Here is a 97,352-nt window from a genome sequence, read left to right as displayed (position 1 = left end):
TTGTCTCTGCCTTCGCCTTTCACTACCTTTGTAGAAGATAGGAGGCGGTTCAGCACAGCCAAACTTGAAAACTTCATTTTCGTTTGTCTCTGCCTTCGCCTTTCACTACCTTTGTAGAAGATAGGAGGCGGTTCAGCATAGCCAAACTTGAAAATTTCATTTTCGTTTGTCTCTGCTTTCACCTTTCACTACCTTTGTAGAAGATAGGAGGCGGTTCAGCATAGCCAAACTTGAAAATTTCATTTTCGTTTGTCTCTGCTTTCACCTTTCACTACCTTTGTAACAATTTGTTTCAATCATATATCAGCTATTCCCAATATGCCCAAGAACCAAGAAGAAAACCCAATAAAACCGACACAACCCGAAGAGAGTGCACCTCAAGAGACTCCTCAGGAAGCACCACAAGAAGAGAAGAAACCTCACAAGGGATTGTTCAAGAACGAGCGTGTCAACTTCATCATCGGGGTGATTCTCATCATCTTCTCGATTTACCTGACCATATCGTTTATTTCGTTTCTGTTCACCGGTAGTGTAGACCAGAGCAAAATCGAAAATCTCTCGATTGGAGAACTCTCGTCGGTAAGCAACGACATACAAAACTGGACCGGAGCATTCGGAGCCTACCTCTCCAACCTCATGATTAACCGCTGGATGGGCATCTCGGCCTTCATCGTAGCGCTGTGGCTCTATGTGGTAGGGCGCCGCTTCATTCGGGTATCGCACACCCGCATGATACGGTTCACCATCACGTGCGCCCTCTCCATCATCGTCCTGTCGCTCTTCTTCGGCTTTATCTTTCTGCACAGCTACCAGGGCACCTTCCTCTACCTGGGCGGATACCACGGCTACTACGCCACCCAATGGCTCAACGCCTGGATAGGTCCCTGGGGTACCGCGCTCTTTATTGCGGCGCTCGCCATCATCTTGCTGGTACACCTCAGCTACAAGACCATCGACTACATACGTCGCGCCTCATCGGTCAACCTTACCGGCCGGGCCATCCAGTCGATTCGGAAGAAAGCCGACCAGTGGGCCAACAGCGGAGACCACGACAAACCCGAAAAAGAGGATGACGAAAAAGAGATAACCGTAACCCCGGAGGATACCGTACCCGAAACTGCTCAAACGGAACCAACGCCCGATGAAATGTCCCAAACGGACATCAAACCAGACGATACTCTCGCGGCCTCCGAAATGGACGACATCACGGCCGGATACCCCGACGATCTGGTAGAGCCACTCCCCTCGCCCGACGAACTGGAAGAGCCTGCACCCCACGACCACGAGGAGACCAAGCGCCTCACCATCGACACCGGCGACCCCTCGTTTGTCATCGAAACGGCCGAGACCGACGAGATGACCACCCAGGCTCCGCCCCTCGAGGACTACGACCCCACCAAAGACCTCTCGCATTACAAGCGCCCCACCTTCGACCTGCTCGACAAGCGCGAGAGCAGCGAGGTTGAGATAAACATGGAGGAGCAGGCGGCCAACAAGAAGCTCATCACCGAGACGCTGAAAAACTACAACATCGGCATCAGTTCCATCACCGCCACCGTGGGCCCCACCGTCACCCTCTACGAAATCAAGCCCGAGGCCGGCGTGCGCATTGCCCGCATCAAGAATCTCGAAAACGATATTGCCCTCAGCCTCTCGGCTCTGGGTATCCGCATCATCGCCCCCATTCCCGGCAAGGGTACCGTGGGTATCGAGGTGCCCAACAAGGAGCCCAAGATGGTATCGATGTACTCGGTACTTGCCTCGCGCAAGTTCCAGGAGTGCAAATACGACCTGCCGCTGGCTCTGGGAAAAAGCATCACCAACGAGGTTTTCATTGCCGACCTCTGCAAGATGCCCCACATCCTGGTAGCCGGTGCGACAGGACAAGGTAAATCGGTAGGACTCAACGCCATCATCACCTCGCTGCTCTACAAGAAACACCCGGCCCAACTCAAATTCGTACTGGTCGACCCCAAGATGGTCGAGTTCAGCATCTATTCGGTCATCGAGAAACACTTCATGGCCAAACTGCCCGATGCCGAGAAGGCGGTCATCACCGACAGCGACAAGGTCATCGCCACCCTCAACTCGCTCTGCATCGAAATGGACAACCGGTATGCCCTGTTGGCCAAGGCCAACGTGCGAACCATCAAGGAGTATAACGACGAGTTTATCCACCGCCGGCTCAACCCCAACAACGGACACAAGTTCATGCCCTATATCGTGGTGGTCATCGACGAGTTTGCCGACCTCATCATGATGGCCGGACGCGACGTCGAGATGCCTATCGCCCGTATTGCCCAGAAGGCCCGGGCCGTGGGTATACACATGGTCATCGCCACCCAGCGGCCCTCGACAACCGTCATCACGGGTAATATCAAGGCCAACTTCCCGGCCCGTATCGCCTTCCGCGTGATGCAGATGGTCGACTCGCGCACCATCCTCGACGCTCCGGGAGCCAACCAGCTCATCGGACGGGGCGACATGCTCTTCACCGAAGGAGGCGAACTGAAGCGTATCCAATGCGCCTTCATCGACACCCCCGAGGTGAAACGTATCTGCGAATACATCAGCCATCAACAGGGATACCCCGAAGCCTACGAACTGCCCGAATACAAAAACGAAAACAGCGACTCGGGCAGCGGGGCCGACATGAGCAACCGCGACCCCCTCTTCGAAGAGGCCGCCAAGATGATTGTCGTATCGGGACAAGCCTCTACCTCGTCGCTGCAACGGCGATACTCCATCGGCTACAACCGGGCCGGCCGACTGATGGACCAACTCGAAGCCGCCGGTATCGTGGGCCCGAGCGAAGGCGGCAAACCCCGTCAGGTGTTAATCTCGGACATCATGGCTCTTGAAAACAAATTAGACCTAATGAAATGAAACTAAGTCGCATCCTTCTTTTCTGCGCTACTCTGCTCCTGGCCAATGCCCAGGTGGCACAGGCTCAAAACGGCACCGCCGCACTCGACCGGGTGGTCGAAAAAATACGCCGCTCGGGCGACCTGTCGGCTGCGTTTACCCTCACCGTATACAACGCCCTGAACGAACCGGTCGACAAACAGTCGGGCACCATAAAACTGTCGGGCGACAAGTTCTACTGGACAACCCCCGCCATGACCGTCTGGTACAACGGCCAACTGCAATGGGCCTATGTAAAAGCCTCCGAAGAGGTGAACCTTACCGAACCCACCCCGGCCGAAATTGCCTCGATCAACCCCTACACGCTCATCACCACCTACAAGCAGAATTTCAACGTCAAGGCCTTGAAGGCCAAGAACAGCCAGCAACGGGTGGCCGAGCTTACCCCCAAGAAGAAGGGAACCCAGATAGACCGGGTGGTACTCACCGTAAACGCATCGAACTGGATGCCCCAGTCGTTCCAGATCTATTACAGCGACCGCACGCACAGCACCATCGCCCTGTCGCGACTGGTCACCGGGCAGAACTTTTCCGATGCCACCTTTGTTTTCGACAAGAAACAATACCCCAAGGCCGAAGTCATCGATTTACGCTAATCACTTAAAAACGAAATAAAACTATGGAACAGAACGAACGAATCCGTTGCCTCATCATCGGGTCGGGACCGGCCGGTTATACCGCCGCCATATATGCCTCGCGGGCCAATCTGGCACCCGTCCTCTACGAGGGCATGCAACCCGGTGGACAACTCACGACCACCAGCGAAATAGAGAACTTTCCCGGTTACCCCGAAGGTATATCGGGATTCGACATGATGGAAGACCTGAAAAAACAGGCTGCCCGATTCGGTACCGACATTCGCCGCGGTATCGCTACCGCCGCCGACTTTTCGACCCGCCCCTACCGCATCACCATCGAGGGCGAGAAGGTGGTCGAGGCCGATGCCGTAATCATCTCGACCGGCGCCTCGGCCAAGTACCTGGGCCTCCCCGACGAGGCCAAATATGCCGGCATGGGCGTATCGGCCTGTGCTACCTGCGACGGATTTTTCTACCGTAAGAAAATCGTGGCCGTCGTAGGCGGCGGCGATACCGCCTGCGAAGAGGCCGAATACCTGTCGCACCTCGCCTCGAAGGTCTATCTGATTGTGCGCAAGAACTACCTGCGTGCCTCCAATATCATGCAACAGCGGGTAATCGAAAACCCCAACATCGAAATCCTGTTCGAGACCCAGGCCGAAGGATTGTTCGGCGAGAACGGTGTAGAGGGCGTGCATCTGGTCAAAGGGAAAGATACCGACCACGAAGAGCGATACGACCTGGCTATCGACGGGTTCTTCCTGGCCATCGGGCACAAACCCAACACCGATATATTCAAAGGTGCCATCGAACTCGACGAAAACGGCTATATCGTTACCAAGCCCTTCACGACCGAGACCAATCTGCCCGGTGTATTTGCCGCTGGCGACGTAGCCGACCCCCGTTATCGTCAGGCTATCACTGCCGCCGCCTCGGGTTGCAAAGCCGCCATCGATGCCGAGCGATACCTCATCAATAACAAATTGTAACAAGATTTGCCTGAGCGGCTCAAAAGGAGGGAGAATTTATTCTCCTTCCTTATTTTTTTTATTCTAAAGCTCTATTTCTTATAAAATTAGATATTTTTCCTCTTTTAAGAAACGATATATCAATTTTTTAGTTACTTTTGTGCTGTAAAACATAGTTATAAGGCAAATGGTCAAGAAAAGCACACTGGAGTCTATACTACAAGAAGAGATGTCCGACTTTTGGGCGTTGCTCGAAAGTGAGGAAAAACGCATTATTGCCGAAAATTTCAAGATTCAGAATTTCAAAAAAAACGAAATCATATACAGCGAAGGCGAAACTCCCTCGCAACTCATGTGCTTATTGAAGGGAAAAGTAAAAATCTACAAGGACGGCGTGGGAGGCCGCAGCCAGATTATCCGGTTGATTCGTCCGGTTCAGTACTTCGGCTACCGGGCCTACTTCTCCCGCGAAGCCTACGTGACCGCCGCAGCCGCCATCGAAAGTTCTACCATCGGTTCTCTGCCCATGCCCCTGGTCGAGAAATATATCCGCCAGAACAACGGGTTGGCCTGGTTCTTCATCAAGGAACTCTCCAACGATCTGGGCATATCGGACGCCCGCACGGTGAATCTCACCCAGAAGCATATTCGGGGCCGGCTGGCCGAGTCGCTGCTGGTGCTCAAAGAGAACTACGGTGTCGAGGAAGACGGACTCACCCTCAACATCTACATGGCGCGTGAAGACCTGGCCAACCTCTCGAACATGACCACCTCGAATGCCATCCGCACCTTGTCGAGTTTTACCAACGAAAAAATCATCACGGTCGACGGCCGCCGCATTCAGATTATCGACGAAGAGCGATTGCGCAAAATCAGCAAATTCGGATAATCTCCACGACAATATCTTACCCTTATATACAGAAGAAGCTGCCTACCCTGGACGGGACGGCAGCTTCTTTCGTTATATCCACTCCGTATTGCAATACGGTACGGAAGACTATTTCAATTCAAATCCGGCACGCGACCGAATGTCCTCGGCCGAGGCGCCGATGAGCACCTCGAAGCGTCCCGGCTCGGCTACCCACGCATGTTTCGCATCGTCGAAATACGAGAGGCTCGTGCGGTCGAGCACAAACTCTACCTCGCGGCTTTCGCCCGGTTGAAGCATCACCTTGCGGAATCCCTTCAACTCCTTGATCGGACGGGGCAACGACGACTTCAGGTCCGACACGTAGAGTTGCACCACCTCGGCACCGGCACGGCTGCCCGTGTTCTTCACCGTGACGCGCACCCGCAGGCTGTCGGCCGCCGTCATCTGCTTGCGGTCGAGCACCGCCTTGCCATACTCGAATGTGGTATAGCTCAACCCGTGGCCGAAACAGAAGAGCGGACGATGGTTTTTCTTCTGCTTGTCGCTCCAGCGATAGCCTACGAAAATATCGTCCTTGTACACCTCGCGGTGATTGACACCCGGATAGACCAGCGAGTCGTTCAGGGCATGGGCGTGATAATCTTCGAGGCGGGCACACATCGTGAAGGGCAGTTTGCCCGACGGGTTCACATCGCCCACCAGCACGGCGGCCAGGGCATGGCCGGCCTCGCTGCCGCAATACCAGCCCTCGACAATAGCTCCTACCCGGTCGGCCCAGGGCATGGCCACACTGTTGCCCGAGACGAGCACCACGACGGTGCGGGGGTTGACCTCGGCCAAGGCCTCGATCAGTCGGTCCTGATTGTAGGGCAAACCATAGTCATAACGGTCGCCTCCCTCGCAATCCTGGTGACTGTTCTTATTGAGGCCACCCACATAAATCACATAATCCGATTCACGGGCCAAAGCCACTGCCTCGGCCAGCAGTTCGTCGGCCGAGCGCGATTCCGACAGGTCTACCTTCGAAACCACACCATTATAGGAACCGTCGGTATTGCCTACATAACCACGGGCATATACCACCTCGGCGGCATTGCCCACTCTTGCCCGCAGGCCGTCCAGAGGCGAAACCTCGTACTGTGCCTTCAGCGACGAGCTGCCGCCGCCCACGGTCATCATCTTGATGGCGTTCTCGCCTACGACCAATATCTTGCGGGTCTTTTCCAACCGAATAGGCAACGTGTTGTCGCGGTTCTGCAACAGCACGATTCCCTCCTCGGCTATCTGCCGGGCAGCCTCGCCATGAGCCGGATCCTCGAACGAACCATAGGGACGGTTGGGATTCATCGTCGTGCGGAACATCATTCGCAGAATATTACGCACCTTACCGTCGACCACCGACTCGGGTATCACCCCGGCCTTTATCTGCTCGAGGAAAGGCCGGGCTAGGAAGTAGTGGTTATAAGCATCGCTCGCACTCACCGACAAGCCGTCGGTACCGGTACCGAACTCCATGTCGAGACCGTTATAGGCAGCCTCCCGGGTATTGTGAACGCCACCCCAATCGGAGATAACCACCCCGTCGAAGCCCCATTCGCCCCGCAAAATGTCGTTGAGCAGGCGTTGGTTGTGGCAGCAATGCTGCCCGCGATACAGGTTGTACGACCCCATAATGGCCCAAGCCTCGCCCCGCTGTACAGCCGCCTTGAAGGCCGGCAGATAAATCTCGTAGAGAGCCCGGTCGCTCACCTCGACATCGACGCCAAAGCGGTCATACTCCTGGTTATTGAGCGCGAAGTGTTTCACACAGGCAGCCACCCCGCACGACTGAACTCCCTGGATATAGGGAACTACCATCTCGGAGGCCAGATAAGGGTCTTCGCCCATGTACTCGAAGTTACGCCCGTTCAACGGCGTGCGGTAGATATTCACGCCGGGACCCAACAGTACATTCTTGTTCCGGTACCGGGCCTCCTCGCCTATGGCCCGACCATAACGCAGAGACATGTCGGGGTTCCACGTAGCGGCCAGACAGGTCAAGGCCGGGAAGGCCATGCACGAGTCGTTGGTCCAGCCGGCCTGGTACCATTCATCCCAAGCCACTTCGGGGCGTATGCCGTGCGGACCGTCGGTCATCCAGTTCTCGGGCAGACCCAAACGGGGGACTCCCGCCGAACTGAACTTCGATTGAGCGTGACACAAGGCCACTTTCTCTTCGAGGGTCATTCGCGAAAGGGCATCTTCTACTCGATCTTCGATGGGTTGCGAATCATCGAGATAAACAGGTGTTTGGGCCATGGCCGCCTGCAAAGGGAATAACAGCGCGGCAGCCCACAGGGGTTTTAGAAAAGATCTCATGATAATTATTTTGAAGGTTAATAACAAAAAAATTTGTTCTTGTCACAGGATTATGGTCTCAATTCAAATCCGGCACGCGACCGAATGTCCTCGGCCGAGGCGCCGATGAGCACCTCGAAGCGTCCCGGCTCGGCTACCCACGCATGTTTCGCATCGTCGAAATACGAGAGGCTCGTGCGGTCGAGCACAAACTCTACCTCGCGGCTTTCGCCCGGTTGAAGCATCACCTTGCGGAATCCCTTCAACTCCTTGATCGGACGGGGCAACGACGACTTCAGGTCCGACACGTAGAGTTGCACCACCTCGGCACCGGCACGGCTGCCCGTGTTCTTCACCGTGACGCGCACCCGCAGGCTGTCGGCCGCCGTCATCTGCTTGCGGTCGAGCACCGCCTTGCCATACTCGAATGTGGTATAGCTCAACCCGTGGCCGAAACAGAAGAGCGGACGATGGTTTTTCTTCTGCTTGTCGCTCCAGCGATAGCCTACGAAAATATCGTCCTTGTACACCTCGCGATGATTGACACCCGGATAGACCAGCGAGTCGTTCAAGGCATGGGCGTGATAATCTTCGAGACGGGTGCACATCGTGAAGGGCAGTTTACCCGACGGGTTCACATCGCCCGTCAGCACAGCGGCCAGGGCATGGCCGGCCTCGCTGCCGCAATACCAACCCTCGACAATGGCACCTACCCGGTCGGCCCAGGGCATGGCCACGCTGTTGCCCGAGACGAGTACCACCACGGTGCGGGGGTTGACCTCGGCCAAGGCCTCGATCAGGCGGTCCTGGTCGTAGGGCAGACTGTAGCTCTTTCGGTCGCCTCCCTCGCAATCCTGATGCCCGTTCTTATTGAGACCACCCACAAAAATCACGTAGTCGGCCTCCCGGGCCAAAGCTACCGCCTCGGCCAGCAGGTCGTCGGCCGAGCGGTCGGTCTGCAACGAAGGGATGGTATACATGACACTCTTCGGCGGGTCGGGACTGGCATAGCCCCGGGCATACACCACCTCGGCCACATCGCCTATCCGGGCCCGAAGCCCCTCCAACGGCGACACTTCGTACCAGGCTTTCAGCGACGAGCTGCCGCCGCCCACGGTCATCATCTTGATGGCATTCTCGCCCACCACCAATATCTTGCGGGTCTTCTCCAGCTGGACAGGCAACGTGTTGTCGCGATTCTGCAGCAACACGATACCCTCCTCGGCTATCTGCCGGGCAACCTCGCCATGAGCCGGATTCTTGAACGAGCCGTAGGGACGATTACGATTCATCGTCGTGCGGAACATCAACCGCAGGATATTACGAACCTTCCCGTCAACCACCGACTCGGGGATGCTCCCCGACTTCAACAACTCAAGGAACCGACGAGACAGGTAGTAGTCGTCGTAGGCATTGTCGACACTGAACTCCATACCGTCGGTGAGAGAACCAAATTCCAAATCGAGTCCGTTATAGGCCGCCTCGAGGGTATTGTGCACGGCACCCCAATCGGAGATGACCACCCCGTCGAAGCCCCATTCGCCCCGCAAAATATCGTTGAGCAGACGTTGGTTGTGGCAGCAGTGCTGTCCCTGGTAGCGATTGAACGACCCCATAATCGACCACACCTTTCCCCGCTGCACGGCGGCCTGAAAGGCCGGCAGATAGATTTCGTAGAGGGCCCGGTCGCTCAGCTCCACATCGACATAGTGCCGGTCTTTCTCCTGATTGTTGAGCGCAAAGTGTTTCACGCAGGCGGCCACACCGCACGACTGCACCCCTTGGATATAAGGTACTGCCAGCTCGGAGGCCAGGTAAGGGTCTTCGCCCATATACTCGAAGTTGCGCCCGTTCAACGGCGTGCGGTAGATATTTACGCCGGGGCCCAACAGCACGTTCTTGTTCCGGTAACGCGCCTCCTCGCCCAAAGCCCGGCCATAGCGCAGAGCCATATCGGGGTTCCACGTAGCGGCCAGACAGGTCAGGGCCGGGAAGGCCATGCACGAGTCGTTGGTCCAATCGGCCGGACTCCATTCGTCCCACAAAAGTTCGGAACGAATACCGTGCGGACCGTCGGTCATCCAGTTTTCGGGCAGGCCCAAACGGGGAACTCCCGGTGAACTAAATTTCGATTGAGCATGACACAAGGCCACCTTCTCTTCGAGGGTCATACGCGAAAGGGCATCTTCTACGCGATCTTCAACAGGCTTTGTATCATCAAGGTAAACAGGGGGTTGGGCTACGGTTACAGCCGCGACCCATAGGAGCGTAACTCCTAATACATGTCGCATGTTCTTCATGTTTAAAATAGCAAATGTGACTGAATAACAAATATAATCGGGAATAAAGGTAGATATAAAATCTATTCCCGGCAACAGAACATGCTCAAATAACACTTTAAAACATTCCCTCCATCTCCATATATAGAAGGATAACAATCCGCCTCACGACGGAAACGGCTTTGCCAACCGACAGGAAATCACGGCAAACGTCGGATTACCTTACCCGACGAGGTCTCGGCAAAAGCGGGCAGATAGACCACCCGGCGCGGCATCTCGTACCGATCGACCGCCTCGCGGATACGGGCCAGCAAGGCGGCTTCGTCGGCAGGCGACAACGGGTCGCCCTCGATGGCCAGGGCCACGCACTGCCCCCACTTCTCGTCGGGAGCGGCGGCTATGAAGAAGCGGCGGGTCAAGAGCCCGGCTATCTTCTGCTCGACCCGCTCGGGAAATATCTTTACCCCCCCGCTGTTAATCACATGGTCGTAACGACCTGTCCAGCGGAAGGTGCGCTCATCGACGAGCTCCACCACATCGTTGGTCACAAACTGCTTGTGTGTAAAATGGGGAGTATGGATAACCAGGCAGTCGCGGGAATCGACCGCAAAGGTGATGCTACCCAAAGCCCGGTAGAGCATGGTGGCATCACCAATGCGACGCAGGGCCACGTGCGACACCGTTTCGGTCATGCCATAGGTGGCGTAGGCCTGCACCGGCAGTTGGGTCAACCGGGCCTCGGTAGCAGGCGAGAGCGGTGCTCCGCCGATAATCAAGGCTCCTACCCGAGCCAGGCGGGCACGCTGGGCATCGTCACTTAACGACTCAACCACCTGCGCCGGAACCATCGCCGCAAAGTCGACCGGCTCGTCGACCGTCGCCAAGGGTCGGCTCGACGGCGGTACCACCAGCAGGTCGGCCCCCGAGAGCAGGGTGCGCACAATCATCATCTTCCCGGCAATGTAGTCGGGCGAGAGACAAAGCAGCATGGTCGTGTCCGCGGTGATGCCGAAGAAGTCGACCGTCAGCCGGGCCGACTCCTCCATATCCCGTTTCGAGAGCTTCAGCGGTTTGGGCGTCCCCGTCGAACCCGAGGTGTGGCCCCACACGAAATCGGCCGGCGAAAACCATTCGTCGAGAAAGTCGGCCACCTGCGGGGTGGCTGCGGCCAGCACCTCGTCGCGGGTGCGGCACAGGCGATGATTGAAGGTTATCTCCATGACAGTTCCGAAAAATTCCACCCCCCGGCCGGGTTGTATCGCAACACCTCGCCCACCTGCTCGAGCGGCGAGGGTATATTGTTGGTATAGAGTGCACCGGTACCCAGCCCCTGCGGCATATTCACAGGCAGGGTAGCCGTAAACTGAGCGATGGCATTCAGCCCCACGTTCGACTCCAGAGCCGAGGTAATCCACCACCCGATACCCCGGGCCCGGGCGGCATCGATCCACTCTTGCGCCCCCGAGAAGCCGCCGATAAGCGAGGGCTTCAGCACCACATACTGCGGAGCTATGGCCTCCAGCAAGTCGGCCTTTGCGGCCGCACTGCCCACCCCGATGAGCTCCTCGTCGAGGGCCACCGGCAGAGGCGAGGCTTCGCACAGACGGGCCATCGCCTCCCACTGTCCGGCCCGTATGGGCTGCTCGATGGAGTGCAGGTCGTAGTCCGAGAGACGTTTCAGGCACTCCAGCGCCCGGTCGGGGACAAAGGCTCCGTTGGCATCGACCCGCAACTCGATGGTGTCGCGGCCGTATCGGCTACGGATAAAGGCGAGCAGGTCGCACTCGTCGTCGAAGTCGATGGCGCCGATTTTCAGTTTGATGCACGAGAAGCCCGCCGCCAGCTTCTCCTCGATACGGGCCGCCATGGTACGCTTGTCGCCCATCCATATCAGCCCGTTGATGGTGATGCCTCTCCCACCCGTCACGAAGTCGGAGGGGTATACGACCCGCCGGCCGCCGTTCTGCCAGTCGAGCAGAGCAGTCTCCACCCCGAACCGTATCGAACTCCAGGCCGAGAGGTCGAGGCTTTCGTAGCAATCCATCTCGCGGCACACCCGCTGCAACACGCTCTCGTATTCGGGGCGGTCGTCGGCACCGAGCCCCCGGAAGAGGGCACACTCACCCAACCCGTAGCGGTCGGGGGCGGCATCGTCCCACACCTTCACGAAGTAGGTCTCCTTTTCGGTGAGGATGCCGCGCGAGGTCCCACTCGGCACCTTGAAATGGAGCGTATACGGAGTATAACTGGCCTTCAGCATCTTATCCGGGGAATTTGGGAAACTTCTGGAAATCGGGGTCACGCTTCTCGAGGAAAGCATTCTTGCCCTCCTGCGCCTCCTCCATCAGATAATAGAGCAGCGTGGCGTCGCCGGCAAACTCCATGAGGCCGCGCTGGCCGTCGAGCTCGGCATTCAGGGCCCGCTTGATCATACGGATGGCCATGGGACTGCGTTTCAAAATGGTCTGGCACCACTCGACGGTCTCCTCCTCGAGCCGGTCGAAAGGCACCACCTTGTTCACCAGCCCCATCGCCTCGGCCTCTTGAGCCGTATACTGGCGACAGAGGAACCAGATTTCGCGCGCCTTCTTCTGCCCCACGATGCGGGCCAGATAGGAGGAGCCGAAGCCGCCGTCGAAGCTGCCCACCTTGGGACCCGTCTGCCCGAAACGGGCATTCTCCGAAGCAATCGTCAGGTCACACACCACATGCAGCACATGGCCGCCGCCGATGGCGTAGCCGTTGACCATGGCGATAACCGGCTTGGGTATGGAGCGAATGGCCTTGTGCAGGTCGAGCACGTTGAGGCGGGGTACACCGTTCTGGTCGATATAGCCGCCGATGCCCTTCACCTTCTGGTCGCCACCCGAGCAGAAGGCTTTGTCGCCGGCTCCGGTGAGCACCACCACGCCGATGTCGGGACGCTCGCGGCAGATGGCCATGGCGTCGAGCATCTCGTTATTGGTCTGGGGGCGGAACGCGTTGTAGACCTGCGGGCGGTTAATCGTTATCTTGGCGATACCGTCGTAGTAATCGAAGAGTATGTCCTCATACTCCTTAATGGGTTTCCAGTCAAACTTTTTCATATCGTGTCGTTTTTAAGATTCTGAATTTCAACATTACTGCCGGGCCCGGCGGAAGTATCCCCGTAACACCTCGGCATTGTAGAGGTGGGGCGTATGCACCGCCAGGATGGCCGGCCGCTCGTTCTCGGCAAAGAAGCGGGGCAATACCTCGGCAGCCGATGCCTCGCTGTCGATTTCGAAGTAGCGCAGCCCGAAGAGGTCGGCATACTTCTCGACGGGAATATCGCGGTGCACCTCGAAGCAGCGCTCCAGCTCGGGCAACCCGGCCGTAGGCTTGATAAAGCGGAAGATGCCGCCCCCGCCGTTGCACATGACAATCACCTTGAACCGGGGCGAGAGATAGGCCGACGAGAGGCCGTTGGCATCGTACGAAAAGCTCATGTCACCGGTAATGAAGAGCGTGGTCGCATCGCCCACACACGAGGCGCCGGCCGCCGTCGAGGTAGAACCGTCGATACCGCACACCCCGCGGTTGCAGTCGCTCCGGCTCACCTGCGGAGTATTGAAGAGCTGGGCATAGCGCACCGTGGTGCCGTTGGAGAGTTGCAGGGCGGTGCCGGCCGGGATAACCGGCAGAATCAGCGAGAAGGCCTTGAGGTCGCACCAACCGATGCGGGCTATATAGTCGTCGTGCAGGCGGGTAGCCAGCTGCTCCTTGTCATGCCACAGGGCGGCATAGGAGCTCTCGACGGGGGCTACCCGACGGGCCAAAGCCTCGAGCAGACGGGCCGGCGAGGCGTCGATGTGGCGGGTGAGCGCCTGCATGGTGTCGACCACGCGGTCGCCCTGCGAGATGCGCCAGTGGGCCTGCGGTTTATGCTGCCGCAGGAAGGCCTTGATCATGCGCGACACCAGCGAACCGCCCAGGGTGATGAGCAGGTCGGGGGCATAGTCGGGCCACTCGCTCTTGTCGATAACCGAATAGACCCGGTCGATGGTAGAGATGAACCGCTCGCCCTGCACATTGGCGATGGACTCGGTAAGCACCACCACCTGCGGCAACTCGGCCAGTCGGGCCAGAGCCCGGCCCAACGCCTCGTCGGGCTGCATGAAGGCGGCCACGACAAGCACCTTGCGGGCCGACATGAACTCGCGGCTCAGGAGCGCGAGTGACTCTTCGTCGGGCAGACTTGCCGGAGCCATCCGCATAACCACCCGTTCGGGACGCGGCGCGACCTCGGTCTCGCCGGTGAGCGGCTCGGTAATGGAGAGGTTGATGTGCACCGGCCCCTTTTCACCCGAGAGGGCCGTGAGCAGGGCATCGTTCACACTGCGGTTGAAATACCAGCCGTCGGTCGGCAGGGTCCACTCGGCCCGCAGGTCGTACGACCGTTTCACAAAAGGAGCCAAAGCCCCGTATTGACGCAGGGTCTGCCCGTCGTCCTGGTCGATCCACTCGATGGGCCGGTCGCCCGAAATGACCACGAGCGGGATGTGCTGGTAGTAGGCCTCGGCCACGGCCGGAGCGTAGTTGAGCAGAGCCGTTCCCGAGGTACACACCAGGGCCACCGGCTCGCCGCTGCGCTGCGACATGCCCAGAGCCATGAAGGCGGCGGTACGTTCGTCGACCACCACATACGACTCGATAGCCTCGCACCGCGAGAATGCCATCAATACAGGCGCATTTCTCGACCCGGGCGAGAGAACCGCCCGTTTCACACCCTGCTTTACCAAAATCTCGACGAGGGCATTACACCCCTGTTTCTCTGTTGTCTTCATACGTTTCTTGTTTGATTAACCGTTTATGACCAAGAGCAGCGTCTGCGCCTTGGCCTCGGTCTCGCACCATTCGCTGGCGGGCTGCGACTGGGCCGTCAGGCCGCCACCGACATACAATCTCACATACCCATCGTCCACCTCCATGCAGCGCAGATTGACAAACAAGCGCATCCCGTCTGCCTGCACCGGGCCCAGATAGCCGCCATAGTAGCGACGCCGGTGTGGTTCCACGCGATCAATCCAAACTTTCGCAGCCTCTTTGGGATACCCCCCGACGGCTGGTGTCGGGTGCAAAGCACATAAAATATCGTTCAGCTGGCTATCGGTCAAACGACCTTCGACCGTAACCGGCGTACACAAATGTTCGACCTGGGCCGCCACCTTGGTAAAACGGGCCCCCACCACCGGGTCGAGGCCACAACGCTCGAGAGCAGCCACAATCGTATCGGCCACAATCTGCTGCTCCTCCTGCTCCTTCGTGCCCCACTCGCCCGGAGTCCCGGCCTTGCGGGTCCCGGCCAATGCCATGGTCGACAGCCTACGGCCGTCGTAGTCGAGCAGCGTTTCGGGGGTGGCTCCTATCCAACGCCCCCGGCCGGGCAGATGTACCCAACTGACAAAGGCGGCCGGATATTTCGCGGCCAACCGCAGGAAAAGTTCGACATCGGAGAGCATCGGCCGCCGCAACGTCACGGTGCGCGAAAGCACCGCTTTCCGCAACTCGCCGCGGCGCATGGCCCCGATGAGGGTAAGGGCCTGCTGCTCATAGGCCGGGTAATCGCAATCGGTCACCGGCATGGGCCCCTCGTCGGCTCTAACAGAAGAGTCGGCACAACGGTTCAACGCCTCCAGGTCGATAGCCTCGGCCCGCACGGGTTTTACCGGGAAAAAGAGTGAAGGGAATGCCCCGCTGTCGAAAGGGGCAAAGAGAAACCCCTCCCGCCCCTCGCCGGGGAGGGTACAACCCGCCAAGGTCTCCAGCTCATGGGCCGGACAGGCGCCCCAATAAAAGGCACTGTCGCCCGGCAACCTGAAGGCATAGGCGGGGAAACGGCTCTCGAGACTCCGCTCGAAAGCCTGCCTGAGACAAGATATGGCTGTCGTATTCTCACCCATGGCACGCGACGATTATCGATCCGACGGCAGTGGCTCGGCCATGAGTTCATAGGGCATGGCATCGACAATCTTCACGCGACAAAATTCGCCGACGGGCAAAGTGCGGGTTTTGGCAATGAGCACCTCGGGATCGACCTCGGGCGAGTCGTATTCGGTACGTCCCACGTAGTAATCGTCTTCCTCGCGGTCGACCATCACGTCGAACTCCTGCCCCACCTTCGAGCGGTTGCTCTCGAGGGCAATCTCCTCTTGCAGAGCCATCAGTTCGTCGAGCCGGGCCTGCTTCACCTCCTCGGGAATCGAGTCGGGGAAGTGTTTGGCGGCATAGGTGCCCTCCTCCTCGGAGTAGGCAAAGGCCCCCATGCGCTCGAAACGGGCATCGCGCACAAACTGCTTCAGCTCCTCGAAATCCTCGTCGGTCTCGCCGGGATAGCCCACCATGAGGGTGGTGCGTATATGGACACCGGGCACCTCGGCCCGTATGCGTTTCAACAAATCGTAGGTCTCCTGCTTGGTCACGTGACGGCGCATATCGGTGAGAATGTGGTCGCTGATGTGCTGCAAGGCGATGTCGAGGTAGTTGCACACGTTGGCATGGCGACGCATCACCGGCAGGATGTCGTAGGGGAATTGCGAGGGATAGGCGTAGTGCAGGCGTATCCACTTCACACCCGGAATCTGAGCCATGCGGTCGATGAGCTCGGCCAACTTCTGCTCGCCATAGAGGTCGAGCCCGTAGGACGAGAGGTCCTGTGCAATAATCTGGAACTCCTTCACGCCGCGGGCTACCAGCGAGCGCACCTCGTCGAGCAGCTCGTCCATGGGATACGAGACGAAGCGCCCCGTGATGAGCGGTATCGCGCAGTAGGAACAGAAGCGGTTGCACCCCTCGGCAATCTTCACATAGGCATAGTGCGGGGGTGTGGTAAGGATGCGTCCGAAATCCTTATCATCGTCGTCGTTGCGGGCCCCCAGGTCGGTAAGCAGGTTGCCCCAGTCGAACTTCCCGTAGAACTTGTCTACCTCGGGAATCTCGGTCTCGAGCTCCTCGCGATAGCGTTGCGAGAGGCAACCCATCACGTAGAGGTGACGTATCTTGCGGGCCTTCTTGGCCTCGACCATCTGCAGAATCATCTCGATCGACTCCTCTTTGGCGTCACCGATAAACCCGCAGGTATTGACCACCACATATTCGCTCGACACCTTTTCGGGGTCGTGACGCACTTTGTAACCGGCTTCGGAGAAACGATGCAACAGCCGTTCCGAATCGACCAGATTCTTGGAACAGCCCAACGTAATAATATCGACGCTATTCTTTATCATCTTGACACTACATGAAAAAAAAGACGGCTACGAGAGTCGGTACCCGACTCCCCAGCCGTAAATACATTCCTGAAAAATCAATCGCCAAACAGAGAGTCGACAAACTCTTTGCGGCGGAATACCTGCAAGTCTTCCATACCCTCGCCCAGACCGATGTACTTGACGGGGATTTTGAAGTGGTCGGAGATACCGATGACCACGCCGCCCTTGGCCGTACCGTCGAGTTTGGTAATGGCCAGCTCGTTCACCTCGGTAGCCGCCGTAAACTGCTTGGCCTGCTCAAAGGCATTCTGTCCCGTAGAACCGTCGAGCACCAGCAGCACCTCGTGCGGAGCCCCGGGCACGATCTTCTCCATCACCTTCTTGATTTTGGTGAGCTCGTTCATCAGATTCAGCTTGTTGTGCAGACGGCCGGCGGTGTCGATTATCACCACGTCGGCGTTGTTGGCCTTGGCCGAGCTGAGGGTATCGAAAGCCACCGATGCCGGGTCGGCCCCCATCTTCTGCTTCACGACAGGCACACCTACCCGCTCGCCCCAAATCATCAGCTGCTCTACGGCAGCGGCCCGGAAGGTATCGGCGGCACCCAGATAGACACTGTTGCCGCGCTTCTTGTACTGGTAGGCCAGTTTCCCGATGGTGGTCGTCTTGCCCACACCGTTCACGCCTACGACCATAATCACATAGGGTTTCTTGTCGGCCGGCACGGTAAACTCGCCCGACTCTTCCACGCTGTTTTCGGTCAGCAGGGCCGTGATCTCTTCGCGAAGAATACGGTTCAACTCGTTGGTATTGATATATTTGTCGCGAGCCACCCGCTTCTCTATCCGCTCGATGATACGCAGCGTAGTCTCTACGCCCACGTCCGAGGTAATGAGCACCTCTTCCAAGTCGTCCAGAATGGCATCGTCGACCTGAGACTTGCCGGCAACGATACGGGCCAATTTGGAGAATACGCCCTCTTTGGTTTTGGAGAGACCTTTGTCGAGCGTCTCTTTTTTCTCTCTCGAAAAGAAATCAAAAAATCCCATATGTGAATATTTAATGTATCCGTGCGGGTCCCGCCGCACGTTATGCAAAGCTATAAAATTATCATGGTAAAAAAAAACTTCCTTACACATTTTGTATAAGAAAGTTTTCTTTATATTGCGCTAATTATGACTTACTTACTCAGTACGTCCTTCACCGAGTCGTTGGGAACCATTTCCTCTTGGAAAGTGTAAGCTCCCGTCTTCGGCGATTTCACCATTTTAATCACTTTCGAATAAGTACGGCCTTCGCCTTTTTGCAACGATGCAACTGTTTTCTTTGCCATGGTTCAATCCTTCCTTATTTTATTTCTTTGTGTACAGTAACTCTCTTCAGGATGGGGTTGTATTTTTTCAACTCCAAACGCTCTGTGGTATTTTTTCTGTTTTTGGTGGTAATATAACGCGATGTTCCAGGCATACCACTAGCCTTGTGCTCCGTGCACTCAAGGATTACTTGAACGCGATTACCTTTTGCTTTCTTTGCCATATCTTAATACAACATTTTTACTTCAGTTAAATACCCATTTCCGGCAGCTTGTTTGAGAGCTGCGTCTAATCCCATTTTATTGATTGTACGAAGACCGGCAGCCGACAGTGTAAGCGTAATCCAGCAATCCTGTTCTACCCAATAAAATTTCTTCGTAAAGAGGTTGACACTGAATCTTCTTTTCGTTCTTCTTTTCGAGTGCGAAACGTTGTTGCCAACCATTGCTTTTTTCCCTGTAATTTGACAAATCTTTGACATCGCTATCTATAATTTTATTTGTTTTTTCTTACTGCTTTCGCAAACAGAGTGCAAAGTAAAGCATTTTAAGAATAGCTTCCAAATTTTTAGCCGATTAAAATGGAAACTTTTTCTCTCCGACCTACTCGGTCATCAGCTGCACCAGCATAAGCAGAGCCGCCTGAGTGGCCCGTGCAATCACCTGTTCGCGGTCTCCCTCGAAGCGGAAACAGTCTACTTTGTCGCGGTTGCCATAGCGTGCGGCTATCCACACGGTGCCCACCGGTTTCTCGGGGGTACCTCCACCGGGGCCGGCTATGCCCGAGGTGGCTACCGCACAGTCGGTCGCGAACAAGCGTTGCACACCGGCGGTCATCTGCAACACGGTTTCGCGGCTCACCGCCCCGCACTGTTCGAGTGTCTGGGGCGAGACGTGCAGCACATGCTCCTTCACCTCGTTGGCGTAGGCCACCACACTGCCCTTGAAATAGACCGAGCTGCCGGCCACCCGCGTAATCTCGTGGGCTATGTTGCCGCCCGTGCAACTCTCGGCTGTGGCCAAGGTTTCGCCCCGGCGGGCCAACAGCAGCCCCAGCGCTCCGGCCAGCGTGGCATCGCTGTCGCAAAAGAGGTGCGGCCCCAGCAGGTCCTTCAACTTGTCGAACTGCCCGTCGATCAGGGGTTGCAACTGCGCCTCGTCGTCGCCGCGAGCCGTCAGCCGCAGGCGTATGACACCCGGTGTAGGCAAATAGGCCAGCTTGATGCAGGCGGGCAGTTGTGCCTCAAACCCGGTGAGCGACTCGGAGAGGCGCGACTCGGTGAAATCCTTCACCAGACAGGTGCGGTGCAGGATGGCCGAATGGTCGCCGAAGTGGCGGCGCAGCCGGTCGATGACCGAGGCCTGCATCACCGTCTTCATCTCGATGGGGACACCCGGCATCGAAACCAGCACCTTGCCCTCCCGCTCGAACCACATGACGGGCGCCGTGCCCACGGGGTTCTCGATGACGGTGCAGACGTCGGGTACATAGGCCTGGTCGTGCGTCGAGGTGTTCATCTGCAGGTGACGGCGGCGGAAAATCTCCTCGACGTGGGCACAAACGGTCTCGTCGAAAATCATCTTGCCTCCGAAGTAGCGGCAGAGGGTCTGCTTGGTAATATCGTCTTTCGTGGGGCCCAGACCACCGGTCATCAGCACCACGTCGACCCGGCCGAACGAGCTGTCGAGCGCGTCGGTAATCTCGCGCTCCCGGTCCCTCACGGTCGTGATTTCGGTGACCTCCCAGCCTATATGGTTCAACTCACGGGCTATCCACCCCGAGTTGGTATCGGTGACCTGCCCGATGAGCAGCTCGTCGCCGATGACAATAATCTCGACATTCATCTGTTTTGCATTTATAACTCGACCCGGGCAAAGGGTGCCTTTTCGACGCTGCAAAACTCTTTGTCCAGATACTTGTAATATCCTGTAATAGCCACCATGGCGGCATTGTCGGTCGTGAAGGAGAAGGGAGGCAGATAGACCGTCCACCCATAGCGGCGGGCATACTCCTCAAAGGCACCGCGCACCGCCGAGTTGGCCGACACGCCGCCGGCCACGGCCACATGCTTGATGCCCGTCTGTTTCACGGCCTTGTAGAGCTTGTCCATGAGTATGTCGACAATGGTCGCCTGCAACGAGGCGCACAAGTCGCACTGGTTCTTGGCAATGAAATCGGGGTCCTCCTTCACGCGGTCTCTCAGCAGATAGAGGAACGAGGTCTTCAACCCGCTGAAACTGTAGTCGAGCCCGGGGATATGCGGCTTGTTCAAGGCAAATGCCTTGGGATTTCCCTCCTTGGCCAAGCGGTCGACAACCGGTCCGCCGGGATAGGGCAACCCCATCACCTTGGCGCATTTGTCGAAGGCTTCGCCGGCCGCATCGTCGATAGTCTGCCCGATAACCGACATCTTGTTATAGGCCTCTACCTTTATAATCTGCGAATTTCCACCCGAGACGAGCAGACACAGGAAGGGGAACGGAGGCCGCGTATCGTCGTCGGGCGAGCGTTTGATGAAGTGAGCCATCACATGGGCCTGCAGGTGATTGACATCGACCAGCGGAATGTTGAGCGCCGTGGTGAATCCCTTGGCAAACGAGGTACCCACCAGCAACGAACCCATCAGACCGGGCCCGCGCGTAAAGGCTACCGCATTCAACTCTTCGGGTTTAACCCCGGCCCGCTTCAGGGCCTCGGAAACCACGGGGATGATATTTTGCTGATGAGCTCGCGAAGCCAGCTCGGGCACCACCCCGCCGTAGGCTTCGTGTACCGCCTGGCTGGCGATTACATTCGACAGCATCACTTCGTCGCGGATGACCGCAGCCGAGGTATCGTCGCACGACGACTCTATGCCTAAGATTGTTACACTCATATCGTATCGTTTAACTGTGTTATCGTTCCTCTTTCGAGGTTTGCAAAAGTACATATTTATAACCAAAAAGCGTTCGCCTTTACATTTTTTTTCATAACCACCGCCGAAAGAAAAGAGCCGATTCTATCGAAACTTTCAAAAGGATACACTATTTTTGTATCGTTTTAAATATGAGGAAATTCTATTCGGCATTTCGGCTATTTGTCCATATCGTTATCATTTCTGTCATAGCGATATACACGCTCTCCTATATCCTGCTGTCGGTCCCCGGCATCCAGGACCGGGCACGTCGTATAGGTATCGAAGAGTTGTCGGCCCTGCTGGGCACCCGGGTAGACATCGACCGCATACAGTTCTCGCCCTTCAACAAGCTCGAACTCTTCGGAGTATACCTGCCCGACCAGCAGGGCGATACGCTCGTTTATGCCAACAAGCTCTCGGCAGGCATCGCCCTCGGCGACCTCGTATTCAACAAAGAACTTATTTTCACCAACATCCAGCTGTTCGGACTCGATGCCCGCATCTCGCAGGCCCGCCCCGATACGGTCACCAACCTGCAGTTTGTCATCGACGCCTTCAAAAGCAAATCGGACAAGCCCAAGGAGAAAATCAAGTTCAAAATAAACAACGCCATCATCCGCCGGGGCAAGATACGCTACGACCTGCTGTCGGCCCCACCGGCCGAGCCGGGACGGTTCGACCCGAACCACATCGGGGTGAAAAACCTCTTGTCGAAACTCTCGATCAAGTCGCTCACCAACGACTCGGTGAATGTCTCGATCAAGCGGCTCTCGTTCGACGAGCGGTCGGGCTTTTCGCTCAACCGCCTGCAATTCAAGCTCGAGGGTAACCGCCGGCAAGCTACGCTGAGCGATTTCAAGGTGCAGCTTCCCAGCAGCCACATCGAGATAAAACCCATAGTGGCCACCCTGCCCGACACGCTGTCGACCCGGAAGATTCTCGACGAGACCCGACTCTCGCTGCAGATACCCCAGGCCCGCATCGCCCTCGGCGACCTGGCCCCGTTCGCACCCCTGCTCGACGAGATAGAGACCTCGGTCGACCTGTCGCTCCACCTGTCGGGTACCCCCAACGACTTCTACGTGCACGCCTTCGATTTCGACTTTGGCCACGGCAGCATCACCGCCCACAGCCAGATTGCCGTCAAGCAGATAACCGACGCCCGGCAGCGCAGCATCGTGTGCGACCCCATCACGCTACATGCCTCGGCCGAGGGTCTGGCCGATATTCTTCAGAGAATCCCCTCGCTCACCGACCGGCAACGCCACACCATAGCCCGCCTGGGCAATGTCCACTTCAGTGGCGACATCGCCAACCGGGGCCGCAACCTCACGGCCTGCGGCACCCTCACGACCGACCTGGGGACCATCCACTCCGACCTCTCGGCCAAACAGAACGGCCAGACGGGAACGATGCACTATGCCGGCCTCATCGAGTCGCAGAAGTTCAACCTCAACGGATTGTTTGCCGAGGGGAACCCCTACGGCGAAATCGTCTTCAAGGTCGAGCTCGACAGCCGCAAGGCGCGCTACCAGGCCCCCACCGGCAAGGTTGTGGGTACCATCAACTACTTCGAATACAAGGGGTATCCCTACGAAAACATAGCTCTCAACGGCGAGTTCGGCGACAACCGCTACAACGGTGTCGTCCGCATCGACGACACCAACGGCCACGTCGAAGTCAAAGGTCTGGCCGTGCTGAAACATCAGGAGTCGGAGTTCGACCTCACCCTCCAGGCCCGCGACATCCATGTAGCCGAACTGCGGTTGATGCCCAGCTTCGAAGGGTCCAAACTGGGATTCAACGTCACCGCCCAATTTACCGGCAACAGCCTCGACAACGCCGAGGGAGCAGTCACAATCGACAGCCTCACCTTCACTACACCCAACGACCGCTTCACCCTCAACCGCTTCAGCCTCGAGGCACACAACCGCTACACACCACAGAGCATCGCCATTACCTCGGACTACCTGAACGGCTGGATCGAGGGGCAATACCGCTTCTCTACCCTGAAGGAGTCGTTGCAGAGACTCGTCGCCCAGACACTCCCCTCGCTGATGCCCCAACCCGAAGAGCCGAAACCGCACTCCCGTCGCAAAAACACGAAAAAGAAGAAAGCCGAAGAGCCGGCTCCGCTCAACAACTTCAAGTTCCGATTCACCATCGAGCCCACCCTGCACATGTCGCAGATATTCGCACTGCCCGTCACCTTCACCGACCGGGCCACCCTCGAGGGCGAGCTGAACAGCTCTCGGAATACGGCTACTGTCACAGGACAGATTCCACACCTGTGGTACAAGAAGCAGCACATCGAAGATGCCTACATCTCGGCCCGTAAAGATACCGCCGACATGTATCTCTCCGTCGAGACCAGCACCTACAACAAGAAGCAGGTGCGCACCATCTGGAGCCTGCGCAGCAAGGCTCACCACGACAACCTCGACGTGGTGCTCAACTGGAACAACGACACCCAGTCGACCTTCTACGGCGAACTGAACACCTCGACCGCCTTCTCGCGCACCGCCGACGAGGGGGCGCTGCTGATGCACACCCACATCAACCCCTCGACGCTCATCTTCAACGATACCATCTGGCAGATGAAACCGGCCGACCTCACCGTAGCCGACAAGCGGGTCGAGGTGCACAATTTCGAAATTTCGCATGCCCCCCAATACATTCTCATCGACGGGGTAGCCTCGGACCAGGAGAACGACCTGTTGAACATACAGCTCAACGACGTAGACCTCGACTACATATTCGGCACGCTCAACATCAAGCACGTGTCGTTCGGAGGCAACGCCACCGGCAATCTGGTAGCCTCGCACCTCTTCACACCGGCGCCCCGGCTCAGCACCGAGCAGTTCGACGTCAGGAATTTTGCCTACAACGGAGCCGTGTTCGGCGACCTGCACCTCTTCAGCATGTGGGACAACGACAACCAGGGCATCCTGATGAAAGGGTTTGTCGAAAACCCGGAGGAAAAACAGACCTATATCGACGGCTACATCTTCCCCACGCGCGACTCGCTCGCCCTCTCGTTCGACCCCGACCGGCTCAACATCGCCTTTCTGCAACCTTTCGTCGAAACGGTGATGACCGACGTTTCGGGTGTAGCCAGCGGGCACATCGACTTCTACGGCAACTTCAAGGCGCTGAACGTGACGGGCGACGCCTATGTCGAAAACTTCAACTTCGGCATCGGCTACCTCAACACCCGCTACACACTCACCGACAGCATTCACTTCTCGCCCACCCGCATCTGGTTCGACAATGTCACCGTCTATGACAAGCTGCGACACACGGCCAAGGGGTCGGGCTGGCTCTCGCACCACAATTTCAAGGACCTCGCCTACGACATCGCCATCACCGATGCCCGCGACTTCCTGTCCTACGACATGACCGAACGACAAAGCCCCACCTACTACGGTACCATCTACGGCACGGGATCGGCCCTCATCAAGGGCGAACCGGGCTACAACCGCATCGACGTGAACATGGCTACCGGCGACCAGTCGAACTTCACCTTCGTCTTGTCGGGCTCCGAAGCGGCCGGCGAATACGACTTCATCACCTTCACCAACTCGGCTCGCTCGATGGCCGAGGCCGATGAGAGCCAGGTCGACAGCACGGCTATCCTCAACAATGCCCGCATGATGGAGAGCAACCAGGCTCAAGAGAACAGCATCCTGGCCCTCAACCTGCAAATCGAAGCGACCAACCAGGCCAAAATGAATCTGGTGATGGACAAATCGACCGGCGACATGATCAAGGCTACCGGCCGGGGCAGTATCCTGCTCGAGTACAACTCGATGGACGACGACATCAAACTCTATGGCTCTTACGTGCTCGAGAAGGGTAGCTACAACTTCAGCCTGCAGGACATCATCACCCGCGACTTCTCTATCAAGGAGGGGAGCCGCGTATCCTTCCACGGCGACCCCATGGCCACCAACCTCGACATATCGGCCATCTATTCACTCACGGCCAACCTGCTCGACCTCGACGAGAACTTTGCCAACGACAAGGAGCTGACCCGAACCACCGTGCCGGTGCAGACTATCCTGAATGTGGCCGGCGATGTGCGTCGTCCCGACCTCAGTTTCGACATTGCCTTCCCCACCCTCACGCAGGATATGGACCGCCGGGTGCGCAGCATCATCAGCACCAACGACATGATGAATCGCCAGATTATCTACCTGCTGGCCTTGAACCGCTTCTACACCCCCGATTTCATGAACATGGGGCAAAGCCGGAACAACGAGCTGGTGTCGGTGGCCTCGTCGACCCTCTCGTCGCAACTGGGCAACATTCTGGGACAGTTGAGCGACAACTGGAATATCTCGCCAAACTTCCGCAGCGAGAAGGGCGACTTCTCCGACATGGAGGTAGACCTGGCCCTATCGAGCCAGTTACTCAACAACCGGCTGATTTTCAACGGGAACTTTGGTTACCGCGACAATACAATCAACAACAATACCTTCATCGGCGACTTCGACCTGGAATATCTGCTCAACAAGAGCGGCACCATACGGCTCAAGGCCTACAACCACTACAACGACCAGAACTACTACATCAAGTCGGCCCTCACTACCCAGGGCGTGGGCATCATGTTGCGCCACGACTTCAGCCTCTGGAGCGACCTCTTCAAGCGGAGCCCCCGGCCCGAGGCGGCTGTCGACTCTGTCCGCACCACCCCGCCGAGCACTCAGCCCGAAACTCCGGCCGATTCGACCCGTACCGTCCGACCCGAGACCCCGACCCTGCCGGCCGACTCTACCCGGGTTGTCTCACGACAACCGGCCCTCAAACCCGACGAGCCGAAAGAGAAATAGCTCTACTCCTCTCCCGGCTCGCCCGTTATCTTATTATATATTGTACAGGAATTACAGCTCGTCGCACTCGCGCAGCCACATCGCGCTCGACGCGTCGCTGGGCATGCGCCAGTCGCCCCGCGGCGACAGGCTCACCGACCCCACCTTGGGCCCGTCGGGCAGGCAGGAGCGTTTGAACTGCTGGTTGAAGAAGCGACGGCAAAAGACCTTCAGCCACTTCTTGATTGTCGCGTCGTCGAACTCGCCATCGAAGGCATACCGGGCCAGACAGTAGAGCTTGGCCGGCGAGAATCCATAGCGCAGCATGTTGAAGAGGAAGAAGTCGTGCAGGTCGTAGGGACCCACCAAGTCCTCGGTCTTCTGCTTGATTTCGCCGTTTTCGTCGGCCGGAATCAACTCGGGACTGATAGGCGTGTTCACAATATCGAGCAGCGTATCGCGGGCCTCGCCCGTCAATTCGTTCTCGGCCACCCAGTGCACCAGATACTTGACCAGTGTCTTGGGAATGCTGGTCGACACGCCATACATCGACATGTGGTCGCCGTTGTAGGTGGCCCAACCGAGAGCCAGCTCCGACAGGTCGCCGGTACCTATCACGAGACCTCCCGTCTGGTTGGCAATATCCATCAATATCTGGGTGCGCTCGCGCGCCTGGGAGTTTTCGTAAGTGACATCCTGCACCGTCGCATCGTGCCCGATGTCGCGGAAGTGCAGCTCGCACGCCTCGCGAATCGAGATTTCGCGAATCGTAATCCCCAGGGCCTGCATCAGCGCTACGGCATTGCGATAGGTGCGGCCCGTCGTGCCGAAGCCCGGCATGGTCACCCCGATGATTTTTTGCCGGGGCTCGCCCAGCCGGTCGAGCGCTTTCACGGCCACCAGCAAGGCCAACGTCGAATCGAGTCCGCCCGAGATACCTATCACCGCACTCTGTGCCCGCGTGTGAATGAGCCGCTTGGCCAGACCTGCAGCTTGAATGGAAAGAATCTCCTCGCAACGGTCGTGCAGCGTGGCCGAGTCGGAGGGGACAAAGGGACGCGGCGACACCCGTCGGGTCAACCGCAACGGCACATCGGCCAATGCGAAGGGGATGCGACGCACGGGACGCTCCATCGACTCCGTGCCCTGGGCAAACGAGGTCTTGACCCTACGCTCGGTGCGCAGCCGCTCCACGTCGATTTCGCTCACCGCCAGACGGGGCGACTGTACAAAACGCTCGGTCTGCGCCAATATCGAGCCGTTCTCCAGCACGATGCCGTTGCCGGCAAAGACCAGATCGGTAGACGACTCGCCAAACCCGGCCGAGGCATAAACATATCCCGCCAGACAGCGGGCCGACTGCTGCTGCAACAGCGAGAGCAGATAGTGGTGCTTCCCGATGAGTTCGTTGGTAGCCGACAGATTGAGAATAATATCGGCCCCCTGCCGGGCCAGATGCGAGCTGGGCGGAATAGGCACCCACAGGTCTTCGCACAACTCGATACCCACCACGGCACCCGCACTCTCGAAGAGCAGGTCGACCCCGAAGGGTACCCGGCTGCCACACAGCTCCACAGTCTCGCCCGTGACCGTCAGGCCCGAAGCGAACCAACGCTCCTCGTAAAACTCCTTATAGTTGGGCAGATAGCTTTTGGGAACCACTCCCAGGATGCGCCCCTGCTGAAAGGCCACGGCGCAGTTGTACAGGCTGTTGCCCCACGCCACCGGCATGCCCACCACACACAGCAACGAGGTACGGGCGGTCGCCTCGAGCAACCCGGCCAGGGCTCGCTGTGTCTGCTCGAGCAGCAGGGTGTGGCCGAAGAGGTCGGCACAGGTATAGGCCGTCACCGACAGCTCGGGAAAAACGACAATCTGCACCCCCAGCCCCTCGGCCTCGGCTATCTGTTTTTCTATCTCCTTGACATTATGCGGGCAATCGGCCACCTCCACTCCGGGCACAGCCGCCGCCACTTTTACGAATCCGAAATTTTGTCCCATATCTTCACGGTTAATATCGACAAATGTAAACAAATTAACCGGGATTCAAAACTCCCGGCCCGCATATTCCGCCATCCTTTTTTTACAACTCGCCCCGGTCGACGAAAAAAAGGGAAACATCCCATGCAACTGAGACATTCCCCCTTTTCGATGATATGAGAAAGTTTTTCGAAAAAGCGCCGGCGGTGCGGATGCAGCCCGCGAAACAGGCTGCCATCCCGATGGCAAAGCACCGCCGTCACGCTTGGTTACTTCATGGTATTATCCGGTATCACGGGGACATAGAGGTAGCTATCGTACTCGCCACCGGTGTAAATGCGATGACGCCCGGCATTGTGCGTGGCCGGCGAAACAACCACCTCGGCCGGGTCGGCACACTGGGTGGCGTTGCCCCCGACGGTCATCATCTCGACCGGCTGCCCCGGCATATAGGTGAACCCGTCGCGCGGAACCGAAATCGAAGCCGAGCCGAAGGGAATGGCCGCATTGGCCGGCTGATAGGCCCCCACGGTGAGTTGCAGTATTTCGCCCTCGTCGAAGTAGAGCCCCATGGGCCATATCTCAATCTCGACGGGAACAATCTCGCCCGGTTTCAGTTTCTGTTCGGTGGTAAAGGTGTAATAAGGTTCGGCCTCGGTCGAGCGAGCCTCGTCCAACTGGCGCATCGACACCCGCATCAAGCCCGTGGCGGCAATGAGGTTGCCCGTGCGGTCGGGGAGCGGCTGGCCGTCGCGCGAGAGTTTCTCTACCCGCACGGCCAGGTCCATGTCGTCGTGGTCGGGGGCCGATACCCACAGGTGCAGCTTCATGTAGCCGGTAATCTCGGTAGGCCGCTCCATGCGATAGCGGTAGGTCACCTCGTGGCGGGCACTGTCCGACTGATATTCGCTCACGGCCTGGTCGGCAGGCAACGAGGTGAGCAGGGCACTGTCGGCAGCCGACAGATAGAGTTTGTGGTACTGGGTACGGGCCAGCGGGAAATCCTCCTCGGCACGGCCCACGATGTCGGTACCCCCGGGATTCAACACCGACAGGCGTACCCGCGGTGTCTGCTCCCAACCGTTGTCGATACCCTTCAGGTAGTGGTCGAAGAAGCGGCGCAGATCCTCCACATTCTCGGGCGTGTAATAGTCGAACCACTCGCTGGTGTTGTGCACCCGCAGCCACTTCTCTTTCGAAGCCATGCGGCGGAACCCGGCAAAGGAGCCGTGTGTGTGCACCGAGTTGGTATAGCTGGCCACGACGTAGGCCGGAATCTCGATATTCTCGACCCGGGCCGCCTTGTCTTCCCAATAGTCGCACATGAAGGGACGCTCGACAATCATGCGGGGCTGGTCCTCGAGCATGCCGTGGGCCGAGGCAAAGGTTTCGGCAATCATCTCGGGAAACTCGGGAGCCGGTATGCCGCCCCGCGTACCCGACTCGCGGTAGTGGTCGCAGAATCCCTCCCAGGGAGCGATGGCAGCCAGATGCTCGGGACGCTCGGCTGCAATGAACCATTGCGATACGGTGAGCCACGAGTTACCCGTCATGCCCACCTTGCCGTTGCTCCACTTTTGCGAAGCTATCCAGTCAATCACATCGCACCCGTCAAGAGCATCCTCGTGCCCCCAGTAGAGCAGATTGCCCTCCGACATGTAGGCACCCCGTTTGTCGGGGTTGACAATGGCATAGCCATGAGCCACCCAATAGGCCGGGTCGGGACCTTCGAACTTCTCCAACCCCGAGGTGGCCGACAAGGGCACCCCCGAACGCATGGGCACATCGTCGAGCATCTGCCCACCTATCTCCTTGCCATAGGGACTCCACGCCAACAGGGCGGGGCAAGCCTCGTCGCCCACGGGGCGGAACACATCGGCATAGATAGTCACGCCGTCGCGCAGCCGGATGGGCACATCGCGCTCGAGCAAAATATCGCACGGCAGCGGCATGGCACCTTCGCGGCGCACACTGCCGGCCTTCAAAATCAGAGTATCGGGATTGAACCCCGGATAGCGCACCCGCGGTGCATCTACCGGTAAAGCCTTGCGAAGAGGAACTTTCATCTCTCGCCCCTGGGCATCGTGCAGCGTAACCTCCTGACGGGCCGGCACACCGCACTGCGTGCAAAGGGCCATCAGCGCCAAAGCGCCTGTATACATCCATTGCCTGGTCATATCGTAATCCTTTTTTATCGGTTAAACATTTCGCTCTTTTGTGAGGCAAATTTCGTCAATCTTTCTCGGTTGCCATTGTTAAATCAAGAGCCGAAATTGGTTAAATACTGAACATTTCCTATCTTTAGCCGCATCAATCTTACCACCCTGAGCCATGACCGAAAAAATCATACGACTGAGCGAACTTACAGAATACCACCAGGTAAAAGAGGTATACGAAAACAGCCTGGCCTGCTTCGAGATGAACAGCCATTTGGTAAACATCGACACCATACCGCCGGTATTTGCCGACATCTTTTCGGTAGTGTTGATTCGGCAGGGGTCGGCCACCTTCTCGCTGAACTATCGCGACTACACCGTGGGCAAGGACGACATGCTGCTCTTCTGGCCCAGCCTGCTGGTATCGCTCACCCGGCAGAGCCCCGACTTCGTGGCCCTGCATCTGCTGTGCGAGCGCACCCTCTTCGAACGGCAACTGACTACCGACCCGGCCTACCAGCAATACTCGCTCTTCTTTTTCCAAGCTCAGTCGCCCATCCTTCACCTGCCCGACCATCTGGCTCAAAATCTGGCCGACGACCTGCGGCAGCTCGCCCGCCACATCGTTACACCGGGGCCCTACCAGGGTAACAGGCTGCAACACCTGCTGCACGTCGTGATGCTGCAAGTGCTCGAGCGGATTGCCCATCGGACCGATGCGGCTACTCCACTCTCCCACCCCGAGCGGCTGTTCCAGCAATTCATCACGCTGCTCACCCGCCACTACAAGCGCGAGCACACCATCGACTTTTACGCCCGCAGCCTCTCCATATCGCCCTCTTACCTCTCGCGCATCATTCGCCAGACCACCCACAAGACGGCCGGCTACTTTATCAACGGGCTGCTCTATGCCGAGGCGTGCCGCCTGCTGCGACACACCGACCGCACCATACAAGCCATTGCCGATGAACTGAATTTTTCGGACCAATCGGCCTTCGGCAAGTTCTTTAAGACCAATGCCGGACTGTCGCCTCTGCGATACCGAAACCGAAGCGTAAAATCATAGGCACAAACAACAATCTATTTTACAGAAACTTAACAAAGCATATCACAGTGGAAGCCCCTTCTGAAAATCTTTTTCACATTGCTAAAAATAGGTTAAACCAACCTGTTAAAAAACAATAAAAAGAATATATGCTTTTATGTTTTTCGTAAAAGTGTATTCTATATTTATCCCCCCAAGAGAAAATATATAGAATAGTTAATCGTATAACTCACTTTTTATGCAAAAAATCTACTCGACCCAAGGGGATATGTATTCCGTAAAAAACAGCGGTTTCACCCCGACACATACCATCCGATAAAAATCATCCATATTCTAATTTCTAACCGTATGGAGGGGCCTTGACGTCGGGCTCTTCCCTACCTTTAACTCACTTTTTTATATGAAAAAATTACTATTACTCCTCCCCCTGTGGCTGCTGGCTACCAGCACTTTTGCAGCCGACGAGATGTTATCCAACCCGGGATTCGAAGACTCCTCTTCCAACTTCCTCTTTGGAACCACCTTCGACGAATGGAGTACCACAGGAATCACCGTGGATGTAGAATCTACCGACAAGGTCGAGGGTGAACAGGCCCTGAAAGTTACCAAAGCTACGCGAGACGAAAGCTATTTGAGCCAAGAGATTGCCGGCAACTTCGAGCCGGGAGCCACCTACCGCCTGCGTATCAAGTACAAGGTGCTGACTTCGCAAAACGGCAGCGACGTCAAACTGAACTGCTATTGGGAATCGCCGCGCGACGGTGAGCTCGAACACGACAGCGACAAGCTGAAAACCGACTTCTTCACCGCCGACTCCTGGACCGAAAAGACGGTCGAGACTACCTTCCCCGAAGGGGCTACCCGTTTCTACTTCAACGTGATGGTGGCCAAGAATGCCTCTGTGCTGTTCGACGACTTCAGCTTCCAGAAGACCGAAGGCAGTGCACCCGTCCCCACCGAACCTACCCTGACGGTATCGCCCACCACCTTTACCGAGCTGTCGACCCAACTCAACAAGTCGGTCGACTACCCCACCGTCACCATCACCCAGGCCAACCTCGACAAGCCGGTGACCATCACCCTCACGGGTAAGGACGCCAAGCACTTCAGCGCTTCGGTACAATCGACCACCGAGCCCTCGCAAGCCGTAGTCTTCACCTACAACCCCACGGTTATCGGCCGCCACACGGCCACGGTCACCATCGAGAGCGCCGGCCACTACGAGCTCACGCAGACCTTCCAGCTGAAGGGCTACTGCATCGACCCCAACAACCCGCCCTCGATCTCGATCGAACCGGCCACCATCCCGGCCTTCACCGCCAAGGTCGACGAGAAGAGCACCGTAACGGCTACCCTCAACAGCCAGAACTGCATCGACTATGTGCGCGCCTCGATCGAACATATCGAAGGGGCGGCCTTCAGCATATCGAGCACCCTCTTTGTCAAGAACATCCCCAACACCGTAGTCTTTACCTTCGCCCCCAAACAGGCCGGTAAGTTCCACTCGAAGATTCACTTTACCACTCTCGAGGGCAAAGAGCTCGTTGTCGACCTCAACGGTACGGCTACCGCTGGCGATACCCCCGTCGAAGAGCCGCTGGTACGGAACTTCAACTGGGACATGAGCAACCCGCGCGAACGACTGTTCGAAACCTTCGACAGTGCCGTCAAGAACGAAAACCTGCAACTCGAAGGCTGGCAGAATGTGACCCGCGAAGGGAACCGCCCCTGGTGGGGATACGAAATCGACGGCGAAAAGATGGCCAAGGCCTCGGGCTACGTATATCAGGAACAAAGCGACGACCAGGTAGAGATGTGGATTGTAACCCCGCCGCTGAGCTACAAGACGGCCGGGAAGACCTTTACCTTCCGCGTCATGGGCGAAAACATCTTTGAGAACTGCCCCACCAAACTCGAGCTCTACTACATCGACACGATACCCAACACGCCCGTATTCTTCCAACCGCTGGAGGTAGGCATACCCGCATCGCCCGACCAAAACGGCGAATGGAACGAGCTCCATGTCAATCTGGAGGGACAGAACATCAGCGACGTCTTCTTCATGGCCTTCAAATATACCGGCCGCTGGGGCAATGAAAACGCCGTGACCTACTACATCGACGATATTGGCTGGGGCCGTACCGACCTGCCCGAGATGACCAGCGACTCGACCCACGTGTCGATGATAGCGGCTCAGGGCAAAGACCAGGTGAGCGGGAAAATCACCGTCTCCACCAAGAATCTGACCGAGCCCATCAAGCTGTCGCTCGGCGGAGCCAACCCGAGCAAATTCAAACTCTCGACCCAATCGCTCCCCACTACGGGCGGCTCGTTCACCGTATCGTTCAACAGCAACAATCTGGGCGTGCACGAAGCCTATGTGAAGCTCGCCTCGCGTGGTGCAGCCGACAAGTATATCCCCCTGTCGGTTCTCGTCAAGTCGGCCTCGGGTATCGACGATACTCACAGCCAGCCCGTCACCATCGCCCAGACGGAACAACGCCTCCACATCCAGGCCGAAGGGCTGCAACACGCGGCTCTCTATTCGATTGCGGGTGTACTGACAGGCCAATTTGCGGCCGAAGGCGAAACGATACAGACCCCCGAATTGCCCCGGGGTGTCTATATCCTCCAGGTAACGACAACAGCCGGTAAAACGACCCACAAGATTGTACTCCGCTAAAGTGTAAAAGGAGATACTGCGGCTCCCCCCGAGGAGCCCGGTATCGCTCCCGATAACCCTATCCGGCCCCGGCGCGCGACCAGTTCCACGCCGGGGCCGCTCTTTTCAAAGGGCTCGACGAGCATCACAACCATCCCTACCCTCCCCCGCAGGTACCCCCGCAAAAAGTTTTTCAAAAAAAACAGCCAGGCCAACAAACAGGTAACTATTTGTTTCCTTGAAAGATAAAACGGCACTCGATTTTTTTTGAAAAAATTCTTGCCCGATATGTTGTGTAGAAAGAAAAAATGCCCTATCTTTGCCGTCGCAAAACCAAAATGGTGCGGTAGTTCAGCTGGTTAGAATACATGCCTGTCACGCATGGGGTCGCGGGTTCGAGTCCCGTCCGCACCGCCAGTAAAGCGAGGATGACTCCTTTACGAAAACAGAACATGGTGCCTGTAGCTCAGTTGGTTAGAGCATCGGATTGTGGTTCCGAGGGTCGTGGGTTCGAGTCCCATCTAGCACCCCACAAAAGGAGCGAGAACTTTTTGTTCTCGCTCCTTTTGTTTTACCCACTCCTTTGTAAAACCGGAGCAGTAGAGGGATAAGGGGATCAACGTAAAAACGGATCAACGTAAAAACCTGAGGGATTTATAAGATTAAGCATAAATTTTAGCTAGTCTGAACAAAAAGAACGCCTTATCCTTTACTCGGATCAACGTAAAAAACTGAGGAATCCGTGAGATTAAGCATAAATTTTAGGAGCAGTAGAAAATCGGTGGGGATAACCACACAGTTTAACGATTTTAAAAAAAAGGACTTTTGGAGAATAGGCGTAAAAAAACGTGGGATTCGCAAAGTCAGAACGCAGCAAGGATTAACACCAAAACAGGCCGCCCTCAAAAATTCTGAGAACGGCCTGTTTACAGACTCTACAATTAGATAAACCTTATCTCTTTATCTCGGACAGATGGCTCAATAGAACTTCGACATCGGATAGATGTTCACCGGATAACTGCCCTTGTTTTCGAGATTCATCACCAGCTTCGGCTCATCGCCGCTGCAATCGTAGACGAGGATATTCCCGTCGGAAATCCGGGCCTCGTTCAGGTCGTTCGATACCGATACATAGAGCAGATTCTTGTTCGGGTCGGCTACAACGTTGCAGGTCAGATACTCGGCTTGCGGAGCATCGTTTTTCACCTGGATATACTCCTCGATTTTCCACGTCTTGAGCGAGATGCGGCTCACCGTCAAGGTGCCGGCGGCAAAGTAGAGGTAGTCGCCGGCCAGCGTCACGCCCGACGAGTTCATAAACTCGGCCGAGATGTCGGCACTGATGGGTTTCTCGAGTATGACGCTCATGGTCTCGGTGTCGACAAAGGTGAGATAACTTTTCAGGCTGCCCGAGCGGCCGCAGGTAGCCACCACGATTTCGTGGTCGCCCGTGCGACAGATGCCGCTGATAAATTCGCCCGAAAGGTCGAGCGAACGGGTCAACTTGTTGCTGTCTTTCGTGAACTCGAAGAGCTGGGTATTGGTCCAGAATCCCCCGCCGGAACAATAGAGGTGATCGCCGATGACGGTCATGCCGCGTGTGCCCACAACGGTCTCGATTGTATTCCCCTGGTTGCCGAAGTGGTATCCACCCTCCACGAGAGTCAACTCGCCGGTCTCGGTATCGAGGCGGAACATGCCCTGTCCGTCGGCCAGAAAGAGGTTATGCTCGTCGATAACGGCCAGATTCTCGAGCGGCGTGACCAGCGGCAACGAGTCGACCACCTCGAGCGAGCCCTCGGGTTTATGAAACTTCAGGTCCTTGAAATGGAATACCTTCTCGCGGCGGAAGGTCTCGGCATCGACAATGACGATAGTCCCGTCGCCCGGCTCGCTGTTTCCCAAATCGGGCACCTCGGTATTGTTGCTCATGATGTAAATCTTGTTTCCATAGAGGTAGAGATCTTGCGACGTATTGCCGCAGGCCGAACCGTTGACAGTACGGTAGACATTCTGCTCGACCTGCCCCTCGGGCGAAATCCAGGTGACCGAGCCGTTCTCCAGACGCGGGGCTCCCTGGTTGAGAATCAACACTCCGTCGGGCGAAGCATATCCGCCGAGAGCCGTGGGCGGATTAGTGCCGCCACCGCCCGTATTACCACCGTTACCTACAAGTTCGGGGTCGGACGAGCAACCGCCCGCCGCAACCATGGCCCCCGTCAGCACGAGGGCTGCAATCCATCTGTTATTCATTGCGCAAAACATATTTCTTACAGATTACTGACGACCGGCCGGGAAATAGAAGCCGGCGGGGAAGTGGGTATAGTTTTCGTATTTGACGGCCGGAGCCTCGGTGCTGGTGGCAAAGTCGAATCCCCAGATCTGGTTCTGCCCGAAGAGGGCATACGATTTGAGGGTATTGATGTAGACACGTCCCGACTTGGGGTGCACGCCCAGTCCGTTGTAACGGATGCCGGCGTTCTTGTCCAGAGCAGAGAGGTCGACCATCCATTGCTCGGCCTCGAGACCCGAGTCGGCCTTGAGATCTTCGCTCTCGTCGAAAGGCAGACAGTAGACCGTCACCCCATCGGCATAGTAGAGGTTGTTGCCATAGGCGGCGAAGGCCTCGCCCGACGAACCCACGGCCGGTTCAACGCCTATGCGGCGCTGAATCATCGAGCGGTCCGACAGGTTGAACTTGCCGATGGCAATCTGTCCCGAGCCTACGGTCGTCGAGGTAGAGGTCATCACCCACATCCGGCCGTCGTCGGCGCCCTGAATGCCCAGCACACGGTTGATCATGCAGGGGATGCTGTACGGGAACGAAATCGACGTCACGGCATCGCTCTCGGTCGAGAGCTCGAGAATCTTGCTCAAATAGCCCGACTTGAAGGTGTAGGCCTTGCCTCCCATCGTCACGAAGCGGCTCTTCGGCGCACCGTCCGAACCGGTCACGAAGGTCAGCGACTTGGCCGTGGGGTCGAAACGGTAGATACCGGCGTTGTCGCGGATATAGAGATGCTGCTCGTCGAGCACGGCGATATGCGTGGGCCAGTCGAGCCCCTGCAGGTCGTCGTTCGTGTAGGCGGCCGTCCGCTTCAAGGTGTGGGCATCGGCCACCACCAGCATGCCGTCGTTTTCGAACACCATGCCGTTGGGGTTCTTGTTGCCATTCTGCGAGATGATATAGACCTTGCCGTTACAGAACGCCATGTCCTGTGCCACGTTGCCCAGCTCGGTACCGTTGACCGTCTTGTAGGCATCGGCCACCACATACCCCTCGGGCGAAATCCAGGTGAGCGAGCCGTTCTCGGTAGTCATGTTCCCCTCGTTGAGCACAAAGACCCCGGCCGGGTCGTCAAAGGCATTCAGGCAATACAGCTCCACCTTTTGCGAAAGGTTCTTCCCGCCTGCGCCCGCTACCGTGACGGTGAGCGTAGCTTTTGTTTCGGCATCGGCCGTGGCCGAGATTTCGATTTTCCGGGCATCCTGGTCGACCGTTGCACTCCACCCGGCGGGCAGCGATTCGGTCTTGACCGACTGCACATGCTCTGCCGCATAGGCAATCTCTACTTGGGTATCGGGAACCACAAATACCGGCACATCGGTTGCAACAGCCGTTGTCCACTCAAACTTCGGGTCGGGCATCGGTTCTTCACTCTCTTTCGAGCAACTGCCCATAATCAGAGCTACCGCTACCAGCAGCACGCCCCACATCTTTCTTACTTTCATCATTCTACTTTTGGATAAAAATCTATTATTTAACAGGTTATTGAAAATTTGCAAAACAAGGTCCCGGGCTGGAGAAGAGACGGCAAGCCCGGCCGTTGCCATATTGTCAAGACGGCAACGCGTCGTGCCTGCCTGTTCCCGGGCAGATGCCCCAACAGGTTTACACAGTACCCCGACACGGGTTATGAATGGCTCGAAAAGCCTGAAAAAAGTATATAGCATTTACGTCGTACATTTAACCGTCCTGTCCACGGGCTCGATTAAAAACAAAAACTGACGGCAGGTCTTCTGACTGACTCCCCACTCGAGGCCTTCCCGATATTGCAATCAGTGGCGTATAGAATTCGAGCGGTTGGCGGAGCTTCACAGCAGCGGGACTGTCCGGGATTTTCACCCGATTCCCTTTTAATCCTCGAGGCCCGGCGGGCCTTTTGGAACCAATCGGCTGTAAAATTAGTATTTTTTTCTGGAGAAAGATAACTTTTTGCTTCCTACTTCAAACAGATTGTATATGGTGCAGCTTATAGTCTTTATCCTCAGCGGTCTTGACAACACACTCCCCCCACAAAAAAAGCATGAGCGCATATAGCCGAGATGCGGCTGTATGCGCTCATGAGTTTCTCTGAAGAAGTTTTGCCGGTTCTCTCCTACACCGGCTCCATTTTTTTCTATACTGCCAAACTTATCTTACCAGAACCTTCTGGCCGCCGATAATGTAGAAACCGTTCGGCAGATTCTCGGCAGCAACCTCCCGAGGTACGTTGGCCCGCACCTTCATGCCTTGCAAATTGAAGACATCGACACGGACACTTCCCGAATCCACACGGTCGGAGACCACAGACTCGATGCCCGAACTCGCCGATTGCCCCTCGAGTATCCAGGCATTCAGCTCCTTTACCCGGGTCGTGGCCGAGGCAAAGGCTTCGATGCCGTTGGCATCGGCTTCGGTGGGGAAGACACGGATGGAGGTAGCCCACTTGTCGTTCACGAAGATGTCGAGGATGGAGTGGTCGATAAAGATATTTATCTTCAGCTCACTCCCCACGGCCGGACGCTCGGGCAAGATGCAACGATAGACACCGTCGTATACGCCGGCGTCGTTGGTCAACCGAGGCAGGGCGCTGAAGTCGGCCACGAGTTCACCCGTTGCCGGAGTGTACGAAACAACGGCCTCGGCACTGCCGCTCTTGAAGATGTGGAAACCGAAGTCGGAGGCACCCACCTCGAATGTGCCGCATATCTCGACCGAGCGTCCGCTCACAGGCGAGAGGTCGAGAGTACCGTTCAGGTCGAACCCCGTGCGGGTAAAGGTGGTCGTGGTGCGTAACCCGGTCAACCCCTCATAAGGTTTCTGCGACAGCGAGCCGTCCTCAGCAATAGACCACTCGCGGGGCAACGAATAGCAGTGAGCCCAACCCAGGTTCCAGTTGGAGACCGACGACAACTTGTCGGGGACAATGCCCAGGGCAATCACCTTGTCGTTGTGCCGATAGATGGTGGGCGACAAGAGACCGAAGCCGTCGCGGGAGTTCAGCTCGACCAGACGCGGTTGCGAAGAATCGGCATCGGGCACAAACTTTCCATCGGCGGCAATCGAGCCCGTCCAGTACAGGGTGTGAACACCTTGCGATGTGTTGAGCGGCGTGACGGTGAACAGCCATCGGCCGTCGGGCATCGGGGTGATGTTGGGCATCTCCCAGAAGGTACCGGCTTCGGCAGCCGACGAGCCCGTGAAGAAGAGGTCGCCGTCGTTGCTCCACATGCCGGTGAGCGGGTTGTAGCGATGCAGAGTGGTTGTGCCTACCCCATTCTTCGAAGAGCCCACAATGATGTAGGCGTTGTCGCCGTTGCGGAAGAAATAGGGGTCGCGGAAATCGTCGGAGAGTCCGCTAGGGCGACCACCGATAATGGGGTTGCCGGGCAGTTTGCTCCACTCGTTCAGGTTGTCGGTGACAGGTGTGGCCTGCGCAATCGTGGCCTTGGCATAATCTACGGCCGTATAGAGGATGTTGGGCTCTCCACCCGTCACCTCATCGTCGGCAAAGACACAGCCGCTCCAGCAGCCCTTGATGTCGTAGGCGTCGCCGGGAGCCAGGGCAATCTTCTCCTCCCGCCAGTCATAGAGGTTTTCGCTCGAGATATGTCCCCAATGCAAGCGGGCCATGTAGGGGCCGTCGGCATTCTTCTGGAAGAAGAGGTGGTAGCGGCCGTCGGCATAATACATGCCGTGGCATTCGTTGGTCCACCCGGCGGCAGGCATACCGTGGAAACGCGGACGCAGCAAATCGTCGGCAAAGCGCGAGGCCGGTATATCGAGGTCGGGCTCATGCTCGGGTTGCCAGGTCTGTATCTCGTCCAGCGACTTGGCCTCGTTCCAAATCGAAATATCGTCAATCAGTCCGTTGAACGACATCAGCTCGAAGGGGCCCGACAGGCGGGACTCGGAGCCCTGCCCCATGTAAAACGAACCGGCGGCAAACGAGACAGAACCGTTGGCCCGGCTCGAGCCTACCTCCACCCCGTTGTTGTAGAGCTTGATCGACCGGTTGTCGCAGTCGATTACGGCCACCAGGTTGTTCCAGCTATACGTGGGGAGCGGCGTGCTCGCCTCGATACTTACCGGCCAACCGCCGATGTAGGTCTCGAAACTGTACTTGCCGTTAAAGCCGAGGTAGAAACCGAAGCCCGTCTTGCTGTCCCGGTCGAGACAGGTGACGATGGGGGTCTTCTCCGACGTATCGGTATCGATTTGGATAATGGGATAGCACGGGAGGGCCACCCATACCGAGACGGTCATTTGCGTGGCATCGGCAGCCAGGATATTGTCCAGACGGGCATCTACCCGCGAGGTATAGCCGTCGAACCTTAAGGCGGCACCTACGGCTCCGTCGACATTCTCGGGGGCGAAATTTCCCTCGACCGTAAAGCGGTCGCCACTGATACGCTCCTCGATCTGCCCGGAATCGACATTCATAGGAAAATGGGCAACCAGTTCGGCATTTAACGACAACGCCGACGCCATGGCGGCAATAACTGAAAATGATTTAATCCGATTCATTGATACAAATTCTTTTGAGGTTTGGCTGGATACGACACAGATGACGCACCTCGACAGAGAGGGTTACGCCATCTGTGTTTCAATAAGTTTTATTTCAGATAATCGAGAATGTTCATAGTCAACTGCTCGATGTTGTGCTGATAGGGATTGGTACCCGAGTTCTGGTTCCACTCATAGGCGGCAAAGCCGTTGGCGATGCAACGTCCGTGCTCGGCATTGGCATAGAACTCGACCAGACCGGCCACGCAGTGGTCGCGCACATGGCCCCAGGTGGCCAGCACGAGGGCGTTGGTAGTCACCTCGAAGTTGCGAATCACGTCGGGGTAGTTGCCTTTCCCGTAGATGTTGCAATCCCACAAGCAGTTGTGGTCTTCGCGTTGACCGGGACCGATGAGCGGCAGGCTGTTGTAGCCGTAGTTGTTGGGGTCTTCCATCGTGAGGCCCTCGTATACGGGGTGCGAGGTGCGGTCGTAGAATCCCTGGTCGCTGCCGTTGCGGAAGTCCCAGCCCAGGTAGGGATTGATGGTCCATACGTCGGTACCTGTCCCGCCTTCGCCGTTACCGTAGGTTGTGGGAGGCATGGTCGACGGCACGAAGCCGAGGGGTACGGTGAGCTGCGTAGCCATGTTCGAGAGGTAGAGGCTGCCGCCGTTGGCCGAGTATTGGCGCAGAGCGGCGATGGTCTCGTCAGAGGTTATCTCGGCCGGCAGGTTCTCCCACCCGAGAGGCAACCCCACGCGGTCTATCTCGATCCAGAGCACGGGATAGATGTCGGCATCCAGGTCGGCAAGCTGCGAGGGTTGGATGAGCTCGGCATTCTCCTGCTCCATGAACCAGGCGGCCGCAGCCCGCTCGTCGTCATCGGGGAGCTGCTGGATGGTGGCGGCAGTCATCAGGTAACCCATCTTGGGGGTGATGTAGGGAACCGTCACCTGTACCGAAGTACCCTTCGACGTATAATACTCGTCATATACCAGGGCCACGGTGTAGGTCAACTCCTGGTCCATCGGCTGGCCCTTCATCTCGCACGAGGTAGCCGACGCCTCCAGCACGACGGCGGCATCGGCCTCGTCGGCTCTGAAGACCTTGACGGCCGTAATGCCCTCTTCGTCGGGCAGGGTCCAGTTGAGTGTAACGGTACGGCCGCTCACCGAAGCCTCGAGGTCGGTCACATTGGCCAGCTCGATATAGGGAATCGTAGCCGTCACCGAGACACCCTCGGATACATAGCCTCCGTTGTAGAGGACTTTCACCGTGTAGAGATACTCCTCTTCCATAGGCTGCCCCTCCACCGAATAGAAGGTTACGCTCCCCTCGAGGCGTGTGGGGTTCGACGAGTTGCCGTTGGTAATCAGCAATACCCCCTCTACCCCATCGGCTGCGGGCAGACTCCACGAAAGATTGACCACATAGCCGTCGATGTCGGCTCTCAGGTTACTCACCTTTTGCAAATCCGGAATTTCGGTATAACCGGTCGGCTCAAATTCCGAGCATGCACCAAACATACCGCACAGCGTGGCAAGCAGTATGAAAATGCCATAAGATATTTTTTTCATCGTACTTTCTGATTTAATGTGTTATTTATACAAGTCTCCTGCATTGTCTACCTGGTTGACAGGAATCGGGAAATAGATTTCGTCGCTCGAGAGGTTGGCTCCCTGATAGTAGGTCCGAATTTTCCCTTCGGTTTCGTAGTAGTTGTTTACCGTTTCGACTACCGTACCCCAGCGCACGAGGTCGAACCAGCGCAGACCCTCCATGGCCAACTCGAGGCGGCGCTCCATGCGCACAGCCTTGCGGGCATAGTCCTGATTCCAGCCCGTAGCCGGATATTCGCTCACCTTGTAACTGGCCACCATGGGGTTGCAGTCGATGGGTTCGTACGAAGCGTCGACCGAGCGGGCGGCCTTGCGGCGCACGTCGTTGATGAGGGTGCGAGCCTCCTCGAGATCCTTGTTCTGCTCGATCAGGGCCTCGGCCTTCATCAGCAGCACGTCGGCGTAGCGGATGAGCAGACCGTTGAGCGACGAGGCCCCCCAGGGCACGATACCGGGTTTGACATAGGGCGACTCGGGTGCCGGATAGGGCTTTTTGCCCGAATACTGTCCGTAGAGCTCGAGGTTGCGGCACCACTTCTCGTTATACTGGTGCGAACGCCACGGCATCCCGATACGGCCTACCGTAAAGTCGAGACGGGGGTCGATGTTGCCTTCGAAATCGGCACGGTCTACATTCTGGTCGTCGGGAGCACCATCGAGATAAGGCAGACCATTTTCGTCGGTACGGAAGGCGTTGACCAGATCTTGCGAAGCCAGATAGAAGTCGTCGCCGTTGCCATAGAGGTTGCCTTCGGACCAGGTACAGTTCAGACAGTTGTTGTAGTTATACTGGTCGGGCGAGTTGGCCGACGAGAACTGGATGGCCAGTATCGACTCGTACTGGTTGTTGTACTCGGGTTTCGACATGTCGAGGAAGTTGGGATAGAGCTCGTACTGATGGCTGTCGATTACGTAGCCGGCATAGGTCTCGGCTTCGGCCCAATCGGAGGTGAAGAGGTCGACACGAGCCAGCAGGGCAGCCGCCACATAGCGGTTGAAGCGGCCCACCTCGGCCTGCGTTGGGGGCAGTATCTCGTAGCTGTCGCGCAAATCCTGTTTGATAAACTCGGCAATCTGCTCGCGCGAATACTGGTCGGCCCGGCATTCGCTGGGGTTCACGACGGTTTCGTCGAAGTAAGGGAACTTTTCAAAGATGCGCAGCATATCGAAGTAGAAGTATGCCCGCAACGTCTTCATCTCGGCCACATACGAGTTTTTCTCCTGGTCGGAAATCGAGGTAGAAGCCTGGATGCCGCGGATGGCGGTGTTGCACCGGCTGATCGAATAGTAGTTGTTGCGCCATTTGAAGGTAACCACATCGTTGTCGCTCTGCACATTGCCAATCTCGAGCTGGTGGATGTAACCCTCCATGGTCACACCGTCGCCCCCCTTGAGGGCGTCGTCGGACCGCACGTCGAATACCCAGTTGTTGATAGGGCCGGCAAACGACTCGTTATTGCCGAAATAGTGGTTGAGCAGCGACGCATAGGCCGAGGTCATCAGGTCGAGAGCCTCCTCGTCGCCAATCTGTTCGTCGGTAAACGTACCTTGCGGTTTGGTGTCGAGCATATCCTCGCATGAATTCATGGTCATGCCCATTGAAAGGATAGCTGCAACCCATATTGCTTTTTTTGCTATGTTTTGTATCATGTTCATGGTTCGTCGTTTTGAATGTTAGAACTGGAAATTCACGCCCACCGTAAAGGTGCGGGGACGGGGATATGCACCATTGTCGATGCGTGCACCATACTCACCGGGAAGGATTTCGGGGTCGAGACCCGTATAGGAGGTGAGGGTAAAGACATTCTCTACCTGCCCGTATACCTCGAGGTTCGAAGCACCTATCTTCTTGATGAGATTCTTGGGCAGTGCGTAAGAGAGTTTCAGGTATTTCATCTTCATGTAGGAACCGTTCTCCACGTAGTACGACGAGAAGCGGCTCTCGTTGTTGTCGTCGGTCAGCGACAGGGCCGGAATATCGGTATCGGTATTGGTCGGGGTCCAGGCATTCAAGATCTCTACCCCGCGGTTGGTCGAGAGGTTGCCGTAGTTCATCGAGAGCAACTGACGCTTCATGTGGTTCTGGATGTCGAATCCGAAATCGCCGGCAAAGAACATGTCGAGCGAGAAGTTCTTGTAGCGGAAGGTCAGGTTCAAGCCCATCGACAAGTCGGGGTTCGGGTCGCCGATGATGCAACGGTCGTTGTCGTCGATTACCCCGTTGCCGTCGAGGTCACGATAGATGAGTCGGCCGGGAGCCGCACCGGTCTGGGTAGCGTGGTTGGCCACCTCGACCTCGTTCTGGAAGATACCGTCGCACACATAGCCGTAGTAGACACCCATGGGCTGACCCGGGATGAGCCGTTGGTCTCCGCCGATGAAGTTTTGCCGCGAGTTGAGCTCGAGCAGTTTGTTCTTGTATTGGGCTACGTTGATTGAACCGTTCCACGAGAAGTCGCCATACGAGGGACTGTTGTAGCTGAGGGCGATTTCCCAACCTTTGTTCTCCATCGAACCGGTGTTCAGCCACATGGCCGCATTCTCGCCGGCCACGTCGAGGGCGGGCGGTATCGTCAGCATGTCTTTGGTCTTCTTGATGTAGTAGTCGGCACTCAGACCCAGAGCTCCGCTGAAGAACTGGAAGTCGGCACCGATGTTGTGCTGATAGGTAGTCTCCCACTTCAGCTCGGGATTACCGGTGCTCGAGAGGGTGATGCCCGACGTGGTAGACGAGTTGGTTCCGCTGATGTCGTAGGCACCGTTGCCCGTATTGAAGATGTAGGTCGAGTAAGCCGGGTAGAGCGAGGGGATATTGGCGTTACCGTTCTGTCCCCAGGAGTAGCGGACCTTCAGGTCGCTGAGCACGTTGTTCTGGGGGAAGAACTCCTCCTGCGTGGGTCGCCAGGCCAGTGAGAAGGCCGGGAAGATGCCGGCGCGATAGCCTTTGGCAAAGCGTGAGTTTTCGTCGCGACGGATGGTGAACGATGCCAGATAGCGGTCGGCATAGTTGTAGTCGACTTTACCGAAGAGCGAAAATACCGACCATTGCGTCTTGCCGCCGCCGTTGCTGCGGGTACCCGTACCGGCGCCTATCTGCATGTAGTCGGGGTCTTCAAAGGCATACCCTTCGCGCGAAGCCGACAGGTCGCGGAACGTATAGCTGATGGCCTCGGTTCCGAGCAGCACGGTCAGGTGGTGCTTGTCGGCAAAAGTCTTGTTGTAGTTGGCGGTATTGGTCCAGGTCCAGGTATCGCCCTGACCGTATACGCTCGACACGCTGTTTACATCGCCGGGATTCACCGTACGGCCGAGCGTGTGGTTGAAGTATTGGCTGTGCTCGATACCGATATTGGTCTTGAGCGAGAGTCCCTCGATGGGTTTCAACTCGAGGTAGGCATTACCCAGGATACGCCACGACGAGTAGTCGTTGTCCTTGGCATTCTCGATGAGCTGCACGGGGTTGGTCAGGTCCGAAGCAATCAGCTCCAGAGGACGGGCCCACGAACCGTCAAGACCGCGCACGGGCAGTGCCGGGTGCTGGCTCATGGCCGTGAACGGCACACCCCGGTCGCCGGCAACATCGACACCCCGGTTTTTCCAGTGGGCCAGCATGAGGTTCTCGCCCACCGAGATATACTTGTTGAAGTCGTATCGCGAGTTGATACGGGCCGAGTAGCGCTCGTAGAAGGTCTCCCGGATGTTACCGTCCTGGTTGATGTAGTTGAGCGAAAGCATCACCGAACTCTTGTCGGTATTGTTCGAGATAGAGGCGGTGAGGTTGTTGGTCCAGGCCGTGCGGTATACCTGGTCCTGCCAGTCGGTATTGGTGGTAGGATAGTTGGTATTGCCGGCCACGTAGGGTTGCAGCACCGGAGTCTCGCCGTTGCCATAGAGCACATGCGAGGGGGCGATGTTCGAGTTTTTCGAAGCAGCCCAGTAGGCTATGCCCCATTGGTTGGCATCGAGCATTTCGTAGCGGTTGGCAATCGTCTGGATGTTGGTCGAGTAGTTTACGTTGACCGTCATGCGGTCGCCCTTGCCCTGCTTGGTGGTGATGACTACCACGCCGTTGGCGGCACGCGAACCGTAGATCGAGGCCGATGCAGCATCCTTCAGCACCTGCATGGACTCGATGTCGCTCGGGTTGATGCAGTTGATGTTGTCGGTAGGCACACCGTCGATGATGTAGAGGGGGTCGTTGCTCGAGTTGGCCGTAGACATACCCCGGACACGAATCGTACCGGTACCGCCGGGAGCGGCATCGGGCACTACGTTCACACCCGGCAACCGGCCGGCCATGGAGCTCATGATGTTACCGGAGTTCTCGCTCAACGGCTCCTTCATGTCCATGACCGAGACCGCCCCGGTAAGGTCGGCTTTACGAACGATTTGATAGCCCACGACCACCACGTCGTCGAGCACTTCGGAATTTTCGCCCAGATGGATGGTCATCTCCGGCGTGGCTTTGGCCTCGGTCGGATTGAATCCAATGTACGAAAACTTCAAGGTTGCACCTTCAGGGACGGAGATGGTAAAGTTCCCGTCAATGTCGGTAGAGGCTCCGGTTTGGGTCGACTCACAAAGCACGGAGGCTCCAATGAGAGGCTCTCCGCCGGACTTTGAAAGGACCTTCCCATGCACAGTGATATTCTGTGCCTGCGCCATGATTGCCATAATAAACAGCAATGTTGCACTGAGAATTGTTCTTTTCATATTTATTTATTTTTATAAGAATTTCTATCGCAAAAATAGGTTACAAAAGCCCCCTGCCGTTATAAAAAATGTTGTACAAGTTATCAAAATTTAAGCGATGCACGTTTTTTGATAGAAAATGCCCCAATTTTAATAGTCGACCAAACGGCAAAAAAACGCACCTCTACGGTTGTATAGAGGTGCGCCACAACAGGATTAGTCGCAATGCCTATTGTTGTGCTCGATTATTTCGTCAGCTTGTTTCGAACCTCGGTAGGGGTCTCGCCATAGGTATCGCGATAGCATTTTGTAAAATAGGCCGGGGTAGAAAAACCTATTTCGTAGGCAATCTCGCTTACCGTTTTGTCGGTCGTGGTCAAGAGCTCGCGGCCCCGTTGCAAACGCAACCGACGTATCAGCTCAACCGGAGCGTAGTTGGTGAGCGACTTGATTTTGCGATAGAACTGAGAGCGTTCAAGCCCCATCCTGGAAGCTATCGTATCGACATTCAAGCTGGCATTGCCCATCTCTTCCTGGAATATATCCAGGAAACGGTTGTAAAATTCATTGTCGATATCGCCCGCAGGTGTGCTTTTGGCCGGCAAGGGTTTCCCCTCCTCCTTTCGATTGCCTTTCAGGACAGACGACGAGAGCCACAGCTCCTTTATCCGCTTACGATTGGCTATGAGACTGGCACATCGGGCTTTCAATACGGTACTGTTGAACGGCTTTGAAAGATAGCCGTCGGCTCCGCTGTCATATCCCTGAGCCCGCTGCTCGTCCATGGAGCAGGCAGTCAGCATCAAGACCGGTATATGCGATGTCGAAATCTCGTTTTTGATGCGCCGGCAACATTCCAATCCGTCCATTACGGGCATCATCACATCACAGATAACGAGATCGGGCACATACTTGACAGCCAACCGCACTCCCTCTTTACCGTTCGAGGCTGTAATTATGTTGTAGTCGGCCCCCATCAACTCACCGATAAGGAGCTGAATATCCCGGTTATCGTCGACAATGAGGATAATGGGCTTGTCCTCATCGAAGGTAATGTGCGTATCGATTACTTCAAATTCGGCCTCGACATCTTGCTCCTCGATTTCCTTACCGACATCGATTGTAGTTTCGGCCACATGCCTTACCGGCAAGGTCACCGTGAAAACCGAGCCTTTGTTCAACGTACTGTCTACGGTGATGCTCCCCCCATGCAACTCTACAAATGCCTTGGCGAGCGACAATCCTATACCGGAACCCTTGGGATGGACACGATCGACCTGATAGAACCGATCGAATATGTTGCCGAGGTCTCGCTCGCTTATCCCTTCGCCGGTATCGGAGACCTTGAACGTGAGGTCCGTACCATCGCATTCGTACGAGACAGTAATCGAACCATTGTCGGGCGTGTATTTGAACGCATTGGAGAGGAGATTGAAAAACACCCGCTCTATCTTTTCCAAGTCGATAGCCAGTGCCAGCCGCTCGTCGGCCGACGGGCCGACCAACGACAACTTTATATCGCGCTTGCGGGCTATGGCATAGAACGACTCCAGCCAGTCCCGGATACATTGATTGAAATCGACCTCGGACAAGTGAATATCCAGTTTCCCGTTCTCATATTTACGGAAGTCGAGTATCTGGTTGATCAGCCGCTGGAGTATCCTGACGTTCTTATCGGCTATTTTCATGAGCGTATGTTGCTGCGGCGTGAGGTTCTCGGCAGCGGCCAGTTGGGCAACCGGTTCCGAAATAAGCGTCAGCGGCGTACGCAAATCGTGCGACACACTGGTGAAGAACACCAGTTTGGCCTGAGTGGCTTTTTCGAGCTGCTCATTCAGCAACTTTTGCTTATCACGCTCCTCCTCAAGAAGTTTATTCTGCGACAAGAGCTCTTTCTGGTGCCGACTGCGCTGCCAGTAGGCCCGCAGCAGAAGGAACCCGACACCACACAACAGAACGATAATGGCTACACTGGCATAGAAGAGCGAGGTCTGCGAGGAGTGCTGAGCCCAATAATCATCGATTTGGACTTTCAACAACTCTATCTTATGAGTCTCCTCCTTCAACGTCTCGTTCTGCAACAGCAGAATATCGGCATTGCTCAAATCTACGGCCGACGAAACAGGCAAAATAGTCTCCTTTTTGTAAGGTTCGTCCTTCAAGATGGCAAGAGCCGTTTGAATGAGTCGGTGCCCCTCGGTAGGATACAAAAAGGTTGCGTCGATAATACTATCGGCAACGGCCTGTATGCCTATATTGGGAGCGGCATCGATGCCGATTATCTTGATATGGTCGCGTAGACCGAGACGACTCGCCACCTCCGACGCTCCGATGGCCATACGGTCGTTATGGGCATAGATGAGGTCTACATCGGGATAAATCCTCAATAAAGAGTCGGCAACGGGTATCGCATCTTCCTTGTTCCAGTTGCCGGAGACGCTGGCCAACAAGGTTCCACCCGACGCCACAAACTCCTTGACAAAGCCTTCGTGCCGGTCTTCGGCCGGAGTAGACCCCCTCAAGCCGAATATCTCGATGGCTTTTGCCCGGTTCCCGAGCAAGTGCTGCGCATAGTGGGCCGCCGACTGCCCAAGCCCCTTGTCGTCTACACCGATGCGGGCCGTATAAGAGTCGCTGTTTATATTCCGGTCAAAAATAACCACAGGAATCCCCCGCTTGTATACATCTTCTATAATAGGCGTAAGAGTCTCGGCTTCGTTGGGCGAGACGATGATGATGTCGAACCCGTTCTTGACAAAATAGTTTATATCGCTTATCTGTTTTTCACTACTGTCATCGGCCGACCGAATCTCCACGACAGCTTCCTTGTGAAACATAATCTCGCGGTTTATCTCGTCGTTCATCTTCATGCGCCAGTCGTCCTGGCTGCACTGCGAAACACCTATCCTGTATACTTTGCTCTGGTTACAACCGAACAAGGCCATCAATACTGCCAGCCAAAAACCGTATGATAAGATTCTGTACATCGTTATGTGTGCTTTGTATCCGCAAATTAAACTATATTCTCATAAAAAAAAGCGTGTATAAGGTATTAAAAATCGGGCATAACAACAAATTTGATAAACTATGCACGATTTTTTATAGCCTCCTCAAAGGTTAGTCTTTAACTTTGCATTACAAAACAACAGCAAGTATAACTCGATTTATCATAAATCTCGATAGAAAATAAAAAAATTGAAAATAGGCCCCACAAAAGGAGTTAATCATAAAAAATAAAACTATAATAATTATGGCTATGACTCAATCGCTTGTCACCAATCGCAAATCGTTCCTGCTGCAGATCCTCCCGGTGATGCTCTGCTTCTTTGCCATGGGATTTGTCGACCTCGTAGGCACGGCATCGAACTATGTACAAAAAGATCTCGGCTTAACCGACTCGCAGGCCAACCTCTTCCCCTCGCTCGTATTCTTCTGGTTCCTCATCTTCTCGGTTCCTACCGGCATGTTGATGAACAAAATCGGTCGGAAAAATACAGTTCTCATCAGCCTCGTCGTGACAGCTGCCTCATTGCTCATCCCGCCGTTCGGCGACAGCTACATAGTCATGCTGGTCTCCTTCTCACTGCTCGGTATCGGGAACGCCATCATGCAAACCTCGCTGAACCCGTTGGTAACCAACCTGATAAGCAGTGACAAGCTGGCTTCGACCCTCACCTTCGGCCAGTTTGTAAAAGCCATCGCCTCGTTCCTGGCCCCCATACTGGCCGCCTGGGGAGCCACCACGATATTCCCCACCTTCGGCCTGGGCTGGAGAGCTCTGTTCGTAATCTATGCCGTCATCTGTTTCCTGGCCATCTCGCTGCTGGCAGCAACCCCTATCGACGAAGACAAGCCCGACAAGGCATCCAGCATAGGGAATTGCCTGAAACTGCTCGGCCGCCCCTTCATTCTGCTCTGCTTCATCGGCATCATGTGCCACGTGGGAATAGACGTAGGAACCAACACAACAGCCCCCAAAATCATTATCGAACGACTGGGACTCCCCCTCGAAGAGGCCGGATTCGCCACCAGCATCTACTTCATATTCCGTACGATAGGCTGTTTCCTCGGCGCATTCATCCTGCGCACCATCTCGCCGAAACTCTTTTTTGCCATAAGCGTACTGATGATGCTGGCCGGCATGTGCATCCTGTTTATCTGCAACACCCTCACACCGCTATACATCGGCATCGGCCTCATCGGGTTCGGCAACTCCAACATATTCTCCATTGTATTCTCACAAGCACTCGTCTATGCACCACAAGAGAAAAACGAAGTGTCGGGCCTCATGATCATGGGCCTCTTCGGCGGTACGGTTTTCCCCCTGGCCATGGGTTATGCAGCCGATGCCATCGGCCAAATCGGAGCCGTGGCCGTGATGACGGTCGGAGTCGTCTATCTGCTCTACTATACGCTGAAAATTAAAAACATATAATCACCGTTAACCCCAATCGCATCTAACCCCATGAAAGACATAGTTGTAGGAATGGGCGAAGCCCTGTGGGACATGCTGCCCGAAGGCAAGAAAATAGGCGGAGCCCCGGCCAATTTTGCCTACCACGTATCCCAGTTCGGACTGTCGAGCTGCGTAGTAAGTGCCATAGGCGACGACTCGTTAGGCAAAGAAATCATAGAAAACTTCGCCTCCAAAGGGCTCAACCACCACATTGCCCAAGTACCCTATCCCACCGGCACCGTGCAGGTCGATATCGACCAAGCCGGCATCCCGCAATACGAAATCAAGGAAAACGTAGCGTGGGACAACATACCCTACACCGCCCACCTCGAAGCCTTGGCCGAAAACACAAAAGCCGTATGCTTCGGCTCCCTGGCCCAACGCAGTGTGGTATCGCGCAGCACCATCAACCGCTTTCTCGACGCCATGCCGCAAACCGACGATACCCTCATCGTCTTCGACATCAATCTGCGCCAGGGCTTCTACAACAAGGAGATTCTGTGCAACTCCATGAAGCGGTGCAACATACTGAAGATAAACGACGAAGAGCTCATTCTGGTCAGCCGCATGTTCGGCTACCCCGGCATAGACCTGCAAGACAAATGTTGGATACTCCTCGGGAAGTACAACCTGAAGATGCTCATACTCACTTGCGGCATCAACGGCAGTTACGTATTCACCCCCGGCCACGTGTCGTTCCAACCCACCCCCCAGGTCGAGGTTGCCGATACCGTAGGGGCCGGCGACAGCTTCACTGCCGCCTTCATCGCCTCCCTCCTGAAAGGCAAGAGTGTAACCGAGGCACACCACCTCGCCGTACAAACCTCGGCCTACGTCTGCACCCAAAATGGCGCCATGCCTCTCCTACCCGCCCAACTGACGGCGTAACTACTTCATCCCTTCCCGCGGCTAATGACTACACATTTTCTCACAAAGCATGACCTTCGATACGATTAAAATCGTAACTTTGTTATTACTTATCGGCAAAGCGTTTATGGTGCTTGCGGCTGTGCACCCGGTGGCACAATCCCGAACACGGCGCGGGAAACGATAAGGGAGTTGGAGGTTTTGCGTATGAAGGACGAGCGGTTACACAGTTGTGCCGAACTGATTGACTACATCAATCGAGTGGGCTTCTTGCCCTTGCTGCCCATGGGTATCGCGGGTTGGTCGGCCGAGGAGGTGACCGACGAAGAGTGCCAATATGCCCCCCTGCCCGATGGCGGATGGGAGTGGCCCCTCTGGCAGTGGAAAGGGACTATCTTGCAGGAGAGCGGTTGCGCCTACGGCAAATTCTTCGACCGTAAGGCGGCATTCGTCAGCCGGACGTGGTGGCCCGACTTCTGCAACTACCGGCGCAGCCGATTCCCCTACCCGGCAGAGGGAACCATCGAAGAGGGGATACTCGATACCTTGCGGCGCGAAGGCAGCCTCATCACCCGCGAACTACGCGCGGCATGCGGATTCAACGGGCCCAAAATGCGCAGCCGGTTCGATGCCTACATCACCCGCCTCGAGATGGGGGGCTACATCGTCACCGAAGATTTTGTCTACCCCCGCGACCGTCACGGGCGCGAATATGGGTGGGGCTGGTCGCTGCTCACCACTCCCGAGACGCTTTGGGGCAAAGAGTCGTGTCACCCCGAGCGCACGCCGCAAGAGTCGCGCGAGCGGATACTCGCCCAGCTGCGCCAGATACTACCATCCGTCCCCGAAAAAGTGTATGACGCTCTACTCAAATAAGGGGTAGAGACAGAGAAAACGACCTATATAAATACCAGTGAAATGAGTGCAATCCATAGAATTATCCTCGTAGGTAATGGCTTTGATCTGGCACACGGCCTTGCGACCCGATACGAAAATTTCATCGACTGGTATTGGGAGCAATGGAACATACGATTATCAAGTAGTGGTGATAAAAAAGAAACCGATGGCTTATGTTCTTTCACTCTCAAAGAGAGTGTTAAACTTGCTAGTTGGCGTTGGATTCCATGGTGTTATAAATTACCCGAAAAAGATATGGAACATCTAAAATATGGGATGGTAGATATTGCTCGCTCAGACACGTCCCTCTGCGATTTCCAACAACATAGCGTCTTCTTCCAAAAAATCTGCCAATCTATCGAATCGAAAGGCTGGGTCGATATTGAAAACGAATATTACCAGGCTTTGAATCACGAATACTTCGAATGCCCGGAAAAGCTCAACAAAGAGTTTGAAATCGTGAAGTCGAAATTGGTCGAATACCTCACCCTCGTTCAATCGTCGAATATCGACGAGTCGATTGTAAAGCCAGCGTTGAAAGAAAAAATATTGGCCCCTATCCGCATCGACGAGATTGCCATCGGTGCCCGCTCGCAACTGGTCGACTTCATTCGTTCGCGGTATTTCGGAGAGGCCGACGGGTCATATATTTCCATTGGCGAACAGCTCGGTTGGGACAAAAGAGCAGAAAACATCGAGGCCATGAATCGATTCTCTCGGAAGTGGGGCGACAAAATCGAGGAGTTCGGTATCGAATCTGCAATCGACAGCCACGACATTCCCGAAGTCCTGTTATCTCCCACCCGGCTGATGTTGCTGAACTTCAACTACACCCGCACGGCCGACCTCTATCTGCCCCAAGACAAGAAGCTCGCATATTGGTTTCCCATCGACCACATTCACGGTCAGCTAAACGACCCGCAAAGCATCATCTTCGGCTATGGCGACGAGCTCGACGACAACTACCGAAATATCGTCAAACTCAACAACAACGAGCATTTGCGGAATATCAAATCGATACGATACCTCGAGACCCAGAACTATCGCAACATGCTGGCCTTTATCGAGTCGGCACCCTACCAGGTCTACATCATGGGGCATTCGTGCGGAAACTCCGACAGGACTCTCTTGAACACCCTGTTCGAGCACAAGAACCGTATCTCGATAAAGCCTTTTTATCACCGGCAGGAAGATGGCAGTGACAACTATCTGGAGATTGTCCAGAATATAAGCCGGAACTTTACCGATATGAAACTGATGCGAGACAGAGTGGTAAACAAAACCCTCTGCGAAACCCTTTAGAACCGTACGACCATCGCACCTCACCCACAGTAGAAACGATAGTGTATGGCTTTCAACCCCATACACACCCTCTCATCCCGATTTTACCTTTCGACAATTTCTAAAATACCCATAACATGCAAGGGGCTGTACCGATGCTTTCGCCCCGATACAGCCCCTCGCTCTCAGAAGGATATAATCATTATTTACCTATGTATTCATAAGCGCCTATATCTATATGACCGTTCCAACTTCTATCGTGACCCAGGATGTCGAAATAGAGATTAAAGTCGGACCATTCGGCACCCTTGTCAATCAAAGGCGAGGTAACATGGAGTGAATAATCGCCATTCTCGGGCGATACAAAGTTGGGGCCGTCGGCTGCCATATTTTCCGAACCGAGGATAATAGAGCCATCGGTGCTCGACGGAGCATTATTGAAGGAGAATGATCCCTCTATCGCACAGTTCTTGAAGAAGCAAGAGCCTTGAGCATCGAGATACCCATTGTTATTCTCGCCATTGGTGTGCTTGTTGTTCCATATCACCGTATTATAGACTTCGGTTCCGGCTCCAGCTCTCAAACCGCTACTGCTACCGCCACTCGTATTGTTGACAATGGTCGTATTGTATATCTTCGATCCCTGCGAGTTTACGGTCGACGAGTTGTTAATGGTATTGTTCCCATAAATCAAGCAGTTGTACAACTTACATTTGCTAAAGTATCCACCGGCATCTCGCGTAGTATTGTTACCGGTGATAATGCAGTTGCGGAATACCCAGTTGTCATAGGCTTCGATAGTACCCAAACCTTGTGAGCTCACCGAACCGGTAAATACAAAGCCATCTACATAGCATTCGTCGGTTTGGTCATAGGCATAAATCGACGACCACGTATTTGCCGGAGCTGCTTTCAGCACCGACTTTTTACTCATATCGCGGTCTTTCAACTTGGTTTCATTGCCGGCAAAACCGCCATAAACATTGATGCCTCTCTTCAAGGTCAGATAATCTTTCAACACATATTCACCTTCGGCAATCCACAAATCCATATCGCCATAATTACTACATGCGGCTACACCATCTTCTACGGTTCCAAAGGCTCGTTCCCAACTGGTACCGTCGCCACCAGAGACTCCAGCTTTCACATAGACACGTTGACTACGAGCTTTTTGCGAAATAAACAAAGTATCGGTAGCCGTTTCGTCGGAGCTCTTGACGCACACGTAACCCCATCGCTCTTCTATCCCTGCATTCTGAGATACCGAAACCTTGATATTGATGTCCTGAACAATATCACCCTCAAAAGTCGGAGCCTCAAGAATGCTAATCCAGTCGTTAGATGCCGTACATTGATAGTTGACATTGAGCGAAACGGGAATTACCAGCTCTTCGCCAGCCTTTTCGAGCAGCACATCTTTATCCTCGGCATTCAACGGTATCGACAAAATGTTCTCTACATTGGCCTGAACGATGGTCAATCGCGACTCGGTGGTACCGTCGGCACTGCGAACAATCAACTCTCTCGTGATTTCATTACCGGTATTATTGGGCGAAACCGCCACCTTCAACTGGCTCTCGCTGAGTTTGGTTGCAGTGACACCCTCCAGGCCCTCGGTAACCGGCTCCCACTCTACTTTCGTGGCCACATCAATAACAGCCTCACCTCCGTTTTTATTGAATATGATTTTCTCTTTCGAGAGGGTTATCAAACTGCCCCGACCGTTTTGGATAACATGCACCTTGGTCGACATCTGGTCCATCAACCGTACTTCGATCCAGCCTTCACGCAAATCCATATTCGGATTTTCCTGAACCTCCATGACTATGGAATCGGGTTTCAGATACTGCCCTCTGTAACGAACCATCTTTATCCACGACACCGAAGACTCGGCATACCACGGATAGGTAGACTTCAGCATGATTACATTTCTCGACGCCGTAGGACCAACGACCAACTCGTCGGTTATCTCTATGCCCGGATCCAATTTTTGCTCAATGTTATCATCATCGCACGACAGCAACATGGTTGCTAAAAGAATAAATGCGCTTAATCTAAAAATCAGTTTCATAGTCCCTTATTTTTTTATTACAACTAACCCATTCAATACTTCTCTCACCGGATTATCCGAAGGGGTATTCATCAACTCAAACGAAACTTGCCCTCCGGTCTCGGTTCTCTTGACCATCGTTGTCGAGCCTCCTCCATCGAGATTCAAGGCTTGATAACAGCCGGCTCCTTGACATAGAAGAATCAAATCTTCCAACCTCATTCCATTGGAATAGTTGGGCTGCCGGCCATCCAGCACAAACAGTTGAACCTTCAGATTATCTCTTGATACACCCACAAATGTTCTCGGATGAAACTCCATGGCATTATCATTCACACTGAATTTCTTGACCGGTTCTCCATCGATCATCATCCGTTGCCAGCCCGACAAGGCGCTCATCACATTAGCCTCGTTCTCCTTAAACTCTTCGATGGTCGAAATATGGGCCGTTCCGTCTTTCAAGATATAGAAGGCATGATCGGCTTCATATCCCAGGGTAGTCCACAAGGCTTTCCCATCCTTATAGACCAAACCACCCGGAATCCAGGTGCCGGCCGTAGTCGAGGACTCTGAAAAATAGTCACCGTTTGTAGCCAGATAGACATGCTTGCCGGCCGCCTCGGCACACATGGCCTGCTCGGCTACGGTCTGCAACTTCGAGCCCACCTCGTCCAGATTGTCCGGGGTAGAGACACTTATCGTCACATCTTTGGTAAGGTCTATTTCGGCAATAAGCATTCTGGTCGGTTTGCGACAATACGTAAAGGTTACATCTACGATATTGATACCATCGACCAACTGGTAGGAGTCCTCCTTGTCGACCGACTGAATATAGGGAACATTGTCGGCGATATTTTGCATAATAGGCAGTTTGGCTCCCTTGTGAGGATTCTCTACCTCGTTCTCGGCACAACTGCAAAGAGCAAACAGGCCGATAAAATTCAATACAAAAAATATAGTGCTTGTCTTCAAATAATAGGTATTCATATCTGTTCTGTTTTATTCCCAGCCCGGGTTGTTAGGTAATAAGTTAGGATTCAACGAGATTTCATCGAGCGGAACATTGTACAAATAGTTTTTCTCCGTGAAATTCATGCTGTAAGTAGCCCGCTTGGCATACGGTGTGATAAAACCGTCCTGATCGAAACCTACCAAATCGCTAATGGTATTTATCTCATCCTGCGTGTACAGCGTCGGGTCCATTTTGGCACCTCGTCTCACTTTGTTGTAAACGATGGTACCCACATTCCAGCGGCACACATCGTCCCAACGATACCCTTCGGCAAAGAGTTCGATGCGGCGCTCGCGTCTAATCTCCCGAATCAGATTCTTGTTGGGCCCTTTAATATCGGGATACTCCTTAACCAGATTGGGGTCTTCGACCGGATTCTCGGTCAGCGGGAACGGGAAACCGACCCGGGCTCTCAACTTGTTGATTGTCTTGTCGAGTTCGGGATCCTTGCCCAACTCGGCACCGGCCTCGGCTCTGATAAGCAATACCTCGGCATACCTCATCACCGGGGCATCGGTCCCGCCCTTGAAGTTTCCAATCAAATGCTCTTCCTTCTTATAGAATTTTGCCATGGCATAACCGGTGCTCGATGCCCCGTAAAACGTGCGAGTCTCCGACGAGGGTAATATCGAGAATATATTGGGAGCTCCGCCCAAACCATCCTTAAACAAATACCGGGCATTGGGATTTCCCTCTTCGGGGATACAGAGGGTCTGCAACAGGCGGCCGTCGCGATTTTTCATCTCTGCGATATATCCCATATCGGGGTTGTGACACCCACAGATAGAAATAGGCAGACCGGTGTTGGCACACAGATACTCCTCGAAGCAATCCCGGCTCATGCCCAACTCGCCATAGGGTATCGAGTTGGTAACCTGGTGTCCCATGTTTATCGAAGGGTCGTACTCTCTCGAGAGTATGATTTCGCTGTTGGCATTGTAATCGTCCTGTATGAACAACTCGAAGTAGCTGTTCTCGGGGCCGGCGGCATCGTACAACGAATAGCCATACTCCATCAACTCACCGGCAGCTGCATAGGCCTCTTCCAGGAATCGAACATCGTCGTCGATATTTCTGTATCGGCGATAGGTGCCTTCGTACAGACAGATTCGGGCCTTAAGCAACAACGCTGCGTCGCGACTCACCCGATAGACAGCCGTCTTTCGCGGCAAAAACTCGATAGCCCGGTTGATGGTACTCAGTATGGAATCCATCACGAGTATTCTGGAATCGCGTCCTTTATACAACTCGGGCGACTCGGCCGTCAGCACCCCATCGTACCAAGGCACATCGCCAAACAGCTTCACTTTATTGAAATAGTCGAATGCCTTGAAAAAGAGCATCTCTCCTGCATATCTTCGTTTATCGCTTATCGATGCCGGCGACTTTTCATAATTGGTCAAGAACTCGTTACAGCCACGAACCACCGACCAGCTCCAGTCGCTATTGCTGGTCAACACCGTGTTCTGACCAAATGTGATTATGCTCGGAGCCGAGCCCAGCAGATTGTCCGACTGGTATTCCGAGTTAATCATATCGCCTATTGTCCAACTCTGCGGATCGCCATGACCTTTGATCAGTTTGGGATAATATAAATTGCAATACTGCTCCAAAGCGGCAGCATTGGCAGTACTCCAAAAGGTATTATTGTCAATCGCATCGCCTGGAATAGTATCCAAATAGTCGCAACTATTCATCGCTGCTGCTATAATCAAAATCAATAATGAACAATTCTTTTTCATATGTATGATTCTTATCTTTATCGATTCTACTCACTATACTCTAAAACGTAATATTTATGCCAAACGAATAGCTTCTCATAAAGGCATACTCTTTTCCAGCATTCTCACTCTGCAGACTCTTGTCGACTGTTATCTGATCGACAATATCGGGAGTCATGAAGGGCGGCATATGTGTCTTCTCCCACAAGTTCAAGCCACTTAAATAGATATTTATATTCTCGGCTTTTATACGGCTCACCCACTTCTTGGGCAAATTATAGGCAATCGTCAAATCTTTCAACCTGATGTACGAAGCATCTTGCAGATACTTGGTCTGAACCTGCTTGCTGCGTTTATTGCCATTGGCATTCAACCGCGGATAATAGGCGGTAGGATTCTCGTACGTCCAGGTATTGTCTATGTGATACTGAGTCACGTTCGAGTTGTATATTCCTCTGGAGAATCCCCAGAACTGGTCGCTGCCCGTCCACATGTCTCTTTTGCCTATCCCCTCGAACAAGACTCTGACACTGAGTCCATGCCACTCGATACCGCCTTGAATATTGTAGCGATAGCGAGGTGTAGAGTTACCGATAATTGTCTTGTCGCCCGGATTGCTCAACGTCACATTACCGTTATCGATTACGCCGTCGCCGTTCAGGTCCTTGTACTTGATATCTCCGGGATACCACTTCGTCGAGATAAACTTCTGTACGTAGTTCATCTTGTCGGCCTCGAAGTCGTCGATAATATACCCATCGGTCACATACCCCCAGATTTCGCCCAACTTCTGACCCTTGTAGTACATGCCGTCGGCCAGAGAGCCGCTGGGGTTGTCGTATTTGGTTATCTCGGCCTGATAGTCCGATAATCCCAAAGTCACATGATAACTGATCGGACTGTTCAGGACGGCTCCCGTTTTATCATGCCAGGTAAGCTCCAGTTCCCAACCGGTGGTTCTCATGTCGGCCAGATTCTTTTTGCCGCCACTCGTTCCCAATACGGCCGGCAATGTAATCTCTCTGACCATTCCTTTCGTATCTCGTATGTAATAGTCGAACGAGCCCGACAACCGATTCTTAAACAGCGTAAAATCCAAACCCAGGTTCTTCGACTCCACCTTTTCCCAGGAGACGAGGCTCGGCAGCGAGGGAATATTCAAGGCATTGATTATCGAACCGTTCATCATGTAATTGTCCATCGACACCCCCGTCAGTATAGACATGTAGGAGTGGTTGCTGTCGGTCACCTGGTTGCCCAGCGAACCGATTGAAAATCTGAATTTCAAGTTATCTACGACCTTCGTCAACGGCTTGAAGAAGGGTTCCTCCGAAAGTCTCCATCCCACCGATGCCGAGGGGAAGAAGGCCCATCGGTCATCCTTGGCATACTTCGACGAACCGTCGTAACGGCCGTTCAACTCCAGCAAGTATCTCGACTTGTAATTGTAGTTCATTCTGAAAAACATGCCTTGTATTCTCCATATATCGATTACCTCGCTATTGGTCTTGTAGTTGATGGTCAGATCGGACACCGGCAGATCGTTCAGATAGAGGTCGGTCATTGTATACGACGTGGACGAATAGGTCTTCTCCTCCTGGTTATAACCCACCATAATGTTGAAATCGTGTGCATCGTCAAAGACCTTCTTGTACTCGGCCCACACGTTGAACGCACTGTATATATTGTTCGAATTGCTGTTTGTCACATAGTTGGGGGTCTCTACCAAATAGGGAGTCCGGCCTTCGGGGAAAGTCTGCGTCATCTCTTTGCGATGTATCTTATTTCCAATCGAATATCGGTTCCACGAATAGTCTCCCTTGATAGAGAGTCCCTTCAACGGGTGTATGTCGAAGCGCCCCGTATACCACTGGTCCCAGGTATCCTCGACATTCCTGCCGGCCAAAGCCATGCGCCCGGCCACGTTGTAGTTACCGCTATTCAGATACAAACCGGCAAAATCGCCGTTCGGCAGATAGATCGACAACGTGGGGAACATGCGGTACACCTCGTAAAACCAGGTCACCTGGTCCGACCCCTGATTGTCCATGTAGGGCTCGTCGCTTTCGATATAGTTCATGCGGGTAGAGACTCCCAGGTCTAACCACTTGAAGACCTTGGTATCGAAATTGAACGACAGATTGAACCGCTTGTACTTGTCGTTGCCGAAACGGAATATACCCGACTGGTCCTTGTAGCCGACCGAGGCATAATACCTATTTCTCTCGGTCCCGCCCGAGATGCTTACATTGTGCTGTTGCATAAAAGCCGCCTTTTTATAGAAGGCATCGAGCCAATCGGTATTCCCTACATAGGCCCAACCGGGATTGTCGGGGGTGTAGATGGCATTCTGAATACCCTCGGTATCGACCAATATCGGCGGATTGTTGGCCGGGTCGGCTATATGGGCTCTAAGGGCATCCATAAACTTCTCGTTGAAATAGTACGTACCGGGGTTGTCATAGTCGTAGGCCTTGTTCCACATTTCGGCCCAGACATCGGCTCGAGGCATCTCGGGCAGCCGAGCCGGCGTGCTCCAGGAGAAGTTGTTCGAATACGATATTCTGGCTTTCTGCTTGGCACTCCCCTTCTTGGTCGTTATCAACATCACACCAAAAGCGGCACGAGCTCCATATATTGCCGCCGACGAAGCATCCTTCAATATCGAAATGCTTTCCACATCTTGAGGATTGATCAACGACAGGTCGGAGATTTCGACCCCATCGACCAATATCAAGGCTTCACCACCGTTCAACGAAGTATTACCGCGGATGTTGATTTTCGCCTCCTCATTCGGCTGACCGCTGTTAAACGTAATGTTCAGGTTGGGAACAAGACCTTGCAATCCCTGGGCGATGTTACCGATGGGTCTGTTTTCCAGCAGATCTCTCGATGCGGTAGCTACGGCGCCGGTCAGGTTTACCTTCTTCTGGGTACCATAGCCCACCACTACAACCTCATCGAGCAGCTGTCTGTCTTCCTGCATCACGACCTTCAGGTTGGTCGGCTTGTTTATCGCAAAATATTGTGTCTTGAAACCTATCGAAGCAACCTTCAAAGAAGAACCTGCCGGCACCGAAATCGAAAAGTAGCCATCGACATCGGTCGATGTACCGATGGAAGAACCTTCGACGGCAACCGTCGCGCCCGGCATAGACTCGCCATTCTCGTCCAGCACCCGACCTTTTACCTCTACCTTTTTATTTTCCGTTTTGGGAACAACCTTCAAAACAATCTGGTTTCCCGTAATCGAGTATTGAACATTCGTACCTTCAAATATCTTTTTCAGTACCTCGTTTATGTTCTCATTGTTGACCGATATGGATACCTTTCTATTGATATCGACCAGATTTTCATTGTAGGAAAATCGATAATCGGTTTGGCTCTCCACCCGCTGCAAAACATTCTCTACCTTCACATTCTTCAGATTCAGAGTCAGCTTTGCATTCTGGCCGAATAGGGGTATCGTCAAAAAAGCACTAAGCAAACATGATATTAAATATTTTTTATTCATATAGATTAAGACATAGAGTTAAACACTATTTACACTAAAAACATTTTACTCTTTCCTCAAAAACTCAAACAGACTTGGTTCCAAGTATTAGATTCAAAATTCAAACTATTTTCTTCATACACATAACTATATTTTTATTAGACATAAAAGGTTTTTCCATTGCAATGTATAAATAGGACGATTAACGGCCCGGCAACCACAACAACGAGGCTTCAAAAATAACATCGTTTTTTGTTCCGAGCCAATGCGTTTTTTCGGAACCACATTTAAACAGCTATTATTCAAAAGAATATAATTTTTATCAAACAATTAAAATATAAATATTGATAAATAAATCTCTCCGCTTTATATTTGCAACAATCAAAAAAAGGCGGTATCCACAAACGATATATGAAGAGGATAATACAATACGATAACGAATTCGAGTTGATCGTCGCGCTCAAAAAAGGGGAACACGACGCATACTCTTATTTATTTTCAAAGTATTACAACGACCTTGTTCTATACGGTGGAACAATCATACAAAACCAGGAAGTCTGCGAAGACATCGTTCAGAATATATTCCTTTACATCTGGGACAACCGGGAGAGTATCCAAATCAAATCGCTCAAATCCTACCTCCTGCGAGCGGTCCGGAACAGTTGCTTCGACGAAATAAAGCACTACAAGATAGTAAACGAGCATACCGATTTTGTCACCAGACAAAATACCCTGGAAATCAACGATACCGAAGAATACATCCTGTTTTCCGAACTTAATGCCAAACTGCAAGAGGCGATAGAGATGCTGCCCGAAGAAGAAAAAACCACATTCAAGATGAGTAGAATACACGAAATGAAATATCAACAGATAGCCGAGGAGTTACAGGTTTCGGTACGGACCGTCGAAGTCCGAATCGCCAAATCCATAAAACACCTCAAAGTGTTGTTAAATGATTTTTTTCCTTTCTTATTATTTATTCTCATTTGATAATTGTGGATGAACCCTACTCAATCGTCATACTTAAACAAATGGTACATAATCGATGAATCTCAAACGACGACTTTTCAAAATCGCACATACGATTTTCACGATAGGTTTAGGTATTTCAGTGTCAACTAAAAGCAGAAGGTAAAATGAAAAACGAAGATATAATAACCAGAATCCTCTCGGGAAACGCCGACCCGGCCGATGTAAAGGCCTTTACGGCATGGCTGAACGAGTGTGAAGAAAACAAGACCGAGTTCCGCCGGTTAAAGAACATTTGGGATGCAACCCATCCGGCTTTCAATCCGGCTCAAATCGACACGCGCAAAGCCGAAAGCCGATTCTTCGAAAAAATAGGCAAAGAGCAACGCTCGAGCCGAATCGCTGCCTTTACAAACTTCATGTACCGGGCGGCCGCCATACTCTTCATTCCCCTGCTCATCGCCACCCTCTATCTATACAACCAGAACGCACATCGGTCCTCTGCCGGCCGCCCGACAGCCATGCAGACCATCTCGGTCCCCTACGGAATTACCTCTTCGGTCGAGCTGCCCGACGGCTCTACCGTCTGGCTCAACTCAGGGACCTCCTTCAAATATCCCGTTCAGTTCGACAGCAACGTCCGGCAGGTCGAGCTCATTCAGGGCGAAGCCTTCTTCGAGGTCAATGCCGACCCGCAACACCCCTTCATCGTCAACACCAACCACATCAGTGTCACGGCCACCGGCACTCGATTCAACGTCAACGCCTATCCCAACGAGAGCAGCCTCTATGTCTCGCTCGACAAAGGCCGGGTAAACATAACCGACCACATCACCCAAAAGCTCATTGCCATGAGCCCCGGCGAAATACTGAACTACAACAAGGCCGACAACTCCTACTCCCTCCGCCCGGGTAATGTCTATAACAACTACGCCTGGATCGACGGCATCACCATCTTCCGGGATGTCACCCTCAAAGAGGTATTCAACAAACTGGAACAGAAGTATAACGTAAAATTCATAATCCAGGACCCCGAAATCAACAGCTACCCCTACCATGCCACCTTCGAGAACGAATCGCTCAGCGAAATTCTGGACCTCCTGGAAGAGGGCAACGCCATCTCGTGCAAAGACATCAGCAAGCAACACAGCGAGGTTAAGGGCAAAAAGGTATACCAAGTCTCCAAAACCGGGAGATAACCCCCTCACGATTGAGCCGATGAACAAAACAATTTGAACCGCTGAATAAACCGGGTCTCTGATACAAGCACTACTTTTGCCGGTGAGGGTGAGGGTCGACAACGGGTCGCCCCACCCGCTGATGTAACCTAAAATTGTACCGACGTATGAAGAGACTCGTCTATTTTTTTCTGGCAACGACTTTGACATGGGGCGCTCTGGCCTGCAAGGGCGACGAGCCGGCCTCGAGTAACCAACAAACCGGGAACACGGGCAGCGGACCTGGCGCCGACGACCCCGACGTTGCCCCCTCCGACTCGACCGACAACCCCGGCGACACCAACTCCGTTCTGGGTCGTACCCTCATCGTCTATTACAGCTACACCAACCACACCCACACGATTGTGACCGAGCTGCAAAAGCTCGTCAATGCCGACCTGCTGCGGGTGGAACCGGCCCAAAAGGGCCTCGACTATGAGGCCAACAACTACGCCATCGGCAGCGAGCAGATTGCAGCCATCCGCGCGAACCCCGACGATGCGGCCTCCTACCCGGCCATCGACCCCGTCGAGGTCGATTTCAGCAGCTACAACACCATTGTCGTGGGGGCTCCCCTCTGGTGGAGCAACATGGCGGCTCCGTTGCAGACCTTCCTGTTCAACTACGGTTCCCGGATGGCCGGCAAACAGATAGGGCTGATCGTGTCGAGCGCCAGCAGCGGAATCGGCGGAGTCGAGGCCGACGCCCGGCGCCTGATTCCCGACGGCCGGTTCCTGTCGCCCAGCCTCTGGATTCGCTCGTCGCAGACCTCAGACTGTCACGCCATGCTCACCGATTGGCTGGACGAAGTCGGCCTGCCCAAATAGGAACTACTATCGCCCCCAACTACTTCCCTCCCGCGTATCGTTTTCCCCCCTCCCACGGTACACGGGCGGTCCCTCGGCTCGGGATGCCCCGCAACTCCCGGGCCGAACTTTTTTTTACCCCTTTTCCCCCACGAAGAAGAGGTGCCGCCACAGAAAAAAAGTCGGGCAAGGCGTCCATTCGGCTCCCGACTTTTTGTACATTTGTCCCACGAAACCTATCGGAATAACCGTTATGATCAAGATATATGGCATGAGCACCTGCCCCGACTGCACCTACGTCGAGGAGCAGGTCAAAGGCAACAGCCGCTACGAAGTGATCGACATCGGGCGGCACGTGAGAGACCTCAAAGCCTTTCTGCGGCTGCGCGACACCCACCCGGCATTCGACGGCGCCAAGCGCGCAGGAGCGGTGGGCATACCCTGTTTCGTACTCGACGACGGCACCGTCACCCTCGTGGCCGAAGAGGCCGGCCTGCACGCCCGCCCCGTGGCCGACGGCTCGGCCTGCAACCTCGACGGCAGCGGCTGCTGACCCCGCCACACACACCTGCCCTATGGAAACGGCCATGCCTCTCGTTCTCTTCCTCCACGGTTTCTTTGCCGCAGGAGCCTGTGCGCCTGCCCAAGCCTTGACTCAAGGTCTCGCGGGGCAAGCCCGGGTAGTTGCGCCCGACCTGCCGCTGCACCCCGGCGAAGCGCTCGACCTCGTCCATCGGCTATGCCTGCAGCACCACCCCGCCGCGATTGCGGGCAACAGCAACGGCGCATTCCTGGCCCAGATAGCCGCCTCGCGCCTGGGACTGCCCGCGCTGCTGGGTAACCCCCACTTCGAGATGACCCTCTTCCTCACCCCGCGTCTCGGGCCCCACGAATACAAGGCCCCGCGTGCCGACGGCCGCCAGCACTTCGTCATCGACCAGCCCCTCATCGACGAGTTTGCCCGGCTGCAACAGCACCAGTGGGACTACGACTCCTCCGCCAACCGCGACCGTATCTGGGGCCTCTTCGGCACGAGCGACACGCTGGCCCACTACGAACCCCTCTTCCTCGAGCACTACACCCACGCCTTCCACTTCCCCGGGGCCCACACCCCTACCCCCGACGAGGTGCTGCGCTACTACGTGCCGCTGGTCGTGCAGCTCATCGACCGCTACGCCACCCGGTAGCCGCCGGCTCTCCCCGCCGCCCCCGCTTGCGAAAACCATCCGTTTTCATTTGCCACACCACAACTCTTTTTGTATCTTTGTTTAAATTTACAAACGATAACAAGGAAATAGAGCGATACTCGCATAAACAACCTCCCTATGAGCGAAGAAGAATTGCAGAAACAGACCTCTGTCAACATACAAGAAAAGGCGAACCTCATCTGGTCTATCGCCGATAAACTGGTGGGTCTATACAAGCCTCACGAGTATGGCCGGGTAATACTGCCCATGTGTGTCATCAAGCGGTTCGAAGATACCCTGGCCCCCACCAAAGAGGCCGTGATAAAGACCAACCAAGAGCTCGATGCCAAAGGTATCGTGGTTAAGAAGGGATTTCTCGAAGCGGCTGCCCAACAACACTTCTACAACACCAGCCGATTCACCTTCGACATTCTGCTGGCCGATGCCGACAACATCAAAGACAACTTCGAGAACTACCTGAGCCACTTCTCCGAGAATGTAATCGACATCATCAACTGCATGGAGTTCCACAACGAAATCAAGAAGCTGGCCGACAACAACCGCCTCTACCTGGTCATCAAGGAGTTCTGCTCGGCAAAAGCCTATCTGGGGGCCGATATGGTATCGTCGGTAGATATGGGCTACATTTTCGAAGAGCTGGTGCGCAAATTCTCCGAGTCGTACAACGACCAGGCAGGAGCCCACTTTACGGCCCGCGACATCATCTACCTGATGAGCGAGTTGCTGGTAGGCGACCGGGAAGCTCAAATGAAAGAACAAGGCATTGTCGCCTCTATCTACGACATGGCCATGGGCACCAGCCAGATGTTGGCCTGCCTCGACGAGCGCTTCCGGCAGATCGACCCCGAGGCCGAAATTACCTGCTTCGGGCAGGAGCTGAACCCGCAAACCTACGGCATTGCCAAGGCCGACATGCTCATCAAGGGTGGCAATACCGACAACATGCGGTTGGGCGATACTCTGGGCAACGACCAGTTCAAGGAGTATCACTTCGACTACATCATCTCCAATCCCCCCTTCGGTATCGATTGGGAAGCCTCCGAAAAGAGGGTCGTGGCCGAGCACGAATTAGGCGAGGCCGGCCGCTTTGCTCCAGGTTTGCCGGCCAAGGGCGACGGGCAGATGCTCTTCATGCTCAACGGTGTAGCCAAACTCAAAGACGACGGCCGCATGGCCATCATCCAAAACGGGTCGCCGCTGTTCAAGGGCGACGCCGGCAGCGGCGAGAGCGCCATACGCGGCTATCTGCTCGAACACGACTGGCTCGAAGCCATCATACAGTTGCCCAACGACCTCTTCTACAACACCGGCATTGCCACCTATATTTGGGTGGTAAGCAAAAACAAGACCGAAGAGCGTACCGGCAAAGTACAGCTTATCGACGCGAGCAAATGTTTCGAAAAGCTGCGCAAGCCGCTCGGCAACAAGCGGGTAGAGATTTCTACCATCTGCCGCGACCTCATCATGCAAGCCTATCGGGGTTTCACCGATTGGGAGTATACCGATGAACAGAACCCGCAACTCAAGGTAGAAAGCAAGGTAAAAGAGGTGGAGGACTTCAAGTTTACAAAACTGATTATAAACCGCCCCCTCCGCCTGGGATACAAAGACATCCACTTCGACGAGGCTACGGCCGCCGGCTATAAGGAGGCCGACAGAGCCCTGCTGAAAGAGGTGGCCACATACTGGGAAAACAACCTGCCCAACCATGAAGAATGCCCCGATATTACATTCTTCCTCGCTCTGAAGAGGGCCAAGATAAAGGTGCCGCAAGGGAAAGTCGCCCTTCTGAGAAACTATTTTGGCAAACGCAACGCCGATATGGCAGAGGCCTACGTAAAGCCTACCGACCCGGAAAGCGGATTTGCCCCCGACCCGGAACTGAAAGACAGCGAGATTATTCCGTGGAAAGAGGACCTTGCGGAATACCTCGACAAGAATGTGCGCCCGTATGCCCCCGACTTCTGGTACAACGAAGCCGAAAGCAAAATCGGCTACGAAATACCTTTTACCCGCGAATTTTACAAATATACCCCGCTCGCGCCCAGCTCTGTCATTTTCGATGAACTGAAACAGTTGGAAGAGAGAGAGTTGGAACTGATGTCCAGGCTATTGAGGTAATGACGAACGGCAAAGGAACCTTTACGAACGAGATTGATTTCTCTGACTATGACAAACAGAAGGACTTGACGGTTATGGAAAACAGATACGATAGATATAAAGACAGTGGCATCGCTTGGATTGGGGTGATTCCAGAGCATTGGGAGGTAAGAAAAGGAAAAAATATTTTCAAAAAAGAAGAAAGGCCTGTAAGAGACTTTGATGAAATTGTAACCTGCTTTAGAAATGGAGAAGTAACTTTACGTTCTAACCGAAGAATCGATGGTTTTACAAATGCAGTAAAAGAAATTGGATATCAAGGTGTTCGCAAAGGCGATTTGGTCATTCATAACATGGATGCTTTTGCTGGAGCAATCGGTGTTTCCGACTCTGACGGAAAATCTACCCCAGTATATTCCATCTGTACTCCCAGAAATGACACTGAAGCTAATACTTATTACTATGCTTATTTACTTCGCTCTTATGCTTTAGGAGGAGTCATCCAATCTTTAGCAAAAGGAATCAGAGAAAGATCAACAGATTTTAGATATAAGGAATTTGGAGAACTCTTCTACCAACAGCCTCCCCTTGCCGAACAACAAGCCATAGCCGACTACCTCGACCGGCGGTGCAGCGAGATAGACGAACTGATAGCTTTGCAAGAGGAGATGATAACCAAACTGCAAAGCTACAAGCAATCGGTCATTACCGAAGCGGTTACCCGGGGTCTCGATAAGAATGTCCCCTTGAAAGACAGCGGTATCGATTGGATTGGGAAAATTCCGGAGCATTGGAATTGTACTGCATTTAAACGGTTATTATTAGAACCAATGCAATATGGAGCCAATGAACCGGCAGAAGAATGTGATTACAATAATCCAAGATATATAAGAATAACAGATATAAAAGAAGATAGAACTTTGCGGGATGATACTTTTAAATCTTTACCCTTAGAAAAAGCTAAAGATTATATATTATCTAAGGGTGACTTGTTATTTGCAAGAAGTGGAGCAACAGTAGGAAAGACATTCTTATATAACGAGGATAATGCAGCCTGCTTCGCTGGTTACCTAATAAAAGCTAAATGCAATAAAAAGAAGCTTGTACCTAATTTTGTATTTTATTATACTCTTTCAAATATATATCAAAATTGGAAAAATAGTATCTTTATCCAATCTACAATTCAAAACATTGGTGCAGACAAATATTCTTCAATGCCTATTATAGTTCCCCCTCTCGCCGAGCAACAGGCCATAGCCGACTACCTCGACCAGCGGTGCAGCGAGATAGACGAACTCATCGCCCTCAAGCAACAGAAAATCGAGAAGTTGAAGGAGTACAAAAAATCATTGATATTCGAGTGCGTAACCGGAAAAAGGAAAGTGAGTTAACCGGGAAAACACCAAGAGCCACCAATAGCACATTGTGGCTGACAGACAACTAAAAAAACGGGAGATTGATTATGGATACCACAGGATTGAAAGAGAAGAATTTCGAGGCCGACATCGAGCGCTATCTGCTCACCGAGGGTGGCTACACGCCGGGCAATCAAGCGACCTACGACAAAGAGCGTGCCATAGATATGCCGGTATTGGTCTCTTTTATCGAGAAGACTCAGCCCAAAGCCTGGAAACGCTACACGACCAAATATGGCGACAAGGCCGAGAACCGGCTCTACCGCCTGTTTCAAGAAAACGTAACACGCTACGGCCTCATCCATGTACTGCGCAAAGGCATCACCGACGCCGGCATACCCATCCGGTTCTGCTACTTTGCTCCGGCCTCGTGGCTAAATGATGAACTGGTGGCCAACTACCGGGCCAACATTCTCACGGTCACCCGGCAGTTTGCCTACTCGGTACACAACCGCAACACCATAGATATGGTACTGTCGCTCAACGGTATCCCGGTAGTGGCTCTCGAACTGAAAAACCAGTTTACCGGGCAGAATATCGAAAACTCGAAACGCCAGTGGCGCGAAGACCGCGACCCGCAGGAACCGCTGTTCCGGTTCGACAACCGCATATTGGCCTACTTCGGGGTAGACCTGTATGAAGTGGCCCTGACCACCGAACTGAAAAGGGAGAAGACCTTTTTTATCCCCTTCAACCAAGGGTCGAACGGTGCAGGCCAAGTGGGTGGTGCAGGCAATCCCGAGCGCCAGGACGGGGGCTATGTAACCTCGTATCTGTGGGAACACATCTTGAACCGGGAGATGCTGCTGGCCATCCTGCAACGCTACATATCCCGGCAGCAAGAGGAGAAACTGAAAATCGTCGTCGACAAGCATGGCCAGGAAAAAGAGGTGACCGAAACCTCGGTAAAGATCATATTCCCGCGCTACCACCAACTCGATGTGGTGGAGAAGCTGGTAGCCGATACGTACCGGAACCACACCCAAGAGGCCGACAACGAAGACAGAGAAACGACCGGCTACAGCCTGGCGGCCGAACCGCTGGGACCCTATCTGGCTCACTGCCCCACCCCCAGACGCCACACCGGTAACAACTTCCTGATTCAACACTCGGCCGGCTCGGGCAAATCGAACTCGATAGCCTGGCTCACCTACCGGCTGGCCTCGCTGCAAAATGCCCGCCAGCAAAACATGTTTAACAGCGTGTTTGTGATTACCGACCGACGGGTATTGAACAAACAGTTACAAAGCACCATCCTGGGGTTCGACCACATCGAGGGGCAGATAGAGACCATCACCGACAACGACAACTCGGAAAAACTGGCCCAGGTAATCAACAACGACAACTCCCGCATCGTCATCACCACGCTGCACCGGTTCCCCATCATCTACAAAGAGCTGAGCAGCCGCAGCGGCAAACGCTATGCCATAGTCATAGACGAGGCTCACTCGTCGCAATCGGGGAAGAGCGCCGAGAAACTGAAGGCGGCCCTGGCCGATACCGACGAGGCCTTGCGGGAATATGCCGAACAGGAGGAACTCGAAGTGGAGGCTCTGGAGAAGAAACGCGACGCGCTGCTCGAAGACCTGCTGGCCCAGGGACAACACCGCAACCTCTACTTCTATGCCTTCACGGCCACCCCTAAGCCCAAGACTTTGCAAACCTTCGGCGAACTGGTAGAAAAGGGCGAAACACCCGAAAAAGACCGGTATGCCGCTTACCATACCTACTCGATGCTGCAGGCCATCGAAGAGGGGTTTATCATGGATGTACTCAAATACTATACCACCTACGAGACCACCTACGAAATAACCAAAAGCATCGAGAACGACCCCTCGTACGAAGAGACCCCGGCCACCCGTGCCATCAAAGCCTATCACGACAATCACCAGCATGTGATTGAACAGAAAACGGCCATCGTGGTCGAGAAATTCAGAGAGGTGACCCTGAACGCCATGCAGGGCAAGGCCAAGGCCATGCTGGTGTGCCCGTCGCGCGCCCATGCCGTAAGGTATTTCCTGCAAATCAAGCGATACTGCGCCGAGCACCATATCGACGACGTGAAACCCATGGTCGCCTTTTCGGGGGTCGTATCGTATGAAGGCATCGAGTATACCGAACCCAAGCTGAATTCGGCCGACGGGCGCAACATATCGGAGAGCCGCCTGCCCCTCTATTTTGCCTCGGACCTGTACAACTTGCTGGTCGTAGCCGACAAATATCAGACCGGGTTTGACGAACCACGCCTGCACACGATGTTTGTAGACAAGAAACTGAAAAACGTGAAGGCCGTGCAGACCCTGTCGCGCCTGAACCGGTGGCACAAGGATAAAAAAGACACGTATGTACTCGACTTCTGCAACACGCCCGAAGAGATAAAGAAATCGTTTGAGCCTTTCTACAAAGGCACAGAACTGATAAAACCGGTAGATGTAAACTACGTGTACACCTTCCGCCAGGATATACAGATGTACCACCTGTGGAGCGAGGCGGACGAGCAACGGTTCTACGACCTGCTAAGCGGAATTGAGAAGCAGAAGGACCGGCTGGGAGCTCTGTCGAATGCCTTCAAGAGCACGATTGCCCGCTACGAAGCACTGGACGAGGAGAAGCGTTTTGCCGTGCGGTCGAAGATAAAGAATTTCATACGGTTCTATGCCTACATGGCCCAAATAGAACGCACCTACGACAAGAGTCTTTACAAGGCTTATGTCTATGCCGACTACCTGTACCGCCTGTTGCCGAAGAACGCCAAGACCAGAGTAGACCTGAACAAGCAAATCATGCTGCTCTACTCGAAAATAACCGAGGGCGAAACGGTCTCTATCACACTGGACTCGCACGTAAAACCGCTTGAGGGAGAAAAGCCCAAGGGAAGCAAACCGCAAACCGCCAAAAAGGACCTGTTGAGCCAGATTATCGACAAGGTGAACCTCATGTATCAAGGGAACTTCTCGGAAAGCGACCGGGTGATTGTGGAGACAATCTACGACAGAATGGTAGCTACCGAAAAGAAAAAGTTGACCAAACAGGCCAACAATACCGATGCCAAACAGTTCGAAGAGAGCATCTTCCCGCATATATTCGACGAGGTGGCCCGAACCTGCTATGTGGAGCAGATGGATTCGTTTGGCAAGCTGTTTGAAAATCCCGACTTCTACAAAAACGTGATGACCCAGATGGCTCAAATCATCTACGAAAGCTATAAAGGGAAACGGTGTTAAAACCAATACCCCACCCGCATAGACAGACCAAGGGGGCACCCGGCCAGCCGGATACCCCCTTGCTATGAGGTTGCGACAGCGAATCAGCGATTGAGGTAGACAATCTTGTCGGCTTTGCGAGAGCCATCGGTGTAGACGGTTACCTTGATGACCAGGCTACCTTCTTGCGGCTCGGCAAGTTTGCGACCATCGATGGCATAGTAGTCGATGTGCGAAACCTCTTTTTCGACATTAGTCATGGAGGGAGCCTCGATAGCCGAGATGTCGGTCTTGGAGACGTCGTAAGTCACGTTTACCGTTTTGACAAACTCGTAGAACTGATTCTCATCGACCATGATGCCGCTCTCGCTATATTTGGCTACCCAAATAGCCATGGGGTCGATGGCGATTTCGCCTTTTTCGAGGTCGATCGAGGCACGCACCTTGCCATAGTTATTGGTTCCGGAATAGGCTACTTTGGTGGGCATATTGGTATCTTCGTCATACTCGCAGCCAGTGAGGATACGGTAATTCCCATCATTGGCCTGCCCGGTGAGAGTATGGCCAAACCACACTTTACCGGCTGTGCGATCGATGGTTCCGCTCAGGTGCACGCCATAGCCATACTGGTCGGCCTGCAAAATGTTGTAAATATCGATGTTATTGCCCGAGATGGTGACGTAGGAAGGACGTGATTCGATATACTCGTCCTGTTCATCGGCTGTTCCTACATATGAGGTATTGTTGGTAGTCCCATTGCAACGAGCAATGCGCGAGCCGCTGGAGAAAACGGACATTTGCATTTCTTCTCCTTGTATGGCCACGAGCATCAAATCGGAATTACACTCCCAAACGTTGTTGCCGATATATTTGTATTCGATGGGGCGCATGATTACCTCTTCGTCCTCGGTATTCCAGGGATAGAGATAAATCAAATAGGATCCAAAGTAATCGAACACAGGGGTCCCGGCGGGGATACTTATCTTGCCGGTCGTCTCGCTATACTCGGCTTTGAAATCGAGGCAGTTTCTCATATAAAATCCGCTGAGTGTAATCGAGTCGTTGCCAGCCGGCTCGATGGTGAACGGCTTCATCGACGCGAGGCTTTTCACGCCATTATAGGATTGTGAATTTAAAACGATGAAATCGCCTGTCATTTCACTCATCGAGGGGATAGTTGTCTCTTGCGCGCAAACCGATGCGGCAGCGGCCACTGCGGTGACCAGCATAAATTGTTTAAACATTTTCTGCATTTTATTAATTTATTGAATAATTATTTTTTTGACCATTGTTTGTGTGTTGTCGCCCGAGAGTTGCAGCAGGTATACACCGGCAGCGGCTCCGTCGAGGGAGAGTGTCAGCTCTTCGCCGGCACAGGCGTTGCCCACGGTTTGGGCCGCCACGCAGGCTCCCTGCAGGTTGTAAAGACGCAGACCGATGTGGCTGTCGGCATAGCCCATGAGCACACGCACCTGGTTGCCGTCGGCGATGACGATGTGGGCATTTGAGGTGCGATTGGGGTCAATGCCGCTTTCGTAACGGATACACTCTTTGATACCTGCATAAGCATCGATTTTACCATAGCCCCAAAGATTGGACCCACCATCGATTGTGCCGGTAAAATCGTCCTGACGGGAGGTTTTCTGCAAAATCTCACGGGCTATCTCGGGAGTCATTTCGGGGAAGGCCTGCAACCAGGTAGCCATTACACCTGTCACAAAGGGCGAGGCCATCGAGGTACCCTCCATATAGCCGAACTCATATTTCTTGTCGTTCCATGTAACGCTGCTGTACTTGATTTTGCTACCCGTGTAGTAGCTCGACAACGAGGAGATAATGTAAGAGCCCGGAGCCGTAATCTCGGGTTTCATGCGACCATCGGGTGTGGGCCCCTGGCTCGAAAACGAAGCGATTGCGTCCTGCGTTTCGCCCGACTTATAGGGTATTCCATATTGTGTGTAGTGATCGCGGGTGACATAGGCACCGACCGAAATAATGCGTTTCCCGGTTCCTCCTATCTCGCCCATGGTCGACGAGGTGTTGCCATCGACAAACCCGGGTCGGTCGAAGCTGCTGAGTGTAACCGTGTAGCCATCGCCCCACATATGCACGGTTCCCTTGTCCGACGTGATAAGGTAGAAACCTCGATCATAACTCGAACTGAACGAATAATAATCGGGAGAGAGCATCAGGTGGGTCTTCCCGTTTATCGGATTTATCTCACCGTCGACCGAGAGGCTGCCCCACACGCCGTCGTCCTGATAGCTGAAACTATATACCTTATTGTCGCACTGGGTCGCGCTGAACCGGGCCGGTTCGTAAACTTTCTGCAATTTGTTTTCCCCGGCATTGTAAGTAATGGGGACAAAGGTAATATCCATACCGGCATCGCCCCATATCTCGACGGTACCGTACTGTGCAGCAGGGGACACAAAGTCGAAGAAGACAGCCAGCGTGTCGGTTTTTCCGCCCTCGAAAGTTTTGCTGGCATGGAATTTATTCCCGCCTTCGTTACCGACCGACCCGACGAGAAGGCGACCGGGGCCTTGCAATTCGTCGGCCATGCGGTCGAAAGTCGATGAGCCGTCGCGAGGCCCCAACCAGCTGCCCAAGCTCAAATTGACAACACAGGGTTTGCCCTCCGACTCGGCATAGTCGAAGATATATTTTACGCCATCGAGCACAGAGGTATTATCGCCGTTGTACAACTCGGTCGTATTAAGCGACACCAGCACAATCTCGGCATCGGGAGCGACGCCATAGAGGCCCTTCCCGTCGGTACTGTCGGCTCCGGCAGCGATACCTGTCACGTGGGTACCATGTGTCGACTCGGTAATGTCGCAGCCCTTGGCAAGAATGTCTTCGGCAGTGGTATATTCACAGCCATAGCCGAACCCTTCGGGAGCCGTGCCCGAAACATTCTGATCCCACAAACGTTTGATGCGCAGCTCGCTCTTGTCTGCGGTATAGAAATTGGGGTGTCCCAAATCGAAACCATTATCGATGATTCCCACGATTACACCTTTGCCGGTATATCCCTCGGTGAGCGAAACACCGTTCTGCATATCGTCGACGCGCGTCTCCTTGCGAGCCTCGTCGAGTTCATGGGTAACGGGGGTTCCCATCTCGATGTATTTTACCGCATCGAGAGCAGCTATCTCGTCGAGAACCTCGAGCGGGATTTCGGCCGTGAACATGGAGCCTACCACCGTTCTCACCTCTACCCCATACGCGGTCAAAAGATCGGGGGTATATCCTTCATTCAAATGCACGAATGCCGATATTACCTGCCGGTCACGGGCATTGCTTTTCTTTAAAAGTGCCGTGCGTTTGGGACTATCGACCACTTGCTCGTTCTTGACCTGCTCTACATAATGTCGCGTATATGGGGACAATACAGATTGCCCCCATACCGACAGTGACATTATAGCGAGCAGCATCGCTATAAATAGTTTCTTCATGTTGATTTGCAATTAAGACTTACCGAACAATAATCTTTTGAACCGAGTCATTGCTCTTGACTATATAGATACCGGGATAAAGCGAACGCTCATAAACCGTCTCGGTAAACGAGTCGACAAGCATACCGCCGGCGCTGTAAATTGCAACGGCCCGCCCATCGGGATTGTCCACTCTCACGCTGTTCTTTCCTGTTGTAATCACGAGCTTGCTGTCTTCGCCCTTCACGGTTTCGATACCCGACGGTGCATCGAGACGAATATCGAATACGCGGAGATACTCATGGAATTTCTCGGAGGTCACGTGGAACGCATAGTAGTAAACGCCATCTTCGTCGACCGTGATAGGTACTTTATATTCGGTTACCGGATTATCTTCGCCGACACTGGGTACCTCGGGAATATCGAGCAGCTGCTTGGTCTGCTCTTCGGGAGTGCGGCCTTTGCCGAATGTTATCTCCATCGACTCGGGATATTCGGCCATCGACGAATAGGCTTTGAACAGCAAGGTATAGTTTACGCCCTTCTTATAATTGATGGGAGGAGCAATCAGCCAGTCATCGGCAGCCTGCGTTTCGTTATAGATATACAAGGCAGCGCCGATGCTCTTATCGAAATTCCAGCAGTAGCCGTCACCGTTCGAATCGATCAGCGTATAGTAGCCAAACATATCGTTCGGTTCGGAGAACAGTCCGCCATAAGGAGGATTGAGAGGCAAGCCGAGCACAAGCTCTTCGGAGAATGAATAGCCACCGTCTTCGCCCTCATAGGTCGAGACTACGAAATATCTGTAATAATTCATGTCGGCGGGGTGCGTCTCGGTAAAGGTGCACTCTTTAAGATTCTCGGCTACCACGCTATTGGTACCCTGGTAGTAACCGGTTTGTTTAATTACTCTGTAACGAATGTTGTCTTTGTCGATAATAGCACCGTTCACGCCAGTGGTAGGAGCTTCCCAGGTAAGCGTGGTCGTGAGGCCCTCATAAGAGAGTTTTACGTTGGTAGGAGCAGCAGGCAGGTCATAGCCGGCATAGAATGTCCGTTGGATAGTGGGCCCTGATCCCTTTTCGTTCGACAAGGTAATCGATACGGTGTGATTGTCGTTCAGCAAGGCAAGCTCCTCGCTCTTGAATAATGTGCCGGCTTGAGCCGTAGCGTCGACAAGCACCTTGTCGCCCTCGACAACCTTTATCTTCAAGTTGGAGTCGGTGAAGGGGTTGCCTCTATAATCGTTCTCGGGCAACCGGAATTGAATAGAGCCGCTTGCCGACCCCTCTTCGGGGGTTACATATTCAAAATCAGAGATAATGCCCGGTGCTCCGTTGTTGGGTTCTTTGAACCAAGCGCCGCTCACTTGATAGCAACGACTCAAATAAGAGACCATGGTAGCCTCGGCATTCGTGAGGTTCACCTCGAAGATGGGCGAATACTCGCTGTCCAGCTTGGAGCTGTTGCTTTCGAGTATCCAATAGGCCTTGCCCGTAGAGCGGTTGAGGAACATGGCCTGTTCGGTTCCGCTATTAAACAGATAGTCATCCGGGCCGAGCAGGTTCTTGGCGGTAATGTCTCTTACCTTCACGGCCAGGCCATCGGTCTTCCTGATTTTATAGAGGCTCGATACGCCCGAATCGATTACGATACTGTAAAGCATACCGTTGTTTGTCGAGACCAGAGTTTTAAAGCGCAGATTGCGATCAAAGTTGTCGCCTACCCGGGTCATATCGCCGGTCGCGGGATCGATTTCGACCAAATGAGAATCGGTAAAATCGACAACAATACCATAGATTTTGTCGTTGGTGATGTCATAGGCAAGTGATTTGGTGGTACATACGCCATTATCGGGCAGCTCTTTCTCGTAAAGCACCTCATAGGTTTCGGCATCGAGAATGGTCCACACCGGTTTTTGGGTAGACAGGTTGGCCTCGTCGTTGTATACGTTGCAATAGATTTTACCTTCGTGATATACACCGCCACCTGCAATATACCGACTGAACAAGACTCCGTTATCGTCGGGTTTGAACTGTTGGCCATACCCGAACTTGTACATACCCGGAGTCATCTCGTCGATTTGATTGATTGCCGAGAAGGTCACTATACCATACATCTCGACACCCTCCATGGCGATTCGCTGATTATACTCCTGAGCGACGGCCATATTCACACCACCCAAAAGCAATGCGGCCGACCACAGGAAACCTTTAAATAAGTTTTTCTTCATAGTTATATTAGTAAATAAGGCACTGCCCCTTGACAGGAGCAGTGCCATTGTTGATGGGTTTTATTTCTTAATCACTTTCAGCGTGAGAGTATTGCCTTCGCCGGTTACAGCTTTCACGATATAGGCACCGCGATTGAGACCGTTCAAGGCAATCATGCCGTCGGCATTGTCGGCATTCATTACCAACTGGCCTTGCATGTTGAATACCGAAACACTTTCTACATTTTCGGGAACATACAGCATGGCAGTCGATTGAGCATAGTACATGTTGCTGTTTTCAACAAGTTCGTCGATACCCATGCCATCTGCCTCTTCGATTTTGAAATCGTCGATAGCAATGATACCGGCATTTGCCGTAACAGCAGCAAACCTGAAATAGAGGCAGTACTCCATGGTGTAATCCGGAGTGTATTTCACCGAGAACTTGGTCCACTCGGTTACCGGCTCGAGAATGGTTTGGATTACCGGCAGCTCGATACCGCTATCTTCTTGCGTATAGGCCACCTCTACTTGGGCGCCGGTGATGTTCTCGCCATTGCCGGGCATATACAAGTAGTAGGAGATTTCGTAGGTCTTACCCGCTTCGAGCGAGAAATAAGGCGTATACAGAAGCTCGTCTCTTGCACCCAAAGTGTACTCGTTGGCGACAACAGCATATTCGCCCGAGTGAGCAGCCACGGTATTTTCGGGCATGGTAGTTACCCGGAAGAGAGCAGAGCTCGAGGTGCGGCAACCCCACTTGTTGGTGAAATTCGTATCGTCGACATCCGTGCGGTTTTCGAAATCCTCTTCATAGGGGAGTTCTACCGGCTCGTCCTTGGTCATCAGGCGGTATACCTTGAAGCTCTTCACCTGAACCTTCGAACCGTTTTCGCTCTCGACATGGATACCGAAATAGTTGCTTTCGTCCTCGGGGAGGAAAGTACCACCGACTTCCATCAAGGCATAGTTGCTCAATATGACATTGTCGAAGCTGTAAATTACCTCGGTCTGATCTTTCACACTCGAACCGTTACCGCGGGTGAAAGTAACATCGGCATATTGGTCGACATCGGTCATAAACTCGCACAATACATAGTACGATTTGCCCGGCTTCAAAGTAAGTTCGGGCGAGATGAGCCACTCGTCTTTGCCGGTGGTTACCATCTGGCCACCCTCGGCAGCCCAAGTCTTGCTGTCGTTGTCATTGTCGACAGCGGTCCAGCCGTTATCGCCCTCGGCAAAGTCGAAGATTTGGATTTGTTCTTTCAGGTAGCCGAAGGTGAAGCTGCTGAGCGAAACCACGGCAGTCGTGGCAGGGCCGGCCTCGGTATCGATGCAAGGCACAAATTTATAAATCTTTTGGCCTGTGAATTTATCAAAGTCGGCATAAGTATAGGTAAACGACATGGGGATACCCGTTTCGGCATCGACCGTACTTGCGTCGGGCATAACCACCGTAGGCTCGGCAATGAGTTCGGTGCCGTCATAAATTTGAGTCTTTATGACAGAACCCTTTTGTATCGTTTCGCCGTCGACATCGACAAGGGGGTGATTCCAGCTGAAGATTATGCTTTGATTGGAGCTGATAACCATAGCCCTTGCATTCATGACAGCTGCCGGCTTCACAGGTTCAATCTCAACGATTTGGTCTACGGCAAAATCGTCAATCTTAATATCGACATCGCTGGCACCATCGCTCGTGACTTTGATTACGAAGCAATACTCGGCAGCCTCATCGACGGTAAGGTCGAAGCTCTTTTCTTCCCAACTGGTCATGCCGGTCTGACTATTCACCTCGAGGACGGGCTCGCCCACGATGCTCTCTTGATTTTGATCCGTAGCTTTGTAAATGGCAATAGAATTATTGGCTTTCCCGCTCAACTGGAACATATTGAACTGGAAGCTAACCGTGTAGACATTACCCGGTTCGAACGAGAACTTGGGCGTATAGGCCACCTCTTCCCGTGCCTCGGGAGCATTGCCCTTAACCATCAAGGCATTGGGCCGCGAATAGGCGTTCATATAAATCGTAGCGGCTTGAGAGACATTGCGCACATAGAAACCAAGCTCATCGCTGCTGCGTTCTACTCTCCAACCGGTGGGTATTTCGGTATTTTTGTCGAAATTCTCGAAATAGGGAAGCTCCATCACCGGTGCCTCTTGATACTCTTGAATGTAGCATACGTTTACATTTCTCACACGCATACCGTTTTCTATATTACCGGCTTGGAAACCTATATAATAGGTACCGGCGGTCTCTACACTGAACTGCGGCGTGCTCGTGCTTACGAACCCGTTGTAGTAAATGTTGTTGAGCGACAGAAGCTCGGTATCCATGTTATCAGCGGTTTGAGCATCGCCCAACCATACTTGGAGGTTGCCTGCAAACGCTTCACTTGTAGCTACATCGAATTTAACGACATAACGCTTGCCCGGCTCGAGTTGTACACCCGGAGTAATGGCCCAGTCGTTGTGGTCGCCCGAGCTGGTCGTAGGAATGGTGATAGCCGAGGCCGAATAGTTCCACGTGCCACCGCCGTCCTTATTTTCGATAACCCATTTTGCAAAATCGTCGGCCGTATCCAAAGGTATATCCTGCAACAGAATTGCCTCGCCATTGATATCGTCGAGGTTGATGCTTGCTTCGACAGGCAACGATTCTATGTCGTTAATCGAAGCTACGACACGATACAGAACCATACCGCCGAATTTGGCAGGAGAATAGGTGTAGGTATCTTTTTCACCGACAGCGCGGTCTTCCAAGGTAGCCACCTTAACACCGTTTTCATAAATCGTGATGTCGAGAGTTTCGATAATAGGAGCTTCGGTGACATCGAACGCGGGGTTGGTCCAGTTCAAGGTTACCGTTTGCTCTTTATGATTGGAAGAAACTCTCAAACCGTCTACCGGTTGGGGCTTGGCTTTCGAGGTTTGCGATACCGAAATCTTATCCAACGAAATGATACCGTTGGGATTGGCCGTCGTCAGGTTGAAACCTATATACACATTGCCCGACTGGCTGCAAGTCAAACGAATCACTTTGTCTACCGACCCGCTGCCCAAATTGATGCTTTCGGTCGTAAGACTGTTGGTCATGCCTGCGGCCGTAGGAGTAGTACCCCATTTGATAACAACCTCGTCGGCATCGAATGCACCGGCTTGCGAGAGGGTGTAACGAATCACGTAGTCGTTGCCGGCAACCATATTCAAGGCCGGCGTGATGAGCCAGTCGTTGGCTTCGCCTATGGCCATGTTGCCATTATATGCAGGACCGGCATACCCTTCTTCCATGGCCCATTTCACATTATCGGTGTTGCTATCGATGACAGTCCAGCCATTAAGAGGCTCGCTCTCGTCAAACTGGGTCGAATAAATTTCGTTCTCCTCGGGCATTACCTCTACATATTTATCTATGGCAAACGATTGTATCATCAGAGTATTTCCACCCGTAGTCGATGTGTTATGGAACGAGAAATAGTAGTTGCCACTCGATGTCGGGGTAAAGATAATTTCCTCTATGTTTTCTCCTATTTGGTCAAAGTCAAGCTGTTTGATGGCCTGCATTTGAGCCTTATCGGTACCTTGTGTAAGAGTAACGACATCGTAATCCTTGGGAGCACCGTCTATCGCAATATTGGTTGTAATCTTATAAGCTACACCACCCTCGAGAGTTACCTGCGGCGAGAAAAAATCGTCATCGTGCGATCCCATACCGAGCATAACGCCGAAGCCGCTCGATGGAGTCCAAGTCTGGCCGTCATCGTTGTTGTCGGCCGATGTCCAATTTTCAGAATTATTTAAAAAGTCGATGCTGTAAGGCACTTCTACGACAACCTCTTCGGGAGTCTCGCCCGAGTCATCGCCCTCATACAATTTGAACTCAAAAAGGAAACATGAGCTGTTGTACTGCGGGCTCGTGTTGTGAAATGCAAAATAGAAAGTTCCGCTCGAAGGTGCCTCGAACGGAGTTTTTTGGGCTGCGGGATACTGCGAAGTACCATCGAGGGTAATATCGCTCAATTTTACGAACGTGCTCATATCGCTGGCCGAGCTCGCATAACCGATAGAAAGGTTGCTGCCGTTCCCGTTAAATTCCATACAGGCATTGCTCTCAATCGTGTATACCTTACCAGCTTCGAGCGTAAACCCGGGCGACACATAATAGTCGTTACACTCCGACGCATAATCCATCATCATCATGACACTGCCATAATAGGTACCTCCAATATAGGCCCACCGGGCATTATATCCCCAGGTGGTACCCGGCGTGGTACTGTTATCGACCGCCGTCCAGCCTTCCTGGCTATTGCCAAAATTAATCGAATACGGCAACGCGGTCTGCGCTTTACCGACATTTACCCCCGCAAGGAGAATAAATGTAAACACTACAAGTATTAGTTTTCTCATATCAACTGTTATTAAGTTATATTGTATTCGCAAGTTATAAAAATTAAAAATATTGAATATCTCAATATTCATAAAAGCGATTCACTTTCATGTATATTGAAATTATATTCACTATTTTGCAAATTTAGAATCTCCTCTTTTCATATTTATAAGGATACGCTCTACACACTACACACTCTACGATATGCTATTTGTCTCTTCTATAAATGTCTATATTCATTAAGTCTCTCGCACCTTGCACACCTTGGAAGAATTTCGCTTTTACAACCAAACTCCCCCTCGACGAATGCACGAAAAATAACCAAACCTTCAACAGGAAACAAGAATACCTACTGCTACACTATACACCGATGCACACACCTGTTTCGCACGACCCGCCAATACCGCGACTCTCTTTCTATGAAACTGGTGTGCACTTTTTTCATTACGTCTCTCCTGCTCGATGTCATCATTATACCACTGCATCTTGCCGCCATTTTTATAGAAATCCATGCAAAGATATAACATTATTACAAAAATAAGCTATTAAGTCTACTAATTTTACAACGAAACTCAAAAAAAGATAATATTCTGCTTTCGTTTTTTTGCTCTACGGTCACATTTTTCCAAGAGGCTTTTGATTCTCCGTGCATGACAATAGACTCAGAGTCAACCCTTCAGGTCCAGACAGAGCTTCGGCGAACAATCTTTTCAACCCCGCTACAAGCACTTGAACCGGCTCTTGCATTCGCCGCTGCAGAAGAGAAACGACTCCCCCAAAAGCGTATGCCCATACGCTCTACACATTATTATATTATACCTATATGGAGGTTTTCCCCGAAACCGGTACCCCCTACCTCCTACCGGCGACTCTCGATAGCTACCTTGATTACTCCGTCGGCTTTGCTCTCGAACAGGCGGTAGGCTTCGTCGATGCGGTTCAGCGGGAAGCGGTGGGTAATCAGCGGCGTGGTATCGATCTGCCCCTCGGCAATCAGGCGCAATATCTCGGCACAGTCGCAACCATCTACCCCGCCGGTCTTGAAAGTCAGATTCTTGCCATACATGTCGGGCAGCGGCAACACCTGGGGCTTGTCGTAGAGGGCCACGACAGTGACTATCGCATTGGGGCGCGCACTCTCCCACGCCAGGCGGAAGGTGTCGTCGCCACCGGCAACCTCAATCACCACATCGGCACCACCGTGATCGCTGTGTGCCCGCACAAAGTCGACACACCCGTCGGGTGCAGTCACCAGCACCTGCGGGTAATGCTCGCGCACGAAGCGCTGACGCTCGGGAGACTTCTCACACACGATTACCCGGCACGGATGCTTCAGCAAGGTACACAACAGGGTACAGATGCCCGTAGGACCGGCCCCGATAATGAGCACCGTATCGTCGGGCGAAACCTCGGAGATGCGCGTGGCCCAGAAACCGGTAGCCAGAATATCGCCCACGAAGAGGGCCTGCTCGTCGCTCACCCCGGCCGGAATGGGCGTGAGGCCGCAATCGGCATAGGGCACCCGCACATACTCGGCCTGGCCACCGTCGATGCGACAGCCCAGCGCCCAGCCGCCCTGCGGGTCGGTGCAGTTGTTCACATAGCCATGTTGGCAGAAGAAACACTCGCCGCAAAAGGTCTCGACATTCACCACCACCCGGTCGCCGGGAGCAACCGTAGTAACAGCCGGGCCCACCTGCTCGACAACACCAACCATCTCGTGCCCCACGGTGATTCCCGGCACGGCCCGCGGCACACTGCCGTGCTTGATGTGCAGGTCGCTGGTACAGATACTGCCAAGGGTTACCCGCACAAGGGCATCGCGCGGGTCGATAAGTTGAGGCAACGGTTTTTCGCGCAGCTCGAACTTGCCGCGCTCGACATAGGTATAGGCTAACATGGTGTATATTCTCCTTTCTCTTTCTTCGATTTTTATACAAATACAGGCAAAGGCGAGCGTAGAGACAACCGGGAACCACGTTCCCGAGTTTGGCTATGCCGAGCCGACTCCTGTATTCGTGGAACAAATATAGTAAAAGGAGAGAGCAAAAGAGGTAAACCTATTTGAGATTTTGTGTATCTTTGAATAAGGCAAGTGTCGTTTGGGCAGAGTCAGATTTGAAAACCTTGGGTTTCATTTGCCTCCGCATTCACCTTTTGCTATCTTTGTAGAAGACAAGAGAAGCTCGACGAAGTCCGAAGAAAAAGAAAGTCGTGTGTTCTGTTTATCCCGGCTCTCTCCTTTTCTTATCGTATAACAGGCAGTAAAGACAAAACCGATATGAGACATCGAACCAAAAAAATACTCAAGATTACCGGCATCACGCTGGTGTCGATTGTGGTACTGGTGACAGCCGTCATCGCCGTGGCCATCAATTTCGTATTCACGCCCGAAAAGCTGACTCCCGTCGTGCTGAAGGTCGCCAACCAGAACCTGAACGCCAAACTCGACATGAAGAGCGTGGAGCTGACCTTCTTCTCGACCTTCCCGCGATTCGGGGTGAAACTCACCGACGGCTCGCTGGTGTCGAAATCGATACGCGACTCGTTGTGGCAACGCACCGACTCGCTGCTCACCTTCAAACGGGCGATAGTCGTGGTCGATGTGGCCGACTATCTGCGGGCCAAGAAAATCAGCCTCAACCGGCTGCGCCTCGACAGCATCAACCTCTATGCCTACAAAGGGAAGGATGGCGTGGCCAACTGGGATATTGTGGCCTCCGACACGGTGGCCGAGACCGATACCACCTCGACCGGCCCGATTGCCAGCGAGATAGACATACGGCGTATCGTCGTGCGCCATGCCACCGTCACCTACGACGACCGCGAGACCCGGGTCTTTGCCAACCTGTGGGATGCCAACCTCAAACTGAGCGCCCACCTGAAGCGGGGCCACTCGATGCTGGCGCTCGACTTCGACAACAAGAACATCTTCTTCTGGCAGGATGGTGAACTGCTGGCTCACCGCATAGCCTCGCGGCTGAAGACCGAAATAGAGTTCAACCGGGCCCAGCGCACCATCGCCTTGCACGACGCCCTGCTCGATGTCAACGGCGTGGAACTCGACCTGAAGGGGTCGGTACGCCGCGACACCGTGGCCAAAGCGCTGGACGTAGACCTGCAGTATGGCCTGCATGCCCCCTCGCTGGAGCGGGTCTTGCACATGATTCCCGAGAGCGTGGTCAAGAAGGAGGAGGTCTCGGCACAAGGCGACGTGACCCTCAACGGTATCGTGAAGGGACTGTACGGCAAAGACCGAATGCCCATGATTACCCTCAAGGTATTGATAGACAAAGCCTCGGCCAAATATGCCCGCTTGCCCTACGGTATCGACGAGTTTAAGGCCGACTTCTTCGGACAGGTCGATCTCTCGAAGCAGAAACCCTCCTACCTCGACCTGAAGATATTCCACTTCAAAGGGGCCCACACCGACATCTTGGCCGATGCCAAAGTGACCGACCTGCTGGGCGACCCCGACATCACGCTCAATACCCAGTCGACCATCGACCTGACGGCCCTGGCTCAGACCTTCCCCCTGCAAGAGGGGGTATCGATCGAGGGGAACGTCGATGCCGACCTGCGCCTGCGCTGCCGCCTGTCGTCGATCAAGAAGAAAGACCTGGGGCGCATCAAGGCATTGGGCAAACTGAACATGACCCGCCTGGCCCTTCGCGACAAGAACAAGGACTTCGAATTCACGAGCGACGCCTCGCTCCGCTTCTTCGGCAACGATGTGCTGGGAGCACAGGCCCAGATCAAGAACATCGTGCTGCACTCGCCGCAACTCAACTCGACCGTCGAACAGCTGTCGGCCTCCATCAAAACGACCAACCCACAAGATACCACCCGCATCGCCACGGTACGATGCCAGGTAAATGCCAACAAACTGAAGGCTTCGATGAGTGACTCGCTGCTCCTCTTCTGCGGCAAAACGAATGCGACCGTTCATCTGCAACCGGCCGAGAACAAACCTACCCAACCCCAGGTACAGCTCACACTCGAGGCCGACACCCTGTTCTGCCGCCTGGGCGACAACCGGCTGGGCATGGACAAAGCCGGCATCCGTCTGAAAGCCAAACAGGTAAAAGACTCGATATGGATACCGCAGGGCACGGTGGGATTCAACCGTCTGTTTGTGCGCACCCCCATGTCGTCGCTTCCCATACGGGTACAGAAGACGGCCGTATCGGTGGGCAACCGCACCATCACCCTGCACAACGCCACCATGCGCATAGGACGGTCGGACCTCACGGCATCGGGCTCTATCCACAACCTCTATGCCGCCATGCGCCGCAACAAGATGCTGAAGGCCAATCTGAGCCTCACCTCGAGAAACCTGAACTGCAACCAACTGATCCGAGCCATCTCGTTCCCGCAGGACACGACACAGATCGAGACCGAAACCGACACCACCTCGACCCCGCTCAAACTCTTTGTCATCCCCAAGAACATCGACTTTGAACTGCAAACCAACCTGAAGCGGGTGCGCTACGGCAAAATGGTCTTTACCAACGTACACGGAGCCGTCGATGTGCGCAACCAGGCCATACACCTCAAGGAGCTCGGCATGGAGGGATTGGGCGCCACCATGAACACCACCCTCATCTACCAAGCCCGCAAGCCCCAGTCGGGCTATGCCGGTTTCGACTTCAAGCTGCACAACATCAACATCGGCAAGTTGGTCGACTTCATCCCCTCGCTCGACACCATCGTGCCCATGCTGCGGTCGTTCCAGGGCAAGGTCGAGTTCAACGTGTCGGCCGAGTCGGCTCTCGACTCCTGCCTCAACCTCAAGATACCCACCCTGCGGTCGGCCATCCATGTCGAGGGCGACAGCCTCGTGCTGCTCGACGGCGAGACCTTTGCCGAGATTTCGAAGAAATTCCTCTTCAAGAACAAGGAGCGCAACCTCATCGACAGCATCTCGGTCAACATCAGCGTGGCCGACGGCAACGTGACCGTCTACCCCTTCGTCATCGAGATGGACCGCTACCGGGCTGCCGTGGGCGGCACGCAAGACCTGGACATGAACTTCAACTACCACATATCCATACTCAAGTCGCCCATCCCCTTCAAACTGGGATTGAATATCTCGGGCAACCTCGACAAGATGAAGTTCGGCATGGGCAAGGCCAAGTACAAGGATGCCGTTACCCCCGTCGAGATACACAAGGTCGACAGTACCATCGTAAAGATGGGCGAGCAGATTGTGCGCGATTTCAGGCGGGTGATGCGAAGGTAGCCGCAAAAGACCGGCACACCGCCCGCCCCCACCAATACCCCTATACCATTACCCCCGGCAGCCACAAGTCTACGACTTGCAACGGTCGGGGGTAATCGCTGTCGAACTCTACCCGACAGGATACAAAAATCCCTGCGACCCGGCCGGGTGCGCAGGGAGCAAAATCATTTCATAAATACGAAGTAGACGGCCAGAACCAGGCAACCGAAAGCGGCTATGTGGTTCCAGTGCAGCGACTCGCCCTTGAAGAAGACCACCGAGAAGATGGTGAAGATAATGAGCGTAATCACCTCTTGTATCACCTTCAACTGCATGAGGCTGAAGGGACCGCCGTTCTCGCGGAATCCCAACCGATTGGCCGGAACCTGGCAGCAATACTCCAGCAGGGCAATACCCCAACTGAGCAGAATGACCCCGTAGAGCGGCCAGTTGCTGATAACCTTCATCTCTTGCAACTTCAGGTGGCCATACCAAGCCAGCGTCATAAAAATGTTGGATATGATAAGTAACCCTATCGAATATAAACCCTGCATATCTTTTTCTCCTTTTTCAAAAATCGGGTGCAAAGATACGCATTAAAAATGAGAAACAAAGCGAATCGAGACAAGAAGCTCATCGCGCAGCGCATTCACACGGCACACCCTGCTCTATCCCTCATCGTGAACCCGGCGCTATGCCCGACCATCCGGCCAGAACGCCGGTCGAGAATCGCCCCACCCGGTCTCAACGGGACAAATTCAGAGGCGATACAATCCACTGCTTATTTGATAAAAAAAGTTAATCTCCCGGTCGAATGGCAAAAATGCGCCATCTTTGTAAACCAGACAGCACGACTATGGCAGAGAAGACTATCGTTACCCAACCCTGCAAGGTATCGCCCATGCACTACTTCGGGCGACTGCTGCGCACCTGGCTCTACCGCAACTGGGCCTGGCTGGCGCTGATTGTGGTGTTGCTCGTGATGCTGTCGGTTCACAACCCGCTCTTTATCTACGTGGGGCTCATGGTGGTATTTCTTGTTTTCCCCTTGATTCTCTACTACTTGTGGTTTGTCTATGCCTTGCACCCCGATTGCCGGGCCTCGATTCTGACAAAGCAGGTGGAGCTGGACGAGCGGGGCATCACCTGCCGGTTCGAGGATGACCGCACCGAGACCATCGCCTGGAGTCGGGTGACCGACATACAGCACTCGTCGAGCGACCTGATTTTCTACCTGTCGAAATATGTATTCTTCATTCTGCCCTGCGATTCGTTCGAGTCGCCCGACGATTTGGAATATTTTCTGAAAAAAATTCTCGAGCCGGCCTTCAGGAACCGAAAATAATTGTATATTTGTAGAATATAAGATACGGCTCAGCAGAGTCCAATTGTGAAACCTTGCGTTTCCCTTGTTCTGCTTTCGCCTTTCACTATATTTGTAGAATATAGGATGCAGCTCAACCAGGGCTAAACCGAAAGGGGAAGAAGCAACAACGAGTCTGCTGCCCGAGCCGGCTATCCAGAAGTACAATTTTTTTGCACATGAAGCTATTCAAATCTATCTTTCCATATTCGCTGGCGGCAATTTTCGCCCTTGTCACCATGGCTCCGGCCGAGGCCCTGACCCTCGACCAGGCCCGCGAACTGTACAAGGCCGGGAAGTATGCCGAAGCGGCCCCCGTATTCAAAGCCCAACTGAAACGCCGCCCCAACGACGGGTCGCTGAATCACTGGTACGGGGTGTGTCTCTTCCACGAAAAGAAATATGCCGAAGCCGAAAAGTACCTGAAGGTGGGCGTCAAACGCAAAGTGCTGGAGTCGCCCCACTTCCTGGGCGACGTATATATGGCCCAATATCGTTTCGACGATGCCGCAGCCAGCTATCAAGACTATATCGATGCACTGGAGAAGAACAAGAAGCAGGTACCCGACTCGGTGACCGAAGCGATTGCCCGGGCCCGCAAGGCCAAGCTGATGCTCAACCATGTAGAGCAGGTGCAGGTTATCGATAGCCTCATCGTCGATGCCGACTCGTTTTTCGAGCATTTCAAGATGACCCCCGAATCGGGGCGAATAGGTACAGCCGAGACACTGGACGTCGCTATCCCCGACAGCACCATCGGCTACATGCCGCAACGGGGCGACAAGGTATTCTTCGGGATGCCGGTCGAGGGCAAAGGGTATGAACTGTGCGCGATGAACAAACTCACCGACGGCCGCTGGAGCCGCATCACACCGCTGCCCGAGGGGGTCAACACAACCCGCAACGAGGCCTACCCCTTCTTCCTGAACGACGGGGTGACCCTCTACTACGCCTCGAACGGCGAGGGCTCGATAGGCGGATACGACATCTTCATCACCCGGCTGAACCTCGAAAACAACACCTACCTGAAACCCGAAAACGTGGGCATGCCCTTCAACTCGATCTACAACGACTACATGATGGCCGTAGACGAGATGCTCAACATCGGCTGGTTTGTCTCGAACCGGGAGCAGATACCGGGCAAGGTGACCATCTATCTGTTTATCCCCAACTCGAGCAAACAGACCTACGACCTCGACGAAATCAAGACCGACATCAAATCGCTGGCCCTCATCCGCTCCATCCGCGACTCGTGGCCCGAAGGTGCCGACTATACCGACCTGTTGCAGCAGTTGAACGACATTCAGGAGGCGCAAGTGGTGAAGCGTCCCGACTTCGTTTTTGCCATCTGCAACGGAGTACACTACACCTCGCTCGACCAGTTTACCAGTGCCGAGGCACGCAATCTCTATATCAAGGCCAACGAGGCACGCAAACACATTGCTCAACTGGAATCGAAAGTGGCCGAACTGCGGCCCCAATATACCCAATCGCAAGGGACTACCCGCCAACGGCTCTCGGCCGAAATCGGGTCGCTCGAGTCGCAGTTGCTCTCGCTCTATCCCCAACCCGGGGAGTATGAAAACCAGGCTCGCAAAGCCGAGCTCGACGCCCTGCAAAAACGACGTTAACCTCGAAATCAACTAAATACTTACAGCTATGTTCGACATTCTGGCCATCGCCCTGCTGATAGCAATAGCCCTCACACTGGCTGTGCTGGAGATTTTTTTCCTCCCCGGCATCACCATCGCCGGCATCTGCTCGCTCGTCTTCTACGGAGGGGGCATCTACTATGCCTACACGATATACGGGTCGAACGGCGCCGTCATCACCCTGCTCATCGCAGCCATAGCCACCATTGCGACCCTGATCGGATTCATGCGATCGCGCAGCTTCGACAAGGTGGCCCTGCACACCGAAATCGATTCGGTCGTCCCCTCGCAGGTATCGCCCGACATACAGGTGGGCGACAAGGGCGTAACCCTGAGCCGGTTGAACCCCATGGGAAAAATCATGGTGGGCAAGCACACCCTCGAGGCCCAGGCCGAAAACGAACTGATCGACGAGGAGACCCCGGTACGCATTACCCGCATCGAGTCCAATGTAGTGATTGTAAGCAAAGCCGAGTAATCCCCCATATAAAAATAAGAGAAAAACAATACTAACAAACAATACAGATAATGGTAGCAATCGGACTATTACTGGCGTTCGGTATTATCGTAATACTCGCCATATTCTTCTATTTCGTGCCCTTCCTGCTATGGATTTCGGCACAAGTGTCGGGAGTGAGAATCTCACTCATACAACTCTTTCTGATGCGTATCCGTAAGGTTCCGCCCCAAGTCATCGTGCGAGGCATGATCGAAGCCCACAAAGCCGGCCTCAAAAACATCACCCGCGACGAACTCGAGGCTCACTACCTGGCCGGCGGTCACGTAGAACGCGTGGTTCACGCCCTCGTATCGGCCTCGAAAGCCAACATCGACCTGGGCTTCCAGATGGCAACGGCCATCGACCTGGCCGGCCGCGACGTGTTCGAGGCTGTGCAAATGTCGGTAAACCCCAAGGTAATCGACACCCCGCCGGTTACCGCCGTGGCCAAGGACGGTATACAGTTGATAGCCAAGGCCCGCGTAACGGTGCGTGCCAACATCCGGCAACTGGTGGGTGGTGCCGGCGAAGACACCGTGCTGGCCCGCGTAGGCGAGGGTATCGTCTCGTCCATCGGTTCGTCCGAGTCGCACAAGCAGGTGCTCGAGAACCCCGACTCCATCTCGAAACTGGTGTTGAAGAAGGGCCTCGACTCGGGTACGGCCTTTGAAATTCTCTCGATCGACATTGCCGACATCGACATAGGCAAAAACATCGGGGCTACCCTGCAAATGGACCAGGCCCAGGCCGACAAGAACATCGCCCAGGCCAAGGCCGAGGAACGCCGCGCCATGGCCATCGCCCTCGAACAGGAGATGAAGGCCAAGGCTCAAGAGGCCCGCGCCAAAGTAATCGAAGCCGAAGCCGAAGTGCCCAAGGCCATGGCCGAAGCCTTCCGCTCGGGAAACCTGGGCATTATGGACTACTACCGCATGAAAAATGTCGAAGCCGACACTGCCATGCGCGAAGCCATAGCCAAGCCAACGGCCAAGCCCGAGAAGTAATTTCGGGCCCCAAAAGCCGATATTTCGTCGTCAAAAGAAGATTATCGGTCACAAAAGCAATTGGAAAGAAAAAATATTCGTATATTTGAAACCTTTTTGACAACAAAGTTGTTATATAGGAAAACAAAATAAACAATGATTATGATGTTTCAACTACCGCCACTGCCCTATGGTCCCAGCGATTTGGCCCCGGTTATCAGCCAGGAAACCATCGAATACCACTACGGCAAGCACGAACAAACCTATATCGACAACGTGAATAAAATGATCGAAGGCACGCCCTATTCCGACATGCCGCTCGAGCAAATTATTCGAGAAGCCGAAGGCGCCCTGTTCAACAACGCCTCACAAGCGTGGAACCACATATTCTATTTCTTCTCCTTCTCGCCCAACGGTCGAAGAGCACCGCAAGGGAAGTTGGCCGAAGCCATAGAACAACAGTGGGGAAGCCTGGAAAATTTCCAGAAAGAGTTTGAACAGGCCGGCGTGACCCTTTTCGGGTCGGGCTGGGTATGGTTATCGAAAGACCCGCAAGGGAAACTGATAATCAGCAAAGAGAACAATGCAGGTTCCCCGCTGACCAAGGGGCACACACCGTTGCTGACATTCGACGTGTGGGAACATGCCTACTATATCGACTACCGCAACAGACGAGCCGAACACCTGCACCGCTTGTGGGAAATCGTAGACTGGTCGGTTGTCGAGTCGAGATACAACGAATAATTCGCATAGTCGCGCGTGAGCGTAACTCTATCTAGCACTTTAAAATAAGCATAATGTGATGAATTCTAAAGAAGAGATGCTGCGTGAGCAGCGTCTCTTTTTGCTTTAAAAAGAATTAAATCGAAATACAAATAGATATATTTTTATCTATTTTGCATACAGATGATAAATTTTCCCTATATTTGCTATCATTCAGATGCAATAATTGCATCTTTATTTACATTTTTAATTACAAATATCACATGCCTATGGCCACTAAAAAATTTATTCTCTCTGAGAAAGAGATTCCGCAGGCTTGGTACAACATTGTCGCCGACATGCCACACAAGCCCATGAGCCCGCTGAACCCGGCCACCAAACAACCGCTCGCCGTCGAAGACCTCTACCCCATCTTTGCCGAAGAGTTGTGTAAACAAGAGCTGAACGCCACCGATGCTTGGATAGAGATACCCGAGCCCGTGCGCGACATGTACAAGATATGGCGCCCCACCCCGCTGGTGCGAGCTCTGGGTCTCGAGAAGGCACTCGACACGCCGGCTCATATCTATTTCAAGAACGAGAGTGTAAGTCCCGTAGGCTCGCATAAACTCAACTCGGCCATTCCCCAGGCCTACTACTGCAAACAACAAGGTGTGACCAACATCACCACCGAAACCGGTGCCGGGCAATGGGGAGCCGCCCTCTCGCTCGCCGCCAAAGCCTTCGGTCTCGAGCTGGCCGTCTATATGGTCAAGGTGAGCTACCATCAGAAGCCCTACCGCCGCTCCATCATGCAGACCTTCGGTGCCCAGGTAATCGCATCGCCCAGCATGTCGACCAAAGCCGGACGCAAGATTCTCACCGAGCACCCCAACTACCAGGGAAGCCTGGGCACGGCCATATCCGAGGCGATAGAGCTTGCCCTGAGCACCCCCAACTGCAAATACACCCTGGGCAGTGTGCTCAACCACGTGTCGCTGCACCAGACCGTCATCGGCCTCGAAGCCGAAAAACAGATGGAGATGGCCGGCGAATACCCCGACGTCATCGTCGCCTGTTTTGGCGGAGGGTCCAACTTCTCGGGCATCGCCTACCCCTTCCTGCGCCACAAGCTGCGCGAAGGCAAGGAGATCCGCCTCGTGGCTGCCGAACCCGCCTCGTGTCCCAAGCTGACCAAAGGCGTATTCCAATACGACTTCGGCGACGAGGCCGGCTACACCCCACTGCTCCCCATGTACACCCTGGGGCACAACTTCGCACCGGCCCATATCCACGCCGGCGGACTGCGCTACCACGGGGCCGGGACTATCGTCAGCCAGCTCAAGAAAGACGGATACCTCGAAGCCGTCGACATCGACCAGCTCGACACCTTCAAGGCGGCAACCCTCTTTGCCCAGAGCGAAGGCATCATTCCGGCCCCCGAGTCGGCCCATGCCATCGCCGCAACCATCAAGGAAGCGCTCCAGGCCAAAGCCGAGGGTAAAAAACGGTGCATCCTCTTCAACCTCTCGGGGCACGGACTCATCGACATGGCCGCCTATGACCAATACCTGGCCGGCGACCTCAGGAACTACAGCCTCTCCGAAGATGAAATCAAGAAGAATATCAATGAGTTAGACAAGATTATTTAACCATGCAAAAAAACTCCGGGAAAAATATTCGAAAAAATAATTGATTTTTTTCGTCCAAAAATTTGGTCAGTTCAAAAATACCGCCTATATTTGCATCGCCTTTCCAAAAGAAAGCAAGCTGGCGGTTTAGTGTAGTGGCCTAGCACGCAACCCTCTCACGGTTGAGACTCGGGTTCGATTCCCGGAATCGCTACAACAAGAAACGAAAACTCAAAAGCCTATCAATTAGACTTTTGAGTTTTTTTCTATCCCAAAACGGGACAAAAACGAGACAAAACGGGGATCAACGTAAAAACGGGGATCAACGTAAAAACCTGAGGGGTAAAAACTGATAAATTTATATCTCTGTTAGAAACAAATCAGCCACAGACGGTTATCGTAGATCAGCGAAAAAGCGAGGCAGTAGAAAAATGGTGGAGACTTGTTTTCCAAATCAACATGAATCCCGACCTTTTTCGTATGGAAACAAATCAATTGGATGTTCTTGCGGAGCCGTAGAAAAACGGTGGAGGATTCACAAAATCCCCCTACATCCGACCGACGAAATCGAAAAGACAAGTTTCAAAGGAGCGAGCAATATATCTGCTTCTTCCATTACAGGGCAGGCGTGGTAGCATTGTCGGGGCTGGAGGTGCGGCGCGACTTCTTCTTTTCTGGCGCAAATATCTTTTTGAAAAAACGATAAATTCGGCTAATGATACCGGCTATCCCCCCAACAAGAAACGCTATGGCGGAGAGCCCGAACACGACAAAAGCGACAATCGAACAGCCTGCAATAGCCAAGACCACCGCAAACATAACCATATAACCAAAGAATTCGAACAGAAACATATCGTCGTCTCCTATTGTCTTTACTGATGGGACCAAGCGATGACAGAAGGTTAAACAGGCTTGAACTCTCTGCCACCCTCCGTATTCTACAAATATACGGAAATCGAGCTGAAATACAAATAGAAAGAGGTCTGTTTCAGTATTATACTCCTTTTTCAGAAGAGAGAGGTAGCCCCGACGGTTCGACTGTCGTTCCGCCCTTCCATTCGTTGCGTACAAGAGCAATAACTATTTTAGGGACTGTCGTTTAATTCCGTCATTATGAGTCAATCGGCAGACTGTCCCGGTAATTTTTCCGATCGAACTCATCTTTTTATATTTTCGGCTCCGTTTCGGAGCCCCTTTTTTCATTTTTGGACCCAACTGGAGCCAATACTCCAGTGAAAGGGCCGTTTCTCACTCACCTCGAACATCAGGCAGCCTGAGCAATTTCGTTGACTTCCCGCCGGACGAGCTGTACTGCATTCGCCGTGTGGATGCCAAAGAAGATGTACAGGATTTCGGTCAACTTCGTCCTTGCCTTGATGTGTAAAGTATCAATAGATACGCTACAATTTTTCTTTTCGTAGACAAATCTTAATC

Annotated in this window: 61 protein-coding genes, 3 tRNA genes and 1 riboswitch; of the genes, 29 read left to right on the top strand and 35 right to left on the bottom strand. The window is 53.9% G+C overall.

Annotation, left to right across the window (positions count from 1 at the left end; genetic code table 11):
- Positions 1-182, bottom strand: a 182-nt coding sequence (locus Q1K76_RS09510; RefSeq protein ID WP_300132866.1) for a hypothetical protein, incomplete at its 3' end; no start/stop codon positions are given.
- 136 nt (positions 183-318) lie between these two features.
- Between Q1K76_RS09510 and Q1K76_RS09505 the strand changes: the two genes are divergently transcribed.
- The 4 genes from Q1K76_RS09505 to Q1K76_RS09490 all read left to right on the top strand — a co-directional run bounded on the left by Q1K76_RS09505 (position 319) and on the right by Q1K76_RS09490 (position 5,360).
- Complete coding sequence (locus tag Q1K76_RS09505; protein ID WP_300132864.1) at positions 319-2,886, top strand: DNA translocase FtsK; 2,568 nt, start codon at positions 319-321, stop codon at positions 2,884-2,886.
- Entirely contained in the window at positions 2,883-3,521 is a 639-nt protein-coding gene (locus Q1K76_RS09500) for a LolA-like putative outer membrane lipoprotein chaperone (protein ID WP_087407663.1), read from the top strand. The genes Q1K76_RS09505 and Q1K76_RS09500 overlap by 4 nt, the downstream gene beginning before the upstream one ends.
- 23 nt (positions 3,522-3,544) lie before the next feature.
- Positions 3,545-4,492: a thioredoxin-disulfide reductase gene (trxB, locus tag Q1K76_RS09495; protein WP_087407664.1), complete on the top strand. Its 948-nt coding sequence runs from the start codon at positions 3,545-3,547 to the stop codon at positions 4,490-4,492.
- 166 nt (positions 4,493-4,658) lie between these two features.
- A complete protein-coding gene (locus Q1K76_RS09490; RefSeq protein ID WP_087407665.1) occupies positions 4,659-5,360 on the top strand; it encodes a Crp/Fnr family transcriptional regulator in 702 nt (233 codons plus the stop codon).
- Between the two features lie 108 nt (positions 5,361-5,468).
- Here Q1K76_RS09490 and Q1K76_RS09485 read toward each other — a convergent pair whose 3' ends face one another.
- The 14 genes from Q1K76_RS09485 to tsaD form a co-directional block, all read right to left on the bottom strand.
- On the bottom strand, positions 5,469-7,640 hold the full coding sequence (locus Q1K76_RS09485) for a glycoside hydrolase family 3 C-terminal domain-containing protein (RefSeq protein ID WP_300132869.1): 2,172 nt from the start codon (positions 7,638-7,640) through the stop codon (positions 5,469-5,471).
- Between the two features lie 110 nt (positions 7,641-7,750).
- On the bottom strand, positions 7,751-9,970 hold the full coding sequence (locus Q1K76_RS09480) for a glycoside hydrolase family 3 C-terminal domain-containing protein (RefSeq protein WP_300132859.1): 2,220 nt from the start codon (positions 9,968-9,970) through the stop codon (positions 7,751-7,753).
- Between the two features lie 188 nt (positions 9,971-10,158).
- Complete coding sequence (locus Q1K76_RS09475) at positions 10,159-11,178, bottom strand: AMP-binding protein (RefSeq protein WP_300132856.1); 1,020 nt, start codon at positions 11,176-11,178, stop codon at positions 10,159-10,161.
- Positions 11,169-12,218 (bottom strand): o-succinylbenzoate synthase, encoded by a 1,050-nt coding sequence (locus Q1K76_RS09470; RefSeq protein WP_300132854.1) that lies wholly within the window; start codon positions 12,216-12,218, stop codon positions 11,169-11,171. The genes Q1K76_RS09475 and Q1K76_RS09470 overlap by 10 nt, the downstream gene beginning before the upstream one ends.
- Before the next feature lies 1 nt (position 12,219).
- Positions 12,220-13,044 (bottom strand): 1,4-dihydroxy-2-naphthoyl-CoA synthase, encoded by an 825-nt coding sequence (menB, locus tag Q1K76_RS09465; protein WP_087407670.1) that lies wholly within the window; start codon positions 13,042-13,044, stop codon positions 12,220-12,222.
- A 33-nt stretch (positions 13,045-13,077) separates the two neighbouring features.
- Positions 13,078-14,763 carry a 2-succinyl-5-enolpyruvyl-6-hydroxy-3-cyclohexene-1-carboxylic-acid synthase gene (gene menD / locus Q1K76_RS09460; RefSeq protein ID WP_300132852.1) on the bottom strand — a complete coding sequence of 562 codons (1,686 nt, stop codon included), beginning with the start codon at positions 14,761-14,763 and terminating at the stop codon, positions 13,078-13,080.
- Positions 14,764-14,778: 15 nt separating this feature from the next.
- Complete coding sequence (locus Q1K76_RS09455) at positions 14,779-15,879, bottom strand: chorismate-binding protein (RefSeq protein WP_300132850.1); 1,101 nt, start codon at positions 15,877-15,879, stop codon at positions 14,779-14,781.
- 12 nt (positions 15,880-15,891) lie between these two features.
- Complete coding sequence (rimO, locus tag Q1K76_RS09450) at positions 15,892-17,202, bottom strand: 30S ribosomal protein S12 methylthiotransferase RimO (protein WP_300132847.1); 1,311 nt, start codon at positions 17,200-17,202, stop codon at positions 15,892-15,894.
- Between the two features lie 77 nt (positions 17,203-17,279).
- Positions 17,280-18,233, bottom strand: a complete 954-nt coding sequence (gene ftsY, locus Q1K76_RS09445) for a signal recognition particle-docking protein FtsY (protein ID WP_087407674.1) — start codon at positions 18,231-18,233, stop codon at positions 17,280-17,282.
- A gap of 131 nt (positions 18,234-18,364) precedes the next feature.
- Positions 18,365-18,517, bottom strand: coding sequence for a DUF4295 domain-containing protein (locus tag Q1K76_RS09440; RefSeq protein WP_087407675.1), 153 nt, complete (start codon positions 18,515-18,517; stop codon positions 18,365-18,367).
- A 14-nt stretch (positions 18,518-18,531) separates the two neighbouring features.
- On the bottom strand, positions 18,532-18,720 hold the full coding sequence (gene rpmG / locus Q1K76_RS09435) for a 50S ribosomal protein L33 (RefSeq protein WP_008861764.1): 189 nt from the start codon (positions 18,718-18,720) through the stop codon (positions 18,532-18,534).
- A gap of 3 nt (positions 18,721-18,723) precedes the next feature.
- Complete coding sequence (gene rpmB / locus Q1K76_RS09430) at positions 18,724-18,978, bottom strand: 50S ribosomal protein L28 (RefSeq protein WP_087407676.1); 255 nt, start codon at positions 18,976-18,978, stop codon at positions 18,724-18,726.
- Between the two features lie 121 nt (positions 18,979-19,099).
- Positions 19,100-20,341: a competence/damage-inducible protein A gene (locus Q1K76_RS09425; protein WP_087407677.1), complete on the bottom strand. Its 1,242-nt coding sequence runs from the start codon at positions 20,339-20,341 to the stop codon at positions 19,100-19,102.
- Between the two features lie 11 nt (positions 20,342-20,352).
- A complete protein-coding gene (gene tsaD / locus Q1K76_RS09420; protein ID WP_087407678.1) occupies positions 20,353-21,372 on the bottom strand; it encodes a tRNA (adenosine(37)-N6)-threonylcarbamoyltransferase complex transferase subunit TsaD in 1,020 nt (339 codons plus the stop codon).
- Between the two features lie 170 nt (positions 21,373-21,542).
- Between tsaD and Q1K76_RS09415 the strand changes: the two genes are divergently transcribed.
- On the top strand, positions 21,543-26,225 hold the full coding sequence (locus Q1K76_RS09415; protein WP_300132843.1) for a translocation/assembly module TamB domain-containing protein: 4,683 nt from the start codon (positions 21,543-21,545) through the stop codon (positions 26,223-26,225).
- Between the two features lie 51 nt (positions 26,226-26,276).
- Here the strand turns inward: Q1K76_RS09415 and Q1K76_RS09410 are convergent, their stop codons facing one another.
- Positions 26,277-28,205 carry an NAD(+) synthase gene (locus Q1K76_RS09410; protein WP_298663180.1) on the bottom strand — a complete coding sequence of 643 codons (1,929 nt, stop codon included), beginning with the start codon at positions 28,203-28,205 and terminating at the stop codon, positions 26,277-26,279.
- Between the two features lie 248 nt (positions 28,206-28,453).
- Positions 28,454-30,361, bottom strand: coding sequence for a CocE/NonD family hydrolase (locus Q1K76_RS09405; protein ID WP_087407681.1), 1,908 nt, complete (start codon positions 30,359-30,361; stop codon positions 28,454-28,456).
- Between the two features lie 154 nt (positions 30,362-30,515).
- Between Q1K76_RS09405 and Q1K76_RS09400 the strand changes: the two genes are divergently transcribed.
- The 4 genes from Q1K76_RS09400 (at position 30,516) to Q1K76_RS09385 (ending at position 34,579) form a co-directional block, all read left to right on the top strand.
- A complete protein-coding gene (locus tag Q1K76_RS09400; protein ID WP_087407682.1) occupies positions 30,516-31,406 on the top strand; it encodes an AraC family transcriptional regulator in 891 nt (296 codons plus the stop codon).
- A gap of 379 nt (positions 31,407-31,785) precedes the next feature.
- On the top strand, positions 31,786-34,068 hold the full coding sequence (locus Q1K76_RS09395; RefSeq protein ID WP_300132840.1) for a carbohydrate binding domain-containing protein: 2,283 nt from the start codon (positions 31,786-31,788) through the stop codon (positions 34,066-34,068).
- 319 nt (positions 34,069-34,387) lie between these two features.
- Positions 34,388-34,464: transfer RNA gene (locus Q1K76_RS09390), tRNA-Asp, on the top strand.
- Positions 34,465-34,502: 38 nt separating this feature from the next.
- Positions 34,503-34,579 (top strand) — tRNA-His (locus tag Q1K76_RS09385).
- A gap of 446 nt (positions 34,580-35,025) precedes the next feature.
- Here Q1K76_RS09385 and Q1K76_RS09380 read toward each other — a convergent pair.
- From Q1K76_RS09380 to Q1K76_RS09350, 7 genes are all read right to left on the bottom strand, one after another.
- Entirely contained in the window at positions 35,026-36,300 is a 1,275-nt protein-coding gene (locus tag Q1K76_RS09380; RefSeq protein WP_258326991.1) for a DUF5074 domain-containing protein, read from the bottom strand.
- A gap of 24 nt (positions 36,301-36,324) precedes the next feature.
- Complete coding sequence (locus tag Q1K76_RS09375) at positions 36,325-37,782, bottom strand: DUF5074 domain-containing protein (RefSeq protein ID WP_300132837.1); 1,458 nt, start codon at positions 37,780-37,782, stop codon at positions 36,325-36,327.
- A 257-nt stretch (positions 37,783-38,039) separates the two neighbouring features.
- Positions 38,040-38,236: riboswitch (cobalamin riboswitch) on the bottom strand.
- 225 nt (positions 38,237-38,461) lie between these two features.
- Positions 38,462-40,837, bottom strand: coding sequence for a LamG-like jellyroll fold domain-containing protein (locus tag Q1K76_RS09370; RefSeq protein WP_300132835.1), 2,376 nt, complete (start codon positions 40,835-40,837; stop codon positions 38,462-38,464).
- Between the two features lie 89 nt (positions 40,838-40,926).
- On the bottom strand, positions 40,927-42,393 hold the full coding sequence (locus Q1K76_RS09365; RefSeq protein ID WP_300132832.1) for a DUF4960 domain-containing protein: 1,467 nt from the start codon (positions 42,391-42,393) through the stop codon (positions 40,927-40,929).
- 21 nt (positions 42,394-42,414) lie between these two features.
- A complete protein-coding gene (locus Q1K76_RS09360) occupies positions 42,415-44,091 on the bottom strand; it encodes a RagB/SusD family nutrient uptake outer membrane protein (RefSeq protein ID WP_087407688.1) in 1,677 nt (558 codons plus the stop codon).
- A gap of 18 nt (positions 44,092-44,109) precedes the next feature.
- The gene (locus tag Q1K76_RS09355) at positions 44,110-47,148 is read right to left on the bottom strand and encodes a TonB-dependent receptor (RefSeq protein ID WP_300132828.1); all 3,039 of its coding nucleotides are present in this window, start codon (positions 47,146-47,148) and stop codon (positions 44,110-44,112) included.
- Between the two features lie 224 nt (positions 47,149-47,372).
- On the bottom strand, positions 47,373-50,114 hold the full coding sequence (locus Q1K76_RS09350; protein ID WP_300132826.1) for a substrate-binding domain-containing protein: 2,742 nt from the start codon (positions 50,112-50,114) through the stop codon (positions 47,373-47,375).
- Positions 50,115-50,383: 269 nt separating this feature from the next.
- Between Q1K76_RS09350 and Q1K76_RS09345 the strand changes: the two genes are divergently transcribed.
- The 4 genes from Q1K76_RS09345 to Q1K76_RS09330 all read left to right on the top strand — a co-directional run bounded on the left by Q1K76_RS09345 (position 50,384) and on the right by Q1K76_RS09330 (position 54,649).
- A complete protein-coding gene (locus Q1K76_RS09345) occupies positions 50,384-51,562 on the top strand; it encodes an MFS transporter (protein WP_241147791.1) in 1,179 nt (392 codons plus the stop codon).
- A gap of 30 nt (positions 51,563-51,592) precedes the next feature.
- Entirely contained in the window at positions 51,593-52,471 is an 879-nt protein-coding gene (locus tag Q1K76_RS09340) for a carbohydrate kinase (RefSeq protein WP_087407691.1), read from the top strand.
- A 186-nt stretch (positions 52,472-52,657) separates the two neighbouring features.
- Positions 52,658-53,326 carry a hypothetical protein gene (locus tag Q1K76_RS09335; RefSeq protein ID WP_258326995.1) on the top strand — a complete coding sequence of 223 codons (669 nt, stop codon included), beginning with the start codon at positions 52,658-52,660 and terminating at the stop codon, positions 53,324-53,326.
- A gap of 42 nt (positions 53,327-53,368) precedes the next feature.
- On the top strand, positions 53,369-54,649 hold the full coding sequence (locus tag Q1K76_RS09330) for an AbiH family protein (RefSeq protein ID WP_300132822.1): 1,281 nt from the start codon (positions 53,369-53,371) through the stop codon (positions 54,647-54,649).
- Between the two features lie 181 nt (positions 54,650-54,830).
- Here the strand turns inward: Q1K76_RS09330 and Q1K76_RS09325 are convergent, their stop codons facing one another.
- The 4 genes from Q1K76_RS09325 to Q1K76_RS09310 are packed head-to-tail and all read right to left on the bottom strand — an operon-like array spanning position 54,831 to position 62,898.
- Positions 54,831-56,699 (bottom strand): choice-of-anchor Q domain-containing protein, encoded by a 1,869-nt coding sequence (locus Q1K76_RS09325; RefSeq protein WP_298663798.1) that lies wholly within the window; start codon positions 56,697-56,699, stop codon positions 54,831-54,833.
- Positions 56,700-56,705: 6 nt separating this feature from the next.
- Positions 56,706-57,665, bottom strand: a complete 960-nt coding sequence (locus Q1K76_RS09320) for a phosphodiester glycosidase family protein (RefSeq protein ID WP_300132819.1) — start codon at positions 57,663-57,665, stop codon at positions 56,706-56,708.
- Between the two features lie 12 nt (positions 57,666-57,677).
- On the bottom strand, positions 57,678-59,432 hold the full coding sequence (locus Q1K76_RS09315; protein ID WP_258326999.1) for a RagB/SusD family nutrient uptake outer membrane protein: 1,755 nt from the start codon (positions 59,430-59,432) through the stop codon (positions 57,678-57,680).
- A 40-nt stretch (positions 59,433-59,472) separates the two neighbouring features.
- On the bottom strand, positions 59,473-62,898 hold the full coding sequence (locus Q1K76_RS09310; RefSeq protein WP_300132816.1) for a TonB-dependent receptor: 3,426 nt from the start codon (positions 62,896-62,898) through the stop codon (positions 59,473-59,475).
- Positions 62,899-63,315: 417 nt separating this feature from the next.
- Here Q1K76_RS09310 and Q1K76_RS09305 point away from each other — a divergent pair, with 417 nt between their 5' ends.
- The 8 genes from Q1K76_RS09305 (at position 63,316) to Q1K76_RS09270 (ending at position 73,843) form a co-directional block, all read left to right on the top strand.
- Entirely contained in the window at positions 63,316-63,894 is a 579-nt protein-coding gene (locus Q1K76_RS09305) for an RNA polymerase sigma-70 factor (protein WP_087407697.1), read from the top strand.
- Positions 63,895-64,040: 146 nt separating this feature from the next.
- Complete coding sequence (locus Q1K76_RS09300; RefSeq protein ID WP_300132813.1) at positions 64,041-65,072, top strand: FecR family protein; 1,032 nt, start codon at positions 64,041-64,043, stop codon at positions 65,070-65,072.
- A 146-nt stretch (positions 65,073-65,218) separates the two neighbouring features.
- A complete protein-coding gene (locus Q1K76_RS09295; RefSeq protein ID WP_300132810.1) occupies positions 65,219-65,917 on the top strand; it encodes a flavodoxin in 699 nt (232 codons plus the stop codon).
- A 232-nt stretch (positions 65,918-66,149) separates the two neighbouring features.
- Positions 66,150-66,449 (top strand): glutaredoxin-related protein, encoded by a 300-nt coding sequence (locus tag Q1K76_RS09290; RefSeq protein ID WP_087407700.1) that lies wholly within the window; start codon positions 66,150-66,152, stop codon positions 66,447-66,449.
- A gap of 22 nt (positions 66,450-66,471) precedes the next feature.
- Positions 66,472-67,083, top strand: a complete 612-nt coding sequence (locus Q1K76_RS09285; RefSeq protein ID WP_300132807.1) for a YqiA/YcfP family alpha/beta fold hydrolase — start codon at positions 66,472-66,474, stop codon at positions 67,081-67,083.
- Positions 67,084-67,221: 138 nt separating this feature from the next.
- The gene (locus Q1K76_RS09280) at positions 67,222-69,225 is read left to right on the top strand and encodes a class I SAM-dependent DNA methyltransferase (RefSeq protein ID WP_300132804.1); all 2,004 of its coding nucleotides are present in this window, start codon (positions 67,222-67,224) and stop codon (positions 69,223-69,225) included.
- Positions 69,226-69,299: 74 nt separating this feature from the next.
- On the top strand, positions 69,300-70,595 hold the full coding sequence (locus Q1K76_RS09275) for a restriction endonuclease subunit S (RefSeq protein ID WP_300132801.1): 1,296 nt from the start codon (positions 69,300-69,302) through the stop codon (positions 70,593-70,595).
- Between the two features lie 71 nt (positions 70,596-70,666).
- Positions 70,667-73,843, top strand: coding sequence for a DEAD/DEAH box helicase family protein (locus tag Q1K76_RS09270; RefSeq protein WP_300132798.1), 3,177 nt, complete (start codon positions 70,667-70,669; stop codon positions 73,841-73,843).
- Positions 73,844-73,926: 83 nt separating this feature from the next.
- On the opposite strand, the gene Q1K76_RS09265 is transcribed toward Q1K76_RS09270, so the two are convergent.
- The 5 genes from Q1K76_RS09265 to Q1K76_RS09245 all read right to left on the bottom strand — a co-directional run bounded on the left by Q1K76_RS09265 (position 73,927) and on the right by Q1K76_RS09245 (position 85,767).
- Complete coding sequence (locus Q1K76_RS09265; RefSeq protein ID WP_300132797.1) at positions 73,927-75,066, bottom strand: hypothetical protein; 1,140 nt, start codon at positions 75,064-75,066, stop codon at positions 73,927-73,929.
- 18 nt (positions 75,067-75,084) lie between these two features.
- Positions 75,085-77,283, bottom strand: coding sequence for a S8 family peptidase (locus Q1K76_RS09260; RefSeq protein ID WP_300132794.1), 2,199 nt, complete (start codon positions 77,281-77,283; stop codon positions 75,085-75,087).
- Positions 77,284-77,302: 19 nt separating this feature from the next.
- On the bottom strand, positions 77,303-79,498 hold the full coding sequence (locus tag Q1K76_RS09255) for a choice-of-anchor J domain-containing protein (protein WP_300132791.1): 2,196 nt from the start codon (positions 79,496-79,498) through the stop codon (positions 77,303-77,305).
- Positions 79,499-79,558: 60 nt separating this feature from the next.
- Positions 79,559-83,812 carry a choice-of-anchor J domain-containing protein gene (locus Q1K76_RS09250; RefSeq protein ID WP_300132789.1) on the bottom strand — a complete coding sequence of 1,418 codons (4,254 nt, stop codon included), beginning with the start codon at positions 83,810-83,812 and terminating at the stop codon, positions 79,559-79,561.
- 914 nt (positions 83,813-84,726) lie between these two features.
- Complete coding sequence (locus Q1K76_RS09245; protein WP_300132786.1) at positions 84,727-85,767, bottom strand: alcohol dehydrogenase; 1,041 nt, start codon at positions 85,765-85,767, stop codon at positions 84,727-84,729.
- 381 nt (positions 85,768-86,148) lie between these two features.
- On the opposite strand from Q1K76_RS09245, the gene Q1K76_RS09240 reads away from it, so the two are divergent.
- Positions 86,149-89,109 carry an AsmA-like C-terminal region-containing protein gene (locus Q1K76_RS09240; RefSeq protein WP_300132783.1) on the top strand — a complete coding sequence of 987 codons (2,961 nt, stop codon included), beginning with the start codon at positions 86,149-86,151 and terminating at the stop codon, positions 89,107-89,109.
- A 164-nt stretch (positions 89,110-89,273) separates the two neighbouring features.
- On the opposite strand, the gene Q1K76_RS09235 is transcribed toward Q1K76_RS09240, so the two are convergent.
- Entirely contained in the window at positions 89,274-89,642 is a 369-nt protein-coding gene (locus Q1K76_RS09235) for a DMT family protein (RefSeq protein ID WP_298663127.1), read from the bottom strand.
- A gap of 302 nt (positions 89,643-89,944) precedes the next feature.
- Between Q1K76_RS09235 and Q1K76_RS09230 the strand changes: the two genes are divergently transcribed.
- The 7 genes from Q1K76_RS09230 (at position 89,945) to Q1K76_RS09200 (ending at position 96,132) form a co-directional block, all read left to right on the top strand.
- Positions 89,945-90,433: a YcxB family protein gene (locus Q1K76_RS09230; protein ID WP_300132780.1), complete on the top strand. Its 489-nt coding sequence runs from the start codon at positions 89,945-89,947 to the stop codon at positions 90,431-90,433.
- A gap of 197 nt (positions 90,434-90,630) precedes the next feature.
- Positions 90,631-92,082 carry a tetratricopeptide repeat protein gene (locus Q1K76_RS09225; protein ID WP_300132777.1) on the top strand — a complete coding sequence of 484 codons (1,452 nt, stop codon included), beginning with the start codon at positions 90,631-90,633 and terminating at the stop codon, positions 92,080-92,082.
- A 28-nt stretch (positions 92,083-92,110) separates the two neighbouring features.
- Positions 92,111-92,581: an NfeD family protein gene (locus Q1K76_RS09220; RefSeq protein WP_087407744.1), complete on the top strand. Its 471-nt coding sequence runs from the start codon at positions 92,111-92,113 to the stop codon at positions 92,579-92,581.
- A gap of 50 nt (positions 92,582-92,631) precedes the next feature.
- A complete protein-coding gene (gene floA, locus Q1K76_RS09215) occupies positions 92,632-93,606 on the top strand; it encodes a flotillin-like protein FloA (protein ID WP_162611665.1) in 975 nt (324 codons plus the stop codon).
- A 141-nt stretch (positions 93,607-93,747) separates the two neighbouring features.
- A complete protein-coding gene (locus tag Q1K76_RS09210) occupies positions 93,748-94,329 on the top strand; it encodes a superoxide dismutase (protein ID WP_258327012.1) in 582 nt (193 codons plus the stop codon).
- A 248-nt stretch (positions 94,330-94,577) separates the two neighbouring features.
- Entirely contained in the window at positions 94,578-95,939 is a 1,362-nt protein-coding gene (locus tag Q1K76_RS09205; protein WP_087407746.1) for a TrpB-like pyridoxal phosphate-dependent enzyme, read from the top strand.
- A gap of 120 nt (positions 95,940-96,059) precedes the next feature.
- Positions 96,060-96,132, top strand: a tRNA-Glu gene (locus Q1K76_RS09200).
- 401 nt (positions 96,133-96,533) lie between these two features.
- Here the strand turns inward: Q1K76_RS09200 and Q1K76_RS09195 are convergent.
- On the bottom strand, positions 96,534-96,770 hold the full coding sequence (locus Q1K76_RS09195) for a hypothetical protein (RefSeq protein ID WP_258327013.1): 237 nt from the start codon (positions 96,768-96,770) through the stop codon (positions 96,534-96,536).
- Positions 96,771-97,352: the final 582 nt, after the last annotated feature.

It is taken from the genome of uncultured Barnesiella sp., assembly GCF_946496565.1.
GTDB classification, from domain to species: domain Bacteria; phylum Bacteroidota; class Bacteroidia; order Bacteroidales; family Barnesiellaceae; genus Barnesiella; species Barnesiella merdigallinarum.
This window is presented reverse-complemented; position numbering and strand designations above follow the sequence as displayed.

Bases quoted from the DNA above. Each gene is read 5' to 3' on its own strand.
- trxB (WP_087407664.1), top strand. From the start codon at position 3,545: ATGGAACAGAACGAACGAATCCGTTGCCTCATCATCGGGTCGGGACCG.
- Q1K76_RS09485 (WP_300132869.1), bottom strand. From the start codon at position 7,640: ATGGCCCAAACACCTGTTTATCTCGATGATTCGCAACCCATCGAAGAT.
- Q1K76_RS09330 (WP_300132822.1), top strand. From the start codon at position 53,369: ATGAGTGCAATCCATAGAATTATCCTCGTAGGTAATGGCTTTGATCTG.
- Q1K76_RS09380 (WP_258326991.1), bottom strand. From the start codon at position 36,300: ATGAATAACAGATGGATTGCAGCCCTCGTGCTGACGGGGGCCATGGTT.
- Q1K76_RS09395 (WP_300132840.1), top strand. From the start codon at position 31,786: ATGAAAAAATTACTATTACTCCTCCCCCTGTGGCTGCTGGCTACCAGC.
- Q1K76_RS09455 (WP_300132850.1), bottom strand. From the start codon at position 15,879: ATGGGTGAGAATACGACAGCCATATCTTGTCTCAGGCAGGCTTTCGAG.
- tsaD (WP_087407678.1), bottom strand. From the start codon at position 21,372: ATGAGTGTAACAATCTTAGGCATAGAGTCGTCGTGCGACGATACCTCG.
- Q1K76_RS09265 (WP_300132797.1), bottom strand. From the start codon at position 75,066: ATGTTTAAACAATTTATGCTGGTCACCGCAGTGGCCGCTGCCGCATCG.
- Q1K76_RS09405 (WP_087407681.1), bottom strand. From the start codon at position 30,361: ATGACCAGGCAATGGATGTATACAGGCGCTTTGGCGCTGATGGCCCTT.
- Q1K76_RS09425 (WP_087407677.1), bottom strand. From the start codon at position 20,341: ATGAATGTCGAGATTATTGTCATCGGCGACGAGCTGCTCATCGGGCAG.
- Q1K76_RS09355 (WP_300132828.1), bottom strand. From the start codon at position 47,148: ATGAAAAGAACAATTCTCAGTGCAACATTGCTGTTTATTATGGCAATC.
- ftsY (WP_087407674.1), bottom strand. From the start codon at position 18,233: ATGGGATTTTTTGATTTCTTTTCGAGAGAGAAAAAAGAGACGCTCGAC.
- Q1K76_RS09325 (WP_298663798.1), bottom strand. From the start codon at position 56,699: ATGAAACTGATTTTTAGATTAAGCGCATTTATTCTTTTAGCAACCATG.
- menB (WP_087407670.1), bottom strand. From the start codon at position 13,044: ATGAAAAAGTTTGACTGGAAACCCATTAAGGAGTATGAGGACATACTC.
- Q1K76_RS09500 (WP_087407663.1), top strand. From the start codon at position 2,883: ATGAAACTAAGTCGCATCCTTCTTTTCTGCGCTACTCTGCTCCTGGCC.
- Q1K76_RS09235 (WP_298663127.1), bottom strand. From the start codon at position 89,642: ATGCAGGGTTTATATTCGATAGGGTTACTTATCATATCCAACATTTTT.
- Q1K76_RS09260 (WP_300132794.1), bottom strand. From the start codon at position 77,283: ATGAAGAAACTATTTATAGCGATGCTGCTCGCTATAATGTCACTGTCG.
- Q1K76_RS09320 (WP_300132819.1), bottom strand. From the start codon at position 57,665: ATGAATACCTATTATTTGAAGACAAGCACTATATTTTTTGTATTGAAT.
- Q1K76_RS09490 (WP_087407665.1), top strand. From the start codon at position 4,659: ATGGTCAAGAAAAGCACACTGGAGTCTATACTACAAGAAGAGATGTCC.
- Q1K76_RS09295 (WP_300132810.1), top strand. From the start codon at position 65,219: ATGAAGAGACTCGTCTATTTTTTTCTGGCAACGACTTTGACATGGGGC.
- Q1K76_RS09415 (WP_300132843.1), top strand. From the start codon at position 21,543: ATGAGGAAATTCTATTCGGCATTTCGGCTATTTGTCCATATCGTTATC.
- Q1K76_RS09255 (WP_300132791.1), bottom strand. From the start codon at position 79,498: ATGAAGAAAAACTTATTTAAAGGTTTCCTGTGGTCGGCCGCATTGCTT.
- Q1K76_RS09290 (WP_087407700.1), top strand. From the start codon at position 66,150: ATGATCAAGATATATGGCATGAGCACCTGCCCCGACTGCACCTACGTC.
- Q1K76_RS09365 (WP_300132832.1), bottom strand. From the start codon at position 42,393: ATGAAAAAAATATCTTATGGCATTTTCATACTGCTTGCCACGCTGTGC.
- Q1K76_RS09400 (WP_087407682.1), top strand. From the start codon at position 30,516: ATGACCGAAAAAATCATACGACTGAGCGAACTTACAGAATACCACCAG.
- Q1K76_RS09480 (WP_300132859.1), bottom strand. From the start codon at position 9,970: ATGCGACATGTATTAGGAGTTACGCTCCTATGGGTCGCGGCTGTAACC.
- Q1K76_RS09210 (WP_258327012.1), top strand. From the start codon at position 93,748: ATGATGTTTCAACTACCGCCACTGCCCTATGGTCCCAGCGATTTGGCC.
- Q1K76_RS09270 (WP_300132798.1), top strand. From the start codon at position 70,667: ATGGATACCACAGGATTGAAAGAGAAGAATTTCGAGGCCGACATCGAG.
- Q1K76_RS09475 (WP_300132856.1), bottom strand. From the start codon at position 11,178: ATGGAGATAACCTTCAATCATCGCCTGTGCCGCACCCGCGACGAGGTG.
- Q1K76_RS09440 (WP_087407675.1), bottom strand. From the start codon at position 18,517: ATGGCAAAGAAAACAGTTGCATCGTTGCAAAAAGGCGAAGGCCGTACT.
- Q1K76_RS09505 (WP_300132864.1), top strand. From the start codon at position 319: ATGCCCAAGAACCAAGAAGAAAACCCAATAAAACCGACACAACCCGAA.
- Q1K76_RS09410 (WP_298663180.1), bottom strand. From the start codon at position 28,205: ATGGGACAAAATTTCGGATTCGTAAAAGTGGCGGCGGCTGTGCCCGGA.
- Q1K76_RS09245 (WP_300132786.1), bottom strand. From the start codon at position 85,767: ATGTTAGCCTATACCTATGTCGAGCGCGGCAAGTTCGAGCTGCGCGAA.
- Q1K76_RS09315 (WP_258326999.1), bottom strand. From the start codon at position 59,432: ATGAAAAAGAATTGTTCATTATTGATTTTGATTATAGCAGCAGCGATG.
- Q1K76_RS09240 (WP_300132783.1), top strand. From the start codon at position 86,149: ATGAGACATCGAACCAAAAAAATACTCAAGATTACCGGCATCACGCTG.
- Q1K76_RS09345 (WP_241147791.1), top strand. From the start codon at position 50,384: ATGACTCAATCGCTTGTCACCAATCGCAAATCGTTCCTGCTGCAGATC.
- Q1K76_RS09195 (WP_258327013.1), bottom strand. From the start codon at position 96,770: ATGTTTCTGTTCGAATTCTTTGGTTATATGGTTATGTTTGCGGTGGTC.
- rpmG (WP_008861764.1), bottom strand. From the start codon at position 18,720: ATGGCAAAGAAAGCAAAAGGTAATCGCGTTCAAGTAATCCTTGAGTGC.
- Q1K76_RS09375 (WP_300132837.1), bottom strand. From the start codon at position 37,782: ATGATGAAAGTAAGAAAGATGTGGGGCGTGCTGCTGGTAGCGGTAGCT.
- Q1K76_RS09470 (WP_300132854.1), bottom strand. From the start codon at position 12,218: ATGCTGAAGGCCAGTTATACTCCGTATACGCTCCATTTCAAGGTGCCG.
- Q1K76_RS09280 (WP_300132804.1), top strand. From the start codon at position 67,222: ATGAGCGAAGAAGAATTGCAGAAACAGACCTCTGTCAACATACAAGAA.
- Q1K76_RS09335 (WP_258326995.1), top strand. From the start codon at position 52,658: ATGAAGGACGAGCGGTTACACAGTTGTGCCGAACTGATTGACTACATC.
- menD (WP_300132852.1), bottom strand. From the start codon at position 14,763: ATGAAGACAACAGAGAAACAGGGGTGTAATGCCCTCGTCGAGATTTTG.
- Q1K76_RS09370 (WP_300132835.1), bottom strand. From the start codon at position 40,837: ATGAATCGGATTAAATCATTTTCAGTTATTGCCGCCATGGCGTCGGCG.
- Q1K76_RS09340 (WP_087407691.1), top strand. From the start codon at position 51,593: ATGAAAGACATAGTTGTAGGAATGGGCGAAGCCCTGTGGGACATGCTG.
- Q1K76_RS09275 (WP_300132801.1), top strand. From the start codon at position 69,300: ATGGAAAACAGATACGATAGATATAAAGACAGTGGCATCGCTTGGATT.
- Q1K76_RS09220 (WP_087407744.1), top strand. From the start codon at position 92,111: ATGTTCGACATTCTGGCCATCGCCCTGCTGATAGCAATAGCCCTCACA.
- Q1K76_RS09205 (WP_087407746.1), top strand. From the start codon at position 94,578: ATGGCCACTAAAAAATTTATTCTCTCTGAGAAAGAGATTCCGCAGGCT.
- Q1K76_RS09360 (WP_087407688.1), bottom strand. From the start codon at position 44,091: ATGAACATGATACAAAACATAGCAAAAAAAGCAATATGGGTTGCAGCT.
- Q1K76_RS09225 (WP_300132777.1), top strand. From the start codon at position 90,631: ATGAAGCTATTCAAATCTATCTTTCCATATTCGCTGGCGGCAATTTTC.
- Q1K76_RS09230 (WP_300132780.1), top strand. From the start codon at position 89,945: ATGGCAGAGAAGACTATCGTTACCCAACCCTGCAAGGTATCGCCCATG.
- floA (WP_162611665.1), top strand. From the start codon at position 92,632: ATGGTAGCAATCGGACTATTACTGGCGTTCGGTATTATCGTAATACTC.
- Q1K76_RS09285 (WP_300132807.1), top strand. From the start codon at position 66,472: ATGGAAACGGCCATGCCTCTCGTTCTCTTCCTCCACGGTTTCTTTGCC.
- Q1K76_RS09305 (WP_087407697.1), top strand. From the start codon at position 63,316: ATGAAGAGGATAATACAATACGATAACGAATTCGAGTTGATCGTCGCG.
- rimO (WP_300132847.1), bottom strand. From the start codon at position 17,202: ATGATAAAGAATAGCGTCGATATTATTACGTTGGGCTGTTCCAAGAAT.
- Q1K76_RS09300 (WP_300132813.1), top strand. From the start codon at position 64,041: ATGAAAAACGAAGATATAATAACCAGAATCCTCTCGGGAAACGCCGAC.
- Q1K76_RS09350 (WP_300132826.1), bottom strand. From the start codon at position 50,114: ATGTACAGAATCTTATCATACGGTTTTTGGCTGGCAGTATTGATGGCC.
- rpmB (WP_087407676.1), bottom strand. From the start codon at position 18,978: ATGTCAAAGATTTGTCAAATTACAGGGAAAAAAGCAATGGTTGGCAAC.